This window comes from Bradyrhizobium sp. USDA 3256 (genome assembly GCF_054058275.1).
Window position 1 is genome coordinate 1020122 of the sequence record NZ_JBSSAE010000002.1, and the last position, 115343, is coordinate 1135464.

Annotated in this window: 92 protein-coding genes, 13 pseudogenes and 1 riboswitch (1 of these 106 cut by a window edge); of the genes and pseudogenes, 58 read left to right on the forward strand and 47 right to left on the reverse strand. The window is 59.5% G+C overall.

What is annotated here, in order from left to right; translation table 11 throughout:
- Window positions 1–544 precede the first annotated feature (544 nt).
- Both ACVWY5_RS06395 and ACVWY5_RS06400 read left to right on the forward strand, forming a co-directional pair.
- Entirely contained in the window at window positions 545–967 is a 423-nt protein-coding gene (locus ACVWY5_RS06395; RefSeq protein WP_321177111.1) for a hypothetical protein, read from the forward strand.
- 77 nt (window positions 968–1044) lie between these two features.
- The gene (locus tag ACVWY5_RS06400) at window positions 1045–1368 is read left to right on the forward strand and encodes a DUF7694 domain-containing protein (protein WP_456671766.1); all 324 of its coding nucleotides are present in this window, start codon (window positions 1045–1047) and stop codon (window positions 1366–1368) included.
- A gap of 169 nt (window positions 1369–1537) precedes the next feature.
- Here ACVWY5_RS06400 and ACVWY5_RS06405 read toward each other — a convergent pair whose 3' ends face one another.
- Window positions 1538–1720, reverse strand: a complete 183-nt coding sequence (locus ACVWY5_RS06405) for a hypothetical protein (RefSeq protein ID WP_028337441.1) — start codon at window positions 1718–1720, stop codon at window positions 1538–1540.
- Window positions 1721–2046: 326 nt separating this feature from the next.
- Here ACVWY5_RS06405 and ACVWY5_RS06410 point away from each other — a divergent pair, with 326 nt between their 5' ends.
- The 10 genes and pseudogenes from ACVWY5_RS06410 to ACVWY5_RS06455 all read left to right on the forward strand — a co-directional run.
- Entirely contained in the window at window positions 2047–2733 is a 687-nt protein-coding gene (locus ACVWY5_RS06410; RefSeq protein WP_321177607.1) for a YopT-type cysteine protease domain-containing protein, read from the forward strand.
- Window positions 2734–4397: 1664 nt separating this feature from the next.
- Complete coding sequence (gene tnpB, locus ACVWY5_RS06415; RefSeq protein WP_321177608.1) at window positions 4398–4550, forward strand: IS66 family insertion sequence element accessory protein TnpB; 153 nt, start codon at window positions 4398–4400, stop codon at window positions 4548–4550.
- Window positions 4529–4846, forward strand: a pseudogene (locus ACVWY5_RS06420) (DDE-type integrase/transposase/recombinase); the annotation flags it as partial. The gene tnpB (ACVWY5_RS06415) and the pseudogene ACVWY5_RS06420, both read left to right, overlap by 22 nt.
- Window positions 4839–5108, forward strand: a pseudogene (locus ACVWY5_RS06425) (IS66 family transposase); the annotation flags it as partial. The pseudogenes ACVWY5_RS06420 and ACVWY5_RS06425, both read left to right, overlap by 8 nt.
- 16 nt (window positions 5109–5124) lie before the next feature.
- Window positions 5125–5952, forward strand: a pseudogene (locus tag ACVWY5_RS06430) (IS481 family transposase); the annotation flags it as partial.
- Window positions 5943–6956 (forward strand): annotated as a pseudogene (tnpC, locus tag ACVWY5_RS06435) (IS66 family transposase); the annotation flags it as partial. The pseudogenes ACVWY5_RS06430 and tnpC (ACVWY5_RS06435), both read left to right, overlap by 10 nt.
- 118 nt (window positions 6957–7074) lie before the next feature.
- On the forward strand, window positions 7075–7422 hold the full coding sequence (locus tag ACVWY5_RS06440; RefSeq protein WP_028352414.1) for a transposase: 348 nt from the start codon (window positions 7075–7077) through the stop codon (window positions 7420–7422).
- The gene (gene tnpB / locus ACVWY5_RS06445; protein WP_028338262.1) at window positions 7419–7763 is read left to right on the forward strand and encodes an IS66 family insertion sequence element accessory protein TnpB; all 345 of its coding nucleotides are present in this window, start codon (window positions 7419–7421) and stop codon (window positions 7761–7763) included. The genes ACVWY5_RS06440 and tnpB (ACVWY5_RS06445) overlap by 4 nt, the downstream gene beginning before the upstream one ends.
- 74 nt (window positions 7764–7837) lie before the next feature.
- A complete protein-coding gene (gene tnpC / locus ACVWY5_RS06450) occupies window positions 7838–9430 on the forward strand; it encodes an IS66 family transposase (protein ID WP_456671629.1) in 1593 nt (530 codons plus the stop codon).
- 1 nt (window position 9431) lies between these two features.
- Window positions 9432–9731, forward strand: a pseudogene (locus ACVWY5_RS06455) (transposase domain-containing protein); the annotation flags it as partial.
- Here the strand turns inward: ACVWY5_RS06455 and ACVWY5_RS06460 are convergent.
- Window positions 9678–9866 carry a hypothetical protein gene (locus ACVWY5_RS06460; RefSeq protein WP_038378133.1) on the reverse strand — a complete coding sequence of 63 codons (189 nt, stop codon included), beginning with the start codon at window positions 9864–9866 and terminating at the stop codon, window positions 9678–9680. The pseudogene ACVWY5_RS06455 and the gene ACVWY5_RS06460 sit on opposite strands and share 54 nt — an antisense overlap.
- Between ACVWY5_RS06460 and ACVWY5_RS06465 the strand changes: the two genes are divergently transcribed.
- A complete protein-coding gene (locus ACVWY5_RS06465; RefSeq protein WP_456671767.1) occupies window positions 9798–10091 on the forward strand; it encodes a hypothetical protein in 294 nt (97 codons plus the stop codon). The genes ACVWY5_RS06460 and ACVWY5_RS06465 overlap by 69 nt on opposite strands.
- Window positions 10003–10257, forward strand: coding sequence for an IS1096 element passenger TnpR family protein (locus ACVWY5_RS06470; RefSeq protein WP_321177234.1), 255 nt, complete (start codon window positions 10003–10005; stop codon window positions 10255–10257). The genes ACVWY5_RS06465 and ACVWY5_RS06470 overlap by 89 nt, the downstream gene beginning before the upstream one ends.
- Window positions 10258–10328: 71 nt before the next feature.
- On the opposite strand, the pseudogene ACVWY5_RS06475 reads toward ACVWY5_RS06470, so the two are convergent.
- Window positions 10329–10614, reverse strand: a pseudogene (locus ACVWY5_RS06475) (IS66 family transposase); the annotation flags it as partial.
- Between the two features lie 725 nt (window positions 10615–11339).
- On the opposite strand from ACVWY5_RS06475, the gene ACVWY5_RS06480 reads away from it, so the two are divergent.
- The 7 genes from ACVWY5_RS06480 to ACVWY5_RS06510 are packed head-to-tail and all read left to right on the forward strand — an operon-like array spanning window position 11340 to window position 18855.
- Complete coding sequence (locus ACVWY5_RS06480) at window positions 11340–12938, forward strand: class I tRNA ligase family protein (RefSeq protein ID WP_456671659.1); 1599 nt, start codon at window positions 11340–11342, stop codon at window positions 12936–12938.
- Window positions 12935–14152 carry an MFS transporter gene (locus ACVWY5_RS06485; protein WP_038378132.1) on the forward strand — a complete coding sequence of 406 codons (1218 nt, stop codon included), beginning with the start codon at window positions 12935–12937 and terminating at the stop codon, window positions 14150–14152. Before ACVWY5_RS06480 ends, ACVWY5_RS06485 begins: the two co-directional genes overlap by 4 nt.
- An 18-nt stretch (window positions 14153–14170) precedes the next feature.
- Window positions 14171–15481: a lysine N(6)-hydroxylase/L-ornithine N(5)-oxygenase family protein gene (locus ACVWY5_RS06490; RefSeq protein ID WP_028338139.1), complete on the forward strand. Its 1311-nt coding sequence runs from the start codon at window positions 14171–14173 to the stop codon at window positions 15479–15481.
- A gap of 56 nt (window positions 15482–15537) precedes the next feature.
- Window positions 15538–15879, forward strand: a complete 342-nt coding sequence (locus ACVWY5_RS06495) for a cupin domain-containing protein (RefSeq protein ID WP_080667377.1) — start codon at window positions 15538–15540, stop codon at window positions 15877–15879.
- Window positions 15876–16946 carry an NAD(P)/FAD-dependent oxidoreductase gene (locus ACVWY5_RS06500; protein WP_038378131.1) on the forward strand — a complete coding sequence of 357 codons (1071 nt, stop codon included), beginning with the start codon at window positions 15876–15878 and terminating at the stop codon, window positions 16944–16946. The genes ACVWY5_RS06495 and ACVWY5_RS06500 overlap by 4 nt, the downstream gene beginning before the upstream one ends.
- A 29-nt stretch (window positions 16947–16975) precedes the next feature.
- Window positions 16976–18124: an alanine racemase gene (gene alr / locus ACVWY5_RS06505; protein WP_028338136.1), complete on the forward strand. Its 1149-nt coding sequence runs from the start codon at window positions 16976–16978 to the stop codon at window positions 18122–18124.
- A 20-nt stretch (window positions 18125–18144) separates the two neighbouring features.
- Window positions 18145–18855 carry a hypothetical protein gene (locus ACVWY5_RS06510; protein ID WP_321177233.1) on the forward strand — a complete coding sequence of 237 codons (711 nt, stop codon included), beginning with the start codon at window positions 18145–18147 and terminating at the stop codon, window positions 18853–18855.
- Between the two features lie 218 nt (window positions 18856–19073).
- Here ACVWY5_RS06510 and ACVWY5_RS06515 read toward each other — a convergent pair whose 3' ends face one another.
- The 3 genes and pseudogenes from ACVWY5_RS06515 to ACVWY5_RS06525 all read right to left on the reverse strand — a co-directional run.
- The gene (locus tag ACVWY5_RS06515) at window positions 19074–19277 is read right to left on the reverse strand and encodes a hypothetical protein (RefSeq protein ID WP_028338135.1); all 204 of its coding nucleotides are present in this window, start codon (window positions 19275–19277) and stop codon (window positions 19074–19076) included.
- A gap of 46 nt (window positions 19278–19323) precedes the next feature.
- Entirely contained in the window at window positions 19324–21654 is a 2331-nt protein-coding gene (gene metE, locus ACVWY5_RS06520) for a 5-methyltetrahydropteroyltriglutamate--homocysteine S-methyltransferase (protein WP_028338134.1), read from the reverse strand.
- Between the two features lie 104 nt (window positions 21655–21758).
- Window positions 21759–21983: riboswitch (cobalamin riboswitch) on the reverse strand.
- Window positions 21979–22658: pseudogene (locus ACVWY5_RS06525) on the reverse strand (isocitrate lyase/phosphoenolpyruvate mutase family protein); the annotation flags it as partial. It overlaps the preceding riboswitch by 5 nt.
- Before the next feature lie 309 nt (window positions 22659–22967).
- On the opposite strand from ACVWY5_RS06525, the pseudogene ACVWY5_RS06530 reads away from it, so the two are divergent.
- Window positions 22968–23131, forward strand: a pseudogene (locus tag ACVWY5_RS06530) (ribonucleotide-diphosphate reductase subunit beta); the annotation flags it as partial.
- Between the two features lie 259 nt (window positions 23132–23390).
- Window positions 23391–23594, forward strand: a complete 204-nt coding sequence (locus ACVWY5_RS06535; protein ID WP_080667376.1) for a hypothetical protein — start codon at window positions 23391–23393, stop codon at window positions 23592–23594.
- A gap of 572 nt (window positions 23595–24166) precedes the next feature.
- Here the strand turns inward: ACVWY5_RS06535 and groL are convergent.
- Together groL and groES are read right to left on the reverse strand one after the other, a co-directional pair.
- The gene (groL, locus tag ACVWY5_RS06540; RefSeq protein ID WP_431016674.1) at window positions 24167–25807 is read right to left on the reverse strand and encodes a chaperonin GroEL; all 1641 of its coding nucleotides are present in this window, start codon (window positions 25805–25807) and stop codon (window positions 24167–24169) included.
- An 83-nt stretch (window positions 25808–25890) separates the two neighbouring features.
- Window positions 25891–26205, reverse strand: a complete 315-nt coding sequence (gene groES, locus ACVWY5_RS06545; RefSeq protein WP_016845959.1) for a co-chaperone GroES — start codon at window positions 26203–26205, stop codon at window positions 25891–25893.
- A 987-nt stretch (window positions 26206–27192) separates the two neighbouring features.
- On the opposite strand from groES, the gene ACVWY5_RS06550 reads away from it, so the two are divergent.
- On the forward strand, window positions 27193–27840 hold the full coding sequence (locus ACVWY5_RS06550; RefSeq protein WP_028338040.1) for an FkbM family methyltransferase: 648 nt from the start codon (window positions 27193–27195) through the stop codon (window positions 27838–27840).
- A gap of 1056 nt (window positions 27841–28896) precedes the next feature.
- On the opposite strand, the gene ACVWY5_RS06555 is transcribed toward ACVWY5_RS06550, so the two are convergent.
- The 9 genes and pseudogenes from ACVWY5_RS06555 to ACVWY5_RS06595 all read right to left on the reverse strand — a co-directional run bounded on the left by ACVWY5_RS06555 (window position 28897) and on the right by ACVWY5_RS06595 (window position 41280).
- Window positions 28897–30216 carry a condensation domain-containing protein gene (locus ACVWY5_RS06555; RefSeq protein ID WP_321177218.1) on the reverse strand — a complete coding sequence of 440 codons (1320 nt, stop codon included), beginning with the start codon at window positions 30214–30216 and terminating at the stop codon, window positions 28897–28899.
- A 17-nt stretch (window positions 30217–30233) separates the two neighbouring features.
- Window positions 30234–31481 (reverse strand): MFS transporter, encoded by a 1248-nt coding sequence (locus ACVWY5_RS06560; RefSeq protein ID WP_080667365.1) that lies wholly within the window; start codon window positions 31479–31481, stop codon window positions 30234–30236.
- On the reverse strand, window positions 31478–32419 hold the full coding sequence (locus ACVWY5_RS06565) for a sulfotransferase family protein (protein WP_028338038.1): 942 nt from the start codon (window positions 32417–32419) through the stop codon (window positions 31478–31480). The genes ACVWY5_RS06560 and ACVWY5_RS06565 overlap by 4 nt, the downstream gene beginning before the upstream one ends.
- Before the next feature lie 29 nt (window positions 32420–32448).
- A complete protein-coding gene (locus ACVWY5_RS06570; RefSeq protein ID WP_321177217.1) occupies window positions 32449–33759 on the reverse strand; it encodes an aminotransferase class III-fold pyridoxal phosphate-dependent enzyme in 1311 nt (436 codons plus the stop codon).
- 26 nt (window positions 33760–33785) lie between these two features.
- The gene (locus ACVWY5_RS06575; RefSeq protein ID WP_321177216.1) at window positions 33786–34607 is read right to left on the reverse strand and encodes a GMC family oxidoreductase; all 822 of its coding nucleotides are present in this window, start codon (window positions 34605–34607) and stop codon (window positions 33786–33788) included.
- Between the two features lie 559 nt (window positions 34608–35166).
- Window positions 35167–35298: pseudogene (locus tag ACVWY5_RS06580) on the reverse strand (FAD-dependent oxidoreductase); the annotation flags it as partial.
- Between the two features lie 2651 nt (window positions 35299–37949).
- Window positions 37950–39665, reverse strand: coding sequence for an MFS transporter (locus tag ACVWY5_RS06585; RefSeq protein ID WP_028338035.1), 1716 nt, complete (start codon window positions 39663–39665; stop codon window positions 37950–37952).
- A 1047-nt stretch (window positions 39666–40712) separates the two neighbouring features.
- On the reverse strand, window positions 40713–40895 hold the full coding sequence (locus ACVWY5_RS06590; protein ID WP_321177215.1) for a hypothetical protein: 183 nt from the start codon (window positions 40893–40895) through the stop codon (window positions 40713–40715).
- A gap of 79 nt (window positions 40896–40974) precedes the next feature.
- Window positions 40975–41280, reverse strand: a complete 306-nt coding sequence (locus tag ACVWY5_RS06595) for a hypothetical protein (RefSeq protein WP_028338033.1) — start codon at window positions 41278–41280, stop codon at window positions 40975–40977.
- 999 nt (window positions 41281–42279) lie between these two features.
- On the opposite strand from ACVWY5_RS06595, the gene ACVWY5_RS06600 reads away from it, so the two are divergent.
- Complete coding sequence (locus ACVWY5_RS06600; RefSeq protein WP_028338032.1) at window positions 42280–42861, forward strand: LabA-like NYN domain-containing protein; 582 nt, start codon at window positions 42280–42282, stop codon at window positions 42859–42861.
- 197 nt (window positions 42862–43058) lie between these two features.
- Here the strand turns inward: ACVWY5_RS06600 and ACVWY5_RS06605 are convergent, their stop codons facing one another.
- The gene (locus ACVWY5_RS06605) at window positions 43059–43274 is read right to left on the reverse strand and encodes a hypothetical protein (protein WP_028338031.1); all 216 of its coding nucleotides are present in this window, start codon (window positions 43272–43274) and stop codon (window positions 43059–43061) included.
- 207 nt (window positions 43275–43481) lie between these two features.
- Here ACVWY5_RS06605 and ACVWY5_RS06610 point away from each other — a divergent pair, with 207 nt between their 5' ends.
- Entirely contained in the window at window positions 43482–43655 is a 174-nt protein-coding gene (locus tag ACVWY5_RS06610; RefSeq protein ID WP_321177214.1) for a hypothetical protein, read from the forward strand.
- 699 nt (window positions 43656–44354) lie between these two features.
- On the opposite strand, the gene ACVWY5_RS06615 is transcribed toward ACVWY5_RS06610, so the two are convergent.
- Together ACVWY5_RS06615 and ACVWY5_RS06620 are read right to left on the reverse strand one after the other, a co-directional pair.
- On the reverse strand, window positions 44355–45320 hold the full coding sequence (locus ACVWY5_RS06615; RefSeq protein ID WP_431014454.1) for an IS481 family transposase: 966 nt from the start codon (window positions 45318–45320) through the stop codon (window positions 44355–44357).
- A gap of 262 nt (window positions 45321–45582) precedes the next feature.
- Window positions 45583–45942, reverse strand: coding sequence for a Dabb family protein (locus ACVWY5_RS06620; RefSeq protein ID WP_028336459.1), 360 nt, complete (start codon window positions 45940–45942; stop codon window positions 45583–45585).
- A gap of 751 nt (window positions 45943–46693) precedes the next feature.
- Between ACVWY5_RS06620 and ACVWY5_RS06625 the strand changes: the two are divergent.
- Window positions 46694–47737, forward strand: a pseudogene (locus ACVWY5_RS06625) (8-amino-7-oxononanoate synthase).
- Window positions 47738–48600: 863 nt separating this feature from the next.
- Here the strand turns inward: ACVWY5_RS06625 and ACVWY5_RS06630 are convergent.
- Both ACVWY5_RS06630 and ACVWY5_RS06635 read right to left on the reverse strand, forming a co-directional pair.
- Window positions 48601–49320 (reverse strand): carbonic anhydrase, encoded by a 720-nt coding sequence (locus ACVWY5_RS06630; RefSeq protein WP_028336461.1) that lies wholly within the window; start codon window positions 49318–49320, stop codon window positions 48601–48603.
- Window positions 49321–49331: 11 nt separating this feature from the next.
- Window positions 49332–50057, reverse strand: coding sequence for a thermonuclease family protein (locus ACVWY5_RS06635; RefSeq protein ID WP_028336462.1), 726 nt, complete (start codon window positions 50055–50057; stop codon window positions 49332–49334).
- Window positions 50058–50880: 823 nt separating this feature from the next.
- Between ACVWY5_RS06635 and ACVWY5_RS06640 the strand changes: the two genes are divergently transcribed.
- The gene (locus tag ACVWY5_RS06640) at window positions 50881–51690 is read left to right on the forward strand and encodes a prephenate dehydratase (protein ID WP_321177574.1); all 810 of its coding nucleotides are present in this window, start codon (window positions 50881–50883) and stop codon (window positions 51688–51690) included.
- Between the two features lie 671 nt (window positions 51691–52361).
- On the opposite strand, the gene ACVWY5_RS06645 is transcribed toward ACVWY5_RS06640, so the two are convergent.
- Both ACVWY5_RS06645 and ACVWY5_RS06650 read right to left on the reverse strand, forming a co-directional pair.
- Window positions 52362–53216, reverse strand: coding sequence for a hypothetical protein (locus tag ACVWY5_RS06645; protein WP_028336464.1), 855 nt, complete (start codon window positions 53214–53216; stop codon window positions 52362–52364).
- Window positions 53217–53957: 741 nt separating this feature from the next.
- Window positions 53958–54104, reverse strand: coding sequence for a hypothetical protein (locus ACVWY5_RS06650; protein ID WP_160321790.1), 147 nt, complete (start codon window positions 54102–54104; stop codon window positions 53958–53960).
- 455 nt (window positions 54105–54559) lie between these two features.
- Here ACVWY5_RS06650 and ACVWY5_RS06655 point away from each other — a divergent pair.
- A pseudogene (locus ACVWY5_RS06655) lies at window positions 54560–54732 on the forward strand (hypothetical protein); the annotation flags it as partial.
- A 679-nt stretch (window positions 54733–55411) separates the two neighbouring features.
- On the opposite strand, the gene hemN reads toward ACVWY5_RS06655, so the two are convergent.
- From hemN to ACVWY5_RS06690, 7 genes are all read right to left on the reverse strand, one after another.
- On the reverse strand, window positions 55412–56764 hold the full coding sequence (gene hemN / locus ACVWY5_RS06660) for an oxygen-independent coproporphyrinogen III oxidase (RefSeq protein ID WP_028336465.1): 1353 nt from the start codon (window positions 56762–56764) through the stop codon (window positions 55412–55414).
- Between the two features lie 379 nt (window positions 56765–57143).
- On the reverse strand, window positions 57144–57782 hold the full coding sequence (locus ACVWY5_RS06665; RefSeq protein ID WP_051376271.1) for a hemerythrin domain-containing protein: 639 nt from the start codon (window positions 57780–57782) through the stop codon (window positions 57144–57146).
- A 151-nt stretch (window positions 57783–57933) separates the two neighbouring features.
- Entirely contained in the window at window positions 57934–58527 is a 594-nt protein-coding gene (locus ACVWY5_RS06670; protein ID WP_051376272.1) for a helix-turn-helix domain-containing protein, read from the reverse strand.
- A 551-nt stretch (window positions 58528–59078) separates the two neighbouring features.
- Window positions 59079–59912: a universal stress protein gene (locus tag ACVWY5_RS06675; protein WP_028336467.1), complete on the reverse strand. Its 834-nt coding sequence runs from the start codon at window positions 59910–59912 to the stop codon at window positions 59079–59081.
- A 623-nt stretch (window positions 59913–60535) separates the two neighbouring features.
- Window positions 60536–61141 (reverse strand): response regulator FixJ, encoded by a 606-nt coding sequence (fixJ, locus tag ACVWY5_RS06680; protein WP_028336469.1) that lies wholly within the window; start codon window positions 61139–61141, stop codon window positions 60536–60538.
- Window positions 61138–62568, reverse strand: a complete 1431-nt coding sequence (locus ACVWY5_RS06685) for a PAS domain S-box protein (RefSeq protein ID WP_028336470.1) — start codon at window positions 62566–62568, stop codon at window positions 61138–61140. The genes fixJ and ACVWY5_RS06685 overlap by 4 nt, the downstream gene beginning before the upstream one ends.
- Window positions 62569–62672: 104 nt before the next feature.
- Window positions 62673–62960 carry a hypothetical protein gene (locus tag ACVWY5_RS06690; protein ID WP_321177020.1) on the reverse strand — a complete coding sequence of 96 codons (288 nt, stop codon included), beginning with the start codon at window positions 62958–62960 and terminating at the stop codon, window positions 62673–62675.
- 603 nt (window positions 62961–63563) lie between these two features.
- Here ACVWY5_RS06690 and ACVWY5_RS06695 point away from each other — a divergent pair.
- The 11 genes from ACVWY5_RS06695 to ccoS all read left to right on the forward strand — a co-directional run bounded on the left by ACVWY5_RS06695 (window position 63564) and on the right by ccoS (window position 72924).
- The gene (locus tag ACVWY5_RS06695; RefSeq protein WP_028352304.1) at window positions 63564–63785 is read left to right on the forward strand and encodes a hypothetical protein; all 222 of its coding nucleotides are present in this window, start codon (window positions 63564–63566) and stop codon (window positions 63783–63785) included.
- Window positions 63786–63854: 69 nt separating this feature from the next.
- A complete protein-coding gene (locus ACVWY5_RS06700; protein ID WP_321177019.1) occupies window positions 63855–64160 on the forward strand; it encodes a hypothetical protein in 306 nt (101 codons plus the stop codon).
- A 421-nt stretch (window positions 64161–64581) separates the two neighbouring features.
- Complete coding sequence (locus ACVWY5_RS06705) at window positions 64582–64944, forward strand: hypothetical protein (RefSeq protein WP_310881337.1); 363 nt, start codon at window positions 64582–64584, stop codon at window positions 64942–64944.
- A 36-nt stretch (window positions 64945–64980) separates the two neighbouring features.
- The gene (ccoN, locus tag ACVWY5_RS06710) at window positions 64981–66633 is read left to right on the forward strand and encodes a cytochrome-c oxidase, cbb3-type subunit I (protein ID WP_028336475.1); all 1653 of its coding nucleotides are present in this window, start codon (window positions 64981–64983) and stop codon (window positions 66631–66633) included.
- Window positions 66634–66641: 8 nt separating this feature from the next.
- Window positions 66642–67376: a cytochrome-c oxidase, cbb3-type subunit II gene (gene ccoO, locus ACVWY5_RS06715; protein WP_028336476.1), complete on the forward strand. Its 735-nt coding sequence runs from the start codon at window positions 66642–66644 to the stop codon at window positions 67374–67376.
- 9 nt (window positions 67377–67385) lie between these two features.
- A complete protein-coding gene (locus ACVWY5_RS06720; protein ID WP_028336477.1) occupies window positions 67386–67550 on the forward strand; it encodes a cbb3-type cytochrome c oxidase subunit 3 in 165 nt (54 codons plus the stop codon).
- 6 nt (window positions 67551–67556) lie between these two features.
- Window positions 67557–68429, forward strand: a complete 873-nt coding sequence (gene ccoP, locus ACVWY5_RS06725; protein ID WP_028336478.1) for a cytochrome-c oxidase, cbb3-type subunit III — start codon at window positions 67557–67559, stop codon at window positions 68427–68429.
- 88 nt (window positions 68430–68517) lie between these two features.
- Window positions 68518–69975 carry a cytochrome c oxidase accessory protein CcoG gene (ccoG, locus tag ACVWY5_RS06730; RefSeq protein WP_028336479.1) on the forward strand — a complete coding sequence of 486 codons (1458 nt, stop codon included), beginning with the start codon at window positions 68518–68520 and terminating at the stop codon, window positions 69973–69975.
- A gap of 22 nt (window positions 69976–69997) precedes the next feature.
- Entirely contained in the window at window positions 69998–70498 is a 501-nt protein-coding gene (locus ACVWY5_RS06735; protein WP_028336480.1) for a FixH family protein, read from the forward strand.
- 12 nt (window positions 70499–70510) lie between these two features.
- Complete coding sequence (locus ACVWY5_RS06740) at window positions 70511–72697, forward strand: heavy metal translocating P-type ATPase (protein ID WP_028336481.1); 2187 nt, start codon at window positions 70511–70513, stop codon at window positions 72695–72697.
- Window positions 72697–72924: a cbb3-type cytochrome oxidase assembly protein CcoS gene (gene ccoS, locus ACVWY5_RS06745; RefSeq protein ID WP_038377776.1), complete on the forward strand. Its 228-nt coding sequence runs from the start codon at window positions 72697–72699 to the stop codon at window positions 72922–72924. The genes ACVWY5_RS06740 and ccoS overlap by 1 nt, the downstream gene beginning before the upstream one ends.
- A 273-nt stretch (window positions 72925–73197) precedes the next feature.
- On the opposite strand, the gene ACVWY5_RS06750 is transcribed toward ccoS, so the two are convergent.
- A complete protein-coding gene (locus ACVWY5_RS06750; RefSeq protein WP_321177018.1) occupies window positions 73198–73332 on the reverse strand; it encodes a hypothetical protein in 135 nt (44 codons plus the stop codon).
- Between the two features lie 597 nt (window positions 73333–73929).
- Between ACVWY5_RS06750 and ACVWY5_RS06755 the strand changes: the two genes are divergently transcribed.
- A complete protein-coding gene (locus ACVWY5_RS06755; RefSeq protein WP_080667195.1) occupies window positions 73930–74115 on the forward strand; it encodes a hypothetical protein in 186 nt (61 codons plus the stop codon).
- Window positions 74116–75190: 1075 nt separating this feature from the next.
- Here ACVWY5_RS06755 and ACVWY5_RS06760 read toward each other — a convergent pair.
- Window positions 75191–75682 (reverse strand): MarR family transcriptional regulator, encoded by a 492-nt coding sequence (locus ACVWY5_RS06760; protein WP_321177576.1) that lies wholly within the window; start codon window positions 75680–75682, stop codon window positions 75191–75193.
- Window positions 75683–76432: 750 nt separating this feature from the next.
- Here ACVWY5_RS06760 and noeE point away from each other — a divergent pair.
- The 10 genes from noeE to ACVWY5_RS06810 all read left to right on the forward strand — a co-directional run bounded on the left by noeE (window position 76433) and on the right by ACVWY5_RS06810 (window position 92569).
- On the forward strand, window positions 76433–77632 hold the full coding sequence (noeE, locus tag ACVWY5_RS06765) for a nodulation protein NoeE (RefSeq protein WP_063616640.1): 1200 nt from the start codon (window positions 76433–76435) through the stop codon (window positions 77630–77632).
- Window positions 77633–77895: 263 nt separating this feature from the next.
- Window positions 77896–78795 (forward strand): sulfate adenylyltransferase subunit CysD, encoded by a 900-nt coding sequence (gene cysD / locus ACVWY5_RS06770; RefSeq protein ID WP_028336483.1) that lies wholly within the window; start codon window positions 77896–77898, stop codon window positions 78793–78795.
- Window positions 78795–80678, forward strand: coding sequence for a sulfate adenylyltransferase subunit CysN (gene cysN / locus ACVWY5_RS06775; RefSeq protein WP_028336484.1), 1884 nt, complete (start codon window positions 78795–78797; stop codon window positions 80676–80678). The genes cysD and cysN overlap by 1 nt, the downstream gene beginning before the upstream one ends.
- 1433 nt (window positions 80679–82111) lie before the next feature.
- Window positions 82112–83125, forward strand: coding sequence for a hypothetical protein (locus ACVWY5_RS06780; protein ID WP_038377778.1), 1014 nt, complete (start codon window positions 82112–82114; stop codon window positions 83123–83125).
- Window positions 83126–84429: 1304 nt separating this feature from the next.
- Window positions 84430–87015, forward strand: coding sequence for a 2-aminoethylphosphonate--pyruvate transaminase (locus tag ACVWY5_RS06785; RefSeq protein ID WP_321177017.1), 2586 nt, complete (start codon window positions 84430–84432; stop codon window positions 87013–87015).
- Between the two features lie 31 nt (window positions 87016–87046).
- A complete protein-coding gene (rtxC, locus tag ACVWY5_RS06790) occupies window positions 87047–88105 on the forward strand; it encodes a dhydrorhizobitoxine desaturase (protein WP_028336488.1) in 1059 nt (352 codons plus the stop codon).
- The gene (locus ACVWY5_RS06795) at window positions 88102–88920 is read left to right on the forward strand and encodes a gamma-glutamyl-gamma-aminobutyrate hydrolase family protein (protein WP_028336489.1); all 819 of its coding nucleotides are present in this window, start codon (window positions 88102–88104) and stop codon (window positions 88918–88920) included. Before rtxC ends, ACVWY5_RS06795 begins: the two co-directional genes overlap by 4 nt.
- Window positions 88921–89082: 162 nt before the next feature.
- Window positions 89083–89952 carry an EamA family transporter gene (locus ACVWY5_RS06800; RefSeq protein WP_244482415.1) on the forward strand — a complete coding sequence of 290 codons (870 nt, stop codon included), beginning with the start codon at window positions 89083–89085 and terminating at the stop codon, window positions 89950–89952.
- Entirely contained in the window at window positions 89949–91238 is a 1290-nt protein-coding gene (locus ACVWY5_RS06805) for a hypothetical protein (protein WP_028336491.1), read from the forward strand. Before ACVWY5_RS06800 ends, ACVWY5_RS06805 begins: the two co-directional genes overlap by 4 nt.
- Entirely contained in the window at window positions 91235–92569 is a 1335-nt protein-coding gene (locus tag ACVWY5_RS06810) for a glutamine synthetase family protein (protein ID WP_028336492.1), read from the forward strand. The genes ACVWY5_RS06805 and ACVWY5_RS06810 overlap by 4 nt, the downstream gene beginning before the upstream one ends.
- Window positions 92570–92630: 61 nt before the next feature.
- On the opposite strand, the gene ACVWY5_RS06815 is transcribed toward ACVWY5_RS06810, so the two are convergent.
- The gene (locus ACVWY5_RS06815; protein WP_028336493.1) at window positions 92631–92840 is read right to left on the reverse strand and encodes a hypothetical protein; all 210 of its coding nucleotides are present in this window, start codon (window positions 92838–92840) and stop codon (window positions 92631–92633) included.
- Window positions 92841–93846: 1006 nt separating this feature from the next.
- Here ACVWY5_RS06815 and ACVWY5_RS06820 point away from each other — a divergent pair.
- A complete protein-coding gene (locus ACVWY5_RS06820; RefSeq protein WP_028336494.1) occupies window positions 93847–94890 on the forward strand; it encodes a GSU2403 family nucleotidyltransferase fold protein in 1044 nt (347 codons plus the stop codon).
- Between the two features lie 143 nt (window positions 94891–95033).
- Here ACVWY5_RS06820 and ACVWY5_RS06825 read toward each other — a convergent pair whose 3' ends face one another.
- A complete protein-coding gene (locus ACVWY5_RS06825; RefSeq protein ID WP_321177024.1) occupies window positions 95034–95255 on the reverse strand; it encodes a hypothetical protein in 222 nt (73 codons plus the stop codon).
- Here ACVWY5_RS06825 and ACVWY5_RS06830 point away from each other — a divergent pair.
- Together ACVWY5_RS06830 and ACVWY5_RS06835 are read left to right on the forward strand one after the other, a co-directional pair.
- Complete coding sequence (locus ACVWY5_RS06830; RefSeq protein WP_321177022.1) at window positions 95160–95909, forward strand: CBASS oligonucleotide cyclase; 750 nt, start codon at window positions 95160–95162, stop codon at window positions 95907–95909. The two genes, ACVWY5_RS06825 and ACVWY5_RS06830, sit on opposite strands and share 96 nt — an antisense overlap.
- A 187-nt stretch (window positions 95910–96096) precedes the next feature.
- Complete coding sequence (locus tag ACVWY5_RS06835) at window positions 96097–97413, forward strand: SAVED domain-containing protein (RefSeq protein ID WP_051376274.1); 1317 nt, start codon at window positions 96097–96099, stop codon at window positions 97411–97413.
- An 88-nt stretch (window positions 97414–97501) separates the two neighbouring features.
- Here ACVWY5_RS06835 and ACVWY5_RS06840 read toward each other — a convergent pair whose 3' ends face one another.
- From ACVWY5_RS06840 to ACVWY5_RS06865, 6 genes are read right to left on the reverse strand one after another with little or no spacing between them, the layout of a single operon-like run.
- The gene (locus tag ACVWY5_RS06840; RefSeq protein ID WP_028336496.1) at window positions 97502–98779 is read right to left on the reverse strand and encodes a TIGR02679 family protein; all 1278 of its coding nucleotides are present in this window, start codon (window positions 98777–98779) and stop codon (window positions 97502–97504) included.
- Window positions 98776–99231, reverse strand: a complete 456-nt coding sequence (locus ACVWY5_RS06845; protein WP_321177015.1) for an SbcC/MukB-like Walker B domain-containing protein — start codon at window positions 99229–99231, stop codon at window positions 98776–98778. Before ACVWY5_RS06845 ends, ACVWY5_RS06840 begins: the two co-directional genes overlap by 4 nt.
- A complete protein-coding gene (locus ACVWY5_RS06850) occupies window positions 99228–102701 on the reverse strand; it encodes a TIGR02680 family protein (protein ID WP_080667187.1) in 3474 nt (1157 codons plus the stop codon). Before ACVWY5_RS06850 ends, ACVWY5_RS06845 begins: the two co-directional genes overlap by 4 nt.
- A complete protein-coding gene (locus tag ACVWY5_RS06855) occupies window positions 102698–103993 on the reverse strand; it encodes a TIGR02678 family protein (protein ID WP_028336497.1) in 1296 nt (431 codons plus the stop codon). The genes ACVWY5_RS06850 and ACVWY5_RS06855 overlap by 4 nt, the downstream gene beginning before the upstream one ends.
- Window positions 103993–104280, reverse strand: a complete 288-nt coding sequence (locus tag ACVWY5_RS06860) for a DUF2397 family protein (protein ID WP_321177014.1) — start codon at window positions 104278–104280, stop codon at window positions 103993–103995. The genes ACVWY5_RS06855 and ACVWY5_RS06860 overlap by 1 nt, the downstream gene beginning before the upstream one ends.
- Window positions 104166–105512: a TIGR02677 family protein gene (locus tag ACVWY5_RS06865; RefSeq protein ID WP_321177013.1), complete on the reverse strand. Its 1347-nt coding sequence runs from the start codon at window positions 105510–105512 to the stop codon at window positions 104166–104168. Before ACVWY5_RS06865 ends, ACVWY5_RS06860 begins: the two co-directional genes overlap by 115 nt.
- Window positions 105513–105608: 96 nt before the next feature.
- Here ACVWY5_RS06865 and ACVWY5_RS06870 point away from each other — a divergent pair, with 96 nt between their 5' ends.
- Window positions 105609–106043, forward strand: a complete 435-nt coding sequence (locus ACVWY5_RS06870) for a hypothetical protein (protein WP_028336498.1) — start codon at window positions 105609–105611, stop codon at window positions 106041–106043.
- Window positions 106044–106096: 53 nt separating this feature from the next.
- On the opposite strand, the pseudogene ACVWY5_RS06875 reads toward ACVWY5_RS06870, so the two are convergent.
- The 3 genes and pseudogenes from ACVWY5_RS06875 to ACVWY5_RS06885 form a co-directional block, all read right to left on the reverse strand.
- Window positions 106097–106675: pseudogene (locus ACVWY5_RS06875) on the reverse strand (oxygenase MpaB family protein); the annotation flags it as partial.
- A gap of 530 nt (window positions 106676–107205) precedes the next feature.
- Window positions 107206–107466 carry a hypothetical protein gene (locus ACVWY5_RS06880; RefSeq protein ID WP_152977770.1) on the reverse strand — a complete coding sequence of 87 codons (261 nt, stop codon included), beginning with the start codon at window positions 107464–107466 and terminating at the stop codon, window positions 107206–107208.
- Window positions 107467–107491: 25 nt separating this feature from the next.
- The gene (locus tag ACVWY5_RS06885; protein WP_051376275.1) at window positions 107492–107749 is read right to left on the reverse strand and encodes a hypothetical protein; all 258 of its coding nucleotides are present in this window, start codon (window positions 107747–107749) and stop codon (window positions 107492–107494) included.
- 1663 nt (window positions 107750–109412) lie between these two features.
- Between ACVWY5_RS06885 and ACVWY5_RS06890 the strand changes: the two genes are divergently transcribed.
- Window positions 109413–109733: a DUF736 domain-containing protein gene (locus ACVWY5_RS06890; protein ID WP_018454792.1), complete on the forward strand. Its 321-nt coding sequence runs from the start codon at window positions 109413–109415 to the stop codon at window positions 109731–109733.
- A gap of 461 nt (window positions 109734–110194) precedes the next feature.
- On the opposite strand, the gene ACVWY5_RS06895 is transcribed toward ACVWY5_RS06890, so the two are convergent.
- Together ACVWY5_RS06895 and ACVWY5_RS06900 are read right to left on the reverse strand one after the other, a co-directional pair.
- Window positions 110195–111442 (reverse strand): type II toxin-antitoxin system HipA family toxin, encoded by a 1248-nt coding sequence (locus ACVWY5_RS06895; protein WP_028336500.1) that lies wholly within the window; start codon window positions 111440–111442, stop codon window positions 110195–110197.
- On the reverse strand, window positions 111435–111770 hold the full coding sequence (locus ACVWY5_RS06900) for a helix-turn-helix domain-containing protein (protein WP_028336501.1): 336 nt from the start codon (window positions 111768–111770) through the stop codon (window positions 111435–111437). The genes ACVWY5_RS06895 and ACVWY5_RS06900 overlap by 8 nt, the downstream gene beginning before the upstream one ends.
- 547 nt (window positions 111771–112317) lie before the next feature.
- On the opposite strand from ACVWY5_RS06900, the gene ACVWY5_RS06905 reads away from it, so the two are divergent.
- Entirely contained in the window at window positions 112318–113511 is a 1194-nt protein-coding gene (locus tag ACVWY5_RS06905) for a hypothetical protein (protein WP_028336502.1), read from the forward strand.
- A gap of 188 nt (window positions 113512–113699) precedes the next feature.
- Here the strand turns inward: ACVWY5_RS06905 and ACVWY5_RS06910 are convergent, their stop codons facing one another.
- Window positions 113700–113945: a hypothetical protein gene (locus ACVWY5_RS06910; protein WP_028336503.1), complete on the reverse strand. Its 246-nt coding sequence runs from the start codon at window positions 113943–113945 to the stop codon at window positions 113700–113702.
- A gap of 256 nt (window positions 113946–114201) precedes the next feature.
- Between ACVWY5_RS06910 and ACVWY5_RS06915 the strand changes: the two are divergent.
- A pseudogene (locus tag ACVWY5_RS06915) lies at window positions 114202–115343 on the forward strand (ParB/RepB/Spo0J family partition protein); it runs 983 nt beyond the window's last position.

The following is a 115343-nucleotide window of genomic DNA, read 5'->3' on the forward strand; positions in this document are numbered from 1 at the left end:
TGCGTTAGGTGCTGCATTGCGGTGACGCTCCGAAAGATCCGCGTTGATCGCAGTTGGGTCTGACGAAGTGAATCAGGCTAGTCTCCTTCCCTGACCGCTAGCTTACGAAGAGCCGCTGAGATCGCGGCACCAGGGCTAGGTGTTAGCAGCTCACTCAAGGACATGTTCGGCCCAGCCGTCTGCAGCTTTGATGCGAGCTGGTTTGCGCTCATACAGCGCGACCATGGTCACATAGATGACGCATTGGCACTGTTTCAGACCACGTGAAGCGAGCGCTGCGACCCTATCGAGTACCAGATGGCAGCACGGGCCGAGGTGCCGTCGCCCTCGAATCACAGTGGCGGCGGCGCGCGGGTTTGCGAGCCACAATCGAATCCACAAGCAAGTATCACATGCGATCAAATGGAGCTGCCGGGATGACGATCGATCTATCGGCGACCATGATCGGCCCATTTCATATGTTCAAGCACATCGACAGACGATCTCAACGGGCAGGGCAATCAATACTTGTTTGGAGGTGCCGAGGCTCAAGGGCTCATCTGCCTTGAAGGCGTTTCTGTTCGGCGATGTGAGGTCAGGCCTGCCGGCATCGATGGGCAAGAGGGCCCGTGCGAGCCTTGACCTTGCGACGGAGTCGTCCACGGATCTTGCCCGTCGGGTCACCATGAGTGTGGAACTGGGTGATTCGCATCGAATTGCACGGCTCGCGTTCAAGCAATCGGAAGCCGTGAGGGTGTTCGTCGCGTCCTCAAAGCAGGATGTGAGCCGCCGAAAATCAATAATAGGAGAGCAAGTGATGATGGACATCTGCGGCTTTCTCAGCAGATGGTTCGCTGAAGAGCGGTTTTGGAACGCTGCGTTGAGGACCGAAGTGGCGCGGGTTAATGAGTTGCCAGACAACGTCGTCTATGTCGACTTCAAAGCGATCCGCGAGGCAAAGGAGGGGACGTGCGAGCGCAGATCATAGAAAGGCTTGAGGCTGGCCGGGTAAAATACGGCCAGTTCGCCAGTGTACCCGGATCAGGCCCTTGCGGCTTGTTTCTTGTGCAGGGGCCTTGCGGGTGTGAGCTCAAGATCAGTGGATTAGTCCGTCCTAGCTGGGAGCATGTTGCTGTCTCGACGCCGCGGCGTTGTCCAAACTGGGAAGAGATGTGCTTCGTAAAAGACCTCTTCTGGGACGAGGAGGAGTGCGTGATGCAACTGCATCCGCCACATTCGCAATATGTGAATAACAGCCGATATTGCCTGCACCTGTGGAAGCCTACTCATCGGGACATCCCAATGCCGCCGCCAAGCTTTGTAGGCGTCGTTGGGCTAGGACCATCCGAAGCGGCCATGTTATTTGGACGGATGAGCGCGACAGCATGACGTTGTGTCGACAATTCCGCATGGAAGAGGTGCGCTGGGCCCGAGCAGAAACGTCGGTCCTGCGCCGCCGGAAGGCTGCGCGACCGGCGGACATGTCCGGCTTTTCTGCCAGTTGCAAGGTGCGGGGTTTCTGAGCCTGAATGTTGCTGTCGGGCAGGAGACTGTGCACTCAGCCGGCACGAGATGTCCCATATGCACCGGCGGCCGGGTCCATGGTGGACAGAACGACAGGATTGGATCGTTTCTCGCGGCGTTCGAACCGGTGCTCGTGGAAGCCGCGCTGAACGTGGGGCGCGAGCAGCATCTCCTGGAAGGCGGCAACTTCAACCAGAGCCGCAAGCTCCTCGACCATCGCCGAACGGAGCTGGCTAAGCAAAAAACGCTAGACTCACAAATAGCCCTCGGTGCGATAGCGTTTTCGGGTTCTTTCTGCTCGTCAGTTCGTCGTCAGCTTGCTGCAATATCGTTCGCGCGCGGGACATGAAAAGCCCGTACTCGCTTTGGGGAAACGTACGCTAAGACAGGCGAACAATCATGTATAATCGAATTGGTGGCCAATCCACGCGCCCTGAACAAGCTGACGAGCCGAGCCCGTCGATGGATAGTGATAACTTTGCGCAAGCGCTTACGGATCTCGCCCAACGGCAGAGATCGCCATCTGGGGAGTGGTCCGACCAAATGGGGCTCTGCTGCAGCAAGCCACATACCTCAGACGCAAACGTTTATAGTTCAGTCTCCTCAGACCCCAGCACATCCTCTCTGTCTTCCAGCCCAAATCCATCCTCTCCGGAGAGGCCGGTCCGTCCACTGTTCCAATACAGGACTGCTGAATTACCTGGGGCCAATGTCAACGGGATCTGCGTCGGTCTGACCGCGGAGTGGCTCCTCAGCCTCCAAGGCAGCCCCTCATCCCGAATGAGAGCGCTGGTCCCGGGCGCTGAAAACCACGCCTCGGCGGCAGTGCGGCAGCAGCGGTATGAAGATCTCAAGACTCGATTGCAAAATAGTAGGGGAGGTTCTCACAATCTTCAGGCAAGAAGCGCAATGCTGCGCGAAGCAGGCTTGGACCCATCCGACGAGCAGACGCGATATAGGTTTGGCTCATCTTCGCGCATTGCCCAGATAGTTAACGAAGTCATCGCCGACCCATCGATCTATTTGCTCGGCCTGCGTTTCGCCGCAGGTGGCGCGCACACAATCGCAACGTCGACATCGAATCGAATGACCACCCTCTTTGATCCCAACTATGGCGAGTTTACTGTTCGGTCAGATCAGATGAGTGAGTTGTTCAAAAGCCTCGCTGACCGTTACAGAAATCTGAATGGACTCGATATATCAACGATCGTCACACAAAGGATGGCCTGAGCCGTTTCAGAGCTTCGTCTTTCACTCAGTTTAGTGCTCCGCAGTCGACCGGCAGCAGGCTTCCCAAAACGGCTAAAGGCGGCCGGGAGCAAGGACACGGGACCTGCAGAGGCGGCCGAAAGGGCTGGCCGCGAAACAGTCAGCAGAATTCATTCGCCAGAGCCGTCGCGAAGTATGAAGCGACGGCTCGAGTTGATTTGCCCGGTCCCAACGGACTGACTGAACGTCAGATCCCCACCCAACCTCGTAAGACGGCGAATGCACGATCGAGGGAAAATCGATCTGTTTCAAGCTCGCCTGATCGGCTCAGAACGAAAAAGTAACTGCATCAAAGCTGCTCAGAGTCTTCGTCGGACGTACCTCTGCCTGAACAGCACGACCCCACCCGAGCCTGCATCCGCGACATCACCTTTCCCGTGACTCACGATCGCGCCGTGCAGGTGCGCTTGTCTTGCCGATTCCCGTCAGCTTCCCGAAAGCTAAGTCTCTTAGCATAAGACCCACGTCTCGATAGTGATGCCGCCTATGACTGAACTGGTAGCATTACCGGCCGCGCGGATCAGCAAGAGATATGTTCAACATAGAAGGAGAGCTGTATGGATTTTAACCCGATCGACGGCGGCGGATCCCCGGGGTCTCCAGGGGCGTACAACTGGACACACGAGGATCACGATCTATTTAGTCGGATCATCAATGAACCCGGACCGTCGTCGTCCGCCGCGCCTGAGGAGACGGCATATGACGTCTCATTCGGCGTTCCCGAGAAGTTTCCCCACGGCTCCCAATCAGCCCCGGACCGAATGGTCGAGAGACTGAGCCACTTGGGTCTTCTGCCTGACGCCGACCAGCCGACCATGACCTATGAGATCCAAGGGCACCGCTACACGGCCGCGTTGGACCCGTCTAACGGAGTTCGTCTCATCCATAACCCTCCGGAAGACCCAAATGTTGGGGCCGGGCCGGCAGGGTTGCCAGACTTCGGAGCATTTATCTTGGAGACCCGGCGCCGGGGTTTCCCGCTTCCGGAGCAGTCGGCGCCCCTAGCCCCTAATCGAGAAGTTGCGGGAAACGGGTTTCATGCCTACCCCGAGTAACCCAACAACCTTTGCGCTCAATGGTCGCGCTTACAATGCCGAGTTAATGGACGGAGGCTTCGTTAGGCTTAGGCGGGCGGGGTGAGAGACTCTGGGCAATTGTTGAACCAGCGGAACTGGGCTTGCTAGAGTTTTGCGGCCATTCGGTTCGAACTATGTCGACAGTTCAGAGCTCACAATGGACTGTCCGCGCCGCCAACGGGTGCGCAGCATCGGCCCCTGCGGATCGCGGCTGTCATCGCTGTAGCCGAAGCCTCGGCGAGGAATAAGCCTCCGAGGACGGACGTCTTTGCGATGGTCTGAGGAGAAGAAGGCGCGGATTGTTTTGGAGAGCCTGTCAGAGCCGCGCCTGGTTGCGGCGCCCTCTCGCCTCGCTGTCGTAGAACACCGCCACCGGTGGATCTCGCCCCCCGAAGGACCGATCGTCGCGAACATAAGTCCAAATCCGCCCGGTATCTGCTTTCCCTTTCGGTTGAGCAGATAATTGATCGGCCTAATCACGTTGGACGAACGCGAGAACCCGGCAGCTTCCGCGTGGCGGTGGTGTTCCGTGCGAAGCGCGCCGATCGGGTGAAGATCATCGTTTGGGATGGCAGTGGCCTTGTGCGGTATTGGAAGCGGCTTGAGGGCAGTGCCTTCAAGTGGCCGCCCGTTATTGACGGCGTGATGCGGATGAATGCCGCGCAGCTGTCGGCGCTTCTGGCCGCCGCTTCCGTGTCCTGACCGTGGTCGACGACTGCACCCGCGAGTGTCTGGCGCTGGTAGCCGATACCTCACTCTCCGGCACTCGGGTGGCGCGGGAACTGGATCGGCTACTGATTGAGCGCGGCAAGCCGAGGATGGTAGTCAGTGACAACGGCAGCGAGCTCACCAGCAACGCCATCCTGACCTGGGCCGATCAGAGCCGCGTCGCATGGCATTACATCGCGCCGGGTAAGCCCATGCAGAACGCCTTCATCGAGAGCTTCAATGGCCGGCTGCGGGATGAACTGTTGAATGAGACGCTGTTCACGTCGCTGGTTTGAGGCAAAGCTTGATCACCTTGCGCAGACGAGTGACACCGCGAAGGCTTTGCGCTATGCGCTGCGTCATTGGAACGGCTTGACGCTCTACCTTGATGACGGGCGCATCGAGATGGCCACGAATGCTGTCGAGCGCGCGATGCGGCCGTTCAAGCTTAATGCCAAGAACTCACTTTTTGCCAGTTGCGACGAGGGCGCCGAGAGTTGGGCAGTACTAGGTGTTTTGTCCCAAGCTTTGATGGTGCATCCTTATCGCGCGATTCGAAGGAAGCGCTATGGGACAAGTTTTACACGGCTGCGCCAGGACGACGGAGGCAGTCCGTCGAGCAATACAGAATAGTCAAGAGAGCCTGAGAACACTCGCCAAGCGCTACGGGATCAACCAGAAGACTGTCGCGAAGTGGAAGCAGCGCGACACCGTCGCTGATCTTCCGACTGGCCCAAAGGAAGCCAAGTCGACTACCCTTTCCATCGAGGAGGAGGCGATCATCGTCGCTTTCCGGCGGCATACGCTATTGCCGCTCGACGATTGCCTCTATGCGCTGCAGCCGACCATCCCGCATCTGACGCGATCATCCCTGCATCGCTGCCTCCAGCGCCACGGCATCAGCCGATTGCCGGAGGTCGAAGGCAGCAAGCCTCCGAAGAAAAAGTTCAAGGCTTACCCGATCGGTTATTTCCACATTGACATTGCTGAGCTCCAGACCGCTGAAGGCAAGCTCTACCTCTACGTCGCGATCGATCGCACCAGTAAGTTCGCCTTCGTGCAATTGGTCAGCAAGACGGGAAGGACCTCCGCCGCGGCCTTCCTCAAAGCTCTAATCGCGGCTGTCCCCTACAAGATCCACACGGTTCTCACCGACAATGGGATCCAGTTCACCTTCCCGCCGCGCTACGCAGACGGCCCGACGGCAAGATATGTGACACATATGTTCGATATGCGCTGCCAAGAGAATGGCATCGAACATCGGCTGACTAAGATCAAGCATCCCTGGACCAATGGCCAGGTCGAACGCATGAACCGCACGATCAAGGAAGCGACCGTCCAACGCTATCACTACGATCGACACGATCAGCTCGAAGCTCACCTTGCCGACTTCATCCGCCGCGACCTCCGTTACCGGACAATCTTCCGATCGAACGCGTCGTCGAACCCGCTCCTTGCGTATGTGGCAAGTGCGGCAGCGAGCGACTGCACAAGCTCGGCGAGGTGGTATCGAAGACCCTGGAATGCGAGCCGCGGCGCTGGAAGATTATCGAGCATGTCCGCGAAAAGTTCTCCTGTCGAGATTGCGAGGCGATCACAGAGGCTCCGGCGCCCTTCCATCCGATCCCGCGAGGCTTTGCCGGGCCGAACCTGCTGGCGATGGTGCTGGTCAACAAGTTCCTGCTGCATCAGCCGTTGAACCGACAGAGCAAGACCTATGCCCGCGAAGGGATCGAGATCGACGTCTCGACCTTGGCGGATCGGGTCGGCGCCTGCGTGGTGGCACTCGATCCCATTATTGAGGCCATCCGGATCCACGTCATGAGCGCGGAACGCATCCACGCCGACGATACGACGGTGCCGGTACTGGCCAAGCTTAAGACGGTTACCGGCCGGATCTGGACCTATGTTCGCGATGACCGGCCGTTTGGCGGCACAGGTCCGCCGGCGGCCCTGTTCTACTACTCACGCAACCGGGCTGGAGAGCACCCGCAAAGCCATCTTGCCGGCTATGTGGGCCTGATGCAGGCCGACGCCTTTGATGGATATAACCAGCTCTACAAGGCGCAAAGGAAGCCAGCTCCGATCCTTGAAGCGGCCTGTTGGAGCCACGGTCGCAGAAAGTTCTTCGACCTGGCGAAATCTGGAGAGGCGCCGATTGCCAGCGAGGCCGTGCGGCGCATCGATATCCTGTTCGAGATCGAGCGCACTATCAACGGCAAAACGCCAGAACAGCGGCTTGCGGTACGTCGAGAGAAGTCCGTGCCGATCGTTGCTGATCTTGAGATCTGGATGCGCCAGCAGCGGACCTTGCTCTCCTCAAACAATGATACCGCAAAGGCGATCAACTACCTGCTTAACCGCTGGGCGGCGTTCACTCGCTTCTTGGACGATGGCCGTAAGCGGAAAAGAGACCCCGTCTGGCGCAAGGGGTGAGCAATCGGCTATCGGCTGCTGAGTTTGTGAGCCGATGTGAGCTTCTATGTCTGCGCCTAGTTCTGGAACTAGAACCTTCCATATGATCGAAGCGGTCGCCGACCGTCTTGAGGGAGCGCCGCGGCAGCTTCGTCGACGCTGGTCGGACGAGTTCAAGGCGCAAATTGTGACAGAGGCGCTGGAGCCTGGCGCGAGCGTATCGGCGATCGCTCGTCGGATCGGCATTCACCCGTCGCAGCTGTTCGCGTGGCGCCGTGACGCTCGGGCGGAACGACATTATCGCGAGCGGCACTCGAGTTGCGGGGGTGAGATGGCGTCTGTGTCAGGCGCGGTGATCGAAATTGCCATTGGCGAGGTGATCGTGCGCGCCGGCGTGGACGTCGACGAGGCGCAGCTACAGCGGGTGATCCGGGCGGTACGTTCGGCATGATCCCCTCCGGCGTGAAGGTGTTCCTGGCCAGCCATCCCGTCGACTTCCGCAAGGGTATCGATGGGCTTGTTGCGCTGGTGCGCGATGCGGGCTCAGATCCGTTCGACGGTGCGCTTTATGTGTTCCGGGCCAAAAGAGCCGACAGAATCAAGATCGTATGGTGGGATGGCTCCGGCGTGTGCCTCTATTTAAAACGTCTCGAGAAGGCGAGGTTCTGCTGGCCGCGGATCGGACATCATCGGGTACAGATGAACCCCGCGCAGTTGATGGCACTGGTGGATGGGATGGACTGGAAGCGGGTCCGGACCGTGGCGGTCAAGCGGCCGGAGATTGTTGGGTAAAAGCACTGCGGCGAAGTGAATCAGCGGCCTGAAAGGGCAAGAGAAACGGAGCAAAATGTGCTCTGGTCGGGTCAATGACGCCGCCTGATCTTAGTCTCCCGAATGACGTAGAGACGCTGAAGGCCATGGTTCTTGCCATGGCCGAGAAAGCGGCCCGCGCCGATGCTCTGGAGAGCGAGGTCGCCGATCTCAAGGCCCGCAGCGCCGATGCCGATGCGCGCATCGAGCGGCTGACGCAGATCCTGAAGGCCTTCGACCGCGCCCGGTTCGGCCGACGATCGGAAAAGCTCGGCTCGGCGAACGGCGACGATGAACAGCAGGCCTTCGTCTTCGAGGAGATCGAGACCGGCATCGCTGCGATCAAGGCCCAGGTCGGCAAGGGCCGTGCGCAGGCGGATGGCACGCGTGCACCGCGTCGGCGCAAGGGCTTTGCGCCCCATCTGGAACGGATCGAAACTGTCATTGAGCCGCACGAGCTGGCTGAGCATGCAGGCAAGCAGAAGGTGCTGATCGGCGAGGACGTGTCGGAGCGCCTGGATGTGGTGCCGGCGAAGTTCCGTGTGATCGTCACGCGCCGTCCCAAGTATGCCTTCAAGAACGCGGACGGCGTCATCCAGGCGCCGGCCCCGGCCCATATCATTGAAGGAGGCATTCCGACGGAAGCGCTTCTGGCCCAGATCGCCGTCGCCAAATATGCCGATGGCCTGCCGCTCTACCGGCAGGAGGCTATCTACGCCCGCGATCATGTCGAGTTGGACCGCCAGCTGATGGCACAATGGATGGGCAAGCTCGGCTTCGAGCTCGAGATCATGGCCGACTACATCTTCAGCGAGGTCAAGAAGGCCGAACGGGTCTTTGCCGACGAAACCACTTTGCCGACGCTCGCTCCGGGCTCCGGATCGACAAAGACGGCCTACTTATGGGCCTATGCCCGAGATGACCGAACCTTTGGCCGCAACGGTCCGCCGATGGTGGCTTATCGCTTCGAAGACAGCCGCGCCAGCGAATGCGCGGTCCGACACCTCAATGGTTATCGCGGCATCCTGCAGGTGGATGGCTATGCCGCCTATAACAAGCTCGCGCGATCCGATCGCGGCAATGATGGCATCACCTTGGCTGGCTGCTGGTCACACTGCAGGCGCAAGTTCTACGAGCTGCATGTTGCTGGGAGCTCAGAAGTGGCAACGGCGACGGTCGAGCGGATGGCGAAGCTCTGGCAGGTCGAGAAAACCGTGCGCGGTCAAAGCCCCGACGCTCGCGTTGCCGCGCGCCAGCAAGCCTCCGCGGCGATCGTCACAGATCTCTTCGATCTCTGGCAGCAGACCTTGCGGCGGATCTCCGGCAAATCAAAATTGGCCGAGGCGATCCGTTATGCCGTCTCGCGCCGTGCCATCTTCGAACGCTTCCTGACCGATGGCCGCATCGAGCTCGACTCCAACATCGTCGAACGCGCCATCCGGCCACAAACAATCACGAGAAAGAATAGCCTCTTCGCGGGCAGCGACGGCGGCGGACGAACCTGGGCAACCATCGCAACGCTGCTGCAGACGGCGAAAATGAACAACGTCGATCCGTTCGCCTGGCTTGCCCTAACACTTCAGCGTATCGCCAACGGCTGGCCGAGCAGCGAAATCGACGCGCTTATGCCATGGAACCACGCCGCCTAACGGCCTCAGCTTGCCGCTTACCGATGGCCGCGTCTGCCTCTCGAACAATGCTGCCGAACGAGCGTTACGCGGTGTGGCTGTCGGGAGACGAAATTGGACCTTCGCCGGTTCAGATGCTGGCGGCAATCGTGCCGCCGCCGTCTATACCCTGATCGAGACCTGCAAGATGAACAACGTTGATCCGCAAGCCTGGCTCGCTGACATGCTGGCCAGGCTTCCAGATCACCCCGCCAACAGTGTCGCCGACCTACTCCCGTGGAATTGGAAGGCGACCCGACAGTCCAAAGCCGCTGCCGCCTGAGCGCCACGGCTGATCGGCGCGCCTGCCCGGGGTGCTGACCGGATGCGTACCCTTGATCGGCTGCACCTGACGCTTCAGGCGGCGTTTGGCTGGACGGATAGCGATCTCTTCGAGTTCCTCGCTGGCGAAGGACATTGGGGCATCCCTGATCCCGATGGTGATTTTGGCCCCAGCCCATCGATGCCCGCAAGGCGCGGCTCTGCGATATCGTCCGGGAGACCGGCGCCAAGACGATCCATTATCTCTAGACTTCGGCGACAGCTGGGACCATGTGATCAAGCTCGAAAAATGGTTCGACAACACGTCGACGGATGGTCTTCCATTCTTGCTCGAGGCCGCCGGTCGTTGTCCTCCGGATGATGTTGGAGGTGCGCACGGATATGCCGACTATACCTCGATGCCATCGGCGACCCTACCCATCCAGAGCATGAGAATATGCGCCTCTGGGGTCCCCGCAGTTCGATCCCAACGTCGTCGATCTGAAGGCGCTCGAGGCCGCCGTCAACGCATTCTCCGAAAAGTGTAAGCCACGCCGACACAAGCTGCGGTTAAAATAGACGTCAAGCGCCAATCAAAAGGGCCGCAGAGCTACGCATAGATATCGCGCTCGATCTCAAACAATTGGTCAATCCGACGAACCGCTTCCAGCGCAACGGGCGAGATCGCCGTCGCCGATCTTCCCCGGCGAGCATTCTGGGGCGATGTCGGCCAGTTCGAAGAACGCCCTCCAGCCATGTGCCCAGCAGAAGGCGGGCGTGGCTGGCAACGCCTTGCGTCCGCAATCGAAGAGGGCGTTGAACCCGCTATAGGCATCGGCCTGCAGGATGCCGGCGAAGTTCTGAAGATGCAGCGCGGGATGCTCGCCGCGCCGATCAAGTGAGGCGCAGGATGCATAAGAAAGACCCCGAACTCCTCAAGCGATGGGATCGGTGATCCACTATCAGCGGCTTAGCTCGGACGGACGGCGAGGACGTGGATCGCGTTCCAGAAATCGCCATCGACATGACGCGTGGGTCTGCGGAAACAACCTATGGCCGGACTGGTCGACGCTCGAAAGTCGTCGGCATCACCAATCGACTGCAGCCAGCTGGCGGCAGTTAGGTTAACGGTATCGCGCAAAAGGAAACTTCGTCCCTCTACGGACCACTCTCATCCGCTGTTACTGGGCCGCTTGTGAGATTCGCGACCAATGTCGGAAAGGTGACGACACGCAGGCCCTGACAAAGCACATAAACAGCGATTTCAGTTGGCGTGCCGTTTGCTTCGGTTGCGGCGTCAGCAGGTTGGCATCGTCAGAGGCGGGGAGATCATCGATGTAGCAAGCAGAGGTAGAACAATATATCGAGTATCCAGCGAAACAGCGTCGTCTACTCTAAATCTCAAACAGAATGTTGCACGTCTGGCGTATGGAGCCCAGTTCGAAATACGCAGCCGGACTGCATCCATACCCGTAAGTCGCGTGCGCCTTCGTGTTTCTGGGTGCAATGCTTGGCCACCTGATTGAATGTTTTCCAGATATGCCCCCATAGAAGTCATTGTGCAGCTATGAAAAGAAGTCCAACGATCTCACGGATAAATTTAGCGAATACGCATCCCGCTAATGTGTATATGTCTCCTGTCAACTTGACAGCCAATGGCAGAGCACATTTGGGGCATGCCGCTGGGCCATATCTCAGAATGGACGTTGTGCAGAAGCACCTGAAGAGGGCAGGGCATCATGTCCGTTCTGGGCTGACGACCGACGGTTTCGAGAATCACGTCCTGGTCCGAGCGGCTATTGAGAACATTGACCCGTCCGACCTGGCACATGGCTTCCATATCAGAATCGTTGAGGATCTCGCCTCGTTAGGTATCGTTTTCGATCATTTCGATGATCCGGCGTACGGCAGGAATCTGCAGCGCTTTTCGAATGTCGGTAACGCGCTCATGGGCGCCTTATCTGCGGCGGGCTCGCTACATTTCTCCGCAGCGCGCTTACCAGTGGACGACGCGGGTTCTGCTGCCACGCCACGGGAAGAGCGTTTCTGCATTGGAGGCTGGCTTGGTGCAACCTGTCCGGTTTGCCTGGCATCCGCGGGCAGCTTCTTCTGCGAACAGTGCGGACATCATTTCGAGCCCGAGGAAGCGCTGAATACGGTATCCAGGCGCGGCCGGATTGTCGAATGGTCCGAAAACATTTCCGCCTTCCTTTCAATTTCGGGAAAGGACCGACTTTTACGGGCTTGGGACGACATCGCCGTCGAATCCAGCTTTCTGGAGATAGGGAAACGGTACGTCGCATGCAAAGGACAGCAAATGCGGTTGACCGTACCGGGACTGCACGGGTTGGCTTGGAACTCGCGGCATTTCAACAGCCAGCAGATATTATTTAGCTACTCCTCGTTGCTCTACGCTCATTCTCTCTATTGTGGGCATAGGGACACGGAGGGCACCGGCAAGCCCAATCCGTTTGCGCGCGAGTCCGATGCGTTCCTCATTGGCGCTACTGGTCTCGATAACACAATTCCGATGCTTGTCGGAGTTACTGGATGCGCGTTGGGCCAGAACTCGTTCCGCCCGTTTGATCGAATATTCTTTAATCACTTCCTTCGGCTGAACGGTTCGAAGTTCTCTACCAGTCGCGGTCACGTGATCTGGGCAGGTGAAATCGCTCGAATTCCAAGTATATCCGTCGACGTCCTTAGAGTGTACCTGTCGGAAATCTGCCCGGAGGAAACCGAAACCGATTTGGTGTCAGAGCAATTGGTCGATCGTTACAACGCAATTCTCGACAAGATGTCTGCGGCCATCGACCGCTGCACGGAGTCCATAAACGCGACACCGGCCCTCGCTGGATGTCAGGTGGATAGTGCGATGATGGTTACGTTGGATCACCTCTACGAAAAACAGTGCGCCGCGCTTTCGCTTGACTATCTGCGGGTATCGCAAGCGTCGCGGCCGCTTATCGAGTGGGTTGATCATCTTGATGGCACGCCGGACCATCAGGCCGCTTACACTTGGCTTATGGGGTTCAGCATATTGGCTTGGCCGCTGATGCCCAAGATAACAGGAGCCCTATGGCACTGGCTCGGTCACAGCGGGCATCCCGTTGCCGCACGCGCTTCGACGCCTTCATCCCAACGAAGTGGAGCGGCACCTAAGATCGATGGGCGCAGGTTGTCGGTTGGTGACATTGAGCGATGCCTTCCGGGAAAGATTGCAGCATGACACCCGCCGCGAACGTCGTTCCCGCCGAGAAACTGCCCAATGCAGTGCCGTTAGACGTCTCCATCCCTTTCATGCTTGGTAGTGTTAGCTTGGCCGCATCCTATGGCTCGAGCTTCTTTCTCGTGGACGCTCTGCGGTCCATACAACAAAGCGCCACGACCGCCGGAGCCGTTATCTCGACCGGTACGATCACGACAATACTGTGTTCGCTTGTTGCTGGTCGCATCGCGGATTTACTGGGCGTGATGCGAACTATCACTCTCGCCGCGGGGGTGATGTCGATAGCGATGATATGCTTCGCATCAGCATCGACTTTGACGCTCTTCCCTTACATCGGTGGGCTTTTTCTCGGCATTGGATGGTCGGCCTTCTACATCCTGGCGCCGCTTCAAGTCTTGTGTCACGTGCGGGCCGAGGCCCGTATCAAATATCTTACCTTACTTTCCGGATCTCAAATGCTGGGCATCGGGCTTACTGTCCCCCTAGCACGCGCCATTGCGGAAATTGCTGGATCCTACACCGCAGTTTACTCGCTTTTTGCGGCTGCATGTCTCGTTGGTGCGATGCTTTTGGAGTTCGCCGGTCGAGCACTAGCGCACGCTCCTCAGATCGAAATGCCGACCGTACGACTCACCCTCGAAGGCGTGCTAGGAACCTTTAAATCGAACACGCGCTATCCGATCATCATGATCGGCGTCGGGGCTTGCGTTTTTGCAGGTCTTTCCACATTCCAAACGCTTTACGCTATCACGCGAGCGCAATCTTCCGATACGTTCTTTGTAGTCTTCACTCTGACGGCCGTCTTATTGCGGTTTGCAGTTGCGCCGATAATTGGAAAGTTTCGGCTTGAACGCGTGGCCGCATTTCTTATCGTGTGCACTATCGCGGGGCTGTCCATGCTTTTGATGAACGTAAGTAGTACGGTAATCTACATCATCGGAACAACGATGTTCGCGCTGGGATATGGTCTTAGCTATTCGACATTGAACAGTATGGTCGTTGAGATCGCTGGCATGGATGGGACATCGTTGGCCATTGCTTCTCAAGTCTTCACACTCTCCTATTTCATAGGCCTATTTGGATTTCCATACATCGCTGGGCAGATCGTGAAGGCGGGCAGCTTCGATCATCTGCTGATAAGCATGATGGTGCTTATCGTCGCTAATGCAATTCTTCTTGCAAATCAAGTGTTCTCGGCCAGCCGAGATCATTGACTGCCAAGGGATCATGGGATGCTGAAGCACAGCGACGGCTGTAACGTAATCGCGATCGGTGCAGGGCCGGCTAATCTGAGTTTGGCAGCGCTCGCCACTCCGATTCCGGACATTTCGTTGAGCATCCTCGAAAGCTCAGAAGAGGTGAAGTGGCATCCCGGCCTGCTTTTGGCAGGTGCCGTCATGCAAACCAGCCCGATGAAGGACTTGGTCACACCGGCGGATCCGACGAGCGCATACAGTTTCCTCGCCTACTTGCATGATAAAAAGCGCCTTTATCAAGCGATCGTGCGGGGACTGGCGTCTGTTAGCCGTAGTGAATTTGAAGACTATTTGCGCTGGGCAGCAGCGAAGCTGGCAAACATTCAATTCGGCGAACACGTGACTGCGGTAGAACTGCGCGGCGAGTCCTTTAGTATCATAACGAGTTGCGGCAATTATCAAACCGGTACGATTGTGCTTGGCGTGGGCAGGGTACCGTCTCTACCTGACTGGGGCAGGAATGCGCCGCCAAACGAGGTGTTTCACGGGAGCTCCCTTCTCGTGCGGCGACACGAGCTTTCAGGCAAGCGTGTCGTCATCGTAGGTGGCGGCCAAAGCGGGGCTGAAATATTTCTTCATCTTCTCAGCGGTGCATGCGGTCCGTTGGGAGCCCTGACCTGGGTGACGCGCCGCGCAAACATATTCGCGCTTGAGGACAGTCCTTTCGTCAACGAATGGTTCTTTCCGCAACATGTTTATTGGTTCTTTGACCAGAGTGAAGCGGCCCGGAAGCAAATCCTTGAACGACAATCGTTGGCCAGCGATGGCGTCAACGGCTCGACGCTGCGCGCTATCTACAACGCGTTGTACGATCGCGAGGTTCATAGACGGGCCTATCCGGCGCACATAGAAATACGCGTGGACACCACGGCTGAGGACTTGCGCGGCGTATCTCCCGTTCGCTTGGACTTGCGTCAGCGGAAGACAGGCACTCCCTCGCAACATGTCGCGGACATTGTCGTCTTGGCCACAGGCTACCGCACCGAAATCCCTTCGTTTCTGGCGCCGATCGCAGGCCGGCTCGCGGTCTTGAATGCCCCGGGAGGCTCTCAAGAGATCGTGGTCGACAAGGACTTCTCGGCTCGTTTTGACGGTCCCGCAAAGTGTCGTTTGTACGTCCAGAATGGCGCACGCTTTCAACATGGCATCGCTGACACAAATCTGAGCTTAGTTCCTTGGCGCGCTTCGCTGATCCTCAATTCCATCCTCGGCCGCTTAGCTTACGATTGCGGGCCTGCAACAGGCGTCATCAAGTGGAATAGCGTTGGTTTCGAGGGCTCCTGCTGATCGGCGAACCAGTCTGCCGCATGCCACGACCACCCGATAGTCATTCGGAGTATACCATGAAGAATGCACAGTTGATGGCCCTAGGTGACATGACGGTCTATAGCCCTGGTGTAGTCTTGCAGCACGTCGAACAAAACGGGGCGTCCGAGACCGCTTGTCCCGTCGACCTCATTGAATTCCGACTGGATCCGTTCGCAGTGTCGACGCCTCATTCCCATCCTTGCTGCGAAATCTGGCGCATCACGAGCGGCCACGGTCGGGTGATAACTGACGATGGAGAGTTGGATATCAAGGCGGGCGATCTCGTGTTTCTGCAGCCAGATCGCGCCCATCATTTGGAAAATCGCGGCAGCGAAGTTCTGAGCGCTTTGTCTATCGCCTGGGGACGAGACCGATGACCGACAACATTTATGACCTGGCGGTCATTGGCGCCGGCGTCATGGGCCTGAGTGCCGCCGTCATTGCAGCGAACAATAGTCCCGGGGAACGAATCGTCATCTTCGATCGGGAGACCGTTGGGGCAGGTGCCAGTGGGTTTGCCCCCGGAATCCAGATCAACATCGGTCGTAATGAAAAGGAAAGAAGCCTCGTCAGTGCTGGTTCGAAGATTTGGCGAGATATCTATCCCCATGGGCAATGGCCCAAAGGTCGAAACTGTGATGTGTTTTGGTTGACGCGTAATCCAGAAGAACTCACACGAACGAGCTGTGTGGTCCGAACCACCCCATCAGCTTCTTTCGCGCTCACGGAGAGGCTTTCCTCGCTGCCGCAATTGTCGGTTCCCGCCGATATGGCCGTGGCGCTGGATCGGGGGTCTTACTGTCCAGTCGATTCCATCGTTCAGGATCTGGCCCAAAGGCTCAGGGCCGTTGGGATTTCGATATGCGAGGGTACATCCATTGAACGGATACGGCAGGGACCAAGCCATATACTTCTTCAGACCTCTGTTGATAGCGAACTCTCGGCAAGACGGGTCGTTCTGGCAATCGGTCCATGGCTGCCAGGGTCACCGTTGCGCGCGCATCTCGGGGCGGAGCCGCGATTGCGAGTTAAAAAGGTCGTCGCGCTTCACTTGGCGGCGCGCCCCACCGCGAACTGTCCAATGATCGGCTTGTTCGATGATTACGCGTTCCTCGTTCCCATGATCGAGGAGGGGTATTGGTTGTTCAGTTTTACCTCGCAAGAGTGGAATGTGAGGCCTGACACCAGCCGGCTGAATATTAATTCGGATGATCTCGCGCGCGCCACCGCGATCCTCGCGAAATGGTTTTCGCCGGAGATACCCGCGGTGGCGTCAGCGCGTGTGTTTTGCGACTGCTATTCTGATGATGGTGTCCCATTCTCTCGTCCAGCTCAAGACGTCGCCGGTCTGTATGTCATTGGTGGCGGTGCAGGTAACGGGTTTCGCTTTGGGCCCGCGTGCGCGGAAGAGGCAATAAGATCCCTGTATTCTCACCATCGATAGGTCTTCGGCGTGCCCTGATAAGAAGACATATGCCGGATATGATCGGTATCGAAGCAAATCCCTATCATAAGCTTGCAGACGTCGGTTGCGAGACGTCGAGATCGACCATGATTGTTGATCTCAGCGCCATTGAAGCCAACTATCGGAAGTGCCAGGCGCTTGCGCCTCACAGCGCTTGCGGCGCCGTTGTCAAGGCCGATGCCTACGGCCTTGGCGCGGCACGTGTAGCGCCCTTCCTAGCTTACCTCGGCTGCGCGCATTTTTTCGTCACCGATGTGGCGGAAGGTATTGCCCTGCGCGATGTGCTGCCATCATCGGCAAAGATCTATACGCTACACGGCGCTATGCCAGGCACGGAGCTGGCGGCCGAGCGGCACGATTTGTTGCCAATCCTCAATAGCAGGGAACAATTGGAGGCTTGGCTTCGGCATTGCCGACTTCGGAATCGCGCGCTGCCGGCAGGGATTCATGTCGACACTGGCCTGTCTCGGTTGGGATTTCCCATTGATGAGTTGCACACAATCGCCGAGAACAAAGGCGGGCTGTCGGAATTGCCTGTAGTGTTGTTCATGAGTCAGCTCGCCTGTGCGGAGTGGCGAAACGAGATCTCTCTGCAACAACTAAATCGGTTCCGCAGACTTTCCCATTTGTTCCCGAATGCGAGTCTTTCTCTATCGAATTCGGCGGGACTATTTGCCGGATGTGAATTTCATTTTGACCTCATAAGATCGGGTGGGGGGATCTTCGGCTTCTCGACGGCCGATGATCCCGATTTCAAGCCAGCACAAGTCGTCCGTTTGCGAACGCAAATTATTCAATGCCGTAAACTCGAGCATGGGGAAGCCATCGGATACCTCAGGTCATACACAGTCAAGAAGCGGATGCGGGTTGCGACGGCCGCTATTGGTTATGCAGATGGATTTCCGCGTACTCTAGGCAATCGAGGGCATGTCTTCATATGTGGTAATCGTGCGCCTATCGTTGGCTTCGTTTCGATGGATCTTATTACCATTGACGTAACTGATCTGCCCGAGAGTTGGACTCTGCCCGGTACCGTGGTGGACCTCATCTGCCCCGAGCAAACCGTGGGGGACCTGGCGTCAGCCGCGAAAATGCTGAGCGACGAATTGACCACAGGTATTGGACAGCGATGCCGCAGGCTTTACGTCTCTTCCTAACGAGATGATATGAGGCGCCGATGAACTCCTCCACGCTCCGATCCCAGAAAGTCAATCGAGCGATCTATCTTGGCGATGAAGGCGTGCGCCTTATGCGTCCGAGCTGCTTCACTGCGGAGGTGCGTCAATTCCATAACCGTGAGAGACTATTCTACCTCGATCTCCTATGTACAACCCGATACGAGTTGATCATAGAAGTAGGTTGTAGTGGCTACCGCCTTATTGGCATCAAGGACGATGACAATGATTATCTTGGCATCGAAATAAACCCACCTCGTGTGCGCCGGTTAAAGAGTAGGAGAGCGGCGGTTATGCGCTGCGAGGCCAGAAAATTCTTCAAAAGAACGCGACTGATTGATGAGATCATGCGCCGATATGATGAAAAAGTGCTTTGCATACTGCCGTTCAATTTCCTTGGTACGATGGATGCGCCAATGGAATTTCTGACGCTGGTCTGTAAAGCGCCCTTTGATCTAGCTTTGTCGCTCTTTTCGACGAGCGAGACGGCAACGCTGGCTCGCCACGAATATTATGATCTTTGTGGCATTATCGTTCGGGGGGTGGTGCGCACGGATGACTATGTTCGATTAGAGTGCTCCAACGGTTTCCAGGCGTTCGCTTTCGATCCGGTCTTTTTGGTGAACCGCATATCGGCGTATGGCTTCCGCTTGAACGACATAGAATACCATGATGTCTGTAACTTCCTCCATTTCAAAAAAAGAAAATCCTGAAATGAGTAGTCAGCATAATGCCAACCGTGCCCGGAAACAGATGTTAGATCCTCGACGTCATCCGGATCACTAGAAAGCAAGCAGCAGGGAAGGCCACCGCCATCGTTTCACCTCATGCGACAACGCAAGGGGATACCTGTGATCCAGGTGTGAGGCGACTTTCCGCAAAACGGCGGGTATCGGACTTGCGTCCATGCCGGCCGGGTCGGTTACTGACTTCACGAGGCTGACACCCCCGATGTTCTGAGATGGATAGCGAGAATGTGCTCTGGAGTCTCTCGAACCTCAACCGTCTGAGCGCCGCTGCCGACGAACTCCAAGATCGTCTTGTCGCCGTCCCGCCACATCCCGCCCACCAGCGAGAAATTGACATAATACGGCTTGCCGCTGTCGAAGCGGGTACATCTGATCCAGAAGCGCATCGGCATTCTCCGGTTGGGCGGGCCTCGACGATCCGCGTTTCCGCGCCTAGAACGCCTTGCGCAACTCGCGTGCGGCAGCAACCATGTTGACGAGCGCGGGACGCACTTCCTCCCATCTGCGTGTCTTCAGGCCGCAATCGGGATTGATCCAGAGCTGCGAGTCCGACAAACGTTTTCGGGCCAGCGTGATGAGGTCCCTCATCTCGGTAGTTTCGGGGACGCGTGGAGAGTGGATGTCGTAGACGCCAGGACCGATATCGTTAGGATATTTGAAGCTGGTGAACGCATCGAGCAGTTCCATCTTGGACCGCGACGTCTCGATCGAGATGACGTCGGCGTCCATCGCCGCAATCGCGTCGATGATGGCGTTGAACTCCGAGTAGCACATGTGGGTGTGGATCTGCGTGGCATCGGCAACGCCCGTCGAGCAGATGTGGAAGCTTTCCACAGCCCATTCGAGATAGGTCTTCCACTCGGAATGACGCAGCGGCAGGCCTTCGCGCAAGGCGGCTTCATCGATCTGGATCATGGTCGCTCCGGCCTTTTCGAGGTCGGTAACCTCGTCGCGGATCGCGAGTGCGATCTGGCGGCAGGCTTCGCTGCGCGGCAGGTCGTCGCGAACGAACGACCAGTTCAGGATCGTCACCGGTCCGGTGAGCATCGCCTTCATCGGCTTCCTGGTCAACGATTGCGAGTAACGCCACCACTCGACCGTCATCGGTTTCGGCCGGGAGACGTCACCGAACAGGATCGGCGGACGAACATAGCGCGAGCCGTAGGACTGCACCCAGCCATACTGGGTGAAGACGAAGCCGGAGAGCTGTTCGCCAAAATACTGCACCATGTCGTTGCGCTCGAACTCGCCATGAACCAGCACGTCGAGTCCGATCTCCTCCTGCCAGCGTATGGTGCGGGCAGTTTCCTCCTTGAGGAACTGCTTGTACTGGGCGTCGGTCAGTGTGCCCTTGGCATGGGCCGCACGAGCATTGCGGACGTCGGCGGTTTGCGGGAATGAGCCGATAGTCGTCGTCGGGAAGGCAGGCAGGGCAAAGCGCTTGCGCTGGACTTCGGCGCGGCTGGCAAAGGTGCTGGTGCGACGGCGCATCGCGTCGTCGATCGTCGCCATCCGCTTGGCAACGGTCGCGTCGTGGATCTTAGGCGAGGTCCGGCGTGCCTTGGCGGCCTTGTCCGAGGCGGCTAGGGCGTCCGCGACGCTGGCGTCGCCAGCCAATGCCTTCGCCAGCGTGGAGAGTTCGGCGATCTTCTGCACGGAGAAGGCAAGCCAGCTCTTCACATCCGGATCGAGACCGGTCTCAAGCTCTAAGTCGATCGGCGTATGCAGTAGCGAGCAGGACGGAGCGATCTGGACGCGGCCGGCGCCTAGCTTGGCGATGACCGGCTTGTAGCGCTCGACCAGCGCCGACAGATTGGAGCGCCAGACGTTGCGGCCGTCAATGACGCCGAGCGAAATCACGAGATCCTCGCGGGCACCGGATTCGATCTGGCTCAGTTGCTGCGGCGCGCGGATCAAGTCGACGTGCAGACCTGCCACCGGCAGGGCCAACACGGTCGCGATAGTGTCGCCGATCGCACCGAAGTAAGTGGCGAGCATGATCTTGATGCCCGGTACGCCTTTGGCGAGCCGAGCATAGGCGCGCTGGAGCGCATTCCTCTCGGTCTCGTTGAGATCGAGCACGAGGCAGGGTTCGTCGATCTGGACCCATTCTGCGCCGCGCTTGGCGAGCTCCTGGAGAACCTCGACATAGACCGGCAGCAGGCCGTCGAGCAGCGAGACCGGATCGACCGAGGCATCATGGCTCTTGCCGAGCTTCAGGAGGGTGACAGGGCCGACGAGCACCGGACGGGTCTGATATCCGAGCGCTTTCGCCTCGTCATACTCTTCGATCACCTTGCGGGACGAGAGCTTGAATGTCTGTCTCTCGTGAAATTCCGGGACCATGTAGTGGTAATTGGTGTCGAACCACTTGGTCATTTCCTGCGCTGTCGCGCCATGGCCACGGTGGGCGTGACTGCAGCTCGCGTCGTGCGCGTCGCCTTGCGAACCGCGCGCCATCGCGAAATAGGTCTTGAGCGAGACTGCTCCGCCCTTCCAGCCATAGGCCTCGGGGATGGCGCCGACCATCACGCTGGTGTCGAGCACGTGGTCATAAAGCGAAAAATCGTTCGACGGTATAATGGTCGCGCCGAGTGATTTCTGGCGTGCCCAGTTGGCGACACGGAGCCCGGCTGCAGCTTCGAGAAGTTGCTGCTCGCTGATCTTGCCGGCCCAGAAGCTTTCGAGCGCGAGTTTGAGTTCGCGGCGCGGCCCGATGCGGGGTGTGCCGAGTGTTGCAACTGGAACTGAAAGAGAAGTCATAGCTTTAACCCCAGGTGGTGGGGGCAAAAGGCCATGGCGGACGCTGGCAGGGCAGCCGCGGATGCGGCAGCTGCTTGGCGTACCACCGGGACACCCCGCCCGTGGACGATTATGTTGTCGGGGCAGGTCTCCTGGCTCGCGGGTCGTCGCCTGCATCCGGCCTTCCCGAAGCTTTCGCTTCAGTGACACTGATGGATGCGGGCTCACCGCTTACAGTTGCGGGGGCAGCGCCGGCATTGCCTCAATCCTGAACGGATGGAAAACGCACCGGCTTCCCTCTTAGCTCCGGATCAAGCGGGACCCGGAGAACCTCGACGTCTCCGATTATCTGCAACGACGGGCTCCCGTCAACCTCTCGATCGAAGAATCGAAAGCTTCGTAGGTCGTGTAATCCAATTGCCGCATAGAGTTCCGCGCGCGTCTGCATCCGCTCTACGATCTTGTGCGTGCCACCATCACGTAAAATTGCAGCATACAATTCTGCCTGCGCCTTGTTCGCCACTCGCAATGAGGACTCAGGCCATCACCATGGCATATCCTATCGCCTCGAACTCGGCGGCGGTGAAGAATGGGTCTTTCCAAACTCCGTCATGTTCGCGAGAAGCGACGCGCCGGGCATGCGCGCCGGAAAAGCGCGGAACATCTCGGCCGTGTTGAGTGCCTCCGGGAAGATCGCATCAGCCCCGGCCTCCATATAGGGCTTTGCCCGGGGTACGGCGCCAGCGAGGCCCTCGCTGGCGGCGGCGTCGGCCCTGGCGATGACCATGAGATCGCGACGCGCTTTTGATGCCGGCGCGACCTTGGCCGCCATGTCACGCGCATCGGCGATCTTCTTGTCGTTCAGATGGCCGCATTTCTTGGGCAGGATCTGGTCTTCCAGATGAAGCGCGCCGGCAACGGCATCCTCAAAGACGCGGGTGGCGTGCATCACATTCAGCGCCGCCTCACCGTAGCCGGTGTCGGCATCGACGAGCAGCGGCAGGTCCTGCGGCACGGACGATCTGCGTTTCCTTCCATCCCACGGAGACACTGACCTCCGGCAGCGGTCAAAAAGCGCTTCAAGCGCTTCGGCTCATTAAATCGAGTGTTTCGCCGCAGTTCCGATGCCGTGTAAATCAGAGGCGCAATGGCTTGAAACGATCGAATGTCCGGGCGCAGCCGAGAGCGCCATTTTGCGGGTGTGCGGTATCGTCGACCACAAGCTTCAGTGATTCCAAGATGAGCTTCTCACCGCGATGTCCGGCGACTTCGCGGTCGTGAACGAGTTCCTTGTGTGAGACCTGAAGGCGAGAGGGCTGTGGGACGAGGTGATAGTCTCTAATCGCCGCTGTGCCCAGATCGGGCTCGCGCCTGTCTTCGCCGACGTTGAGAACCCGTTCCCGTGGTGTCGGAGGCGATGGATCTGAAGAAGGAGAAGAACTCCTTCGAAACCGGCGTCATCAAATACCAGAACGGTGGCGCGCTCAGCTGGGACTGAGCATCAGGTCACGATGACGACCAGTGCCTTTTCTAGTTGAAATCGCGCTTACGCGCTCAAACGGGCGGGGCGGGATTATAGTTTCGGACCCGCGCTTCACTATGAAAATAAGTGGCAACTGGCGCACCCGATACGATTCGAACGTGTGACCTTTGCCTACGGAGCACAAAGCGCCCCGTGCGGCTTTCTTGAGACTGTGTCGTCCAAGCCACCAAAGGGGCTGAGCTTCGGCCTATGGTCACACAGAGCGAGGACTTCCATGTACGATGTCTACCTGAACGAACGGAACGACCTTCTCGTCGTTCCTCGCGGCAATTCCATTCCGATCGGTCTCAATAGGAACTGGCGGAAGAAACGTATCGTACGCTCGGTAAGCGAGCAAATCCGCGAAGATGTCCGGGTCTACGGCTACCATCGGCGAAAGCTGCCCTCGATGAAAACCTTAGCTGAAAAGCAGGCTTGATCTACAAACAACGAGTGATGGCAAATTGCAAACGGTCGTAAATTCGCGGCTTCATTTCCGGACCGATTGACGCGCCGAGGGCTCCGAATCTCCTTCAGAGCGGGCGGCATAGCAAGCGATTGCCTGGCACACGCGAGACGTGACTCTAATCCGAGCGGTTTCTGTGCCTCAGTGGTCCACACGGTATGTCCGTGTCTGAAACCACGCCGCGACGGGTACCAGTTTAGGAACAGCGGGTGGAGTCGGGGTCCAGCAGCCGCGTCAAAATCCAGCCGAAGTAATTCTGCAAATCGGATCCGATTTCATCAAGTCATCAGCGGTCCAGAACGTTAGCGATCGCACTTGCCCTACGGCTCTACGGCGTCGATCAACGAGAGGCTTTGCGGGCTAGTTGGCTTCGTTCCGCTCGCAAACAAAGCGATGCGATGAATAGCGTGTTCGTCCGGAGCGATAGTTAGGCCAAGATCCAGCTCGGTTTCTCAAAAAGGAAACCGTGAGCAAACCGGGCGGCTCAGTCGAAAACCCTGGCATTGGTGCCAGGGTTCTGCCTGTCGATCCTTTGAGAGGCTGGATCAGAAGTCCATGCCGCCCATGCCGCCGCCCGGAGGCATTGCGGGACCGGGCGCGATCTTTTTCGGCAGCTCGGCAACCATCGCTTCCGTGGTGATTAGCAGCGCGGCAACCGAGGCGGCGTTCTGGACAGCGATGCGCACGACCTTGGTCGGGTCGATGATCCCCTTGGAGACAAGGTTGCTGTACTCGCCAGTCTGCGCGTCGAAGCCGTAAGGGTACTGATCCTTTTCTAGGACCTTACCGACCACGACCGAGCCATCTTCACCGGCGTTGATCGCGATCTGCCGAGCTGGCCAGGACAGCGCCTTGCGCACGATCTCGACGCCGGTCTTCTGGTCGTCGTTCTTGGTGCGCAGGATCTTGAGCTGCTCGGAAGCACGGAGCAGGGCGACGCCGCCACCCGGGAGAATGCCTTCCTCGACTGCCGCACGGGTCGCATGCATCGCGTCATCCACGCGATCCTTGCGCTCCTTCACCTCGACCTCGGTCGCGCCGCCGACGCGGATCACCGCGACGCCGCCCGCGAGCTTGGCGAGACGCTCCTGCAGCTTCTCACGGTCGTAGTCCGAGGTGGTCTCCTCGATCTGCGCCTTGATCTGGGCAACGCGGGCGTCGATGTCGGCCTTCTTGCCGGCCCCGTTGACGATCGTGGTGTTTTCCTTGTCGATCATCACCTTCTTGGCGCGACCGAGCATCTGCAGCGTGACGTTCTCGAGCTTGATGCCGAGATCTTCCGAGATGGCCTGGCCGCCGGTCAGGATCGCGATGTCCTGCAGCATGGCCTTGCGGCGATCGCCGAAGCCCGGAGCCTTGACGGCCGCGACCTTCAGGCCGCCACGCAGGCGGTTGACGACGAGGGTGGCGAGGGCTTCGCCTTCGACGTCCTCGGCGACGATGACCAGCGGCTTGCCGGTCTGCACCACGGCCTCGAGCAGCGGCAGCAGCTCGTTGAGCGAGGAGAGCTTCTTCTCGTTGATCAGGATGTAGGCGTCGTCCATCTCAACGCGCATCTTGTCGGCGTTGGTGACGAAGTAGGGCGAGATGTAGCCGCGGTCGAACTGCATGCCCTCGACGACGTCGAGCTCGGTCTCGAGCGACTTGGCTTCCTCGACCGTGATCACGCCCTCGTTGCCGACCTTCTTCATGGCGTCGGCGAGGAACTTGCCGATCTCGGCATCGCCGTTGGCCGAAATGGTGCCGACCTGGGCGATCTCCTCGTTCGAGGTGACCTTCTTCGAGTTCTTCTGGAGGTCGGCCACGACGGCTTCGACCGCGAGGTCGATACCGCGCTTCAGATCCATCGGGTTCATGCCGGCGGCAACCGACTTGGCGCCTTCGCGCACGATGGCAGCCGCAAGCACGGTCGCGGTAGTGGTGCCGTCGCCGGCGGCGTCCGCCGCCTTGGCAGCGACCTCACGCACCATCTGGGCGCCCATGTTCTCGAACTTCTCCTCGAGCTCCACCTCCTTGGCGACGGCGACGCCGTCCTTGGTGATGCGGGGAGCGCCGAACGACTTCTCGAGCACCACGTTACGGCCCTTCGGACCGAGGGTGACCTGCACGGCATTGGCGAGGATATCGACACCGCGCAACATGCGGTCTCGCGCTTCTACGCCGAACTTGACTTCCTTGGCTGACATAATCGAATTTCCTCAGTTTAGTTCCTCATCCTTCGGCGCGCCCGGCAAGGCGCTCGTCAGGGGCGAGTGGTGGGAGCCCTGGACTAGGCGGCTTTCTTCTTGGAAAACACATCGGTGAGAACGCCCATGATGTCGCTCTCCTTCATGATCAACAGCTCCTGACCATCGACCTTGACCTCGGTGCCCGACCACTTGCCGAACAGCACGCGATCGCCGACCTCGACGTCGATCGGAATCAGCTTGCCGGTCTCGTCACGGCCCCCTGGGCCAACCGCGACGACTTCGCCCTGCGAGGGCTTTTCCTTGGCTGTATCGGGAATGATAATGCCGCCAGCTGTCTTCTCTTCAGCGTCGATGCGCTTGACCACGACGCGGTCGTGAAGCGGACGGAAATTCATGCAGGCCTCCTGAGTATTTGAACGAGTCGACGATGGGCACATTGTGAACAGCCCCATTATTGCAAGAGCCAGGCCAAAGATAAGTGGAGCGATCCGCGCCTGTAGTCCTGCTGAATCCGGCGCTTGGCCTGCGCGTGCGTTCGTCCGGAAGCAAACGCCATCATGTAAACAGCTCGCCAAGCTGTTGCGAACCTGACATTTCGTCTTGTCAGAACATCCGAGTTTACCGTCACGCGCATTGGCTAAAAGGCGAGTCACAGGAATCCGGAGGGCGACCTACGGATGGGATGGCAACCGAGTGCCGACGGTCTCTTCGTCTGCAGCTTCCTCACGGCGCTTCGTTGTCGCCGCTGCGACCAAAGCCGCTCGTACCAATTTGGCTGAGGGAGCAATTATAAAGCCCCGCCAAAAGAGAAGGGCCTAATCAGGATCATTATCCTTAGGTCCGCCTGAATGGCACCGCCAATCGGGCAACAGCTCTCAAAATTCACTCACTAACGAGATGGCCTATTCAGAGCTGCAGTACTACTTGGTGTCCCAACTGAGCACCATCGATAGCCGCACTGAGGTGTTCCGCTATCCGGGACTGTGTGGTTAACTATCCTTGCGCTGGAGAGATTAATCTGCTCGAGATTCCTCCAGCGTGAGCAGTGGACAGGGGCATCCGAGCCAGCCCACCCTTTTCGATCGCGCAAACAATGCATCGGAAGCAACGATTTAGCTTCATACATCCGCTTTCCCCGTACGTTTTCCGCTGAGCAAAAGCGTTGCCCTTTGAGACCTCTCCCGCGGCCGGCAACCGCTGCAGCTCGTATTTGCTGCGGGCTTGCTTGGTGTCGACGTCATTCCAATAGCGCTGATGGATCAACGGGACTGGACCGCATATGGATTATATACGTTGATATACGTTGTGCCGAAGCGTATGGCGTGTGATTGCGGATTTGAAGACGAATTCAACCGATCTCCGCGCCAATGGAAAAACAACCTGTGTCGTCTGTAGAAGTACATCAGAACATCATCTCGCTTCTTCAGAAGTCGAATCCGGTCATCTTGGATATCGGCTGCAATGACGGAACCGATACGCAACATTTTCTTAACCTGTGCCCACAAGCTCAGCTTTACTGCTTCGAGCCGGACCCTCGGGCGATCGCGCGCTTCAAGAAGAAGTTGGGCTCATCTGTCGATAAGGTGAAGCTGCTTGAAATCGCGATCAGCGATCGAAACGGGATGATCGACTTCCATCCAAGCAATGCAGACGGAGATGCAAAAGAATGGGACCTCTCCGGTTCGATACGCCGCCCGAAAAACCATCTTACCGAGTATGATTGGGTTCGGTTCGATCGGCCGTTCTCGGTTGAAACCCGACGGCTGGACGATTGGTGCAGTGACGCCAAGCTGAACACGATCGATTTCATCTGGATGGATGTCCAAGGCGCGGAGGCCGACGTCATCGCGGGCGGCATGCAGACCTTGAGCAACACGCGCTTCGTCTACACGGAATATAGCGACAGGGAACTATACGAAGGACAACTGTCGCTGCAAGCCATTCTTGATCTATTGCCGTCATTCGAAGTGGCGGCCCATTATCCCCGCGCAGTGGAAGGTGATGTATTGCTAAAGAATACGCGCTTCTAGCGCATCCAACATATCCGGCCCTCATTCACCCATGGAAGACTTGCCCCCGGGGTTTCCTGCAGCGTGACGGCCGATCCCCCAGCGAACGGATACAGCGGTCCGGACAGGCGTCCTTTCACGTCTCCAATCGCCATGCGGGCCTTAGCTGGTACACATACGTAGAATCCCTCGATAATTTTTGCGATTGTCTGACAATCATTTACTCGGCGAGCTGGCACGGCCAACGGCTCCGAGGCCGGCAGCTCGAGCTTTCTCAGATGCCTGAACCAGCCCTGATAGCCGCCGCTCAAAGCGTTTAATCGTCTGAACTGCTGCTGTATGTTCTGGTCCTCTAGGAAGCCGGTCCACTGCTTCGAACAAATGCCAAAGCAACTGCATCAGTTCTCGTAGATCCTTAAGATGTGCCACTTCGATTACGCGCTTAGCGTCGCTGTTGTTGTGTCGATGAGAAAGCATGCTGAAGCATTCGTGTTCAGCCCAGGTCAATCGCCAGTGAGGCGGGGCATAGCTGGCTTCGGCGTCCCTTTCCGGCTGCAGCTTTGTATTCTGCGATACGTCGCTGGTACAAAGCATCGTCGATGAGCCTCTGCGCAATCACGTGCGAATATAGCTGCATCAGTTCATGATCCCGAAGAATCATTCGGCCTGCCGTGCGGAGGCAAAATTTAACCATTGAACGAAGACCTGCAACGACTGTGCCATCGCTAGTTCGATGCGAATGCTAGCTCGCAATTGATCGCAATGTTTGAGTTGTTGTAAACTCGACAGGCTGGTCGGCACTGTTTCTGTTTCGAACTAGAATTGTGCCGGCTTGCCACCCGCGAGAAAGCTGCTCGAACCAAAAGATGGAGCGGACATGGCATGCCTTCCCGCAGGGGGCGCTCTCGGCATATCCGGTTCGATCGGGTCTACTAGAGTTTGGCTCGCTTCTGATCACCCAAAGCACGGATGATCGTGATCATGATGCGAGCGTTCTTTGGTCAAAAACGCTAAAGCTAACTCTCGAGCACCCTTGTCAGTCAATTGAGAGCTGCGGCAGTGAACGAGCGCCGCTGATCAGATGGGCCTGGGCGACGACTTCAGCAAGATAATCGTCCATCGCGCTTCGCGGGTAGCTGTACCAGGGTGGCGGAAGTTCACACAAATTCCGTCCTGCCAGCGACTGAACCATAGGTATGTCTCGCTAGCATCGGAGCTACGGCTAATCAGAAATTTCGTCCGCCAGTGCGGCCAGCAGTCCGACCCGGGCACCGTCCGATTGTCCATATAGGATACCATGAAGCGGTCGCGCAGTGTGGTGCCGAGCAGCTCCATGGCTTTCGAAAATGGCACCTGAGCTGTTTTCTTGGCGCGTTTGAGTTCGAGCCGGGCGGCGTGCAGAATCTCCGGCAACGTATCGGCCACCCGGAAGCTCACCGGACTCATCCCGACATACCAGCCAACCGAACGCATCGATCGCAGATCGTACCTGGTGTGAAAGGGCGCAACGGCGTGGAATTGTCGTTGGTCCGCCAGTTTCTTTCCTGCGAGCGCCAGACAGGCGAAAATTCCCGTCACCGCATTTCCGCCCTGGGACCTGCAGCCGTGATCGAATTCGGATGCCCCAGCCGCATCGAGCAGCCACATTTGTCCGCTGCGCTGCAAGGATCCTTTCGGCGCATCGAACGGTAGCGGAAAGTCCGGCAATTGACCGCCGTTCGCCGCGATCAGCTCGCGCCAGTGGCCGATAGCGGGATGGTCATCGGTCAGCTCGGTCAGTCGCTCTCGTTCGGCCTCGGCGTGATCCAGATAGCTGTGCACCGCTGCCAGTTGGGGTTCCACTCGATGGATCGCGGCTGTGTACAGCTCGCGGAGCTCATATGGTACCAGGGCCATCGAGTAGGCATCGCTGACAGAGTGGTCGGAGGCGAGCAGGAGGCTCGTGGATGTCGGCCGGCTGATCGTCACGAAGACATACGCCGGCCATCGCAGCGGGTTGGTTTCCACGTGAAACAGCTTTTCCAGGAGCTGAACAATTTCGCCGCCATCGGTGCAGTCACCCGCCACGGTTTTCTCAAGCGTTACCGCGCCTGGATCAATCGTGGCGCGATGAATTGCCGATCCATCCTTGGCCAAGCGGCTGTGTAATACCTCGTGCCGGTCGACCCAGCCGAGGATCGCTTTGGTCAGCGCAGCGGCGTTGAACTCGCCTGGCAACTCGAATGCTGCGCCGAGCCAGCCCCGTCGTCCATCGTCTGCAGAGCGAAGATGTTCCTCTTGAACGTAGGACGGGCGGCGCGGGTCGGCCCGCCAGCTGATGGGTTCGGGGACGTTGACTCGCCACACCATGAGCCGGCCCGGCCGCCGATCAAGATCGACAAATTCTTTGATGTCCATGATCGGGTCCGTCGCGGTCACAGACGCAAGCTGCGCGCCTGGCGCAGCGGCGACCGCCAAATCCACACTATCGAGGCCGTGCCAAGCACGCTGCTCGCGAGCAACGTGGTACGCAGGCTCGTTGCAGCAGAGGCCGCGCCGCCGACCAGCGCACCCAATGAGGCCAATCCCCACACCACGCTGCGGATGCTCGCATTGACGCGGCCTTGCAAGTGCTGCGGGACCAACGCATATCGAATCGGAACCTGCTGCACGTTGTAGATCCCTTGGCCGATCCACAGCATGAACTGGGAGAGCGTCACGCATGCCACTGCGGCCCACCAGGGTTGGGTGAGCAGGGCCGTCAAGCTCATTCCGCCCGCGCTCACCGCCAAACCGATCATCAAGGTTGGGCCGAGGCCGATTGCCCGACCCGCCCGCGGTGAACTAGCCGCGCCGACCACACCGCCAAGCGCGCCGATGCCGAGCACCATGCCGACGACCGGGCTGTCAAATCCGAGATCCTTGGTCAGATGCAGCAGAAACGCCGCAGAATACGCGTTGTGCCAAAAGATAAATGTGCCGCTGGCCAACGTGACTGCCCTCAGAATCGGATTGCCGAACACGCTCGCCAGCCCCTCGGCCACTTGGCCGAGCACCGCGCTCGACTCGGCCCCTGAGCACCCAGCGTTACGCATGGGCACCAGAGACAGCAACGCGCCGGCGAGCAGAAACGAAACCGAATCCGCCAGTATTGCGGTCGGGGCTGAGAATTCGTTGATGAGCCAACCGGCCAGGAACGGACCTACCGCCATCGCGCCCGCTTGGCTGAGCTCCAATGAACTCTGCGCCCGAACCAGCTGTGATCGGTCTAGGACGGTGGGTATGCACGCCAAATAAGCCACGTCAGCGATCACTGCGGCGACCCCAACCAGCATGCTTGTCGTGTACAACTGAACCAGTCCAAGGTGTCCAAGGCTGGCGGACAAGGGAATTGTGGCCAGCGTTGCCGCCATCACCAGATTGGCGGTCAAAAGGATCCGCCGATGCGGGAGGCGGTCCACGATGACCCCGGCGAACAGACTGACCACGAGGTACGGCGCCCGACCGCAGGCCAGCAGCAGCCCCGTTTGCGCTGGACCCGCATCCAGCAAGGTGATTGCGGTTAGCGGCAGCGCTAGCAAGGTTACATTGGAGCCCAGCAGCGAAATGGTCTGGCCGACGAGAAGCGCAAGATAGCTTCGCGGTAGTCCACCAGGCGCGGCGGAACAGCGCGGGCGGCTCACGCGTTGCCAGGCAGGCTGGGAACCGACAGATACCCCAGTCGGCTCAGTTCAATTTCGGCGATCTGCTCGAATTCCTCGACCTGGGCTCGCGTCAGATCTCGGACGTATCGACCGATGCTGCCTCGGTGCAGCGGCTTCCCCGCAGCCTCGGCCGCCGGATGGCCGTGCGGTTGGTCGAACAATACGTGCTCGTATTCAGCGTGACGCAGCACGGCCTCGTCCCAAGGCAAGCCTAGGTGGTCCAGGATTCGGGCCAGAGTGGGACGGGGACTGCTTACAAGATCCTCGTAACGCACCTCGAGATAACGGCCAGGCGGCGCTATTCGATGCGGCCGGGATACCACTTCAAGCCAACCGCGCGCCGCGGCGGCAACAGTTCGGTACCCCCAATCGGGAACGGTGTTCAAATGGGAGGCCGCAACGTCGCGGCCGTCCCGCACGATATGCACGAAATGTGCGCGCGGCCACAGCCGGGCGAAGTCGTCGGTCCGGGTGATCTTGCGCTGCAGTTTCAAGCCCCAGCGCTGGGCCCCGCTACGTGCTCGGCGCAACTCGCCGATCTCGTTGATAAGGCGGCATCGGGCGGCGAACGAAACAATGTCCTCGCCCATCTCGACCATCACCTTGCTGACCAACCCACGTATATCATCAAAGTCGAGGCCGAACCGGCGGCACTGGACCACAAAATGCGCCCCGTCATACCAGAACGGATCGACCGTGGTTTTGGTCATGCCCGCGACCCGGGAATCGCCGGCCGCCAGCAGGTCGATCGCGCGCAGGATGTGCGGACCGAGATCGGGCGGTTCGAGGAAGTCGATCTCTGGCCCGGCTACCAGATCCAGATGCGAATCCAGCACGATGCTTAGCAATGTGGTGCCCGAGCGGTTCTCGCCGCCGAGCAGCACCGGAGATGTGGAAAATGGATTAGGCAGCGGCATGGCCGTGTTCTCTGTTGGAAAATGCGTGCTCATCCGCAGACGGGTGCAGTGAACCAGCGCCGAACGGCCCCCGGAGTGGCCACGAAATGATCCCTGGCGAACCGTACAGCGGCTGCGACTGGATCCGGGTCGCCACCGGTGCTCTCCATGCGGGACAGCGCCGCCGGCAGGGCCTCTCCAGCAGCTTCGATGGCCGCCTGCACATCGGCGTCGGATACCGCCGCCGACGGCATGAAGCGGCCGCCGTACTGCATGAGAAAACCCCGCGCCCACATCTCCTGGAAGAAGGCGTGGCCAAGTTCGGCGTTGGCAAATACGACGTCGAACATAGTCGGACAGGCGAATGCCCATGCAGCGACCTGCTGTCTGGCGAAGACCTCGTTGAGCCCGTTGATCAGTTGCACGCCAACCTCACGCATCCGAGCCAGCAAGGTCCCGTCGCGCAGCGCGTGCAGGGTGCTAAGTGCGGCCGCGAACGGCGTAACCTCTCGTTGGTAGGTGTTGCCCATGTATGTCTTCTCGGCGGCCGCGAGCACGTCAGCGCGACCCGCGACTGCGGACAAAGCCATTCCATTGGCCAGTCCCTTGCTTAGCGTGATCAGATCGGGCGTGAGGCCGACCGCCATGTGGTAGCCGCCAATGCCGTAGCGGAATCCGGTCATCACCTCGTCAAGGATGAGCAAGGCGCCGTGCCGATGCACCAACCTCTGTAGTTCCTGATGGTATTCGGGCGGGAAGAAGTTGACCTCGGGGGTGATGATCACCGCGGCGACACGCTGGACACTTGCCAGCTCGTCGAGCAAGTCCAGGTTGTAGCGGAAATCCACGCTGTCCCGGTCCCGATTGGGTAGCCCCATCTCCGGTCTATCCTGCAACTGCCAGTCGTGCCAACCATGATATCCGCTGGTAAGCACGTGGTTCAGCCCTGTGAATGCGCGGGCAAGGCGGACGGCGGCGGTGGTCGCACACGATCCGGTGCGGAAGAACATCGAGCGCTCCGCAACGGGGAAGATCTCCGCCAACCGTTCGGCCAGCTCGACCCGGTGCACGGACAGCGGTCCGGGCAATATGCCGCCGGTACGGCGCATCTCGGTGGCTGCATGCGCCACGACCGGCTCGTATCCGGCTCCGAGCGGCGCGGCACCACTACAGGAAGTGAAATCGATGTATTGCCTTCCATTGATGTCCCATGCATGCGCACCCGAAGCGCGCGCCATTACGACCGGGAAACGCCTGTTGAGATCCCATTTCTCCGATGCGGTGACGCGCAACGCGCGGCGTAGTGCTGATCTGTGCGCGTCGGTCGTGGCCGCAGTGGCAGTCGGGGTGACGATGGACAAGAGCCGTCTCCGTTCGAGAATCATCCTTAGGTGAGCTGCGTGACTATTCTTCGAGCGATCCGCAGCGCGTTCGCCTGAATGGTGAATGTCGGATTGACGCCTCCCGAATAGGGAAAGAAACCGCCATCCGCGACATAGAGATTGTCGATGTCATGCACCCGGCCCCAGCGGTCGACCACGGATTGGGTCGGGTCGACGCCGGCACGGCAGCCGCCATGCAGGTGTCCGCTGCCGAACTGATAATTAGAATCCTGATAATCGACTTGTTTCACACCGGCCTCCGCCAGCAAGTTCGACGCGCGTCGGCACAAATAGCCTAATCGGCGCTTGTCCAGGGGATGGGTCCAGTAATCAAGAATGATCTTCGGCAAACCCAGCCGATCCAGATTGTTAGCCAGTCGGACCGCATTGTTGCGCATGGGTTGGTCGGCCGCCAGGAAATGCAGTCGTAGTGTCATCTTTCCATCGTGGTCGGTGCGCTCAACCCGACTTGCTTCGTAGATCATTCCGCCGAGCCCTGAAGGAGCCTCCTCGTCCAGGTAGTGATCGGAGATCGCAACGGTGGAGAAGGGGCCACCGGCCGGGCGCGCGGGCAGCGGATCTACTGCGGTGCTACCGGAGACATAGCCGCTGATTTTAAACGAGATGCCACTGCCGACCACGCCGGAGGCGTTGCCAATGCCGTTGGGCGCCGCCCGCTGAGCCGATCTTAGCAGTAGGGCGGCAGACTGCACCGCGTTGCCGGCGAGGACCACGCAGCGGGCGCGGACCCGAGCGCGTTGTCGGTTGAGAGTGTCCAGCCATTCCACCGAACCGGCGCGGCTGACGTTGGCCAGATCGATGCGCACCGTCTTGCTGCCGAGTGCAACCGTCAGCGCCGGGTGGCAGGGAGACATCTGTGAACGGCGAGCGCGCGTCGGCCCTCGCGCCGGTAGGACACAGATGTTCGTTGCAAGCTCCCTCGCAATGACAGGCTGGCCGGCCGCGATAGGGTAGGGAGTTGATTGCCAATGGGGTGGGAAAAGGCAGCTGGCCAAGGCGTCCGCCAGCATCGGCGATCAACCGCCCCTTCGCGCTGTAGTCATGCGGGGGCAGAACGGGAGAATCGCTCGGCGGTTCGAATGGATCCGCCCCGGCTAGGCGGGCCACTCCCATGCGCCGTTCTAGCTCCTCGTAAAACGGGCGTAGTTCTGCGTAGTTGACCGGCCAGGTAGGATCAAGCGCGTCTCCGGCCACATGCGCTCGTGCGTCAAAATCGATGGTGCGATAGCGGAAAGCTATTCCGGCATACAAAGTCATTCCGCCGCCGAGCGCGCACACCGTCCAGGGACGTCCAAACGACGTCAACGTACCTGCTGCAGACCGCACTAGGGCGGTATCCATACCAACTTGGACGCTCGCCAGCGAGGCGTCGTAAGGAAGCGCCCGACCTTCCTCGAGAAGGAGCACTCGCAAACCGTGTTGGGCGATCTCGTAGGCAACAGTCGAGCCGCTGGCACCACTCCCGATTACGCATAGATCAACGATATCGGCTGTCATTATCCCACCTCCGGCAACCGATATCGACTATGCGCAGTCAAGGTCCTATTCATCAGTGACCGGCTGCCTGAGATAATCGCCATAGCCAACGATGAACGCGCGGCGGTTATGCGATTGCCGCAGACTACCCGGTGTGACTTCACTCGGTTGCCAACGATCATCTGCCAAGTATCACTACGAACTACCGCGTGATTGTACAATGTGACGCTGCGTACGATTCAAGGCCTCCAAGCCACAACCGCATGAATATGACAGCTATTCTAGTAGCACCGAGACCATCGAGTAGAACTTTAGGGGCGGGCGGCTGTCCAATCCACCAAACCTGTGAACCTCGTGTGGGTGAGCAAACGTGTTTGCACGATGAACGGGCGCTCGCGAGCTCCTTGGGTTAGTGTCGCAAAGGCCATGCGGGTCGCCTTTTTGAGTCCGACAGGACTGCTTGTCTTCGGGAATCCTTCGCAATCATCAGATGCTGGTTAGCTGGAACACCAAAGCCGCACATCATATCGGCAAAAAAAGCCCGGCCTCATTTCGAGGGCCGGGCGGAAGTCAGTCTCGGCGAACGAGGCTGCTAAGCGTCGCGCCAGCTGCCGTCGACAGAGGGAGGGCTGCCGACGGCCATTTGCGGCAAAGCATTCACCGCAAATTCTAACCACGAAAAGATCGATGTCGGAAAAGTCTCGCGTTGTTTCTTTTACTACCAAGGTGCGCGATATTCACCGATTGCACGGACAGCCCGGGATCATCCGTCGTCGGCGCCACTCATCTAATGGGCGTGATTTTGACTATCCTCCTAAAGGAACGTCGACCGCATAGGTGTCGTTGTCTCGCCCTGGCGGAGCGGCCAGGCTGGCTTGCCCGGGGCCCCTCGCGTCCTGCTTTGAGATGCTACAACGTGACGCTAGGTACGATTCAAGGTCGTTGAGCTGTGGCCCGCCATGAAAATCCAGCTCCCGATCGCTCAAAGGCAGCTAATTGATCCGCAAGAGCAAGGGCGCATGTCGTTTCTGCTCATGTGCATGGGCCTGTACCACGTGGCGCTTGAGGAGATCTAGCCAGCGCGATTATTCTATTCTCCGCAGCGACCACTGCGGCGACCAAGCTTTGTGACCCTATGACCGGTGCCAGGCACGTCGCGCACTGTAACCAGTCTCAAATATTTCTGATTCTGTACGAAACGATCAGATCTGTAGCCGCAATGGCACGCTGAGCCGAGGTAGCGAGATCGTTCGCTCGCTGCGTACAGTGTTTACTGGCGTAAAAATACGGGCCTGCCAGTACAATCTGGGCAAGGAATGTGCTTGAGCCGTCGTTCGTGATTACCTGCTCGAATTGAGGTCCAACATGAGTCATGCGGCTGGGAACCGCTATGAAGTATCGACCGGCACAGAAGAAGAACGCGAGTTGGCGCGGTGCAGGCAGGAAATAGCACGTCTCAAACATCTGGTTGTGCAGCTTTCTCAGCTCGTCTTGCGGCATGTCGCGGAAAATACCGAGGACCGAAAGCCACAATGCAGGTGATTGACTTGGCGGGTGAGATAAATGACAGGAGACGGCAGTTAGACATTCCGTTGTGATCGCAGCGCGGCGTCTCCCCGGGGGGGGGGGCGGCCCCGCCCTTGCTTTTCATGGGGCGGGGCCGCGTAATTGCCAGTCGAGCTTCTTCGTGGAACGATGGGAGCAAGTAAACGTCGCACGGCCGATAGTCGAAACTCTCCATAAGCCGAAATCGGTGACGGCAGCCCGGCGAAAGGACAGCCCATTTGTGCCCGCCGCTAACGATCTGCGTTGCGCCAAACTATCAGCTCAGTTGAGTCCAGCCGTGAGGCGTTGAACATGCGGTCGGTTGAGCATCGATCGGAATAGGATCTAACTGCGCATGTGCGCGGTGCTCGCTTATCGTTCAGGTCGTGCGCGACCGACGGCGTGATCGCCTCGATAACGCCAAGGCAACCAGGGCGGTTTCAAATGAAGGCAAAGACGAGCAGGCTCGAGCAGAGTAGCGCGAAACTGGTCACCGTCAGCGCGAGGAGGCTACCGGAGACAAGGTCATGATTGCCCATGAGTCACCCTCGATTGCACCTAAGAAGAGACGCAGAGCGGCAGTTCGTCACTTTGAGCTTCGTAAGCAAATTATACGAGTCTGACGCGCTATTCCTGCGTCGTCCCAGCTGACGCTGCATTCTTGCAGCGATATTCGGCCGTACTTTGTTGAAGTTCGACGCAAAAAGAGCGGGTGAGTCTCGGAAGGTCCAAAGATAAACAGCTTTGATGCGGCAATCGTCGAATGGTGGATCGACGCCTGGGGCGAAGCTGAGGCCCATCACCAAGAAAGTGCGTATCCGCCGACGGCCCGCGCGAGCACAACATATTACTAGACCAGCTCCATGACGCAGACAAAGTACTGGAGATAACGGCTGTCCGACCACGAAGCTACTGAAGATGCAGTAAGGGTGAGTTTCGAGAAAGAGTTTACAAAAGCCCGAACGTTTCGTCGCTCTCGACGGAAATCGTCGCCCGATGGCGCTTGCTCAGCCCGATGCTCTCACCGATTTTCTCGAGGGCAATGCAAAGAGCGTCCATGCGAGGCACCCTTTCATGTGATGCGGCGCCGATTGCTGCCTTCAGACCCGACCTGCCAGCAAGCTGGGTCACTTGATGGGGCGGAGAGCCTGGCTACGTAGTGCCTTTGCCGGGGTTGCGAGCTCCCCTCGCATTTCGCCGGCTGCGTACTCGGTCGTGTCGTCGTTCGAGCGTACCGAGCCGAACGGTCTTTCCAGCATGCGACGGACCCGTACCGGCGCAGGGCCGATGTGGAAGTGAATTGCCCGCTGTTCTAGTGTACGTTCCGACCGGGTCGAGCGGCTCCGCGAACGCAAGTAGTCGAGCCAGGTCGGGCAATGATAGCGCTCGGTCCACAATTCCGGATCGGCAATATCCCGTGCGATCGACCAGCCGTAGGCGCCGTTGCGCTGGCGAGACAATTGCACTTCTTGCATCACATTATGAAACGCTCTGGCATTCTCCTGTGCAACTCGGTATTCGATCTCGACGACAAGCGGGCCGCTGCGTCCGGTTAAGGCGAGCCGTACCTCAGGATCGGCGAGCGGCTCGGGTTCCTCACCCCGTGCGCCGATGCGGGGCATGGGGAGCCAACGGCCGATGAGTGGCGAGGCGAGCATCAGGGCGGCCGACACCAGTAGCGCAGTTTCGACCCCGGCCGCGTCGGTCAGGCGGCCCCAACCCCAGCTGCCGACGGCAATCCCGCCTGAGCTCGCCGCCTGGTAGGCTGCGAGCGAGCGTCCGGCCACCCAGCGTGGCGCCGACAGCTGCACCCCAATGTTGAATATCGCCCAAACCATCATCCACACGGCTCCCGCCAGGACGAGCGCCGCCGCGGTCAATACCGGTTCGCGGCTGAGCGCAACCGCAGCCATCGCCGCGCCCATGGACAGCGCACAAGCGCGGATCGCGGCCTCGCCGCTCAACCGCTTGCGCAATTCGGTGATATTCAGTGCGCCGACCACCGCACCCAGGCCAAAAGCGCCAAGCATGATGCCGTAGGTCTGGGCGTCGCCATGCAAGAGATCGCGCGCCACCAGCGGCATCAGAGCGGTGATTGCACCACCAACGATGCCGGTAACCAGGCTGCGGGACAGAACAATCTTGATTGACGGCGAATTGCTAATATAGCGTACGCCAGACACCATCGCGCGGCTCAATCTTTCAGGCGGCAGGCGTGAGGGCGCACTGATGCGTTTCCAAAGCAACAACGCGACGATCAGCGGCAGATAGAGCAACGTGTTGAGCGCGAATGCGGCCACTGCACCTGCGGTTGCCACCACGACTCCGCCGATGGCCGGACCTACGCTCCGCGCAATATTGTAGCTGATGCCGTTCAGCGCGATGGCCGCAGGCAGCTGTGCTTCCAGCGGAACTTGTTCGCTAACCGACGATTGCCAGGCCGGTCCCATCAGCGCCATGCCACTGCCGACAACGAGGCATAGCATTAGCAAGAGGTTCGGTGTGGCCAAGCCAAGCCAGGCGACCACGGTCAACCCGGTCGCCCCGGCGAGCGCCAATCCAAGGGAGACCAGGGCCACGATGCGACGGTCATACATATCCGCGATCGCCCCGGCTGGCATCGAAATCAGCATCACTGGCAGTAAGAGGGCGGTCTGCACCAACGCGACCTTGTCAGCCGACGATGTCATCTGCGTCATAGCCCAGGCTGCACCAACGCCTTGAATCAAGATCCCGACATTAGACAGGAGGCTCGCAAGCCAGATGCGCCTGAAGGTCGCGTGCCGCAGCGGCGCCGTGATGCCGTCGGCACTACGCGTCTGGGCTTTGGGTGAATCGGTCATATCAGCTCATGATCATCTACCATGATTTGATCTTGGTAGGGATCACAAGGATGTTCCTGGCGCGATATCGCGTTCAGATCCTGGCATGGCGGTGAAATGAGATGCTTCGATCGCGTTTGATTGACAGTGATCTACTGCTTTTGCCGCCTTACGCCTCATAGCAAAGGCAGCGCCGCAGAAAACAAAAACAGTCATCATCACCGGCGTGATATCTGCAATCGCCTATCGCAGTAAGATCGCTTCTGATTGTGGCGCAGTAGATTCTAACGATCGGATGACTTAAAACCTGCCTCATACGCTCCAGCGCGCTGCTTGCATGGTTTTGTTGATAGATTGTGCTCACTGGCAGCAGCAAATTTTGTACGAAGCGGACAAATGGGCGCGATCTCCAAGCGCGAAACGGTTTTGCGTCGCGATAGGCTGAACGACCGAAACTCCATCTCGAACTTCTCAATGCCTCATATCTGAGCAGTGATTGACGAAGATTATTGTGCCAAGTGGTTTCGTGTCAGAATGGATCATTGGAGAACGTCGGCGAGAGTATCTGGTTCTGGATCGAGCCTTTGAGCCCGTATGCGGGGCAGGGTTTCCAACCGCAGCGCCGCTACGGCCATTGGGACGGGAGTGGTTACGCGCTGCAAGGCAGACTCGTGGATTGTTCCCGCAGCCAGCTCAAGCGCTTTCGGTTCGATGATGTCTGCTCGAACGCGCGGGTGTCTCCTCTTCAGCCTGTTTGTGTGGAGTGTAAGGATGGGCTGCCGATTGCGCTAAAACTGTCGCCCAGCGCGACATGACCCGACGCCTCGACGAAAGCGTTCGTCGATCTATCCAAGGGCAGGGAATGGGCACAAAAAAGCCCCTCCGCGGCGGGGCCGACGTCTGGGAGACAGCGTTGCCCTGCGATGCATAAGAGGGTGCGTTATCGGCGCAGACATTGTGTACCGAATGGCCATCGTGCACGTGCATGTAGCAGGGTATTCGGGCTGCAACATATGGTTCGTGCTGCATCCCGCGATCCAACGTTTGTCGTCTTCTGCAGAGCTTCTCTTATTTGCCGACCATCGCTTGATCTGATCGACGATTGTTCGGGGGCCCCGGACCGGCGCGCCGCACGACCGGTCCCAATTTCATCAGAGCGCCGACGAGCACGTAGGCCATTTCACCGCCGGATCGCTGGACGGATCTTGTCACCGCCTCATAAGATTCGCGAACGATGATCGCGCCGGCCATGGCGGTCGCCTGTCTGCGCCGCACATAACCTCCGGTCGCAGCGCGCGACCGGAGGTTTGCGGACGAGAGGGCTTACACGTTATTGACGCTTGCCGCTTGTCGGCGCATCGCTGGTTGCGGCGCCGCCAACCGTCCCCTTGTGGGTAGTACCGGTGGTGCCAGCTGCACCCTTGGTATCCTTAGCCGACTTCGTCGACTTCGTGCCCATTTTATCGCTCGCAGCGCGGGGTTCAGGGGACGCATCCTCATCTTCGCTCATGCCGCCCTGTACGCTCTGTGCGCCGTTGTGACCCTTGGTGTCGGCTGAGAGGCCTTGGGCGAGCCCAGGGCTCGCAAGCAAGGTCGCAAGGGCGCGTGCGATCACAGAGGTCTTCACTAACTTCATCCATGTCTCCTGGATTGATCTTTTCGCGACGGAACGATTCGGTGATTGCCCGCGCCATTCGCCTCCATCAGACCGGTCATATCGCGTCAACCATGCGAGCGGCGCGGTTGTCATAACAGTCTGTTTCGTGTGGTCATCGTTTAGTTATTTTCGGGCCATTTCGCGGAATTACCCGTCTCACTTGGGGCGACATAGAACACGTGGACCGCCGCAACGATCTGCTTGCGCTGACCTTAGAACATTCTGCCGACGCTCATCCCACATCCCAACATCCTGCGTACCAAGTTCAAGCGTTCAAGCGGTGTGGTGTCTAGGACTTTCCTTGCTCGTAGGCGCACCCCTACTGCGCGCAGGCTGTTGCAAAGCAAGAGACGCGCGCCTCCAAGAGCTGGCTGTGTGGCTATCTGAATTTGTTTGTCTTACGCGACGTCGTAAAACGCGCGGAAGACCTGAACTCTTGTGAGTCTATGACACAGCGTGGCTTATCGCTTCAGGGTGAGGGGAGCAGGCTCCACGCTCGTCTCCGTGGGGGGTGGGGGCCGCTTGCCGCACGGGGCACAAAAAACGCACGCCAGGAGAGAGGCCATGGCAGACCACGTGCCCGCCGTCGTCGATGCCTGGACTGCTCCAAAAGTGTAGCTCACAAGCGGGCGATCAACACGCAGCCGATGCCCTAACCTCTTTTGCAGCGTCCCAAGGAGCTGCTCTTGGTCAAAAATGCGATTCTGGCGCGACGTTATTTGCAGGACCTTCCGGCAATAGCGCAGTTCCTTGAGCGGTCACCCTGAAAAGGGGTATAGCTCTGCATGAGCCGAACAGGCATGTCGAGCACGTCTACTTCATTGAGTCGGGTCTCGATTCGCTATGAGCCTCGACATAAATCACGCCCCGTGTCATTGGAAGGGACCCCTTGGCTGCCAACCCTCCAGCTCTGCCTCGCAAGCGGCTAGTGGATAACCTGCGCGGCCCCGCGCATCCATTTTGGAAGCTGGAGCAGTGATGTCCCAATTCGAAAAGCTCGCCCTCTTTATTGACGGTCCCAACCTCCACGCCACTTCCAAGGCGCTTGGTTTCGAGATCGACTACAAGCGCCTGCTTGAGGAGTATCGGAGGCGGGGCCTGTTGCTGCAGGCGTTCTATTACACGCCGATCGCCGAGGATCAGGAGTATTCGTCGATCCGGCCGCTCATCGATTGGCTGGACTATAACGGCTATACCGTCGTCACCAAGGCAACTGGGGAATTTCTTGACGCCAGCGGTCGGCGTAAGGTGAAGGGTAACATGAACATCGAGCTAGCGGTCGATGCCATGGAACTCGCGGAGCATATCGACCAGATGATCCTATTCTCTGGTGACGGCGACTTCCGTTCGTTGATTAGAGCCGTGCAGCGCCGCGGCGTCAGTGTCACCGTCGTCTCCACCATTGCGGTCCAGCCGCCGATAATCGCAGACGAACTTCGGCGACAGGCAGATGATTTTATCGAACTAGCGCAGCTGAAGCCGAAGCTGGGGCGCGATCCGGCCGATCAGTTCGGGCCCGCGACAGATGCCGGCAACCAAGAGTCGGGTAGCACGGAATAGCGCATGCGGTGACGGCAAGTGGCCGTAATGCCCGGCGGCCCGCCGGCTCCATGCGAGGAGCACGAATATCTCGTGATGACTTCTTCTCAGTGCTTCTCGCGCCTGTTCATGCTGTTGTGCCATCCTCTCGGAAAGGCCGGCACCAACGGGGATTGCTGCTGGCTGTAACGCGCTCGGCAGCACGCCTTCCCGCGCCCTCAGATGGGACTGACGATGGCTTCGGCCGCATCCTGCGCGGGCTGACCAGCTGCGCTGGACCAGTGGTCGGATTGCCGTAGTTCGCTCCCAAGCCGCATCAGGCTGCACTGCAGCCAAAGTTTTTCCTGCTTCTCGTGCCCGCTACGCCGAAAAAGCGCCTCGGCATATGCTCGCATGCGGACTCGGTAAAGCAGTCGATAGAAATGACTGGCCATGTCCTGCTCCTGGTCCAGTTCGCCAACGAGACGCTTTTCATCGCGTCATTGTCTTCACTGAGCGCGATGTTTGAATGCAATTTTATCCCAAAAAACGCTTGAAGCCGGCCTTGGAGCCTCATCCCTTGATGGATTTCACTCCAGGGATAGCGGTTCACGACATAAAGGCGCAGTGGCAAATTGGATCTCCGCAATGGAGATCCATACTTGAGCTATGAATTAGAAGCGGATGGCAGGCAGGGATGTGGCCAAGATCAAGTCGACCTCGTGCCGGACCTAGCGTCATTCTACGATCAAGTCGCCGTCTTAGATGCCGCGAGAACCCGTGCAGGTCATGATAAAGGCATCCAGCAGGCTTTGAAGGCTTTCGACGGCTACTAACAACCTATCCGACGCTTCGCGTTCTGTTGTGCCGAGCGCATAGGACTCGCGTAGGCGCCTGGCGTGGTTTACCCTTTCGCGGCCGTTCGCGGCTCGCTTTTCGGCAAACTCTAGCTGCGCGGGATCATGACGGAGCTTGTCAAACTCCCGAGCAACAATCTCGTGACCGTTTGTCGTTCATGGCTGGTGAGATCAGTGCTGTAGAGCACATTGAGATAGCGATCGATGTTGGCACGCGTGACGTACCCGTACATGTCGCTAGTCCCCTATGTCCGGGACGGTCCCTGGGAAAGAGCGTATTGTAGCGCCCAACGACATCACTAGCAATTGTTGCTGTTTGAGCCCGCCATTGCGGAACGGCTCGACCATTGCGTTTGATGATCATGGCACAGAGCCTTCGGAACGTGCTCTTGTGGTCCATTCTGGGCACGTCGGCGATGATAGCGCGCGGCTTTGTCCGTTTCGTACAATTCTTGCGTCCTTTTTGAGGACGATGCACGCCGGCCGCCGGCCGCCCTTCCCAGCCGTGATCGGCAAATTTCAAATGGGGGAGCGGGGCAAAAACAAGCTCTGTCAGAGCTCAGTCTCGAGTTGGCGCCGGTGAGAGACTAGAGGCCCGTGTATCAACCGGCGGCGACTGCCGGTTCGATCGCATACAAATGCAGATCCTTATGAAACGTACGATAATGGCTTGCTGCGCTAGGTGTTTAGTCCCGGCATTTTCTGGAGCGGGTTGAGTTTGAATCGTTCTGGCTGGGAAGTCCAGGATTTGCAGATGTATTCGTAAGGAGTGAGACCCTTCAGGGTCTTGAGCCGCCGAGCGTAGTTGTAGGCGTTGATGAAGTCGGCAAGGTGAGCTTCGAGCTGATCGTGTCGATCGTAGTGATAGCGTTGGACGGTCGCTTCCTTGATCGTGCGGTTCATGCGTTCGACCTGGCCATTGGTCCAGGGATGCTTGATCTTAGTCAGCCGATGTTCGATGCCATTCTCTTGGCAGCGCATATCGAACATATGTGTCACATATCTTGCCGTCGGGCCGTCTGCGTAGCGCGGCGGGAAGGTGAACTGGATCCCATTGTCGGTGAGAACCGTGTGGATCTTGTAGGGGACAGCCGCGATTAGAGCTTTGAGGAAGGCCGCGGCGGAGGTCCTTCCCGTCTTGCTGACCAATTGCACGAAGGCGAACTTACTGGTGCGATCGATCGCGACGTAGAGGTAGAGCTTGCCTTCAGCGGTCTGGAGCTCAGCAATGTCAATGTGGAAATAACCGATCGGGTAAGCCTTGAACTTTTTCTTCGGAGGCTTGCTGCCTTCGACCTCCGGCAATCGGCTGATGCCGTGGCGCTGGAGGCAGCGATGCAGGGATGATCGCGTCAGATGCGGGATGGTCGGCTGCAGCGCATAGAGGCAATCGTCGAGCGGCAATAGCGTATGCCGCCGGAAAGCGACGATGATCGCCTCCTCCTCGATGGAAAGGGTAGTCGACTTGGCTTCCTTTGGGCCAGTCGGAAGATCAGCGACGGTGTCGCGCTGCTTCCACTTCGCGACAGTCTTCTGGTTGATCCCGTAGCGCTTGGCGAGTGTTCTCAGGCTCTCTTGACTATTCTGTATTGCTCGACGGACTGCCTCCGTCGTCCTGGCGCAGCCGTGTAAAACTTGTCCCATAGCGCTTCCTTCGAATCGTGCGATAAGGATGCACCATCAAAGCTTGGGACAAAACACCTAGGCCAGCAAGAAACGTAAAGTGCGAGCGATTCATAAGACAGCGCATCGCAGTGAGAGGCTCGACCATTCAATTCTCGAAAGTGCCTTGAACAAGTTAGTCACCGAACGACTGCGTGGGCTCGTATGCGCTCCGATATGATCCCCGTGTCAACGAGCGCGCCGTTCGGTTGAATCCCGCAGGTCTCTTGGCATCGACGCCGGGTTAACGTCCGCACGTAGGCGCGGCTCGCCGGCTAAGCTGGATCATTCCTCCGACCGCGGCGAAGCGCGTATCTGTGGACACATCGTAGTCGGCCGCAAACCGCAGCTCCCGGAGTGGCCGGACCAGCCTGATCGCCTCCTGGTATAGGCCATGCTCTTTATAAGCTGCGAGTTCCGTCTCGTTGTCGAACTCGGCATAGACCACGACGTCGATATTGTTGTCGAATTGGTCGGTCTTGCGATTGCGAGCGATCTCGAGCCGGCGTGCATGTGGAATCGTTGTGAGAACCGCCAGGCCGTCGATGATTTTATCGATGTGAGCCTCATCCATGGCGGCGAACAAGACGAGGTGACGAATCATGGATGGCCCGAAGCTTGTGTTGCAGGTCGGTCAGATAGTTATCGTTAGCTTGGCCGCGCGGCAACACGCGCCAAGGAAGTCGACGGTTTTGTGCGCCGGAATTGGTAGTCGGTGTCGCAATCGCTTGGGTACAGAGCGTGCGCTTATGATACGATTAGATCACGCTCGCTGATCGAACGCGCGCTTGTCTGCTTTGTACGAAGTTTTCGAGCGCGTGGGAAAGCGCAATCGGCCAACATAGCTATGCGACGGCGGAATGACCCGTACCGCGGTTGGTTCACCCTCTCGGCGGGCGTTCGGGAGGGCTTTTTAGGTGCGGACAATTGGGGGCAGATGTCTTCGCGTGACGCTGGCATCAAGATGAGCAGCGTCGGCATCACCGGCATGGGCAAGTTTGTCGACGATCGCGTCAGTATACTTGTCCTGCTTGCTCATTCACGTTTTGGAATGAAGTCAAGGGCGTACGATTGGTGGCGTCGCTGAGCGATCCTGGTGCGCGTGGTCGCGACGGGCAGAATCAGATTCAACCGGACAAGAGACTTGTTCGCCGGACGTCGGTTCATTACCGATGGACTGGAGACGCCGTGCTTCCTCGGCCAGCGCGCTTCGATCTACATGCAAATCGGTCGCGCGCCGGTGACATGGCACAAGCTGAGAACTGTGCCACGAAGATTCGATCGGTCGCTGCGGGCGGCAGGATATTTGATCGATAAACCCGCCGCTTAATGCTTATGTCGCGGCCCTAGGAGCCTTGAAAGATGACGATCGGCTGCGCGGCCTGAAGCCGCGCACAGGGATCGATTTTGCTTCAAACGATTATCTGGCGCTGGCGAATGCGCCCCGTATGAAGAAGGCTATGTTCACCGCGATCGATGCCGGTACGCCGATCGGAGCTGGTGGGTCACGGCTCCTGCGCGGCAATTGTGAGGAGCAGGAAGCTCTCGAATCGGAGGCGGCGCGGTTCTTCCGAGCGGAGACAGCGCTGTTCTTCGGCGGCGGCTACATCGCAAATTTTGCCATTCTGACAACGTTGCCGCAGCATGGCGATTTGCTTGTTATCGATTCGCTCGCACACGCCAGCACTCATGAAGGCGCACGGGCGGGCCGAGCCGAGTTCCGGATAAGCGCTCATAATGACCCCCAGTCGATCGAAGACACGATTGGTGATTGGCGCGCCAAAGGCGGAAAGGGGCGCGTCTGGGTCGTGGTGGAGAGCCTCTACAGTATGGACGGAGACGTCGCGCCCCTTAAAGATCTGGTCGCAATCGCCGAGCGCTACGAGGCGTTCTTGGTCGTGGATGAGGCTCATGCGACATGTGTTTACGGCGAGCAGGGGACGGGGGCTCACCGCGCCCTATGAGGGGCGCGAGAACCTCTTGGTGGTCCACACCTGCGGCAAAGCGCTGGGCGATGTCGTCCATTCATTTTCGCCACCGCGCCACCACCCCTAATGGCAGTCGCGGTGCGAGAGGCAATCTCAATCCTGCAGGAGGAGCCTGAACGGCAACGACGGCTGATCGATCTGGTCGACTTCACACATCGGCAGCTCGTTGTGTGCGGTCGCGCGAGCTCTTCGAACTCACAGATCATTCCTTATGTTGTGGGCGACAATGCCCGCGCGATGCGGCTCGCCTCTGCACTGCAGGCCCGCGGCTTTGACATCCGTGGGATACGGCCGCCAACGGTGCCTGTTGGAACGGCACGGTTGCGGATCTCGCTGACACTTAATGTCGTGCAAGATGATGTATCCGACATGATCGATGCGTTAGTCGAAGAGACTTGGGGCGACGTGTAATGAGGCCGCGCAAGATGATCATGAGGCTGATGTTGGAATCGGCAAGTCGGTCTTCAAAGGTGCGCGCCGACGCACGCAGTTGCGTCCTTTGAATTGAGCACTTCGGAATCAAATTGATAATGCTCACCTATGCAGAGCGGTCAGCGCTATTTGAATAGCACTCTCAAAGACGTCCATCGATCCTTGAGTGCCGGGCTCGAGGCGTGAAAGCGAAGGCGCAGAAATCCGACGTTCCAGCCGTTGATCGCAGCTGTCGCGCGCGAGATAAGTTCCGGTTTATCGCGGATCCAAAGTATGCTCTTAAGATTGATTTAGCGATGCGGCTTTTCCGAGACTGGCGGTCGCTTCGTTGGCTGATGCAGGAGAGACCGTCCGATGCCGTCGCGAGCAACCGTGTTCCTCTCATCGGCCGGCTGGGCAGCCGTCGTGATCGTAATTCTGCTGTATGTAATCTTCAGCCCCAGCTGAGCCGGACGTCCCTCAACGGGACGATCGGTATCGGTGCCATAACGGATGATCCGGCGAGGATAATTGTCTGAAATTGTACGCTGTCGCCGAGACGGTGCTTAGATCCAAAACATCCATCGCAGCGCATTTCTGCGGCTTCAGTCAACCGTGTTGGCCAGGGCATTGACGGCGGGCATGGACACAGTCGGTCGCGGCAGGAAATTATGTTGGTGCTGGCCGCGCGTTGCCAACATAAGTACGTAGAGTACGAGGAGGATAGAGAGCCCGCGCATAAAAAAATGTCAATTGTGGAGCGGATCACATCCGGTGCATTTACTGCAGCCGACGGACGCGAACGAATTCGCGGCACTCACCGGAGCCGCGTTAGTCGTTTAAACGATTGCGAAGGTGCTAGGTCAGTTGAGCAAATCAACCTTGCCGGTGTCGAGCCGGTACAGACCTCCAACCACTTTTAGTCTGTTCTGCTCGACTGCCGCGTTCAGAACCGGGCCCGCCGATTTAAGTTTATCGACGTTATCGATTACGTTTTGCCGGGTCGCATTGGCGAACGCATCACCGGTTTGCTGGCGCGATTCCCGTATTGCAGGCGCGAGCGCAGCGACGAGGGATGGAATATGCCCCGGCGCCGGCTTGTCGTCGTTGAGCGACCTGATCGTGGCGTCTATGGCACCGCAACGATCGTGACCGAGTACCAAGATCAGTGGCGTGTTTAGCACGGCGACCGCATATTCCATACTGGCGACCGTGTCACCGTTGGCAAAATTGCCGGCGAGGCGGCAGACAAACAGGTCACCAAGTCCGCTGTCGAAGGCAAGCTCAGGCGCTACGCGAGAATCGGCGCAGCTCAGAACCGCCGCGTATGGATTTTGCCCATCGACTAAAACCTGACGCTCGCGCTTGAAATCGTTGGCTCGTGATAACCCCTGGACATAGCGGTCATTACCTTCCGTTAGCCGCTTCAACGCAGCATCTGGCGAAAGCTGGTTGTCCGGCTTGGGCGGCCGCTTTGTTTCCTTCGCATTACCAATGTTGTCGACAAGCCCCATGCCAACCACCGAGACGGCGAACAGCAGTAGCGAGCGGCGCGAAGGCGTGATCGAACGGTCTGCATGCATGTGTGTCCACCTCATCGCGCGGCTTTACGCCATCCCGTGGCTTCAGCCTCCGCCACGCTGCAGAGCCAGCGTTCACCCCGCTTCTTCGTCATGTCGATTTGTCCGTAACCGAATTGTCCTGGCACGTGATAGATGCGCTCGCCGTTGCCGCCCACCGTGCCTTTTATCAGACACTCGGGTGAGGGCGGCTCCGATAGCAAAGCGGATCCGAGCAGGAGCTCCTGGGCATCGGTCGGTACCGAGCTCGCGCCAATGATAATCGTTCCCTTGTTGCGGTGACGCCAGTCCCAGGGCGTGATGAACGCCCCCGACCATAGTCCCGCATAAGCATGGCTCGCCACAACCTCATAGACGGCGTAGATATGGATATTTCGGCCCCATGATAGTGCCCAGCCCGAACGTACCATCCACGCGTTCACGTCCTCGCCTGCAATGAAGCAGCTCCCGAGTGACCTGCCGTACTCATCTCGCCCGGTGGTATGACAATCCCACGTTTGTCCGTTCGAATGCTTGATAAGCTCATCGCGAGCAGCTATGCCGCAAGCCCATTTCTGGCCGTGGGTGTCGAGGCAAATCTGATCCGTTTCTGGCGCGTCGATGCCCGAGAGCCGAATTTTAGTTTGCTCGATCTCGATCGTATTGCCGTCGACGATCCGCGGAGGGCCGCTGAGTTTCGCTGCGCAAGCCGGAGATGAGATGACAGCGAGAAATGCAGCGATCATTGCGCGGCGTTTCATCCCGGCAGCCTTTCGCTCTTGATCCATCCGATCAGAAGCACGTACAACCCGGCATTGCCACGTTGGACTTCATGTCGGTTATTTGGTCTGTGTTGCATCATTCTTCGTTTGGTTAGTGACCGCTCTGGTCGATTGCCAACCTACGCCCTGACGCAACGTGAGGTTCAAGCGATTTTCTCCGGTGCGAATGTTGCGGTATGCGTTTGGCGGCCTCGACGTCTCTCAGTAGGCGCGCCGCGCACCGCGCTCAAAATCATCAGCGGAGCGTTGAACTCGCCAGCCTGATCAGTCCAAGAACCAACCGAGGTGCTCCAAAAGAAGGCCATCAAAAGAAATGAACCCAACATGCAACGCGTTCGCGGGCACCGTCTTGCAACGCAAGATATCGGCGTAGATTCGCTCGATGTGCCGGACATCGGGAAACGACCGGTAATGAATGAGGGGCGGGTGGCTTATGGTGTTGCCGAATTGCGGTACATAGATGGCTCTGCGAAAGTGTACAGATCCGCATTCTTAGGATTGCATTCATTGGTGAGAGAAACCATGCAACTGAGAATGCAATGTGAGAGCGTTGGATGGGACGATAGGACTGGCATTCTTAGCTCACGACGAGTACGTTACGGCTCGCATTCAAACCTCGTTCATTCAAGCAATGTTGCCAAGCAAGAGGTAGTCTAACTGACATCGGTTCACGCAGCATGCGCTTCAAGATGAAGATCGCACTTGGCGATGGCACTCATCTTCCCGCCGCGCGACAAAGAGCAATACGGGTGGGCCGTCAACGTTGCTCGCGGCCGCGAGTCTCTCACTGGATGGACGTACCTTGACAGCGACACCGGGCCAGATTGGATATCTTGGACCGGCCGGATCATGGACACATCATGCTTGCCTTGAGCTGTTCGGTCCGTCGGACCTGGTTCCCATGTCCCAAGATGAATTGATCGCGGCATATCGGAGCGAAAAGATTGACCGGGCCTGCCTGCCCATTACGACTTCCCTTGTGGGAGCCACCCCGTTTCTAGATCCGATTCTGGACCTGGCAAACGTAAGGATCGTTGCCGAATATCCCAAAATGCTTGGCTATAGCCTTCTTGCTCGTCATGGAGCGCGTCTGGAGGATGTCAAAGAGGTCCTCGGGCATCCGGTTGCCTTTGAAGAGGCCAAGCTCTGGTTAGATTACTGGCTGCCGCAGGTTCGTCGTACCGCGACGGCGAGCAGCGGCGCCGCGGCGCAAACCGTGGCCAACAGCGAAGGCTTGGTCAAGGCTTCCATTGGCCCCAAATTTGGCGCGGCAATATATGGGCTAGCTTCGATCGTGGATGGCATCGAAGAAGGTCCGCACAATGTCACGCGCTGGTGGGTCCTGGGCAGGGATAGCCCTTCGCCGACTGAGAACGACAAGACGTCGTTGCTGGCGACCGTAAGGGATGCGGATCTTGCTTCCTTGCTTGCTTCTTTCGCCGGCGCCGGAGTCCAGATCCTGACGATTTACGAGCGACTGGCAAAAACGGCCCTCGATCGGCATAGATATCTGATTGAAGTCGCGGGACATGAGACGATGAATAGTCTTGCCGGGCTGCTTCGCAAGCGCCCTGACATTCGCGTGCTGGGGTCATATCCGCGCCGGTACTGACGGCTTCTACTTGGCACGATGCGAGGCGTTTCGGAACTGGTCGGTCGCTCGCCCAGATATCTTAAGCCACTCATGTGAGGGATATCGCACCCAGGAAGACTGCCCTTCACGGCGTCGCGAGGAATTGCTCCCTACTTAGGTAACGCGGATGGCCTGACCAAGGCGCATGGCGAGCGACGCGTGGACGAGAACTGCTTGCGCGGGCGAAGCCAAAGCTGCGGGTCGTCGATAAACTCAGCTACTTGCCGCTGGAGCCCGACGAGGCGCATCCGTTCTAGCGGTCGCTATGAAACCGGCGCCATGCCGATCACCTCGAACCAGCAGCGTTGCCGAATGGGGGAATGGGCACCGTGTTCGCCGACCCGGTGGTCGCCACCGCGATCCCCGAGCGGCTCACCACAGCCACGAGCTGACGAGCCGTGGCGACAGCCATCGGCTCCGCGCCAAGCGAAAGAGCAGCCTCATCAAGCCGGCCGCCGCTGACGGCCCTCCGGTCGGTTCCGCCCCGTCAGTGGCGGAGCTAACCTTCAACCGACATTATGAACCCGAGGGTGGGGCGGTTCTTCATGGCGCAACGGGCAGTTCCGGATGGCGTTTGACAGTCATCGCATCGATTTCTCGCGGAATGGGCCGCTTCCGAACGCGTCCGCTGTGCTGCTAGTCCGGAGTACTCAGCGTGAAGGAGCTGAGCTGCGATCTCGCTCTGTGGGACCATTGGCCGAGGCCTTTCGCGCCCTCTCTATTGCTTCCCGTTCACTTGGCTCTATGCGATCGAACCAAGAGCCTGGAGGAAAGGCGGCGATACGCTTGGCAAAAAAAGATCGAGGCTCCCAATCTTGTCCCTCGCTCTTCTCGAAAGTGATGACGCCATTGTGGGTAAAATAATGGGGCCCTGGGATCTTGCAGTTCACCAAAAGCAGAACGCGCCACAGATCACCCTTTTCAGTCGGCTTGTTATTCGGTTTCGACACGTAATCCACTGCAACCGGTTCAATGATATCGCAGCGGCCGTGCCGCAGAATATTGCCGAGCTTGCCTTGCGCGGTCGTCACGAAGTTGAAGTTGGCCGGATCATGCAGAAAGCGAAGATTTGGGTTCCTTTCGCCATCTGTGACTTCACTGGCGATCAACGAGAGCGCCAGCGCGCGCCAGCCCAATTCAATCGGCTTTGTATATGTCGACGCAACTCTAATCGTCCCGTCGGTCGCGATCTTCCAAGTGATAGCGTACCGTTCGTCTGATTTATTGTCCGGGTGCCTGGTCCACGAAAAGTAAACATACTTCGTTCGGTCAACTCCTTCAGCGACTCCCCACGATCGAGGGACGAAGTGAGCCACCTTCGAGACTTGGGAGATGATTTGTTCTATAGTCTCACCATCTTGCGCTCGCCATGTCGACTTGACCCTTTCGACAAGCGCGTTGTCGTTGGCGCGAACATCGTTGCTCGTCGCCGCCAACCCGGCCAGGCAGATCAGCGGCCGACCGATACAGAACCAAAGCATGCGCCTTCTAGACATTTTGGTCATTTCTGCCGGCTCATCCACACGTCAAATTCTAAACCGGGACATCCTGAACGTGCTATGCGCGATCGCAAGAAGTTAGCGGCAACGTGACGCGGGCACCTGCTGATGTCCCGCGTGAGCAGGCGCCGTCCCTCGATGTCACGCGCCGCTAACTTCAGTGGTCAGCCAAAGCCTCAATTTGCAATGCTGGACCTGCCCAGGAGGAGAAGCCTGGACATGCCGATGACTAGCATTCTTCGTGCCAGGCAATAGCCGGCAATTCGTACGAGATTTGTGCCGTCTTTGTCGACTTCCCAACTTGCGCGCGTTTTAATGTTACCATTCAGCCCTATTCGTCGCGACTTCCGTGATTGATTCCTGTCACGCGCTGGATCTTCGACAGCACGGGCGAATGCCTGCGACAGATCCTGACGACAATTGGAAGCAGGTTTGCCGCCATCGAACCGTGTGGTTCGGGGCCGTTGCCGTTGCCGCTGCTGCGAAGGTCGAAGGCGCCTCAGCCGGGTTGTGCTTGGCACTTTGCGGCCAACAACGGAGCGAAGGCGGCCTTCAGCGGCGAGCAATTGGAATCGACGCTAAGGGAGGTCTCGAGTCGAGCAGGCGGGGCGAGACGGTGGCATTCGCCGCTCGCGCGATGACGCGTTTTTTGACCTGTCGTCTATCTGTTCGTCGTCGCAAGCCAATATTGGAGGGAGTTGGGTTTCCCGACGTGTCGACTGGCAAGAGCGGAAGCCCGAGGCCTTGCTAGCTTCGGCTTGAACCGCTCAACACTTTCGAGAGCATCTGCCTGACGGCCTGATTCATAAATGGTCTTGCGATCCAGCCGAACAGGCCGACCGTAAAGACAGCAGCAGCAAAGACGCCGAGAGCACTCCAAACAGCCATTTTCATTGCGGGCTTCTCTTTTCGTTATGGTGATTCAATATGCTTGCTTTGGGCAGTATCGCCAAAAACATCCGCGTGACGCCTACCAGGACTGGCTGGTCCTAAAACAACGTGCTCGCTGAGTATGCTGCTGGGCTTAGCGCGTATCTCGTGCGCCTATTCAACACTTATCCTTGGTTGTTGGTGAATAAGGCAGACGCATCGAAGCGTGCTCAATGAACCGTTCGATAGCCAGATTGCATGAAGAGCGTCCTGCCCGGCGCCGTGACCTTTATCGCGCAGGCTTGCTTCGTCTCTTCCAAGAGTCGACGCGTCGGCTCGACGCCAACGCGCCTCCTTAGATGGAACTCGCCGCCGATGCCTTAGCCTCTTTTGCACCGCCCCAAGGAGTTGTTCTTGCGATCGAGGTGCGCGACCGCTCAGGCGCGCCTGTCGCCGGAATGAATTTCGTAGCCCGGCTCGAGCGCCCGGAACTCATGGCGTTCGCTCGGAAGCGGCTGCGGAGTTCGCAACTCTGGGGCAATCCGGACTGCGGCCTGAAGACGCGCAAATGGGAGGAGGTTCGCCCGGCACTGGTCAACATGGTCGCTGCTGCACCGAACTGCGCGTTGTATCCGCTCCCGTCGACCGTTGATCCTGGACCTAGTGTCTCTCGTCGAGAAGGCGATCGCTTGTGGGCGTTTGCGTCGTGAGGCGCCTTGGAGAATAAAAAAAGCCCGGCCGCCTTGAGCGGCCGGGCAGAGTGTGTCCGGGAGGAGCGACGCTGCTATGCATCGCGCCGGCTTCCATCGGCAGAGGGAGGACAGCCGATGGCTCGATCACGGCGAGGACATCCGCCGAGAAGCTGACCCCAGTTAAAGCACAAGCTCAACGTAGCTCAATTATGCCGTGGTATGCGGCCGATATAGCGTGGGATAAGAAATCCACACGAAGGTTTGCCGCTGATGCGTACTTTCGCTACGTCTAGCCGAGTCGAGCAGCGCGGGCGGGGAGGTCGCGGCATGGACGGGCACCAAGCGCAAGCTGGTGCGCGTTCCTGCCCGGAAAAGATGTGCCCGATCGACGCGACTATACGAAAATGCCGACTGCAAAGTCTTGTGGTCGTGCCCTTGCTGTTGATTTTGACCCTGCTTCCAGCACTCGTGGAGTCCACTCGATAGTCGAGTGTCGGTTCCAAGCTCTATTTGAGACGCGCGGCTCGACGCGGGGCGCGAACGGGATGCCAACCGGCGTGCACTTGCGCCGCAATTGGTCGTCATCCAAAGCCAGTCAGGTGTCGAACTCCATCTGAAACGTTCAGTTCTGCTCAGTCGTTAGACCGCCCGACTATGTATAGCCCTGGACCGAGGGAGGTGAGCGTCGAAAGCCGATGCGACGGTCCGGGCCAAGAACTCTGCGCCAGCGGCTACGGAAAGCTGGCCGTCATCAATCGCCACGACGCCATCGGCGATAAGGCTGTCGAGCCGGTAATGATCGACGACAGCCGACCTCGGATCCCGGCCGTAACGACGCGATGTCTCGGAAAGATCGACAGCCAGGTCGCACATGATCCGCTCGATGATCTCGCCATGGAAACGATCGCCATCGGTCAGCAAATAGCCCTTCGCGGTGGCGAGCCGATCCTCGGCGATGCGGGCGAGGTAGTGCTTTGTCGAAACAGCGTTCGCGACAAACCCCTGTTGCATACGGCCGATGGCGCTGGCGCCCAGACCAATGAGAGCGTCCGCGCTATCGTCGGTATAGCCCTGGAAGTTGCGCCTCAACTTGCCTTCCCGCTTCGCTAGGGCGAGATTGTCGTCCGGCAGGGCGAAGTGATCGATGCCGACGCGTACGTACCCCGCATCAACCAAAGCCTTGGCGATCGTTTCGGAGTGGTGGTGGCGCGTGACGCTGTCGGGCAGGGCCGACGCATCGATCTTGCGTTGATGTTTCTTGAACGAAGGAATGTGCGCGTAGCCAAAGACCGAAAACCGATCCGGATGAAGGTCGAGGCATTTGGCGACGGTGTCAAGGCACGAGGCAACCGTCTGCAGGGGCAGGCCATAGAGGAGGTCGAAATTGATCCGCTCGACGCCGGCGCGGCGTAACCGGTCGACCGAAGTCGCGGTCTGTCCGAAGCTCTGCAGACGATTGATGCCCTGCTGAACAACAGGATCGAAGCTCTGGATACCAAGGCTCGCCCGGCTGACCCCGCAATAACCCAGCGCCTCGGCCATCGGCTCGCTCAACATGCGTGGGTCGATCTCGACGGCGATCTCGGCATCGGGCAGGACAGCGAAGCAATAGCGCAACGAACTGACCAGATCAGCAAACGTTTCAGGCGTCATGGTCGTCGGGGTGCCGCCCCCGAAGTGGATATGAGAAATCGGTTGCCGTCGACCAACGGTTTCTGCAACGAGGTAAGCTTCAGTCCGCAGTCCCGCTGCATAGATCGCGACCGGTTCCTGGCGTTTCGTGACAGATGTGTGGCAGCCACAATACCAGCACATGCTTCGACAGAACGGCACGTGCACGTAGATCGAGGCGGATTGCTGGGCGCCCAGCGACTTGAGCCACGTTTGATAGTCGGATTCGCAAACCAACGTTGAGAAATGGGGGGCCGTCGGATAGCTGGTGTAGCGGGGCAGCCGGTCCTGCCCGTAGGAGTTTGCCAAGTCCAGTCGCATTCGGATGCCTTTCTTCCTCTTCGGCGGATTACCGGACACGCCGCGGATAAGCTTTGCGCTGGCTCAAATATCCGCGCTGGGCCATTGTGGCCATCAAGCCGAAATTGGTAGGGCATGCCCGCAGCGCATGCATAGCACTTCGAAACGCGATGAAGCGCTCGCCCGCTCGCAATGAGCAGCGTCCTATACGCATGGGCGTCCGTAGTTCGTTGGTGATCCAATCCATTCACCGATTGAGTGAGGCGAACCAAACAGCAATTGGTCTAGATGTCGAAGGTCAGGTCCTGCGTTGCCCTGTGCCAGGTCCGGAGGGTTCGAGAAGCGGCCGCAACTGTCCATCCCGATCGATCGGTGGATGTAGGGGCCGTTTGGCGCGATATCAGTCGGGGAAAGCCGGTCCATCGGCTTTGGCGCCATCTGGCGGCTTGCCGGCCATTGCGGACGAAAACGCAACCGAGCTCCGTTCGGCTTCAGCTTCTTGCTCCAATTCTAGAATATGCGCTCTTAGTGCATCGGAAGTGGCTTCCGCTGCCTCGCTGAATAGCGGATCCCCGTCATCAGTACGGGCGGACGCGATTTCGGTCCAATCCTCAGCCGATAGAGCCTTGATGGCGGCGGGGAAGAAATCTCGTTCTTCCCACATCATGTGGCGCCGCTCCCGCAATATAAAGTCGCGCACGATGTTGCCGACGTCTTGCCGAAGAAGTTCACGATCCGCGAGGACACCATCGATAGCTCGAGCGAATTGGTGCAGACGGTCGATGACTTCGCGGTGTTCGTGCGCGAGATCGCCGACGCTAGCAGCCGCGTCCGGATCGCGAGTTCTGAGCTTGGAGAAAATTAGGTCTTCCTGAGGATGATGGTACACCTCCGGATAAACTTCGAAGTAGCTGATAATCGCGCGAATTACCTCATAGTCTGGACGGACCCCATGCTCAAAAACCTCCAATTCACGTTGGAGGGCGACCAGAAGCAGATCAATATTGCGATGCTCTCGAAGCAGAAGATCGATAATCATGGCGGTGCTCCACGGAGGAACAATGTAAGCTTAGCGATCCTGTCACCCGTGCGAGATTCGCCCAAGCAAAGGTTCGATGTCCTTGACGCGCCGCGATTCGTCGGCGCTGTTCGGTGCAAAGAAGTCGCTCATTTCACAGCGATGCTTGAGCTTAGCCCAAGTTCTGCGCAACGCGGCTGGGCAATTTGTCGTTACGTAGCTCGATTCGGCGCAAGGACGGCAGGGCGATCACGCCATTCTGCTCGAGTTGAGTGAGGGTGCGCGAGACCGTTTCGATGGTCAAGCCAAGGTAATCTGCAACATCCTGCCGTGACATGGGCAGTTCGATCGCAGCGTTCTTCGTAGCGCGGCGAGACATATCGAGCAGGAATGCCACGACCCGCTCTTCAGCGCTGCTGATCAGGAGCATCAGATGTTCCTGAAAGCGGCGGAGCTCAAGCGCCATCGCATCCCATAGTTGCCGTGTGAGCTCGCTCTCGTGGCTGGCGCGAGCAATGAGAGCGCTGCGCTTCACCATCAAAAGATGCGTCTCACAGACCGCCTCCGCCGAAGAGATATGGCTGTCTCCGGCCTCGAAGCCGAAAATGTCACCGGGCAGATAAAACGCACCAATCTGTCGACGTCCATCTTCCATAATCTTGTAGGTTCGTACAGCACCCGATGCCACCTGATATAGGTATTCGGCTGCCTCGTCCTCGCCATAGATCTCGCCATTGCGAGCGAACCGCATCGGGGTCGCAACCATACCAAACGGTCCATGGGTACGAGGTTGTCTGCACAAGACACTGCTCGAATGATGGCTAATCTCGTGAATGCTTGCGGTCTGAGCGTACATGGCGACTCGATCTTCAGAACCTCGATGGGGCGGGCGCAGATTGGCCGCTTCTAACAAATTGGAAAATTTGGATGTTTCCCCTAAGTAGAACCCACTAAGTATTTATACGTAAGCCCGTGAGGACGATTCTCGAATGAGTGCGGCGCCCCTTCGGTTGCTCGAATGCGGCTCAAAACCGACGAGGCCGCGTTGGATTAGCAAGCTGCATGCTGGCTTGTCGGTCGTTCGCCTTGAAGAGGAGCTCGGACTTCGTCGGATGGGCGGTGACCAGATTGTCCCGCTCCTCCAGACCGGTCGCGTATGTGCAATGTTTCGAAACCGCGGCGGATCGGCTTCCGCCTCGCCTCGTCGATGGAGCGACGGCGGGCGCATGAAAGCCAGGACAGGCGGCGCTCTTCTTCGGCGGGCGGCCGGTGCTTCGCCCTGCGCCGATCGACGGCGTCCAGGCCGCATCTAGTGCTTCAATGCGACATCAAAACCGGGATGATGTTTGCACGAAGCAGGTCTCCCGAGATGCCACCGAGAAGCCTTTCCCGCAGCCGAGAGTGGCCGTATCCGCCCGTCACCAGCAGGCCGAGGCTTTCGTCCGCCACAAGCGATAGGAGGCCGCGGTGCGCTGACTGGGACGCTGGTAGCGACACGATCTTTGCAGGAAGCCCTGACCTTGCAAGATACTGTCCCACATGGTCGGCGGAACTTTCCGCCGGGACCTTGTGCGCAGCAGTGATCGCGATGACGGTCAGCGCGTCCGCTTCGCACAGCAGCGGCATCGCGTCGTGCAATGCGCGGGCCGCAAGGCGGCTGCCGTCCCAGCAAATCCCGATTCGTCTGGCCGAAAAAGCGCCGTGGAAGACGCCTGGCAGATACAGAACTGGCTTGCCGGCCTGGAACAGGATCTCCTTGGGGATAATGTTGTCGTAGCTGTCGTAGCCGCTCTGGGGCTGTGTGACGATAGTCATGTCATGCACTCGCGCGCTGGCGCAGATGCTTCGACGCGCCTCCGCCGGAACCGCAGTGAGCGCGCGGCTCGCATAGGAAATGCCGGCGCCCCTTGCCTGCAGATCAAAGACATGAAGTGCCGCCTCGGCTCGCTCCAACGCACGGGCCTGCTCGATTTCAAAGACCGACGTGACGGCCGCCCCGCCGAGTGCAGCGAGCGGAATAATGGTTCTCTCGTAACCGATTGCCAAAACGTCAAGATGCGCGCCGGTGCTCTGCGCGAAGGAAATCGAACCGTTCACCGTAGCCCGCACCGGGAGCTCGGTGGGAAGATGGACCAATATGTTCCCGAACATTGCCGTTCTTCGGGCATGAAAGGATTGCTGCCCATCGGAGCACAAATCTGGAGCCGGGCAATTGATCTGCTTCTAGCGCTCGTAGATTTGTTTAGGCAGCATCAAACCGGCCACGGACAGTTCGCGCAGGTCCGATGCCAAGTAGAACCAGCATGGCATGTATCGCATCGGTCATGTCAACCGCGAATCCTGCACGATTCGTGCACAGCGATCTCTGTTGCACAGATCAGGGGGATCGGGGCGGCCGGAGATCGCGGATACCGTCCATTCCTTGCCATAGCCTGTTCGATATTCATGTCGTCGAAACAGTTCGCACTGAGAGGCACGGCCAACCAGTAACGGAGGGTGATGTGCGGCTGGTCGCCGCGGTTAAGCCGGATACGCCAATGCTCCAACTTCTCCAGCGGCTGCTGCAAAATCAAACAGCGGCATGCGAGGACATCGTCGCAGATGGGAGCGGGGCTAGGTGACGTGCGCGTGCACCGTTCGCTCGGGCTCGCCTTGACCGCTGGGCAACGCATTTCCAGGACGCTCCGCCTAGCGATTGAGATCATTCATGGACGATCCGTCTAAGATCTTTTCGAACCACTGCTCGTGCCCTGTATCGCGCGCTCGCGACCCTGTTAGAGTCCGGCGACGATGGCGATCCGCATCAGCTCGGACATGCTGCGTACATTGGTCTTGGCCATGAGGTTGGCGCGGTAAACCTCGACCGTCCGGGGGCTGATGCCAAGATCATGGGCGATTACCTTATTGATCTTGCCTGCTAATAGTCCCCGCAGGACGTCACGCTCGCGCGACGAGAGGTCCGCAAGGCGGGCTTCCGCCTGCAGTTTTGCCGCGTCATCGGCCGGCTTCGTTGGCCGCGCTTCCAAAGCACCGTTGATGGCACGCAACAGCACCTCGTCCTCGAACGGCTTCTCGATGAAATCGACCGCACCCGCTTTCATCGCTTCAACTGCGAGCGATACGTCGCCATGACCGGTTATCAGGACGACCGGACAGACGATGCGATCGGCCTTCAGCTTGCGGACCAGTTCGAGGCCACTCATGCCTGGCATGCGGATGTCTGATACAACGCAGTCGAGCGGACCGCTCGCAATGTCATTGAGAAACTCGGCCGCGGTCTCGTAGGTTGCTACCCAGAAACCACTAATATCAAGCAGAAACGCCAGAGAGTCCCGCATCGCGGCGTCATCGTCGATCACAACAATGCGCCGCCCGGTCATGCTTCTTCACCGAGGTCCGCAAATGGCAGCGTGAACTGGAAGATCGTGCCCCCGCCCGGATTCGCTTGCGCGACGATGTGGCCGCCGTGGGATTCGACGATAGTCCGGCAGATTGATAGTCCAATACCCATGCCGTGCTCCTTCGTCGTGACAAAGGGCTGGAACAGGCGGTCGGCGACGTCAGCACTGATGCCGGGACCCGTGTCGGCAACGGTAAACCTGGCGAGGCCATCGACCTTGCTAACTCCGACGGTCAATTCGCGGCGCGGACAGGGAGCCATCGCCTCGATTGCGTTGCGTATCAGGTTCAGCGCGACCTGCTGGATCTGGATCTTGTCTACGACCATTGACGGCAGATCGCGATCGCTGTGCATCGTCACCCGCACGCCTTGCTCCTTGGCGCCGAGCAGGGCCAGCGCCACAGCCTCTTCAAGAAGCGTGAGCGGATTTTCCACAGAATGCTGCGTCTCGCCTTTGGCAACGAATTCCCGCAGCCGCTTGATGATATCGCCGGCGCGCAGAGCCTGTTGGACAGCGTGTTCCAGTGCATCACGGATGCGATTGGCGTTCGGCTTGTCCGACGCCAGCAGAGCTTTTGCGCCGCGCATGTAGTTTGTGATCGCGGAGAGCGGCTGGTTGATTTCATGGGCGATGGACGATGCCATCTCACCCATGGCGGTCAGCCGCGACACGTGAACGAGCTCAGACTGCAGCTCTTGCAGCCGCCTTTCCTGGGCCCGCCGTTCGGTTAGGTCTCGGATGAAGCCCGTGAAGAAGCGTTCGTCGCGAACGTTGGCCTCGCCGACGGCAAGCTCCATCGGAAATGTCGAGCCATCGCTCCGCTCGCCGACCACGATGCGACCGATGCCGATGATGCGCCGCTCGCCGGTGGTCAGATAACGTTCAATGTAGCGGTCGTGCTCGGCCCGGTAGGGCTGCGGCATCAACTTGGATACATTCCTTCCAACTACTTCGTCCGGCAACCAGCCAAATAAACGCACTGCCGCGGCGCTGAACGAGCGAACGATACCCTTGTCGTCAATCACGATCATGGCTTCCGGCACGGTGTCCAGGATCGACTGCAGATGGGCTTGCCGATACCGCGCCTGCTCCGATTCCTGCCGCAGCCGGTCGCCCATGAAGCCAAGCATGGGACCAATTACCGCGAATGCGGCAATATCGATCATGTTTGCGGAAACGGTGATGAGGCCTTTCCCAAGAAATGTCGCGCTGATCACGAGGCAGAGCAGGGTGGCGAAGCTCGCGGGCCCGCGGCCGCCGGCGAAAGCTGCAAAAACGATCGCCGGAAGGTATATGATCGTAAATGAGCGGTCCTCGAGATACGGATTTAGCGCCGCGCGGAGCACGAGGGCAAGCGCAGCGGCTGCCGCGGCAGCGCCATAGCGATACCAGATGTGGTCGGACATATTTGCCGGTGGACCTTCTCATTCAATCGACCCTACATCGTTTGGCGCCACCGGAGGCAGACGCGTGTCAAATCACGCCGATACATTGTGCAGGATAGCCAGCGCTATTTGAACCAAATGCGCCAGTGCGTGGGCTGCACAGCAACGTGTTCCCCGCTCTTCGCCTTGATCCAGCCGCCGAAGATCCGGCGGCAAGGAAAGACCAGCCGATGAATCGCATTACCCTCGATCACGCCAATCTCCAGGTCCCGATCAAAGGGCGCCGTCTCGATCCGCTCCCAGGTCACGTTGCCGTTAGATCCTGGACGGTGTTCATCGCCGCCGACTGACAATTCAAGCAACCTTCCAGACATTCCGAACCACTTGTCCGCCGCGCGGACAGCTTCAGCCAAATATCACGCACGGCTCGCGCGGTCTCCTGTCATATCAAACATCCTTTATTGGTGGGACGTTTCCTTCACGGCGTCGATCGTAAGGCGGACTGGCTAGCTGCGCTCGGCCCGGAGCATCGAGTCGGTCCGCGGATCGATGAAGTGGGGACCATCGCGAGCGATGCAGGTTATCGGGTGCAGGTCATTGGCACCTGGCTCGGCTGCGTCGTCCGGCAGCAGTCCCTGAATCCGGTCGCCCGCATTTGGGCACGAAAAGATGATCGGGCGCCAAGTCTTTCTGTGTGCCATGTGTGTGACCTTCTGGAAGATCGTTTCTATCGGTCGGCGACTGCTGAAGTATTGATCCAGGTCAAAAATGCGCCGTGCGCGTCTAGCGCGACCGACGGCGCGTGCTGCGCCCCGAGCGGGCAGGGTGGACAAGCATGTTCCGCTCAGGTGATCAGCTAGCGCCGCGCCTCAGTTCCGACAACCTGGATGCAACCGGGTTGATGGAAATCAAAATGCAGGACGCACAATCATGCGAATGTTGAAGTGCACCGCACGGACATCGGACATGACAACAGGTGTCATTGATGAAGCGAGCGGCGTGAAGGAGATCTTAGATTGATTGCTCGCCTCGCATTGTCGGTGGCCTTGCCGGCGCTGATCGCAGCCATAGGCTTTGGCGCGGAAGCCCTGAACCTTGGCCTTATCGAAACCTTGGCTGCGGCGAGCCTGATCATCGGCTTCGCCATTGCGGCGGCAGGGTGGGCCGTCAGAAGCGAGATAGGAATGGTTCGCCTCATTGGCTTACGATCATGGGGGCGCCGGTCCTGCCGACGATAGTGCCGGGCCGCCGGCACTCGCCAGAAGAGCCTCTTTCACGGTGAGTGGCCAATTGCTTTGGGATGCTGCTTGAGACAAATCAAATACTCTCCTGGTTCTAATGGCAGAATAGGCAAGGATGAGCAAATCCACCGAAGGAGGGTAGTCATGCCTTCATTTAACGTTCGCTTCATTAAGACCGTTTGCGACGATACCGGCCACGAGCATCGTGCCTGTCAGGCAGCGTTCAAGGTCGACGCCGCATCGCTGAGTGCTGCTGCACAGCAGGCCGAGACCGACTTCTGCAAGCAAAAAGGTGTTCGCGATTGGACCATCTTCGCCGATGCGATGGAGCTTCGAACACCGCCTGCATTGCCGCCGGCATGGGGCGGCTAGTCTGATTTCGGCTAGCAGGTCCCGCGAACTCTCATGGCGTGGTCATTCTGCGAGTTCGGGCTCGATCTCGTAAAACATCGCTTCGAGCGTCAATTCGAAGGAGCTCGCGAATACTATCGCCGCCAATGCAGCAGGCGTCTTGTTGTGCGTGACACGAAGCGCCCTTGCGGCACTCTTGCCGGCCGCTCGTTCAGCCGGCTCGCTCCGGCGCTCCGCCAAGCCTCTTGCCGGTAGGGCGATTGCTCCCACGTTGATCTTATTTGATGCAGGTCAAAAACAATTCCGCCTCCAGCAGCTATGGCTGCTTCGAGGGACATGAGACATGGTTAGCCAACCTGCACATATCGGTGGTCCTTGGCGTTTGAGGAATTTGCTCAGCCGGTTACGAGCGAGCCTGTCTCGGACATCCGAGCTGGCTTACTTGAGCCCGCAGGACGTCGATGCGATCGCGCGTGAGCTTAATCTGTCCACGCCCGCTTTTCGAGCCCTGGCGCAAAGTCCGGGCTCTCCCGAGCTCTTGAGCAAGCGCCTCGCGCTTGCTGGTTTTTCCGAGGGTGCGCTTGCCGCCTGCCACGGTGACGTATTGCGCGATCTGCAGCGGGTGTGCGGCCTATGTCAGGCGAAGGCCCGTTGCGCCGCCGACCTCCAAACAGGGAAGTATCGAAATCCGCTGAAAGACTGCCCCAACGAACACACCCTGCGCGCGCTCGATCGTAGGATCGATGACGGCCTCCCGCAGCGCTTCGCGATTGATGAATCCAATCGCCCAGCTCTCCGAAAATAATTCCCCAAGCATCCCGCTTTCGAAGAAGGCCAAGCCATGACAAGCCCATCCCCTGCCTCGAAATCCACGACCATGGGTGAAGCAGGCCTGATGTCGGTATTCGCAGTTTCTGCCTACGTTTTCTTTTTCGCCGGAACGATGGGGCACGATTCTGCGTTTACCTTCCATGCATTGCTGGCTTCCGCCGCCAGCCTAGCTGCTGCAGGCGTCATCCTCAATCGCTACTATGAACGGCCAGCGCAATTACCGCCGGCGCAGATCAATGGCCGACCGAACTACAATCTCGGTCCGATCAAATTCGCCTCGGCGCTGGCGATGTTCTGGGGCATTGCGGGCTTTTCCATCGGTCTGCTGATCGCCTCGCAACTTGCCTGGCCTGCACTGAATTTTGACCTGCCCTGGACGAGCTTCGGCCGGCTTCGCCCGCTGCACACATCGGCGGTGATCTTTGCGTTCGGCGGAAATGTGCTTGTCGCGACCTCGTTCTACGTCGTGCAGAAGACATGCCGTACGCGCCTGGCCGGCGATCTTGCGCCATGGTTTGTGGTCGTTGGCTATAATTTCTTCATTGTGATCGCGGGCACCGGCTATCTGTTCGGTGTCACTCAGTCGAAGGAATATGCCGAGCCGGAGTGGTACGCCGATCTCTGGCTCACCATCGTCTGGATCACCTATCTCATGGTGTTCCTGGCGACATTGTTGAAACGGAAAGAACCGCATATCTTCGTCGCCAACTGGTTCTATCTCGCCTTTATCGTCACCATTGCAGTGCTCCACCTTGGCAACAATCCCGCATTGCCGGTGTCGGTGTTTGGTTCGAAATCCTACATTGCCTGGGGCGGCGTCCAGGATGCCATGTTTCAGTGGTGGTACGGCCACAACGCAGTCGGCTTCTTCCTGACCGCAGGCTTCCTGGCGATCATGTACTACTTCATTCCGAAGAGAGCCGAACGCCCGGTCTATTCTTACCGCCTGTCGATCATCCACTTCTGGGCGCTGATCTTCCTCTACATCTGGGCCGGACCGCACCATCTACACTACACGGCGTTGCCGGACTGGACACAGACGCTGGGCATGACGTTCTCGATCATGCTGTGGATGCCCTCATGGGGCGGCATGATCAACGGCCTGATGACGCTTTCGGGCGCCTGGGACAAGCTGCGCACCGACCCGGTGCTACGCATGCTCGTGGTCTCGGTTGCCTTTTACGGCATGGCGACGTTCGAAGGTCCCACCATGGCGATCAAGGTCGTCAATTCGCTCAGTCATTACACGGATTGGACGGTCGGCCATGTGCATTCAGGCGCGCTGGGCTGGGTCGGCTTCGTATCATTCGGCGCGCTGTATTGTCTGGTTCCTTGGCTTTGGAATCGCCAGCTGTATAGCCTCAAGCTCGTCAACTGGCACTTCTGGATCGCCACGATCGGAATCGTGCTCTACATCTCCGCGATGTGGGTGTCCGGCATCCTGCAGGGGCTGATGTGGCGCGCCTATACCTCGCTTGGTTTCCTCGAGTACTCGTTCATCGAGTCGGTCGAGGCCATGCATCCCTTCTACATCATCCGTGCCGCGGGTGGCGCACTGTTCCTGATTGGTGCGCTGATCATGGCCGCCAACCTCTGGATGACCGTGAACGCACAGGAAGCCGATCAAATCCAGGACGCTAGAGCGCTCCAGGTCGCGGAATAGGTCATCGCATGTCGCTCTGGAACCGACACAAGGTCTTTGAGAAGAATTCGATCATCTTGATCGCCGGCATCCTTGCCGTGATAGCGGTCGGTGGCCTGGTCGAGATCACGCCGTTGTTTTACCTCAAGAGCACGATCGAGGCGGTGGACGGTGTGCGGCCGTATACGCCGCTCGAGCTTGCCGGCCGCAACATCTACGTACGTGAGGGCTGCTATCTCTGTCACTCGCAGATGATCCGGCCGTTGCGCGACGAGGTCGAGCGCTACGGGCATTACTCGCTGGCCGCTGAGAGCATGTATGACCACCCGTTTCAGTGGGGCTCGAAGCGGACCGGCCCGGACCTCGCACGTGTTGGCGGGAAATATTCCGATGAATGGCACGTCACGCATTTGATCAATCCGCGCGCTATCGTGCCGCAATCGGTGATGCCGGGCTATCCGTCGCTGGCGAACACGGAGGTCGATCTGACCGATATGGTCGCACATCTGCGCACCAATCGGGCAATCGGCGTCCCCTATACCGAGGACCAGATCAAGAACGCTGTCGCCGACCTGAAGACGCAGCTCGATCCCGATAGCGCCAACGTCGAGTCGTTCCAGAAGCGCTATCCGAAGGCGACTGTGCGCAATTTCGACGGCAGCGCCGGCAATCCAACCGAACTCGATGCGCTCGTCGCCTACCTGCAGATGCTCGGCACACTGATCGATTTCAAGCTCTACGACGAAAAAGCCAACCTGCGCTGAAGGATCCTCATGAAAGCCGTTCTTTCCATCGAGAACCTGGCATCAAGCTTCGTCGCGACACTCTGGACGCCGTTGTTCGTCGGCATCTTCGTAGCCATCGTCATTTACTCTTTCTGGCCTCGCAACAAGAGGCGTTTTGATTCTGCGGCGCGCATGCCGCTGCGCCGGGACTGACAGATCATGACCGAGCACAACGACATCGATCACATCTCCGGTCGCTCCACGACGGGGCACGAATGGGATGGTATAAAGGAACTCAACACGCCGCTGCCGCGCTGGTGGATCTTAAGTTTCTACGCCACGATCCTTTGGGCGATCGGCTACTGGGTCGTTTATCCGGCCTGGCCGCTCTTCTCAAGCTTTACGACTGGCGTGTTTGATTATTCGACGCGCGCCACCGTCGTCGACGAGCTTGCAGGTCTTGAGAAGCTGCGCGGCGAGAAGATGGTCGTGCTGAGCAAAGCGTCCCTTACCGAGATCGAGAAGGATCCTGCCCTGCTGGGATTGGCCCGCGCGCGAGGCAAGACGGTGTTCGCGGACAATTGTGCGCCATGCCATGGGAGCGGCGGTGCGGGTGCCAAGGGGTATCCGAATCTCAATGACGATGACTGGTTGTGGGGCGGATCGCTCGACCAGATCCTGCAGACCATCCAGTTCGGCGCACGTTCCGGACATGCGAAGGCGCATGAGGGACAAATGCTGGCCTTCGGCCGTGACGGCATGCTCACAAAACCAGAGATTGTCACCGTAGCGAATTACGTGCGATCGCTGTCAGGCCTGACCACGACAGCCAATTTCGACGCTGCTGCCGGCACAAGGATCTTTGCCGAGAATTGCGCGGTCTGTCATGGCGAGAACGCCAAGGGCAATCAGGCACTCGGCGCGCCGAATCTGACTGACCGGATTTGGCTGTACGGCTCGGACGAGGACTCGCTGGTCGAGACCATCAGCTATGGCCGTGCCGGCATTATGCCGGCTTGGAGCGGGCGGCTAGATCCCGTCACAGTCAAGGCACTTGCCGTCTATGTGCATTCGCTCGGCGGCGGACAATAGGCGAGATGGGCCGCAAATCCTGCGGCGCCGTTGACTCGGATCAACGTGATCATCCGCGCCCGATGTGAGGTCGGTCATGAAGCCCGCCGTGAACAAGACCGTTTCGCTCGATGACCCGGTGATCGACGAGGATGCACCCCTCTATGTGGCGCAAAGCAAGGTCTATCCGCAGAGCGTCCACGGTACTTTCCGCACGATCAAATGGCGGCTGATGGCGGTCTGTCTCGGCATCTACTACCTGCTGCCATTCGTGCGTTGGCATCGTGGCCTCGGCGCTCCCGATCAGGCGGTGTTGCTCGATTTCCCGAACCGGCGGTTCTACTTCTTCTTCATCGAGCTGTGGCCGCAAGAGCTCTATTACTTCACCGGTTTGCTCGTGCTTGCCGCGATGGCCCTGTTCCTGATGAACGCGCTGGGCGGGCGGATGTGGTGTGGCTATCTCTGTCCGCAGACGGTCTGGACCGACCTGTTCTATGCGCTCGAGCGCTGGGTCGAGGGCGACCGTCGCGATCGGCTGAAGGCCGCCGCACGCCCAATGACAGCGGGGCGCGTGGCAAGGCGCGTGCTGAAGCATGGAATCTGGTTGATGATCGCTTGGTGGACCGGTGGCGCCTGGGTGCTCTACTTCGCCGACGCGCCGACCTTGGTGCGCGATCTGGCGACGTTCCAAGCGCCCGCAATCGGCTATATCTGGATTGGGGTCCTGACCGCTTCGACGTATCTGCTGGCTGGCTACATGCGCGAGCAGGTTTGCGTTTATATGTGCCCGTGGCCGCGCATCCAGGCCGCGCTCACCGACGAATGGGCCCTCAATGTCACCTACAAGTACGACCGCGGCGAGCAGCGCTGCTCATTGAAGAAATCATTCTATCTGCGCGCGCGCGGCGAAAGGGCCGGGGACTGCATCGATTGCAATCAATGCGCGGCGGTGTGCCCGACCGGGATCGATATCCGCAACGGCGCCCAGCTGGGCTGTATCCAGTGCGGGCTATGCATCGACGCCTGCGATGCCGTCATGAGGAAGATCGGGCGCAAAGCCGGCCTGATCGGTTACGACAACGACATCAATATTCGGCGGCGGATGGACGGCAGGTCGGAGCTATTCAAGCCGGTACGGCCCCGCACGCTCGTCTACGCTATTTTGATCGCGGTCGTCTGCGCCGTGATGCTTTATGGGCTGTTGTCGAGAACGCTGCTCGATCTCAGCGTCCTACACGACCGCAATCCCGTGGCGGTCAGGCTCAGCGACGGTTCGGTTCGCAACGGCTATACGGTGCGCCTGCTCAACAAGCGCGGCTTCGATCGCGTGATCGCGATCGACGTCGACGGGCCGCCCGAAACGTCCGTCCACGTCGTCGGCGCCGATTCGGTGACGGTCGATCGACCGATGATCGTCTTGGCTCGCGATACGACGACAGAACTGCGCGTGCTGCTGACAGCGCCGGTTGACGACAAATCGCAACGCTCGATGCCGGTGAGGTTTCGGGTCGCCGACATTGGCCTCGGCGAGGTCGCCTCCTCAACGGATCATTTCGTCCTCCCCTAACGATCACTGTCGGAATCTGACCATGACCGCATCAATTCCAGTCGCACGGGCCATCACCGGACACTTCGTCCTGATCGCCATACTCACCTTCTTTTCGGTCGTGATTGGCGCCAATCTGGTAATGATGCGCTTTGCCATCACGACCTTGCCGGGGGCGGAGGTTGACAGCGCCTATAGCGCGAGCCTCGCCTATGAGCGTGAGATCATCGCGGCACGGCAGCAGAACGAGCGAAGCTGGCAGGTGCAGGGGCATATCTACCGGCAGCCAGACGGTGAAGCTGTGCTCGCGATCGACGTGCGCGACCGCTCAGGCGCGCCTGTCGCCGGAATGAATTTCGTCGCCCGGCTCGAGCGCCCGGTCGACCGTCGGGCCGATCGGGCGATTGATGTTTCGCAGGCCAGTGTTGGAACTTACCGGGGAAGTGCCTCGGGCGTTGCTGTCGGACAGTGGGATCTCGTGATCGAGGGCGATGCCAATGGCCGCCGCATGTTTGTATCGAAAAACCGCGTCATCCTGAACTGAGAGTACATACTCATGCAGGCAGACATCGATTTTTCTCACTTTCTAAAGAGGGCAGGCGCGGGCCTCGTTCAGCTCGACCTCGCGGTGGAGGGCATCAATTGCGCGGGCTGCATGGGCAAGATCGAGCGCAATCTGTCGAGCATTCCGGATGTGACCTCGGCCCGCGTGAACCTCACCGAAAACCGGCTGGCGCTCGAGTGGAAGGCAGGAGCGCTCGATCCAGCGCTATTTGTCAAGCGGCTGGCCGAATTAGGCTATCGGGCTTATCCCTTCCAGCGGGACAATGCGGAGACGCTGGAGGCGGAGAGGGCACAGAGCTTGCTGCGGCGGCTGGGCGTCGCCGCCTTTGCCGCGATGAACGTGATGATGCTGTCGATCCCGGTATGGTCCGGAAATGTGTCGGACATGCTGCCGGAGCAGCGCGACTTCTTTCATTGGCTCTCCGCGCTGATCGTCCTGCCGGCCGCGGCTTATTGCGCGCAACCGTTCTTCTCTTCCGCTTTTACTGCGCTGCGGGCGCGCGGAGCCAATATGGACGTGCCGATCAGCATCGGCATCCTGCTCGCCTTGGCAACTTCGGTGATCGAGACCATCGGTCATGCCGAGCACGCCTATTTCGATGCGGCGATCATGTTGATCGCCTTCCTGCTCGCAGGCCGCTATCTCGACCAGAACATGAGGCGGCGCACCCGCGCCTTCGCCAGCAACCTTGCTGCACTGAAGGCGGAGACTGCGGCGAAGTTCATAAGCCCGACCGAGATCAGAACCGTTCCGGTGGCGGCGATCGAACCGGGAGATATCGTGCTGGTGCGACCCGGCGAGTGCTGTACCGTCGACGGCAACGTAATCGAGGGATACTCCGAGGTCGATCAAAGCCTCGTTACCGGCGAGACCTCGCCGGCGATTGCGGCTACTGGTAGTGCGGTGTTCGCCGGCACGTTGGTCCGATCCGGCACCTTGCGCGTTCGCGCGGCAACGGCCTGGGACGGCACGCTGCTTGCCGAGATTTCCAGGCTACTTGATCATGCCTTGCAAGCGCGCTCGCGCTATCTGCGCCTCGCCGAGCGCGCGTCGCGGCTCTATGCACCGATCGTTCACACAACGGCCCTCCTGACGATGCTGGGTTGGCTGGCCTCCGGCGCAACCTTCCATGATTCGGTCGTCACCGCGATTGCGGTCTTGATCATCACCTGCCCTTGCGCGCTGGGCCTGGCGATTCCCGCGGTGCAGACCGTGGCCTCCGGCGCACTATTCCGTTCCGGCGTGCTGCTCAATGCCGGGGATGCGATCGAGCGTATTGGCGAGGTGGACCGAGTGATCTTCGACAAAACCGGTACGCTGACGCTGCCCGAGCTCGACGTCGCCAACCTTGCCGCCATTCCCGACGATGTCATCAAATTGGCAGGCCGGTTGGCACTGTCGAGCCGCCATCCGATCGCCGTCGCCGTCGTGCGAGCTGCCGGCGCAAGCGAGCCGCTGGCCGATATCGAAGAGGAGCCCGGGCGGGGCGTCCACGGTTGCTATGATGGGGCGCCGATTCGGCTTGGCCACCCCTCGTTCTGCGGTGCCGACAGCCTCGCAGACGAGATCCTGTGCCGTGATCCCGAGGCCTCTGTCGTCGCGTTCAGCCATGGCGACGCCAGGCATGTCTTCGCCATCCGGCAACGGATACGGCCAGACGCGGCCGAGGTCGTCGCGGGCCTCGCGCGTCTTGGTATCATGGTGGAGATCGTTTCGGGGGATCGTGAGCCCGCTGTTCGGCGCGCGGCCGAGACGCTCGGCATTATCAAGTGGCGCGCCAACGTCTCGCCTATGGACAAGGTCGCTCGGATCGAGGGTCTGACCAGCCAGGGGTACAAGGTGTTGATGGTCGGCGACGGCTTGAACGACGCACCCGCGCTCGCTGCGGCGTATGCCTCGATGTCGCCTGTCACTGCCACCCAGATGAGCCAGGCAGTCGCTGATGCGGTCTTCCTTGGTCAGCGTCTCGGGCCAGTGATGACGGCGGTCAGAGGCTCGCGCAGGGCGCTGCGGCTGATGCGGCAGAATCTCTGGCTTGCTGTCGTCTATAACGTCCTGGCCGTACCCATTGCGATCGCCGGCCTGGTGACACCGCTGATTGCCGCTGCGGCGATGTCAGGTTCGTCGGTACTGGTTATGCTTAATGCGCTGCGGGCACGTAGGAGCGAGGCAGCCTGATGGAAGTCCTGGTCTATCTGGTTCCGCTCGCACTTTCGCTCGGCTTCGTCGGCCTGCTGGGCTTTCTGTGGTCGCTGAAGAGTGGCCAGTATGACGATCTCGACGGGGCGGCCTGGCGCGCAATCACCGATGATGAGCCCGACGAGCCCTCGGCGCCGGTCCAAATAGTGCAAATGGACCAGCGCTTTTGCGGAAGCGGTCGTCAACGCTGTGCAGGTGAGTACTAGAGCGGTTCACGGTCGGCAGCCTCATCACGACCATCCAGCCCCACGAATGCGGCAACTACTTCGAAAACGCAGGATACGCTTCTATCAAAACGTGAAACGCTCTAGCTCGCCCGTCCAGTCACTACTACTGCGGGGGCAAGCGATCGCAAGGCGGGCAGCGAGTGGCTTGTTGATGGAGGCAACGCGCGCCATGATCAGCAACGGCTGCTCGGTTGGCCGTGCGGCTACCGATGGCGAGCAGGTGTCGGGGACAACGATTGTTGTATTGCGTCTTCAGTAGCCGTCGCCTTCGAGCACGGCCCCAGCAGCTGCAGCCTCATCGATCATCGCAATTTTTCGATCGGAAATCAACCGGGCTGGCGATGTCGCATTATTCGGCAAGGTCCAGCGAGAATGCTCGATGGACACGGCTGCTCGCTGCACCTAACCGCCAATACGGCGGGGGGTACATGGCTCGATGCGGCGGCAACCTATCGCCAAGCGACGGCTTCGAGTTGAACGATCAAGCTTCGGCTTCGTCGCCCCGCGGCAATATGCATGCATGACATAGGAGGCCATCTGGACGAACACCGGCGATTGAGCCTAAAATTGTTGGCCATCGAGGATATCACCACGAACGAAATAATGGTTTGTCGCTCTCACGCTTTCGTCAAAAGAAGTGAAAGCTGTTCATACGATCCCTTCTAACCTTGATACAAACCACGACCCAGCGCAGTTCTCAGGCTAATCGCAATTCGCTTGCTCATGGTTTTCAAAGACTTGTTATAACCTGCTTGGTTTCAAACAGCGGTGCGGCGATTACAAGGGCTGCATTCGCCAAATTCGTGGCGGTCTCTCAACACGAACCTCCACAAAGTTTACGACCGGGCTGCCCCCTTTAGCTATTGTCTTCTAAAGGTATGACCGAGCTTGCATCTTTTCGCGAGTTCTATGTTGCCTCTTTTTACGGTCGTCCCTGTGAAAAAACTATGTTACAAGCCGCTCCTCTCAAAAGGAGCATTCATTGTGAAAAAAGCAACCAAGAAACGCGTTAAGCGGCGTGAGTGGACCAAGGCAGATATCAAAGAGCTGAAGGTCCATTCAAAGGCTCGGACCCCGGTCATAAAAATATCAAAAATGACCAAGCGCTCTGTCGGTGCGCTACGCCAGAAGGCCTTACATCTGGGAATCGGACTGGGACACCAGCGTTAGCTTATGCGCAGGTGATCGGTACAGTAGGGCGGCTCGCGGGCCGCCCTTATTGGTTGTTGGGTCAGTGTCGCAACACGTCTTGCGGATTTCCGCGAGCGGTCTACAGGCTCAAATTCTGCTGGGCCCTGCACGCTAGTTTTTGAGCGCACTGATTTCCTCTTCGAGCCCAGCTAATTTCCTATCGATTTCATCATCGCGATTGTTGCCGCTGATACCGAGAGAGTAGCATGGTTGAAGCGCTATAATGCGAAATGTCGAATCCTGCGAACCCAGTGAGTACAGCCTGCATTCTGAATGCGACGAACGTCTGTCTGTCTGCTTCTCGGCGTGTACCCGCCAGAGGCCTGGCCGCTTGGTTCCGCGGTGGATCAGCTTTGAAGAGGTCCCGGAGCCCTCAACTAGCTGGTCGGAGAAGAGCTTATCGATTACGACCTCACGTTCGGTTGCCCGGACAAGGAGCGTCGCCGGCGCAGGGCAGAACGAGTGTCCGTGATTGGCCGCGAGTCCAAAGATTTTCGTAGCTTCGCAGGACCAATGATCGATTGCAGATGGAGAGATGAGCTTTTCACTTACGTGCTGGCTGGAGCTTCGGGATTGCTGAGCAGCCTCCAGCGCCCGGCATCTTTGAGCTTTTAGAAGGCGCTTGGTCGTTGCGCCCAAGCGATCGTGCCAGTGCCAGATTCAGCTGTCTCGTTGTTACTGCGATCGGATCCGCTCGGCTGATCACAGTGACGAAAGTTGCGATGGTCTGAGAGAAGATTCTGTACTCCGGACGGACCACTGGTCCACTGGCTCATAATGTAGCCGACAGGAATAACGATGCGAGTAGCGCGTTCCTCGACGATGATCGGAGGTTAAGGTTTGGGCGTAAGCGTGCGCCTAGCTCGAGCTTCCGAACGATACGGTGCACTCAGCAGCAATAGAAACAGCGCTCGGTTGGCTTGATATCTTGCGGCGGAGCGGCTGCGTCCTGAACCCGTCATCACCCGCGTGCCTTCGGCGGTATATACGGACCACAGCCATCTTCGTCCGCGCTGTTTCAAGAAAAACTCGAAGACTGGAAGCGTCGACATGGCTACCGAGCGTCATTTCTGACGGTCGTGCCTTTGGTCTTCGGAAGGCCAGAACCGCTCTGACGGCGGACCTTCTCTAGACGATGCCTGATTGCGGCCAGCTTGGTGATGAACTCGCTTGATCCGCTAACCCCGAATTCATCAGAAGCGAGTTCATCGAGTGCTTGCTGTTGTGTGGCCAAAGTTAATAGACCTTTGCGAGTTTTGGCCGTCAGCGTCATCTGCACGACCCGAGCATCGCTTGCACAGTGCTTACGCCGCAGGAATCCATTTTTCTCGAGCAGCTTTGAGTGGGTCGTGACAAAGGAAGGGTCGACATGCATCAACTTTGACACCAAGTTGACGGGGACACCGTTTTCCTTGCCCAAGTAGGCCACCGCCATCAGGATCATCCACTGTGGCCCAGTGATGCCAAGGACATTGGCTCGGAATCTCGCAAGCTCTTCGAGACACGCACTGATCGATCTGATCTCCCACATGAACGGCCGGATCATCTCCAGTCCGTCAGTAGAGACACTGCCAAGCGCGCTGGCTGGACCGGGCATATCCGGCGGCATCGTAGGTCAGGTTCCATCCTTCACCAGCTTCCCTTAGCGCGTATTGGAGGTTGGTACAACGCGGTAGGAGCAAGCAAATCAAATACTTGGTACGGTCCGGACGGATGGTAAGCGCGCGCAAGGGCCGTAGCTGTTCGGGGAGACCTGCTCATCGGCGGCGGCATTCACGGGGAACTTGCGGCGGATCGATTATGCACGCCGGTCGGATCGATGCGCCTGCCAGGTGAGATACCGCGATTATGGTCTGCTTCCTTCCCACTCGCCGGCTTGTCCGCTCTCCCGCCGAATTTCTCTGGCGCATGCCGAGCCTTACGGAGGCGCGTGTCGCATTTACGTTTCAGGGGCCACATCGGCATCGGGTCGACGTAACAACGCCCTGCGGCGAAAGGCGTTTATCCGGTAAACGTCCGTATAGTTCTTTCCAACTTTTCCATGTGTACAGCCAATCTTGGTAGACTTGAGCTGGACTTTGATTTCGACTTAGCTGTGTGAGCAACGGGGGGCAGCGAAATGCTTCTGTGATCGCGTCACAAATCCGTCGAACTCAGCAGCTCTCAAAGATCAGTTGCAAGCGAAAATCTTCTCGGTTGATGCGTGCTGCGCAGCGGCCGCCTCACGTGATCCCTCGGCCGGCGTTCGATCGAACGAGTGCTCGGAGTTCGCGTTTTAGGCATGAGGATCTGAATTATGGGTGGTGGTTTTGAGCGTTCGCCTGCGGTCTGCTTTCTTCTCGGCCTCCCGCGATCCGGGACGACGCTCCTGGCGCACTTGCTCCAGCACCATCCCTACATTGTGGCTCCGCCTGAACCCTGGTTGATGCTGGCACTTGAGGCGTTTGGCAGGGTCGATCAGCGACATCCGGCAGGACCCTCGCTGATTGAGGCTGCCACGTCCGAATTTTTGGGACGGATAGATCGCACGTTGGCCTGCCGGGCTTTTGCCGACACTGCGTACAGCCAGTATCTGGCGGCAACGGGCAAGCGCATCATCATAGACAAGACACCGCGCTATTGGACGACGCTGGAATTTCTCGAAGCGGTCTATCCAGAAGCGCCACACATCCTGCTGATGCGCAATCCTTATGCCATCGCTGCTTCACTGAAATCGACGTGGGGCATCCCGCTCCGGGCAGAGAACACCTATCCGGTCAGCGTATCTGCTCTCGCTGATCTCATGCTCCGCCTGCCCGATGGCATAATATCGTCACTCGCCGATCTGGTTCTGGGCCTTCCCAGGCTCGCCGCGCACCGCACTCGGCCGCGGACGCAGCTGGTACAATACGAACTGCTCGTGGCGCATCCGGATCAGGAAGTCCGGCGCCTACTGGCGGCGCTTGGCTGTGCTCCAGCGGCCGCTGCGTCCGCCGGGATGGAACAAGCAGATTATCTTCGATCCAGCAGCTTCGGAGACCGAAAAATCCTGGAGCGAAGCGCGGTCGATGAAAGCTCTGTCAAAGCGTGGCAATCCCAATTGAGCGCTGAAGAGATGCAAACGGTGACCGATCTGGTCGGCGCTGACCTTTTGATCGAACTCGGGTATGAGCAAGACCTGCTGCATGCGCGGCAAGCCGGAGTGGTGGATAGGGGAGGGGAACTAACCGAACTCTATCGTCGGATATTCCGAGCCTGGTGGGATTTGCGCAGTAGCAAGGCAGGAGCATTGTCCGGCCAATCTCAAACCGGCGAATCAGTCGGCACCGGTCCTGAGGTTTCCAAGAGCGTTCGTTCAGCATCCGACAGCCCCATCGCGGCTCAGTTGCAACACGTGCTGTTGGCCTCCGAAGCTGAGCGCGCTGCGGTGCTGGATGCCACTCAAAATCGCGACGCGGCCATCGAGATTTTGCGCGGCGAGGTCGAGCGGCTTGAGCGGGCCCTCAATATGCAATAGGGTGATCTGGATGCTTGCGATCAAAACACGCTGGCTGATTTAGCCAGTAGTTAGCCCGCAACGAGTTGTCTGCGCGCCGGATGACTGGCGCAGGCTGCGGCCGCACCAGCGGTTGAATGCGCTCCGATCTGCGGATCCAGGTTGCACATAAGTTTTGCGGCGAGCCGCGCGTCATGGCGAGCAGTTGTTCGCCCCCGGTCGCTCTTATCTTGGCTGCAGCCGTCGACCGGCGAAGAACAAAGATCCTGCATCGAAAAGAACACATGCTGCCTAAACATCTGCGCCGTCTTGAGGCTGAATCGATCGAAATCATGCGTGACGTGGTCGCCGAGTTCAAAAAGCCGGTCATGCTTTACTCGATCGGAAAAGACTCGAGCGTGATGCTGCACGTTGCGATCAAGGCCTTCTATCCCGGAAAGTTACCTTTTCCCCTGCTCCACGTCGACACGACCTGGAAGTTCCGCGAGATGATCAGCTTCCGGGACGCGGTAGCCAAGCGGCTCGGCCTCGATCTGATCGTTCATGTAAACAGGGAGGGCATCGAGCGCGGGATCAATCCGATCGACTCCGGCTCCGCGCTTCATACCCAAGTGATGAAGACAGACGCCCTGAAACAGGCGCTCGACCTCCACGAATTTGATGCTGCTTTTGGCGGTGCCCGCCGTGATGAGGAAAAGAGCCGCGCAAAAGAGCGGATTCTCTCCTTCCGTTCGGCCGGGCACGTATGGGACCCCCGTAACCAGCGGCCGGAGCTCTGGAACCTGTTCAACACTCGGATTCGCCAGGGCGAAACCATGCGCGTGTTCGCAATGTCAAACTGGACTGAGCTCGACGTGTGGGAATATATCATGCGCGAGAAGATCCCGGTCGTCCCGCTCTACTTCGCAAAGCAAAGACCGATCGTGCGTCGAAATGGCGCGACGATCATGATCGACGATAAGCGATTGCCGCTTTTGACTGGCGAGACGCCGCAAATGCGGATGATCCGTTTCCGCACACTGGGATGCTATCCGTTAAGCGGGGCTATTGAATCCGATGCGGCAACGATCGAAGACATTGTCGCAGAGATGCAGACCACGACAGTGTCGGAGCGCCAGGGCCGCCTGATTGATGCCGATGAAGCCGCTTCGATGGAGAAGAAGAAGCGGGAAGGCTACTTTTGATGCTTGCCAAACCGATAACGGAATCCGTCCAGGCCAAGCCAAAGGACCAGCTGCGATTCATCACATGCGGTTCGGTGGATGACGGGAAATCGACGCTGATCGGCCGGCTGCTCCACGACAGCAAGATGATTTACAAGGATCAGATGACGGCGCTGGAACGGGACAGCGCCAAGCACGGCACTACCGGCCGCGAGATCGATTTCGCGCTGCTCGTCGACGGACTTGAAGCCGAACGAGAGCAAGGCATCACGATCGATGTGGCCTATCGTTTCTTTGGGACGGAGCGGCGCTCGTTCATGGTGGCTGATACGCCCGGCCACGAGCAATATACCCGCAATATGGCAACGGGCGCTTCGAATGCCCAGCTCGCCGTCATCCTCATCGATGCCCGCAAGGGCGTACTGGTCCAAACCAAGCGTCACTCATTCATCTGTTCGCTCCTTGGTATCCGTCAGCTCGTCCTGGCCGTGAACAAGATCGACCTCGTTGACTACAGCAAAGAGACCTTTGATCGGATCTTCGCCGACTATGTGACCTTTGCCGGCGATCTTGGCTTCGACTCGATCGTTCCGATCCCGATCTCTGCCAGGTACGGCGACAATGTCGTCAATCGCTCCGGCAACACGCACTGGTACGATGGTCCATGCCTGCTCGGTCACCTTGAGAGCATTGATATCCAATCCGGCACCGCCGGCCAGGCTTTCCGCTTTCCGGTGCAGTGGGTGAACCGGCCCGACCTGGATTTCCGCGGTTATGCGGGGTCCGTGGCTTCGGGAAGCATCTCGGTGGGAGACGAGATCGTTGTCGCAGCGTCTGGACGAACCGCACGCGTCAGACGGATTGTGACGCACAGCGGCGATCTGTCCCGCGCCGGCGCCGGCGATGCAATCACGATTACTCTTGAAGACGAAATCGATATTGGCCGTGGCGATCTCCTGGCGCGTCCGACCGAGCGGCCGGAGCTTGCCGACCAATTCGCCGCTCATCTGATCTGGATGGATGAGGACCCGCTCGTTGTCGGGCGCAACTACATTCTGCGCATCGGACCGCAGACCACAGCCGGAAGCATTACCGCGATCAATCATCGGATTGAAGTCAATACGCGGGAGCACCTGGCAGCCAGGACGCTTGGCCTCAACGAGATCGGTTTTTGCAATGTCTCAACCGCACTGCCCGCGGCGTTCGATCCTTACGGGGCCAATCGCAAGACCGGATCATTTATCGTCATCGACCGATATACCAACCGTACGGTCGCAGCAGGGATGATCGCATGTCCACTGCGGCGGGCTGCCAACATCGCTTGGCAACCCGTTGCAGTGGGACGGAAGGAGCGGGCCGCCCTCAAGAACCAGAAGCCTTGCATCATTTGGTTTACCGGCCTGTCCGGCGCAGGAAAGTCGACTATTGCCAACATCGTCGATCAAAAGCTGTTTGCAATGTCCCGGCATGCCATGCTGTTGGATGGGGACAACCTGCGGCACGGATTAAACGCCGACCTATCCTTCTCCGAGGCCGACCGCATGGAAAATATTCGTCGTGCCGGGGAAGTGGCCAAGTTGATCGCGGACAGTGGTTTGATCGCAATTTGTTCATTCATCTCGCCCCACAGGTCCGAACGGGACATGGTGCGCAGTCTGGTCGGAAAGGAGGAATTTGTCGAAGTCTTTGTCGATACGCCGATCGAAGAATGCGCGCGGCGCGATCCCAAAGGTCTTTATTCAAAGGCGAAGTCCGGAAAGATCAAGAACTTCACCGGCATCGATGCGTCCTACGAAGCGCCGATAAGACCTGAAATTCATCTCAGGACTATGGAGCAGACGCCTGAGCAAATGGCCCAAGCCGTGATCGATGTCTTGATGGCGCGCGAAATTCTTGGCGGTTAGTGTCCACCGAGTCTATCACCTCGCATCGCACCATCGATTTAGCAACAGGTACCCCTCACCAATCTGGTGGCCTGGCCAAGGCGACTCGGGTTAAGCACAAGAATCAATCGGACTCATGCTCCAAGGGAACAAAATGGTCGCGTCTACACGTCGATTGCCTGCTTCTGGTTATGTGCTCGAAATCGACGGTCAATTGAAAACCGAATTCGCGACCAGAGACGGGGCCTTTGCGGGAGCGCAGGAACTCAAGAAGCGCCGTCCCATGCTCCAGGTCAGAATCTACGACGCCAGGACAAAGGCCAGAGAAGAAGTCCGACTTCCAGTTGCTTGAGAGTTTTCGCTTCACGCTGTTTCTTGCGCGTGTGGCTTGCGCCGTGCTCTCATGAAGCTGAGCCGCACAGCGTCTCGACTATCTGCCCTCGGTCTCTGGCGCTCGATAAGGGTGTCTCGCGTCCTTCCGGGGGCTAGTCGCATTCGGCGAGCGGGCGATTGATTGCCGGTAACTGATCTGGCGCGATCGCGCTAGACTAGCGTGGTCCCAATAAAAGCGGCGCCATAGACGCTTGGCGTCCTGCGCGTCAGCTTCTCGTCAGCTACCTCGGCTAGCATGGGTTCGACGATCCGAGTTTCCGGATCCGATCTGAACACATCGATCGAGATTGGAAGGGAGCAGATTCAACGCGGCCATCGCGGCTCCGCCTCTCACTGTAACAACTCCTTCAGCGCTTCTGCCGGCGCCTATTCTCCTACAAAGTCCGCTCTCGGTCCAGCAATGAGGTCGTCTGCAAAGACGGCGACTTCGTCGGGTCTTCATCTTGTGCGAAATGCTGATGCGACGGCCATTGAGCTTAAGGTGCGTGGGTGTTGATGGCAAAGTGAAGAGTTGAATTTAACGCGGCTCGCGCGCCGGCGATGGCCCAGCACTGCTTGTCACGCGACCTGCGCGATCGCGCGGCTTCGACATTGCGGGTTTTGCGCCGCGCACGATGATGGCCGAGACTGCAGCGCGGCTTACTCCCGACCTCTCGATCGCCGCGGCCGCACAAGATGTCCATGCGCGCTACGAGCCTGGGTCGTGGCGACGCAAACGGATGGGTTACGTCCTCTCGGTCGTTGGTGCTCGGTTCCCTGCATTGAGACAAAACGACCGCACTCATTTCGATCCCGCTTTCTTCTAGATCCGATTCTGGACCGGTTAGATCTGTAGGTCGACTTGCGTCCAACCGGAGGAGAAGACCCGAAAGTTCCGTATGCGAAAGCGCTGCGGGCCGAAGGGCTGGCGGCTGCTGAAGCTAAGGACGTCGGCCGTCAGAGCGCTGCATCCGGGCACTGTCGCGCGCGATTGCGCCGACGCAAACGGCGTGAGCATTGAAAATTGCCTGCTGCGAATCAATGCCAGCGAAACTTGGGTATCTGACACTGCGAGACGACACGTGAATGACCACATAGATTCCAAAAGCTGCGTTCAAGTCGACCCTGCCGACCTGCTGCCCGATGAGGGCGCTCGGCAACGGTTCGATGCGATTGTGGATCGTGCAGCGGATGCGCGATCAACGTGGTTGCCGCTTGACGAGGAGATGCGAGCGACTCGTGGCGAGCTTCATCGCGTCGAGACTCGCCGCAAACGGCTGATATTGGACCGCACCGCCGGCGATCCCGGCGCGGACAAGGAGGACGCGCAAATCCGTGGCCTCGACGTGCAAGCCGCCGGACTCGCTGAAAAGTTGCGTTGCCTCATCGGTCGGGAGGCGACCGCAGCCGCCCGCATGCGGAGCTGTGGGAGCCTGGCATCTCGCTGCCGGGCCTTTCTGGTTCGCGGTAGCTTGCCGTCGGGCATGCGTCTTGCCTCGGTCTCGCAAATCGCGCTGTCGGAGATTCTAACTCGAGACGAGCCGATCAGTGAGGCTCTCAAGCGCCTGCGCTTGCGCCTTGGCGAGCTCGAAGCCGAGGCCCACCGGATCCGCAGTGCGCCATTTCCCAGTGAGGCAAAGAAGCGAGACGCGGCGGCGCTGATCGCACGACTGGCGGAACGTGGGGCGCCGTCTATCACGGCTATGATTGATCACAACGCGAGTGAGATCAAATGGCCGGTCACCCTCCAGGAGCACCATCTGATGGCTGCCGTCCTCGATGCGGGCACGCGGGTTGTGGGCAGAGCGTCTGGCCAGGTTCCCGATGTGATCGGCCTAATCTGTTGGGTCCTTCGTGACACTCTGACCGAAAAGGTGAACGAACTGATCGACACCAACAGCGACGATGCCGCCGCGGTCCCGGCGGGTGAGCGTGAAAGGCAGCTGGCCCAAATCGAAGCTGATAAATTGATGACCGAACGCACAGAGGCCGCCCTAGTACAAGCCGCGCAGGATGCGGGCGAGGCCATCGAACACCGCACTGACATCAGCGTTCTGGCCGCGCTTCAGCTCGAGCTGGTCACGCCGGCACTATGACGACGGCACACCAATATTCCCGCGGCTGGTACCTAATCGATCGCTCATGAAAGAAGGCGGCGTTCAGGCTGGAACGAACCAGATCGCGCGATGAGCTGAGTGGGGAGTTCGCTTTGCAAGCGCGAAAAAGCACGATGCTGGTTGCGATCGTTCCCTGAGACCATTCCTAAGCGCCTCTGCGGCGCTCTCCAAAGTCTTTTCACGGATCATGGTATGATCTCCACAGCGAGTGCCGATGCGTAAAACGCGCGGTCGGTCGTGGTGAGGCCGCGCGCCAGTCAAACTCGGGCATGGGGTGCGTGCATGTATGAGCAGCCAAGCCGACACGTCCCAGCAACTCGCGTGCCAGACAGTCACGATGCTAAAGAAGTGCGGGCTGACTGATCGCCCCCAAGGAAAAGCGCGCGGACGGCGGGGGGGGGCGCCGCTCGTGCGAGTTGCGTCACGAGGGGGCTTTGGCCTCAGGAGGGGCATTCACTGATCGACTAAGCCATGCCTAGCTTGGCAACCAAGGTGCCAGACGGGGAGGCAAAATGGGGCGCTCCGCACCTCATGCGGTGTCGGCTTCCGAACGGGCGTGGTCGTCAATCAGGCGCTGCAGACGTGCAGCGCTCGCGAGCGGCGGTGATACGCGCGTTCGCGACCTCACGGTTCCTCGGCGAGCTGCGCCTCAAATGCCACCTGGCTTAGAGGCTGGCGATCTGACGATCCTGGTTGCAGGCATCATTCTTCACAGCCTGGATCGGTGGCAGGCAAAGCGGACGCGCACGTCAGGAAAAATTCACACGAGAAGAGTTCGGAAGAGGGTTGAAACGCACCTAACGTCAAGTTGTACGATCTGAAAATAGATGGCAAAGGTCGTCAGCGTCCCGAATTCCCAACGAGTGACAGTATGCGAATGTCTCAAGTCTCAGGCTCACGCAGGATCAGGCTTTTCGGCAACTTCACCCATAAAGTGCGCCATGCGCGGATCTATATCCGCACGCGATGGGGCCGACGTGCAGCTTTGTCGGAATTTCAACGTTCGCCTGAATGGCGCGCCTCGGGCGTAAGCCGGTCGGCCGACTCGCCTAACTTGCTATGCAAGATGGCGACGGCGCTCAAATCCTCGCATGCATGATGGCTGGATGGGAGTTGCGCCTCGCGCCAACTCGGTCCGCGGATGCGCAGCCAGGCGAATTCCTGGGAGAGCTCGATGATATCGGTGAGGAGCCCTGCGGGCATCGTTCTGCATCTGCGGCTGGATATGCGCGTCGTATCGGCCGGGCTTTTGATGCGGCGCTAAGCGAAGCGCGGCTGCTCCCATGGCTTTTCGCCGAATAACAGATGAACCGAGGGAGCCGCGCGCAAGAGGATTCAAGTCGCGTCATCGCTCCAGATCCCGTCGACGAACACAATTTAAGGGGAATGATGTGACAAGACAGCGCTCTCTGCTGACGCCTGGTCCATTGTCGTTGTCGCCGGCGGTCAGGAGCCAGATGCAACTCGACCTCGCATCGCGCGATTGTGAGTTCAAGGAAGTGACCGGCCGCATGAGGCGGCTGATGCTCAATCTGCTGGGAGATGCCGAGGCCTATTCGGTGGTCCCTATTCAGGGAGGCGGCTCCTTTGCAATGGAAGCCGCTCTCTCTTCATTCGTGTCCAAGGACGACAAGCCGCTCGTTTGCATAAACGGCATCTATGGCGAGCGCATCTTCAAGATTCTGCGGCTGTGGGGCATCGAAGCGCTGAAGCTTGTCAACCGAGCTACCGAGCCCGTGGATCCCCAGGAGGTTGCCGAGCATCTGAGCCGAAATCCCGGCGTTACCCACATCTGTCTCGTGCATTGCGAGACGACGACCGGAATCGTCAATCCGCTGGACGCGATCATAGAGGAGGCGAGGCGGCGTGGTGTCAAGACGATCGTCGACGCCATGAGCTCGTTTGGCGCGATTGACATTGATCTGAGCCGGGGTGGGCCAGACGTCCTGGTGACGTCGAGCAACAAGTGCATCGAAGGGCCGCCTGGAGTAGCTTTTGTCATCGCGTCTCGCGAACTGCTGGAAAATGCGGTTCAAGCCCCGAAGTCGTTTGTGCTCGACGTGAGAGATCAATGGCTCTCGCTCGAGCGCACCGGTGAGTGGCGGTCGACCCCTCCCACCCACATCGTACAGGCAACGACGAAGGCCTTGGAGATTCTGGAGGGGGAAGGCATTGATGCCAGGCGCCGCAGGTATGAGAAGGTCAGAGACGATCTCGTCCAAGAACTCGAAGGGATAGTGTCTCCGCTGCTGTCCGCCGACTTGCAGTCGCCGGTCTGCGTCGCATTCAGTGCGCCATCCGGAATCGCGGATCAAGCTGGGTTCGATGGGCTATATCGTCACTTGGCGGCCCACAACCTTTATGTCTACTCGAAGCTGCACCTTGCGACGCGCAGTTTTCGGGTCGGTTGCATTGGCGAAATCCAGCCCAGTTGGATCGAGCATTTGGGGTGTGCCTTTCGCGCATATTTTCGGTCAGGTCCGGCTCCATCAGCGGGGGCGGTGTCAGCCCGGGAGGCTTGCGAGCGCCGCGTCGAGATGTCACCGCCGTTCACAAGGACCTCGCAGCTGCCGTTCTCTGCCGAAACGGCTGTTCTGCACGCGGGCTACCGACGCGATCCGGTGACGAAAGCTGTCGCAGTGCCGATCTATCAGAACACGGCGTACGAACTCGATGGCGATCTAAATCACATTGCGGACGTCTACAACGTCAAGGCGGATGGGTTCACCTATACGAGGATCATCAATCCGACGACCCGCGCGCTGGAAAGAAGGTATGCCGCGGTCGACATGGGGAGCGACTCGCTCGCCGTCGCCTCAGGTCAAGCGGCGACGTTCCTTGCCATCGTCAACCTATCAAGCGGCGAAGTGGGGGACAATGTCGTCGCCTCACCGTATCTCTATGGCAATACGTGGAACCTGCTCCACAACACGCTAAAGCGTCTTGGTATCAGCGTCAGGACGGCAGACCCTCGAAAGCCCGAGACTTTCGAACGTGCCATCGATGATCGCACGATCTGTCTGTTCGGAGAGGTGATTTCAAACCCGTGCCTGATTCCACTTCCGGTCAAACAGCTTGCTGAGATCGGCCGAAAGCACGGCGTGCCTTTAGTCGTGGATAATACGACGACCCCACTGGTGTGTCGGCCGTCAGATCTCGGTGCTGCGATTACCACCTACTCCGCTACGAAATACATATGCGGCCATGGCACGACGCTTGGCGGTCTGATCGTAGACAACGGCAAGTTCAGCTACCGGGGAGCCTCTCGCTTTCCCTTGTTCAACAGTCCTGACGATGCGCATGGCGGGATTATTTGGCGCAACGCGCTGCAAGATGTCGACGATCTTGGAAAAAGCGAGGTTCTCCTAAAGGCTCGCATGACGTGGTTGCGCGATACTGGCGCGGCCATCGCCCCCTTTGCGAGCTTTCAGCTGATCCAAGGCCTTGAAACGCTGCCCCTTCGCATGAAGCAGCACTGCGCAAACGCCAGGATCGTGGCCGACGTTCTCAAAGAGCATCCAAAAGTGCGCCGTGTCGTCTACCCGGGGCTGTTCGAAGGAGCCGATCGGGAAACCGCCGATCAGACACTCAATCCCGCATACGGACACGGCGCGATGGTCATGTTCGAGGTGGAGGACGAACAGGCCGGGCGCAAGTTCATCCAGAACGTCGACCTGATGTATCACGTTTCGAACGTGGGGGACGCCCGTACGCTCGTGACGCATCCTGTTTCGACGACCCACACCACCGTTCCACGGGAGAAGCGGGAAGCCGCCGGCATATTTGGCGGCTCGATCCGACTTTGCGTCGGCATCGAAGATGTCAATGACATCGTACGCGATCTCGACAGGGCGCTTTCCGCAATCTGACAACTTGTAAGGCGATCAGGAAGAGGTTCTCATGAATCAGGCAGACGCTTGGAAACTGAGGTCGTCACGTTATGAGGCTGTTCAGTTCAGCCGCGAGATCAATAAGCAACTCTCAGAACTGAGACCCGACAATATAACGGGAGCCGCCTATATCGCCAAAGACTACGCTGCAATTGCCGCTTGCACGCTCGCGACGGTTTGCGTCTCCTGGTGGCTGTACCCGGCCGCCGTGCTTCTGATCGGCGCCTACCAGCGCGGCCTGACGACGATCGCTCATGATGCGGCTCACCGTACGCTCGCGAAGAACACGACCTGGAACTACGTCCTCGGCATTCTGTTCGCTGCCTATCCCCTGTTCCAGCGCCACTGGGCCTACCGGATCTCGCACGTCTATCTGCATCATCCGTATCTCGGCGACCCGGACAAGGACCCCGACCTGAAGTTCTTCATGGCCAATGGTGTTTACGACGTTCAGCCTCCTGAGCGGTACGCGTTTAATATCATCTGGAAGCCGATATTTGGTGGCGCGACGCTGGCCTATCTGAAGTATCTCTGGACCAATCGGTTTTCGATCACAGATGCCGACGACCAGAGCCGCTCGAGCATACTCATCGATAGGTATGGGTTTTACCTTTTCTGGATCGGCATCCTGGCCGGATCATATGCTCTTGGGCTGGTCCACATCGTGATCCTGTTTTGGATCGTGCCCTATCTCACAACGTTTCAGGTTCTCGGGTGGTTTGTCGAGCTCGCTGAACACTCACCGATGTGCGAAACCGAGACGCAGAACGTCTACCTAACCAGGAATCGGAAAGGGAATTTCCTTGAGCGGGCCATCCTTGGACAGAATCTGGATGAGTACCACCTTGAGCATCACCTGTCGCCGGGTATCCCATTCTGGCTTTTGCACAAAGCCCAGAAGATCCGGATGCTGGATCCGGGTTATGCAAAGGTTGCCGCAACCTGGGGGGGGCTCTTCGTCAAGGGGCCGCAAGGTCAACCCAGTGTCATAACTCAGTTGAAGGAACGAAATCGGCGCTTGTATGAGCAGTCGCTGGCCGACGCCCAAGCCAAGGGGCAAGTGGCGTGACATTGCAACGGTCGGACAAAGTCCGTGCCGTGGTCGGCGTCACCTCGAACCGTCTTTTGGTCGATGGTGTGCATCGCGACTGGCTGCGGCGCAAATACGTCAAGGCCCTGCTTCATCATGCGGGCGTGGCGTGCGTCATATTGCCGACGATCGACGCTGAAGATGCGAGGGTCGAGGTCGCCCGGGCGATCATGGGCGCTCTCGACGGCCTGGTCTTGACGGGAGATGAATCGAATATTGACCCTGCCGTCCTGAAAGCTCCTGCATCCTATCCAGGAGCCGATCAGCAGGACGTCGAGGATGGTCTCCGTGACCGCCCACGAGACAGGTTGTCTGCGGTAGCCATCGGGAGGGCGATCGCGCTCGGAATGCCGATCCTGGGCATCTGCCGTGGGCTTCAGGAGCTCAACGTCCATTTCGGCGGCACACTCCATCCATCGCTTGCGGAGTGGCGGCTGGGAGGTGCCCTGATGCATGCCGAGAAACCGGATCGTCCGAGAGACCGCCAGTACGATGCCGCGCACGGCGTGAGGATATGTTCGGATGGAGGGCTCTTTCCGATCGCGCGCGTCATCGAAGCGCAAGTCAACTCCCTACATAATCAAGGCATAAAGGAACTCGCTACCGCGCTGAAGCCGGAGGCGTGGGCGCCTGATGGACTGGTCGAAGCAGCTTCGGTCATTGGTGCGCCAACCTTGCAAATCGGCGTGCAATGGCACCCTGAATGGCACGTCTCGACCGATCTCCTGAGCAAGCGACTGTTCACGGCTTTTGGAGAGGCGTGTGTTGCGTACTGCCAAACAAAGAAACACTAGAGGCGGATTGTGACGTTTCAAACCAAGCGCGGCCCGTCCAGGTCGAAAGACGGGTCTCTCGGAGTTGATGCACAAGGATGGTTCTGGGGGCGCGCTGCGCCGCGCCACCGGCAGGGGAAGGGCCGACGATTGACAAGACGCTTCGCTCTGGGAGTTCTCTTTGTGGCGCTTTATGTCGTCCTGAGCGCGGCAGGCGAGGTTTATGCGGCATCGTATTTTCAGCAAGCAGACGTGTTCGTCGCTCTTCTCGTGTCCTTTGCCGCGGTGTGTCTGACATTCAATCTCCTGGCGAGGCACGAGAGCGGAACGGCGCGGGCTGCGAAGTCGGCGCTCCCGGTTTTTGTGTCGCTCAATGTCGTCACCGCGATCAGTTGGATCGGGTTGTTTATCGGCCTGAAATACGCCGAACCTGCGATCGTCGTTGCGTTCATGGTGGCGTTAGGACCCGCCGCAACGGTGTGGTTAAACGCGCTGATCAGGCGGCAGGGCGTCCCTCCGGCATCCGATATCGTCGTGAGCGTTACGATCGCGGCGATTGGAAGTTACATGATCTGGATTTCGGCGACCGGCAACGCTGGCGTGGAGTGGGGGGCTCGATCGTCCGTCGGCATCGTCTTGGCGATCGTGGCCGGCCTATCGCTCGCCGTTACAAATATACTCGTCAAGCTATTGTTCGACCGCGGATTTTCCGGTCGACAGGTGCTGGCGCATCGCTTTTACGGAACAATCCTTTTGCTGCTGGGATTGGTCGACCATTCCTCCATCCTGTTTGAGATCACACAGCATTGGCTTGCGATCGCAACGATTGGGCTATCCACGATCATCGTTCCTTTGCTCTTGATCCAGGAGGGCATTCGCCGCGTAGAGCCCTTCACGGTCAACATGGTCCTGTCCACCGCCCCTGTCATCACGTTCCTGTTCCAGTACTTCGATTCTCGCATCGTTCCTTCGCCACACACGTTCGTTGGAAATGTTCTCATTACGACTGTCGCCGTTAGCAACGTCTATCTGCAGTATCGGAGGTCCGCATGAACGAACGGAATTGTGTAATCGTCGACGCATATTCGACTGGCCGATTTCTGCCGGAAGAGTTCAAGCGGTATGGAATTGGAACAGTGCATGTGATGTCGGCTGCACAGATTCCGCCCATCTTCCAATCCCATTTCAATGCGGAACTGTATGATGAAGTCATTCGCCCGCCGGAGCGCATGGGATACGAGGAGATCGTTGAACATCACCTCCAGGCTCTCCATGGCAGGGAGCTGGAGTTCGTTATAGCGGGGTGCGAGACCGGAGTTGAGTTGGCCGATTCCATCTCGGAGCGGCTGGGCTTACCTACAAATGGGACCGCCCTTTCAGCCGCCCGGCGCGACAAATCGCGCCTGTCCGAAGCGTTGGCCGCGGCAGGCGTGCGATCGATCAGACAAGTCGTGTCCGACAATGCCGGAGAAATCGCAGGCTGGAAGCGTGAACAGAACTTCGATGAGATCGTGATCAAGCCGCTGAACAGCACAGGCACGGAAGACGTGTTCTTTTGCTCGACGGATGCGGATGTTGAGCGCGCTGTAACTGCTATCGTCGGGAAGACGAACCGCGTCGGAGCGCTCAATCAATCGGCACTTGGACAGGAGAAAATTAGCGGCCAGCAATATACCGTAAATGCCGTCTCGATCGACGGGGAGGCCTTCGTCACGGAGGCCTGGACCTATGACACTGTTCCTATTGAGGGCGCGTCGTCGGTCTGCTCACTCGAGCGGTTGTTGGGTGGTAAGGAGCCAATCGTGCTTGAACTGTCCGACTACCTTGTGCGTGCGTTGCGCGCGCTTCGGATCGCCGACGGACCTGCTCATGCCGAGATCATCGTCGATGATCGGGGACCAGTTTTGGTCGACTTCGGAGCCAGGCTGCAAGGAACCATGTCGGCAAAAGCCCGGACTATGGCTTTGGGCCACAACCATTTGACGCTCACGGCGTGGCGCTACGCAGATCCCAAAGGCTTTGCCGAGTATATGAGGCGACGCGGGGTTTACAAGCGGCAGGCTCATGCACTGTGCGTCTCGCTGATTTCCGACATGGGCGGTACTGTTGCCGGCTATCCTGGACTCGATGCGATCGGCAAGCTCCCGAGCTTCGCAGACGCCATTGCATTCGTTCCGATAGGTCAAAACCTGATTCCGACGATCGACCTGGCGTCGACGCCAGGCATTGTGTATCTCGTGAATAACGACCTGATACAGCTTGAGGGTGATTATCGCCAATTGCGTGCGATGCGGATGGATCAGGTGTTCGATTTGGTGGCGCAGGAAGCCAACCAATGACCGACGCCCGGGTAGATGGCGCGAATTCAACCGCCGCCGCGATGATCGGTGTCAGCGACTTCGATGGCATTCTTCGAGGCAAGCACGTCCTAGGTGAGGATCTCTCGGGTGGGGATAAAATCATCAAGTTCTCCGAAGCGGTGCTCGCGTGGGACTGTTCGGACCGGGTCATCCCGGCGAGCTTCATGCAAAAGTCGCTGTCAGCATTCGGAGACGCCGATCTGCGTATTCTCTCGGGCACCGGCCGTCCAGTGTCTTATGTCGGCGATCGGTATCTCTATCTCGCCGAGTTTACCGGCGCACATGAGAGCGTCTGCCCGCGCGGTATTCTGCGTAAGGTCCTACGAAGGGCTGCTGATCACGGATACCGCTGCACTGCCGGGTTCGAGTTTGAGTTCATGCTGTTCAAGGAGAACGCCGACACCATCGAAGACAAGCCGTTCGGCCAATGGGCTCCGTTAACGCGGGGCCCGTTCGGCTACTCGATTGCGCGTTCTGTCGCGCACCAGGAGCTGTTCGGTGAGGTCCTGGCGCTTTGTGAGAAATCCAAAATACCTCTCAGCGGGCTGCACTTTGAAACGGGACCTGGCGTGATTGAAGCGTCGCTTCGTCATTGTGACGCCCTGGAAGCTGCCGATCGAGCAATCATATTCAAGTCGATGATAAAGGCCTGGGCGCAAACACGCGGCATGATGGCCACATTCATGGCCAAGGTTTCCGAGAAATGGCCAGGCCAGTCCGGCCATATTCACATCTCGATGTCCTCAGATAGTCAGAATGCGTTTCACGATAATGCGGCGTTTTGCAACATCTCGAGGCTTATGAGGCAATTCATCGGCGGACAATTGAAATACATGAATGAGTTCTGTGTGCTCGCCGTGCCAAACTTCAATAGCTACAAGAGATTGGTACCCGAGTGCTGGGCACCAATCTGTCCGAGTTGGGGCGTTGACAACCGCTCCTGCGCGGTACGTGTCATTCCGGGAGAGCCGTCTGCACATCGCCTCGAATACAGGCTACCCGGCGCAGACCTGAACCCATATCTTGCCCTCGCATGTGCCATCGGTTCCGGCGTATTGGGCATCGAGACAAATGCGGTGCTCCCGGCTCCGATCGTCGGTGATGCAAGCGCGGAGATTTGCCTTCCGTCCGGACGATTGCCTCAAAGCCTCTCAGAGGCAACATATCGGTTTGCACAGTCCCCGGCAGCCAATGATGTCTTCGGAGAAGGATTTGTTGAAGCCTTTTCGTGCTCCCGTCGCTGGGAATGGGAAGCCATTCAACATCGGGTCACCGACTTTGAACGTCGGCGGTACTTCGAGATCATCTAGTTTGAGCCGCAGCTGCGCACTGCTGCAACCATTTGGTTGATCATTCGCACATCGGGTCTTATCACATCATGTGAATGGCGCCGGACGGCTGGTGCGGCTGCCTGATGTCGCCGGTGCCGTCGAGCAGCAGCATCTGCATGCCGATTGGGCCGAGAGTGCACACCAGCGGGTGAGGGAGCCTCATCGACATGTCGACGAAGTCGCTATCAGAACTTTGGTTGACGCACCCAAGAAGACCATTATTGCCGTCGAGTTTGGCCGCTTCAGCCAATGGCGTTCACGCGAGGCGGCGGCGAGCCATCGGCCCGCAGCGTTCGCCGGTCGGCAGCAGCAGCGGCACCGAAACGGCCGGCGCGATCGTCTTCGGCATTCGTGCCGCCGACTGTTGAGCAGCAGCGGCATAGGGTAACGCCGGCGGCGCATGATGGCACCGGTTTTGCCGCTCGATTTCCGGTTCATTGGAGGGGCGGGCTGCGTCGGTTCGGCCGCGCCTCTGTTCGTTGTAGAGTTTGGGCTATTTTATTCCCAAGTATGCGCATTGAACTTATGTCCCTTGCGTAATGCAAATTGGGGCGCATTAAGATGGTGGGACAGAGGGAAAGTTGACCCGGGCCGAATTCCGCGAAACCTTCTCCCGGCCAGCCGCGCTCGTCGTCGGACTCACGTCTGGGACGCACGATTTATCAAGTATCGCAAAGGTCGGTTGACCGACAAGCAAGGTTACCTTGCGATCGAGAGCACGTTGCATTTGGCGGATGCGCCGCCGCCGCCGAGCTAGGCGTGCTCCGCGAACCGAGAAGTGCCATCTCCAAGCGGGCTTGCCTGGCTCGCGAGCGAACTAGGCGGATCAAGGATTATCAGGAGCTCCTGCTTAGCCGGTTCCGTCCGGGGAAGGTACGACGCTGATCTTCGGGGCGGCCTCGCCAATGATGAACGGTCGCTGCCGAAACATCCGAGAGAGACTTTCAAGCCCACGAAGAAGGCGTCCCGCTGGGGGTAATCGAAAACGAAGCAGTCGATCTGGTGCCTCTTCGGACGGCCGGCAGTTGGCGGCCTCATCTACCAGTTGGATCGTGATGTTGCAGAGGAAGAAACTGATGAGCGTTCGCTTGATCGCTTGATCCGCGGTTCGATGGGGCTGGGTTAAAGGGATAGAGAAAAGTTCCCGGTTTCAACAGTTTGGTTATATATCCGACATAACTGTTGAAGTAATTGATTTTGTATGATAAATAGCGTTTCAACAGAGTTGCCATAAATCGTATCTGACTGTTGAAACCATGGATTTTCAGGAGCTTAACAATGACCAGCGCCGTGAGGTGGTCAATAGTCAGCAGCGCTTCCAGGCCCTGAGGGACGCCAAGGAGGCCTACGATGCTCATCGGGGTTCCCTGACCTGGTTGCAGTCTAAAGGCCGCGAATACCTCGTCCGCAGCTACTACGACAAAGCGGGCCTAAGGAAGCAAGCCTCGCTCGGCCCGCGTTCCCCCGAAACTGAAAAGATGAAGGCGGACTTCGAAGCTAAACGCGCTGCTGCAGAAGACCGGCTGAAGAACTTGCGCGATACCATGGAGCGGCAAGCCGCGGTCAATCGTGCGCTCGGCTTGGGCCGCGTACCGTTGATTGGTGCCCGGATCATGCGCGCTCTCGACGGCTTCGGAATGTTGGGTTCTGGGATTCGGATTCTCGGGACAAACGCGATCTACGGTTATGAGGCCTCTTCCGGCGTCAGACTCGATCCGGGCTTGGCCACGACGGAAGACATCGATCTGTTGTTCGACGCGCGGGGCGGACTTACGTTCGTCGCGGACGACGACGTCTCTCAGTCATCGCTCATGAAGATACTCAAGCGAGTGGACACTAGCTTCGAACGCGCCAAGCAGACTTTCCGTGCTGTAAACCGGGACGGCTATCTCGTCGATTTGATTAAGCCAGTGCAGAGCCCACCTTGGAAGAAGGCTCCAGACAAGATCGGCTCTGACCCGGAAGATTTGACTGCCGTGCAAATCGAAGGACTCGATTGGCTGCAGAATGCTCCCGCCTTCGAGGCGGTCGCGATCGACGAAAAGGGCCAACCGGTGCGCATCGTGGCTCCAGATCCGCGAGTTTGGGCCGCCCATAAACTATGGCTGTCCCGTCGTGCGGACAGGGAGGCGCTCAAACGCCAACGCGATGCAGCGCAGGCCAAAGCCGTAGGCGCTTTGGTGGCCAACTATCTTACTCACCTCCCGTTCGACGCAGAGCAATTGAGGATGCTTCCGAAAGAGGTGGTGGACAGCGCGGCGCGTCTTTTCGCTAAGCAAGATAGCGCTGCGCGAGCCTAGCAGCCAGGGTCTGCAACAACGGCTCCGGCATATCCGGCGCCGATCATCAGCGGCACCATGATGATGATCAGCATGCTGCTGCTCATCGGCATGCTGGCGATCATGATGCCGGCATCATCATCATCACCAGGTGAAGGTGGGGCTCATGGCTTGCCCAGCACTCCCCAATCGATCGCAAGGTCGGCGGTGGCGGCCTTCTTCGACTCGTCGTCATCAGCGAGCGGCGCAAGCACACCAAGGTGCGCGACTGCATCTGCGGTGGGTTCGATATCGACCGCGATTTTTTGACCGGGTCGTACGACCGGCACACGAAGCCGTTGAAGGACGTCGACATCTTCTTCGCGCTGGGCTCCAAGGATCAGCATTGGGGCTCGAAGGCGCCGAGCGAGGTGCTCGACGCATTCGTCGATCGCCTGCGCGGCGAGTTCGGCAAGGACGCCGTGCAGCCGGGGCGCCGCTGCGCCACGGTCGAGTTCGAGAGGAATACGAACGACAAGGAAGGCAAGGTCCTGTCGATCGACGCCGTGCCGGCCATCGAACTCTCCGACTGCTACGAGATCCCGGACCGCGATCTCGGAAAGTGGATCAAGACCGATCCCGAGATCCACGCCGAGAAGTCCACGGCGAAGAACAAGACCCTGAGCGGAAAGTGGGTGCCGCTGGTCAAGATGCTGAAGCGCTGGAACCGCTCGGCGGACAAGCCGATCAAGCCGTCCTTCCTGATCGAGGTGATGGCGCAGGATCTCGTCGACGGTCCCTTCACGACCTATCCCGGCGAAGTCCGGAGGTTCTTCGCCGCCGCACTAGAAGGCATCCGGCGGGAGTGGAAAGACCCCGCGGGTTTGGGCCCGCCGGTGTCGGACCAGATGACGCCGGAGCTGATCAAGAAGGCGGAAGCGGCATTGCGCCGCGCCGAGACCGAGGCGTCCCGGGCCGTCCGCCTGGCGCAGCAGGGCAAGCAGGGCGAAGCGCTGGCGGTGTGGGCCTTGATCATGGGCCGCTACTTTCCGAAGAGCTAGAACATGACGCAAGCCGTAGCGGTCAGAAGTCAAGGTGACGATTTCCAGGCGCGGATGTTCTGGTTCTTTGCGGCGCAATTGCTTGTGCCGGAAAAAGGCATCGCGCGCGTAAGTTTCGAGAGTGGACCGCGCGCGTTCGACGACGTGACGGTGGAGTACGTGGCCGGCAACGGCCCGCAGGACCACTATGGGGACGAAATCCTCCGCGACCACCTCCAATGCAAGTGGCACGTGGCAGTTCGGCCACCTCGACCTCATCGATCCCGCGTTCTCGAACGCCCAATCCGTGTCACTTCTCCAGCGGGCTCTTGCGGCACAGCTTCAGCACGCGCCGAACGGCATGGGCGCGCGGTTGCGGCTGGTGACGAACTGGCGGCCGCAGGCGGACGACGCGCTTTCCCGCCTGATACGCATGCACACTCATGCGCTTGATCTGGATCGGCTGTTCGACGGCACCGCGCCCAGAAGCATGATGGGCAAGGTGCGCGACGCATGGTCGGGGCATCTCGGCATCGATCACGACGCGCTGCGGCTCGTGGCGCGGACCTTGGCTATTTCGCAGCGTCTGGAGTCCGGCGCCGACCTGCGCGAACGCCTGAATGACCGCTTCGCGGCGGCCGGCATGCGTCAAGTGCCGCCGTCCGAGGCCGGCTTCCTGTACGACGATCTGATCAGGAAGCTCCATGCGCAGGGCTGTAACACGTTCGACCCCGCCTCGTTTCGCGATCTCGTTGCGGACGAAAAACTTCTTGCGCCGTCATCGCCGAGGCCCGAAACGCTCGGCGTGCGCTCGTTCATGCATCCCATCGATGACATCGAGGCGCGCAGCGACGAATCAGTGAATCTCGTCCCGCATTTCGATGGGCGCTACATCCGGAACCCGGTCGATTGGAGGGCTACCGTGTTCCCCGAACTGCGGCAGTTTCTGATTCAGTCCGCGCGCGACAAGGACCAGCTCCGTCTGATCCTCGACACGCATGTGTCTCTGGCATTCGGTGTGGGCGCGATCCTCAACGTTAAGTCCGGAAAGGCCATCGAGATCGAGCAGCGAGCCGGCTGTCGTCACATGTGGTCGGCGGCGGACAAGCCGCTCGATCCTACCTGGCCGACGCTTTCCACTGTCGAGGAGGCGGTCCACGCCGATGAGGCGGACCTTGCGGTCGCCGTCTCGTTGACGCACGACGTGGCGCCCGCGGTCCGCCAGTACGTCCAGAAGCTCGCCGCCGTCGGCACGCTGATGACGGCAAGCCCCGTTGGCGGCCCATCCTACCAAAGCGTGCGATCGGGCAGCCACGCGGCGGCGATGGCGCTGTCCTTGTTGGGCGCGATGCGCGCTTCGGTCAAGGGTGGGCCGCGCCGTGTTCATCTCTTCATCGCGGGGCCGAACGCCTTCGCATTCTTTCTGGGCCAGAGCCAAGCTGCCGTCGGACCCGTTTCGATCTACGAGTGGGATTTCGATGGCCTGCGCGGCGGCGGCTACAGCGTGGGCCTCGAACTGCCGTAGGTCGCTTCACGACCGTCGCCTCGTTGTTCTCAGATCGGAAGGCCGAACTGGGGCTGCGAGACCCGGGCGACTGGAGAACCACGAACCGCTATTTTGCGGATCTGAGATCGTTCAAGAGGGAAGCAGCGACAGACTCCTCAGCGATCGAGAGGCCGTGCAGTTGCATCGCCGTCGTCAAGCCTTCGTCCCAAGATGCACATAAGGCCTTTCCGGTGAGCTTCTGTCCGAGTCCTGATGCTCCTTCAACGGCTGATACGTAGTCGATGGCATCGAACCGCCAGGAACTGGCCCCATGCTCGCGCACCATGTGATTGCCGATTCGGACACCGGCCCAATCGAAATCGCCATGGTAGTGAAGCCTCGCTCCCGCTTCGGTCAGTTGCGATAACAGGCACCTCTGTGCCGCGGCGGGCATTCCGTCGGTACAAACCAACGGCTCGCAGCCGGCGCCCCAGCGATCGGCGGCGATGGCCACAAGGTTGGGGTTCTCGCAGACATAGACCTTTCGACCCCCTACCTTCCATGCCGGAGGCGTGCGCAAGAGCGACCGCAACGAGGCGTAGACGGGCTCCCCCGCAAATTGTCCGTACCTCTCTGCGCCCTCGACGGGCAGATTCAGGAACAAAGCGGGCCGCGCCAATTCGTTAACCAGGACCCCGGCCTTGGCCCAGACGTCGCGGTCGCGCTCTGCCCGTTCGGCGGACTCGATTTCGGTCTCCCCTTCCGGCTCGTCAAAGCCTTCTTCGCCACCGGTCCGCGCAATCGGCCGCCGCCAGATCGTCAGGATCAGAGTCGCGGCCGGTCTGCCGCCATCGAGAGCGTGTGCGTCTCCCAGGGCTTCAGCGGCCAATTGCGAGCGCATGATGGCATTGGCGGGCAGTCGCCGCAGCGTCGCTTCGACCCTGCGGCACAGCTCGATCGCCACATCCGGCTGCGAGCCTGAGAGCCGCTTGAGCAGACCTAGCCCCTTGGGAGTCCGCAGCAGCTCGACGAGCGCTTGGTGGGTGCATACGTCGAGAACATCCGACCACATCTCTCTCGATGCGCGCCGCGTTTTCGCCAGGTTCGCGACCGGCCCGTCGATGATTTCGAGCGCATCACGCAGAGACATGGCGATGCCGGAATCGCGGAACGTCGCATCCACCCGGCCGACATCGACCTGCAGCGAGGAGGAATGGCGGACATGGCGGCCCAGCAGCGACGCCAACAGGGCGTGCTCCTCGGAAGTCAGCTTGCCGATCCGGAAGCCTTCAACCTCCTCGCCTTCCGGTGCCCGGGCGAACCGGTCGCGAAGCCGTTTGCGGAGGTTCGCGTATTCGGCTCCTCCGAGCAGGCGCTGCAGCCGTGGCTCGATCGGCGGCCTCATGAAGCCGCAAACCTGCGGTCGGGATCGCTTTCGCGTCTCTTGGCTCTTCCGTCCCAGCTCCAACGGGAGACGAAGACGGCGTCTATTCCTTCGCGCCGCTGTAGCTGGCAGATCGCGACGCCGGGAAGCTCGGCGTAGCAGGCCCATTCGCGTTCGCTGGTGATGACGAAATCGAGATCGAACTCGCGAATCAATCCCATGCAATGCGCCCTCGCAGTGTCGTCGATTCCGGCGAACGCCTCGTCGAGCAGCATCAGACGCGGCGCCAGCGGAAAACTTCCCTGGCTGTAGAAGCTCGCTATTGCGGCGAACAACGGCACGGTCAATCCGAGCGCCCGCTCGCCGCTCGAGGCGGGGCCCGAAAGCTTGCGCCAGTGTCCGTCCTGCCAACGCTCGACCCTGAAGCGATGCCAGCGCCTATAGTCCAGGGCACGGGAGAGTTGGTCTATCAATGGTCCGGCCGAATCCCTGCTTGCTCCCGAATCCGCGCGCTCTCGCTCGGCGGTGATGCGCTGTTGCAGCATGGCTCCGACGACCTTTCGGTCAGGAGTTCGCTCCGCTGGGCAATCTCCTCGGCGAGACGTGCCGCGAGCATGTCGGGACGCTCCGGCCTGTTCTGGTAGATGACGTGCGCGATCAACCCCCAATCGTTCTGCTCGGCTTGGGCCCGGTGACCGAGCGCGCTGAGCGCGGTCTGCAACTCCGTCAGTTCTTCGCTGATCTGCTTTTGGACGCGCGCCCACGCCTCGTCCTTGTCGTCGAGCGTCGACAGCGCCTGCTCGGCGCGTCGGGCGAGCCCCAAGGCCGGATCGATCGTCCAGGGACCACCCATCTCCGGCAATACGATTTGCGGGATGGCGGCGGCCAGTAGACCGGTCGCGGTGAACTGCTGAAACCTCGATATCGCCTCGCTGCGTGCTGCGCTCCTCTGCTCGAAGACGCCGGTCGCGGTCGCGACCTTTTCGTGCGCGACCGCGCGCGCTTCCCCCGCGTTTTTCAGGGCTTCCTCCGCACCGTCCAGAGCGACCTCTGCGGCATCGGAGGCCGCGCGGGCTTCGTTCAACTGGCGCCGCAGTTCCTCGACCTTCGCACCGATGGCTCTGCGCAGCACGTCGAATCGGACCGCCGCCTCTTCGGCCTCGATTTTTGCGGTCGTGAGCTGGTTATCATGCGCGGCGGCGGTCTCTCGCGCCTCGCTTTCGCGGACGCGTTGCCGCTCCAGATCGGGCAACGCAAGGCGTATTTCCAAGACGGCCTGCGTAAGCCGCAGTTGGCTTTCCTGGTAGCGTCCCAGAGCCGCTTCGACGGCCGCCAATTCGGAAGGTGACGCCGGCAGCCGAAGGTCGGCGGCGTCAGTGGCGCGCCGCCGCCGCACCGCAGCGAGTTCCTCTTCGCTCGCATGGAATTGCATCGTGGCTTCGGTCAACCGCTGGCGAGCCGTTGTCGCCTCGCGAGCGGCGGTCGCGGCGGCGAGATGAGCGTTGCGCAGCGCATCGTCGGTCGGCGCAAGGCGCCATTCGTCGGTCGCTTCGTTCTGATCCCGAGCTAGTCCGTCGAACTCCGCCTGCAATCCGATAGTCTCGCCGGCGATCTCCGCCAGCCGTTCCGAGATTTCCGCCGACCTCCGAGCGCGGGCGGCGGCGCGCGCGGAGTAGCCGATGTGGACCGCTTCGGTCTTCTCCCACGCACCACTCAGGGCTCCAAGCCGAAAGCGGCCATCGGGAGCGATCCAGGACTCGGCCTCCGCTGGCTCGTCGTCCGCGCAGGAGACGCCGCGCAGGATGCTTTCGACGATCGCGTTAGGTACGCCGCTGTCGGCCGGCACGTCCGCGCGCAACCAGTCGGCAAGCGACGGCGATTGAGGCCGTCGTTCGAGCATTTGCGCGTCTCGAAAGAGTGTACCTTGATCGGACGATTGGAGGCGACCGTCGGGCGAAAGCCAGGCATCGAGGAGCCCGGCCCCCTCCAGCGCGGCTTCTAATCCGGCTCGTTGAGGGAGCGTCACCGAGGGGTGAAAGTCGACCAACCTCCATAGGGGGCCCCCTTCGCGCGCCGTGCGGGCTTCGGGATCGCGGGTATGCGGTGGGGACGGCTCGGGATCGATCCCGCCTTCCAGGCGGCTGCGTTCTTCCTCGAGATTTTTGCGTTCCGTCAGCAGGCCTTGCCGCCGACCTTCGAGCGCGACGCGGGTCGTCGCCAGGCGCTCGCTGGTCTGTTGCTGCGCGTCTTGCAGAAGCCGACGCGCGGGATTGTCGCCCGTCGGCGTGACGACCCACTCGGATAACGAGGCGAGAGTCGCGAAGCGGTCGTCCGGCGTGACGCGATGTTGCTTCAAGCCTGCGAAGCAACTCTCCCAGGCGTCGATCAGGTTTTGGCCCTCGCGCTCCACGCCTGCATCGGCCGATTCACGTCTCTCCGCGGCGGCGTCGGCGGCGTCCTGACATTCGTCTCGGAAATTTCGGCGTTGCGTATTCAGCAACTCCGCCGCCAACACTTCGGCATCTCGCCTCCGCAACGACGCAATTTCCTCGCGCCGGCCCTCAACGAGCGCCCGAAGCTCGGAGCCGGCCTTTTCGAAGGTCTGAGGCGTTAACGCCGCAAGCCGTTCCGCGTCGAGCTTGGCGATCGGATTGTCGGCATGCGCATTGAGGACACCGGCCGTGTCGGCGAAGGCTTCGCATTCCCGGCGCAGATCGGCGACGCGACGTTCGATCTGCCGAACTCGCTCCGCCGCGGAGTTGGTCTCCTCAACGCTTGACCTCAATCGCCGACTCGCGGAGTCCATTGCGCCTTCGGCGCTGGACAGAGCCCTCTGACGCGCTTCCGCGTCTTTTTCTGCTGATTCCAGGCGGTTCGCGTCCTCCATTCCAGCTCCCGAGCGAAGGGTTTCGAGGCGGGATCGCTCGCGTTTGAATTCGACTTCGGCCGCGTCGCAAGCTTTGCGCGCCTCGGCCTCGGCGGTTGAGGCGGTCTCCAGTCTGGCTTCTGCCTCGCCGCGCGAACGGCTCGCATTGTCGAACTCCGTCTGGGCCTGACGCAGCGTGCGCGCCTGCCTTCGCGTTTGAGTGCCCGCGTAGACCCGGTATCTTTTGTCGAAGCGATCGACGGCCTTGGCGAGTGCCTGGTATTCCTGGAGCTGCTGGCGATCCTCTTCCAGCTGGCCCAGCGCCTCGGCGACATCGGCCAGCAGCTCCGGAGCCAACGGCGGCAATGCTTCCGTCAACGCATTGGACAACGCCGTCTCGTCGGGCTTCTTCGACAATTGCGGCTGACGTAATTGGATCAGCGTATCCATTAGCGCGTCGTAGCGCCTGGCGCCCAGGTGAAAAAGCCGCTCGTCGACGGCGCGACGGTAGTTCGCCGCGGTGTCGAACACCTGACCTCGACCTTCGAGAGCCTCGCGCAGACGCTCCTTGGTCAGGACAACTCGCTGCTCGCTCATCAGCCATAGATTCTGATTGATGCGGGTCGGTTTGTCCGCGTCGTCCAGGACGAAGAACCAGCTTTCCACGTTCGGACGCGAGGCGGCGGCGGAGAGCCCGGCGCCGAGCGTGAGATAGTGCGGCTTGCCGTGGTTGCCGAGACGGCCGAACTCGATCCAGGAATAGCCGACCCTGCGATCGTAACTATTCATCAGGAGATTCCACGACATTCTCTTGCCGTTGTCCCCGTCGGGCTCGATGCGAGAGGGCTTTAGCTGTCCATCGAACAGAAAGGGAAGCGTCAGCGACAGCACCTTCGATTTGCCGGTACCGTTGTTGCCACGTAGCAGTAGGTGACCGTCGCGAAACCAGAACTCTTCGCTGTCGTAATGGAACATCTCCACCAGCCCGAGGCGCAGGGGCTGCCAGCGATCCCGAACCGGAATCGGGAGCGCCGGTCGTTCGGAGGTCGCGTCAAAGGAGGTGGGCCGTTCGTTCACGTCGCACCCATCCCTTCGGCGATCGACGCCCGCCGCGCATCAGGAGGATCTCGGATTTCGGCCTCGCCGAGGCCGAAGCGGGCTATCGCTGGCAACGGTCGGATCCCCTCACTGCCGCGTACGATCAGTTGAAGCTTTTCCAACCGCTCGATGGCGATGCCGGCGAGCTCGCGCTCCGCCCCGGCTTCGCGGGTGGATTTGCGCCAATATCGACCGTATCTAATCTTGGCATCGCGGAGAAAAGCGATGATCTCGTGCTCGGAGAACTCGATCCGATGCGGATTTGCGTCCGCGTCGAGAGCATCGGATCGCTTGATCGCACTCGCGAGATATTCCGCAACGAGTAGGGTGGCGTGGGCATCGGTGCCTTCAGCCGGCATGGCGACGTCGGTAAGCAGGCAAGTCTCGTCCACAAGCGCCAGGCCTTCGGCTCGATGCTCCGCGGTCAGAGCCGAGGCTTCGCAAAGACGTGCGGCCATGGCCCCGCGTTGATTGACGAAATATGCTCTAGCCTCGGCATCGAGCGTCTCGACGTAGATCACGGGATCGTCGAGGAGGCGCCGCGCGAGTTGGTGGCGAAGCGCGGTGCGACGTCCCTCGTCGCTGTCCGCGACGTGCTCGTCGACCAGCGCGCTCAGGCGTTCCTCGAGGGTCTCGGGGGCATCCTCCGGTCGCCACGTCGAGGGACCGCGCACGGCGGCGAGCAGGCCGGCGAGCGTCCGGCGTTGCACGTCGTAGAGCGCGTCGGCCTGCTCGCCTCGCGTCTGTACGAAGGCCTCTTCGTCGCCGACGACGCGTTGGAGCACTCCGATCTCCAGCAACGTCCGGCAAACGGCCACAAGTTCGCGGCGCTCATGTTGCGTACCGAGCGTGAAGGCGAAGCCAAGCGATGTCAGAACGGGCTCGGCAGCGAGCTGCAACAGCCTTTCGCCCAGCAGACGCAACGTGATCTGCGATTCTGAACGCTCGAGCGCGGCGCATGCGAGACATAGCAGGACGTAGCGGCGCCTGTCGTAGTCGGGCAGTCCGCGCGTGGTCGCGGAGAGTTCGGCGGGTCTCTTGTACAGACGAGCCCCCTCCTGTTCGATATGCAGAGGCCACCCGGTTTCGCGGGAGAACCAGGCACGCAGTAAGTCGGCCTGCCGGCGTACCGAGGGAAATTCGTCGTGGGCCGGCGTCATCAGCGGGGTCATCAGGAGCGCGCGGACCGCCGTCCTGAACTCCTCGCGTTGATGTTTACGCTGCTCCTGGCCGATGTTGCGGCTTCCTCGCGTATCCTCGGCTCTGGACATCAGCGCAAGTCCTGCGTCGGCGTGATCGTGATGAGGTGATCGCGCCCCGAAAAGATGCCGTGCGGCGTCGATATCTCTGCCCGGGTTTCCGCCGCCAGAGGCGTGAGCTCGATGTGGAGCAGGCCATCACCCGTCTGCCGGGACACTGAGGCTTCCGGATCCGTCTGTTCCGTCAGCGCTTCGCCGAGTAGTCCGAGAAATAGACCGAAGGCATGTCCGTCGAGCTCCCCAAGATCCGAAAGTCGGGTGGGATGGCCGTTCGCGAGACGCCGGCGCGCGGCTTCCACCTCAGAAACTCCTCGGCCAACTCCCGAGCCAGGCGTGCGCGGGCTTCGGCGCGATCCCGGATCCTGGCCATCGGCCCGCGCGGCGTCGCCTCGCCGTATTCGCGCAGTCGAGGATGGATCTTCAATGGTGGAGCATCGGCCCAGCGGGTGCTTGCCGGCAGATCGGCGTCGGCGTCCGTGTTCAGTGCGAAATGTCGGGCAGGATTGAGCGCGAAGGCCGCGCGTGCCAATCGGTGAGCCTCGCCGTCGTTTTGACAGGCGACGAACCAGTGGGCCAGTATTCGGAAATCCGCTGATCGATCGCTGCGCCCGCTGCGGCGTTCGTTGATTGCGGCGATCGCACCGAGCAGTTGCGGGATCGCGGACCTTGCCCTCGCTCGCAACAGTTCGGCCTGAGAGGGTTCGTGGCCGCTGCGGAAAAACCATCCATGGAGGCCTTTCCAACGTTCGCGCCAAGCGTTCCAATGGGACGTATGTGCTTCGACACGATCGGATTCGTTCCCGGGGGCGGCGTCGCGAGCTTCGCGCGCTGCGACTTGCTGCAGCAAGACGTCGATACGTGGCTCGAGGGCGAGGATGTGGCCCGCGATCGTATCGGAGCGGCGTACCAGGTCGCCTATGAAACGTTCAAGATAATCTATCAGTTGCCGCTTGTAAGTCGATACGGCGCTAGACTCGGCCTGCTGCAGCTCGATGCTGCGGGCGACGCCCGCCATGAAGGCCTGCGCGTTATCCGCCAGCCCCTCGAATACGCGCACGAGGTCGCGCAGCGTTTCGTGAACTTTCGCGACATCGGGTTCCCGCTCGCTCGCAAGCGCCTGCAGGGCACGCAAGCGATTTGCGATGTCCTCGAGTGCAACAGTCTGCAGCTCCGCGCGCCGCTGCAGCGCTTGTATGAAGAGCGACAGCGCAGCTTCGACAGCCTCTCCACCCTGCGAGAGACGGTAGAGGAAGCGGGCGCGGTAAAAGTCGCTTAGACTTGAAACTCGCGCTGTATCGGGATGCGATTCTAGGTTTCCCCAGACGGTAAGCTGAGTGAGGGCCCCGTTGACTTCCTCTATTCGAGGGGGCGCGCCGCTCCACACTGCCTCGGCCAATACCTCGTCGGGTCTAAGCTGCAAGCGGTATTGCCGTTTGGCCGCCGCAAAGACGTCCATGATACGGCGATAGAATTCCGATTTGTCGGCGCTTACGTGCCTGAAGAGGTCGGCCGACTCGCTCACGCTTCGCATGGGGCCTCATCCCAAGATCCTCCTCTAGCGGAGGGTTCGCGCAATACGTTAGTAGATTTGCTACCGAGTTGCACTCGATCCAGAGTCTAATCCGCGATGAATGGCTTCACTCTATCGACCTTCGAACACAATAAGAAAAAATGCTTAGTAATTTCAACCATATATGAGTTCGACTTTTATTCTGAATGGCGCGCGAGGGACTTCGTAGACGCCTTTGTCGCCGACTCCGCGAATGGCCGTTTTGGCGTCGATCTCAACGCCGATCATGTCGTGCTGACCTGTTGGATGGAAGACGCCTTCGAGTTCACCTTAACCTGCCAACCGCGACGAGATCTGTCGTGCGCTATGCGGAGCGCTCCGCGCGAGCTCCCGTTGCTATCCATCGCCCAACCGGACAAATCCAAAGTCAGGGCGAACTCAGGACTGGATATAAACTTCGGAGCAAGATCAACGGCTACGAGCATCCGCGCGATCCCACATTTATTGGGGCTCGCCGAAGAGAAGTCCGATTTCGATCCGGTAAGGTTGTGATCGCGGCAGGCGGCGGTCGGCCGCATCCGAACGTCCGCGGCTGTCCGAGAGCTTCACCTGTTCCAGCGGTCGTCCAATTGAGGGCGTCCTATCCAGGCCCTGTTCACACACCGCGTTGTCCAGCTCAGCTGTCGCGTTCCCTGCAGTCGCGCTTGAGCTTCCTGATAGGGGCCGACGTAGCGAAGCTGGCTCGGTATTCTGGGATAGATGCGTCGTATGCGCGCGACGGCACGCTGGGCGGCCTTCTTGTCGCGTTCGTCAATGGCAAATCCGAAGCCGGTGCGCAGCTGGTCCGGCAGCAGCTCGGCGCTCAGGGCTTGGTACCAACGCGGCGGACGCAACCATGGTCGTAAACCGGCGAAGATCTGTCGGGCCGCCTCGCGCGCGGCGGTGCTGACGGACAATGTATCCGATTGCATCATCGCCGCGGTGTAGGCCGCAAATGAATCCCAATCCGCCGGTAAGTCGCTCGACGTCAGCCCGAACAATGCTCCAAACAGCCGACTTTCGGCCCAATAGCGCTCGCGCTCCTCGACAGAGAATGGCGGCAGGATCAGGTCGTGGACGGTCAGAGCGGTGTCGACGAGCGTCGCGTGAACCCAGCGCAACGCTGCGACGTCGTTGGCGCGGTAACCTCCACGGCATGTCGCTGGACCGAACGCGGCAGACCCATGGCCAACGGAAAATCGCGCGGGCGGCTGGGGGACCACCCGCGCTAGTCTGGGTGGAAGCTTGGCCATCCCGGGGGGCGCGATGCATGAGAAGCCAAGCCGTATTCCTCCCAGCAACTTGCGTGCCAAACGCTCGGGCGCGCAGCCTCATCACGATGCAAAGCATAAGCTCATGAAGCGCAGCGCTGGTCGACGCTGAAAAAGCGTGCGGGCGGAGCGAGAGCCGCCCGCACGAGTTGCGCTACGAAGCGGCTTGGGCCTACGAGGTCGTCATTAGCAACCAAGCCGTGCATGACTCAGCAACAGGCGTGCCAGACAATGAAGGGACGACGAGATGCCAAAAGTTGCGCCTTTTCACGCTGCGCCAGCCAACTGCTCGGGCGGCTTTCGAACATGAATGTCGGTAACCTGACCGGTGGTAGGAGCATCGGAGGAGCAGTACCCAAATCGAGGTCGCGAGGTGATTGGATCGATCCTATTGTGCACACCGATTAGCGCGCCGCGCTCAACGCTGAGCCCTTGCAACTGCCCTCTTCGATCGGGCAGTTGAGCGTTGCGGTCATTGCGCCGTAGTTGATCATGGTCAGCTTCATGGCTTCCGTCGGGGCAACTGCAGACGCGCGAGTTAAATGGCTGAATTGTTCTTCGTCGCCGTATTCCTCGGCGACCGTCACAATCCAGCCATCCATCTTGGTGCGTTGCGGGCTCGGCCTCCGGCCGCAGGATGCACCCGGCGACGTGTCGATTGCCACTCATCGGCATGCTGCTGGTCGCGAATTAGTCAACAGTCCCCTTGTCCGCTGCGTTGCCGCCGGCTGCACTCTTCGCGCCCTTGGTCGACTTCCTGCCCACTTTCGCGCCCCAGGTCCTGAGCCTGGGCGAGGAGTCCTCATCATCGCTCATGCCGCTCTGTATGCTCGTACCAAGGACGCCTTTACGGGCCTTGGCATCGGTGGCGAGGCTTTGCGCAATGACGGGGTATGCGAGGAAAGCCGAAAGGCTGCATGCGATTACGCAGGTCTTCACTAGTTTCATCCATGGCTCCTGGATCGATTTTCTTGCGACAGAACGATTTTGGCGTAACGCTGGGCGCGCCAGCTTGCACCGTTCGCGTCGCATTGAGAGTACGAACGGTGCGGCTTCACATAATCTCTCGTATGTGGTCATCGTTTAGGAGATTTGGGGTGAATTCGCGAAGTTACTATCTTATTTGTGGCGGTACAAAACATCCGTGTCGACGTCGACCTTGCGCGTACCCTGCTCAAGATTAGAGGGCGGTTTTTGGAGAAAGCCTTGCGCGGCTGATGAAAGTGACCTCCATGAACATCCGCAGAAGTCAACCTGTCATCTCGACACGAAGTGTTCAGCAGGAGACAGCAGCAAGACTTGCGGCCTCGCAATTGTGTGACTGGCTCCCGAAATATCTTGCCTCATACGAGGGGAGTGCGCTTATTGCGGATCTTCGCGCGGGCTTAAAGCAGATCCAAGGACGGCCGTTGCAGCCGCACAGCATGCTCTATGTCGGGCGGCTCATGCGTTGAGAAACATTCCACGATCAAGCCCAGTGTTGACGACACCAGCTTTGTCATGTGGTTTGTGCTACATCCCGGTCCGATGTTTCGCGTCTCTAAAGTCTGCCGACAGTTTTTAGGGTACACCCTGACGCTGCGTGAGGTTCAAGCGATTTCTGCGGTTTCGATTATCAGACCGAATCCCGTGTCGGCGGCCACTTTCCAAGCGTCGTTCCTAACCGTGTTCATCAAGCTGATCTTCTGGGATCTTACGGGTCCGTGCCTGTCGCCGAAGCGGCTTAGGGAAGCCGTCGTGCGCTCGCCGTTTAAATAGGCCGGGTTTCTTCGGCAATCGGCATACTCGTTGGTGCGGGCAATGGCACACGCTCGGATTCGAAGCCGTCCAACTGGAGATGGCCATTGAGAAGCTGGTGTTCGCGTTCGCCCTGTCCCAGATCGGGGTGCCGTCGCTGGCTTGGCGTGAGGCCTTCGCCTGCCTGGGCGGGTTTTGCGTTGGCGGCACGACGTGGACGCGCTTGACTGTTCTTGCTCGCGCAGACCCGCCTGTTCGAGCCGGGTAGGCTTTGGATCGGCGGCCTCAACCATTCTCACGGCCGCCACGCACGAGGGATGATCCTTCGTCACCTTCCTCGTCGAACAGGTTCGCCAGGATCGCGATATTGAATGCGGGGGCAAGGTGAGAGGAGAGGGAGAGGTAACGCGGCATTTTTCGGAGCGCTTCGACCAGGCTGCACCGATCTCGGGCCGGCCCACGTGGTCGCGGTGGCGCGTGGCGTGTTCTCGATCGCTCTTCATGGACGATTCCGCCCTTTGCGGCAGATTGTTTCTCTTTCTTCGCCAAATCGTTCCAACCTCTTGTGCAGCTCAACCGAGATTCGCCAGTCTTCTCCTTGAGATTGCGGTTCAGCACGCGGACGCACGTGGCCTCTTTGATGGCTTGATCTGGCCGAGGACCGGCTTCGCCTCGATCGTCTGAGCCGCAACGCCGTTGATGCGACTTTCTTCCCCTGGGCTGCGCCCATTCCTCGCGAGGCAAGAAAGTCGCCACAACGGCATCCTCCGCTGCGCTCCGGCCCGCGAGGGGTGCGTCCCCGATCGTCCTCGGCCCTTAGATCGCCATCGAGGCCGCGGTGGTCGCGGGCTCGAAAAACAACAGGAGAAGTGACATGGCTAACATCGGTTCTTTCAAGAAAGTCGGCAACGATTTCCAGGGCGAGATTGTCACCCTGAGCCTGCAAGCCAAGGGCGTCCGCATCGTCGCCGAGACCAACCGCTCCAACGACAACGCTCCGAGCCACCGCATCTATGTGGGCCGGGCCGAGATCGGGGCAGCCTGGTCGAAGCGCTCCGAAGAGGGTCGCGATTATCTCTCGCTCAAGCTCGACGACCCCTCGTTCAACGCACCGATCTACGCGAACCTGTTCGACGACGAAGGCGGCGAGGGCTACACGCTGCTGTGGTCGCGCCCGCGCAAAAACGGCGAGTGAGACGCGATCCTTCAGAGCTCCGCCCAGTCTTGGGCGGGGTTCTTTTTTATGTGCGAGCCAGCGAGCATCCCTTTGCCGCTGGACGGGCCGCTCGCATGCACGGATCGATCTGGCGAGACGCGTCGGGTTTCGGACGAGCGCAGGTTTAGGGCGCGTATCACTGCCGTCCGTCCGACAGGGCTCGTCGGCGGCGGAGGCTAAGCGCGTGCGACGAAGCGTCCAAACAGACCGGAAAGGGCGACTTTGACTTCTCGTGCCTGTCCGAGCGGCTCCTTGAAGATGAACGCGTTCCCGCGCCGGTTGGCGCCAGCAGCGATCGAGAATGGACCACGCGCCATAGGCGGCCCCAGGCGTCTGCAGCACCTCCCGAATTCCGGCATCCTCGATGTCCGGGATTTCAAGATCGATGGTGGGGCCGAGGCTTGCCGCTGCAGGATCGAAGCTATGAAGGAATGTCCGTGTCAAAGCGCCAGCGCTCGTTTGAGATCGTCGTGTTCGAAGGCGCTGGCCATGCGGCTTATCTCGGCCGACCGGGCGCCGACCGCCTTGGCGATGTTCCGCCATTTGGCGGTGACCGTTGCGACCTCTTTTATAATCGTGCGGGCTGGCATCAGCGTCAGCCCGAAGTATTCCGATGCGCCCTCAAGCAGGTCGAGCGAGCAGGTGCCTTCGTCCAGATCGATGTTCGTCGTCAGCACGCGCGGCTTCACATCAGTCGGCACGGGATTGAGGTCATAAGCCGGAGAGAGCGACCATCCGGCCTTTCCCAACCAGAGGAATCCGTGGTTGCGCAGGTGGTCGTCGACATTAGAGATCAGCACGTTGAAGACGACGCGTCGATAGAGGGCATGAGCGTCTGTCTTTCCCTGTGCTCCATGCTGTGCGAGAGCGTCGACAATTTCGGGATAACTGCCGCGCTCGCCGTCCTTGGCGCCGATCATCGCCATCGCTGACAAGAAGGGGACGCGGGTCGTGCCGTCGCGATCGAAGCGTCGCGACAGCAGGACCGCCTTGCCAGCCACTTCGATGAGTTCGTGTTGCGGGGTGACGATGCCGGCTCGGCCGGCCAACTGCAGCGCGATCTCCTCCCAAGTCTCCATGCTGTAGTCGTCGCTCTCCTTCGGGAATTTGGCGATGGAGAGCTTGCCATGCTGGTCGATGACCGACGCCTTCGGCCGCGCGCCACCCAGGGAGGAACCGGGGGCGAAGATGATCTGAAGATCTTCGTCCGTTTCCTCGTCCCGGAGAATGCGCTCGGTGATCTGGAGCAGCCGGCCGAGTTCGATCAGAGCCGGTACACCGGCGCGAGTCGGCGCCTGGAAGGCTTCTTCGCCGACCCAGCGGAATCGCAGTGCGCCGGACCGCGTCTCGTCGGCGACGCCGAGCAGATAATCGCTTTCTGTAAGCGTGCGAACGGCCCGACCTTCGCGATCGGCGAGGCGGCGTTCAGCGCGCTGCATGAGGCGGCGGCCCCATGTATCGGGTGCGGAGTCGCCGATGGAGCCGACAGTCACCAGTCCTGCAGAGGGAGCGAAGGCGCCTCGCGTCAGGGCCAAGGCAGGTTCCAGCGAGAACCGGTCTGGGTCACCGAGCCAGACGCCATCATATTCGAAGAGAATGGTCTCCGCGCCGCGAACGCGATTGGCCCTCGCCAGTCCGACAGGACGCGTGCGGCCGCTCAGTTCGATATGCACCTCGAAATCAGCCATCGCGTAAGGCTCCGGGCTTGCGTTTGAGATGGACATGCTTGGGCAGTTCGGCGCTGGCCAGTGCCTGTCCGACGCGATCGTTGATGATGTCGGCGATCTGGCTCAGGCCGTCGAGTAGACCGAGCGCCTGAAGGACGCCGGCATAGATGCCTATGCTGACGTTGGTATCGCCGGCTTCGACCCTTTGCAGCGTCGAGCGGGATGTGAAGGCGCGCTCGGCCACGACTGCCATCGGCAGCCGCCGACGCCGGCGGGCGTCGTGGATGTCGGCGCCGAGCTTGCGCATGGCCCGTCGAACGGCGGCGGGAGGGTGGTGAGGGGTCGGCATTTGTCGTCTTCGTGCTACGGATTTGATAAATATGTATTACGAAGATTACATTATTACTAGAGGGGTCACACGCCCCCTGCAACAAATGGCGTTATCCCTGCTGGCGCCGGCCAAAGCGTTTTTCACGGATCGAGCCTATGCAGCTAAGATTTTCAGGTCCCGTGAGCGTTTTTCGTGATCGGAGGCTGCCGGAGGACCGCGACCCCCGCTGGCTACGCAGCGCTGATTGACGCCTGCCAGCACCGTCCCGGTCCCACGCGTGCCGCACGCGGAATTTCTCTACGCATGCGTGCAGAGGACGGCGTCTCCCTGCGGGACCGGGCTGCCGGCTGGCGCTGAAACCCCGGCTTGCGCCGGGTTTTCACCCTTCGGGCTTCCATCCCTGACGGAAGCTGCGTCGGGGCGGGATGTCGTGCTTTGGGTCGTGGGTCTTGGTCGTGGGTCTGGGCGACCGACGATACAGGAGAGGCAGAGGGGAGCGGCCTTGGCCATGACGGGTTGAGGGTCGGAGGAGAGTCTTCCGGCGCCCGTCATGGAGATTGCTCCCATGAATACGCAGATTGTTGATGCCGGCCGCAACGCCACCCCCGGTTACAGAGTGGATGTGAGCCGCGGCGAGCGCGTTGGTCGGGTGTCCTCGGAGTGGTTCAGCCGTCCGGCGGATGAGCGTTATCTTTCGCTTGAGGACTTAGCCCGCACGGTGCGCGATCGCACGGAGCGCAGCCGAACGCGCGTGGTCGAAACCGCGCTCATTCATGTCGAAGCGAGAAGTGCCGATCCCGAACGCCTGGCCTTGATGCTGCCCGGCTCGGACAGGCCAGTCGCGCCGACCCACTGGAGCTTTGGTCAGCTTGCGAGCCAGGTTGGCGCACCGGCCACTTACCTGCGGCAGCTCCCAGCGGCACTCGCAGCCATCAACCTGCAATATGGCCTGACCGCCAATCGCGTCGAGCAGATCAAAACGCTCGAGACCGAGGATAGCCGTATTGAGCTTCGCGCCGTCACCGGTCCCGACTATGGCCGGATCTACGACCACGAGCTGGTTGAGGCCGTACAGCGCATCGCAGGCAATGGCACAGGCGATACACGGTGGAAGGTGCCTGGTGTGCTCGACTGGTCAAGTGGCATCTACAATCCCCGCGTCGACATCTCCAAGGACACGACGACCCTGTATGCATCGGACAGGGACGTTTTCCTGTTTCTGGTCGATGATCTGAATCCGATCGAAGCCGGTCGTCTCCGGGACGGCTCGCCCGACCTCTATTTCCGGGGCTTTTATTGCTCGAACTCGGAAGTCGGCGCGAAGACGCTCGGCATGGCGAGCTTCTATCTTCGTGCGGTTTGTCAAAATCGCAATCTGTGGGGCGTGGAAGATTTCGAGGAGATGACCATCCGTCATTCCAAATACGCAGCCTCCCGCTTTGCTCACGAGGCAGCCCCGGCACTGTTGAACTTCGCCAACTCCTCTCCCATGCCTTTCGTCAACGGCATCAAGGCCGCCCGCGAGCGGATCGTGGCACGCAACGACGAGGATCGCACCGAGTTTCTGCGCCGCCGCGGCTTCACCAAGGCCGAGACAGGCAAGGTGATTGACGCGGTGCTGGCGGAGGAAGGCCGCCCGCCTGAAAGCATCTTCGATTTCGTGCAGGGCATCACCGCCGTCGCGCGCGGCAAGCCGCATCAGGATGTCCGCCTGGACATGGAAGCCAAGGCCAAGAAGTTGCTCGACCGCGTGGCGTAATTTCGGCCAAGCCGGGGATTCCGCTCTTCGGCTTGGCTCGCTTGCGCTTTTCAGATTCACGAGGTCGCGGGCGGTGCCCTCTCGGGGACGGTGATATCCGTCGCGGGCCGACGATCCGCGGCGGCTGCTCCCGGTCGGCTGCGCCGTCGACGAACTCGCGGGTTCCGTGCAGCCCAGAAAATGCGTGCTCAGGCGCCGCGATACCCGCTTACGATCTTTGCGTGGCCGCGTTCGGCTTCGACCCACGTCGGGTGCCGCTCCCGGCGGGCGTCGATGGAGGTGATGCCCACTTCCATGACCTCGGTTTCGAAAAGGAGGGGGCGATCCGGATCGCATCCGAACACGGTTGAGACGACGATATCCGGACTTATCCGGGTCCTCGCGACGACACGGTCGGCTGATTCATACCATCGCCGCCACGAAACCGCGTTCATTTAGGCTCGCGTCCATCCAGAATGTAATGGCTCATGGCAGTCAACATAGTCGCCCGTGCCAACAAGCGCCAGCGTTTTGGGCTTCAATCCGATCGGAGATGCGAGGACGGGACCTGGTTTTTTGACAGCGCGGCGGCCGCCAACCATCGCCATCGTTCGCTGGAAAAGCGAGAGCGAGAGGAGGGCGGGCCTGTTCGCGAACGGGTTGGAGGCCGAGAGAGAGGCTCCCGGCCGCCCGTTTTTCGGAGAAACTGACATGGCAAAGGCCGTTCAGAAGATCAAGCTGTCGCCGTCGCGCGACATTCCCTTCAGCAAGCTCGTCTTGAGTCAGAACAATGTACGGCGGCTCAAGGCCGGCATCTCGATCGAGGATCTGGCCGAGGACATCGCTCGGCGCTCGCTGCTGCAAAGTCTCAACGTCCGTACTCGACGGCGAAGGCCAGGAAACCGGCATGTTCGAGGTGCCGGCCGGCGGCCGCCGTTATCGCGCGCTCGAGCTTTTGGTAACGCAGAAGCGTCTGGCAAAGACCGCGCCGGTCCCTTGCATCGTCAGTGACATGTGCAGCGAGGTCACCGCGGAAGAGGATTCACTTGCCGAGAACGTGCACCGGGTTGCGCTTCATCCCCTCGACCAGTTTCGGGCATTCCAGGCCCTGCGCGAGCAAAGGCGGTCCGAGGAGGATATCGCCGCCATCTTCTTCGTATCCCTCAACGTGGTGAAGCAGAGGCTGCGGCTTGCAGCGGTGTCCCCGAAGCTGCTCGACGTTTACGCCGATGACGGTATATCGCTCGAACAGCTGATGGCGTTCTCCGTCACCAACGATCACGCCCGCCAGGAACAGGTCTGGGAGAACGTCAGCAAGTCGGGCTACGACGAACCATATCAGATCAGGCGCCTTCTGACCGAGCGCGCGGTGCGGGGATCCGACAAACGCGTGCGATTTGTCGGCCTCGCGGCCTATGAAGCGGCTGGCGGCAAGGTGCTGCGTGACCTGTTCGAAGAAGATGACGGCGGCTGGCTCGAGGACGTTACTTTGCTGGAGCGTCTCGTGGCTGAGAAGCTGCGGACAGAAGCCGAAACGATCGCCGCTGAAGGCTGGAAGTGGATCGAGGTCACCGCCGCCAGCTTTCCCTACGGCCATGACCATGGGCTTCGTCGGCTCGAGGCAGACCCGGTGGCTCTCTCCAACGAGGAGCAGGCGCGCTTCGATGCCCTGCAGGCGGAATACGACGCGCTTCAGACAAGATTTGAAGACGCTGACGAACTGCCCGACGAGGTGGACGCGCGGCTCGGCGAACTCGAGCAGGCGCTCGAAGCGTTCAACGACCGGCCGGTCATCTTCGAGCCGGACCAGATGGCCAGGGCCGGCGTCTTCGTCGGCATCGACCCCGAAGGGC

Excerpts from the sequence above, each read along its gene's own strand:
- ACVWY5_RS06405 (WP_028337441.1), bottom strand. The coding sequence starts at position 1,720 with ATGGTCGAGGAGCTTGCGGCTCTGGTTGAAGTTGCCGCCTTCCAGGAG.
- ACVWY5_RS06410 (WP_321177607.1), top strand. The coding sequence starts at position 2,047 with ATGGGGCTCTGCTGCAGCAAGCCACATACCTCAGACGCAAACGTTTAT.
- ACVWY5_RS06440 (WP_028352414.1), top strand. The coding sequence starts at position 7,075 with ATGATCGAAGCGGTCGCCGACCGTCTTGAGGGAGCGCCGCGGCAGCTT.
- tnpB (WP_028338262.1), top strand. The coding sequence starts at position 7,419 with ATGATCCCCTCCGGCGTGAAGGTGTTCCTGGCCAGCCATCCCGTCGAC.
- tnpC (WP_456671629.1), top strand. The coding sequence starts at position 7,838 with ATGACGCCGCCTGATCTTAGTCTCCCGAATGACGTAGAGACGCTGAAG.
- ACVWY5_RS06460 (WP_038378133.1), bottom strand. The coding sequence starts at position 9,866 with ATGTCCTTCGCCAGCGAGGAACTCGAAGAGATCGCTATCCGTCCAGCC.
- ACVWY5_RS06480 (WP_456671659.1), top strand. The coding sequence starts at position 11,340 with ATGTCTCCTGTCAACTTGACAGCCAATGGCAGAGCACATTTGGGGCAT.
- ACVWY5_RS06485 (WP_038378132.1), top strand. The coding sequence starts at position 12,935 with ATGACACCCGCCGCGAACGTCGTTCCCGCCGAGAAACTGCCCAATGCA.
- ACVWY5_RS06490 (WP_028338139.1), top strand. The coding sequence starts at position 14,171 with ATGCTGAAGCACAGCGACGGCTGTAACGTAATCGCGATCGGTGCAGGG.
- ACVWY5_RS06495 (WP_080667377.1), top strand. The coding sequence starts at position 15,538 with ATGAAGAATGCACAGTTGATGGCCCTAGGTGACATGACGGTCTATAGC.
- ACVWY5_RS06500 (WP_038378131.1), top strand. The coding sequence starts at position 15,876 with ATGACCGACAACATTTATGACCTGGCGGTCATTGGCGCCGGCGTCATG.
- alr (WP_028338136.1), top strand. The coding sequence starts at position 16,976 with ATGCCGGATATGATCGGTATCGAAGCAAATCCCTATCATAAGCTTGCA.
- ACVWY5_RS06510 (WP_321177233.1), top strand. The coding sequence starts at position 18,145 with ATGAACTCCTCCACGCTCCGATCCCAGAAAGTCAATCGAGCGATCTAT.
- ACVWY5_RS06515 (WP_028338135.1), bottom strand. The coding sequence starts at position 19,277 with ATGCGCTTCTGGATCAGATGTACCCGCTTCGACAGCGGCAAGCCGTAT.
- metE (WP_028338134.1), bottom strand. The coding sequence starts at position 21,654 with ATGACTTCTCTTTCAGTTCCAGTTGCAACACTCGGCACACCCCGCATC.
- ACVWY5_RS06535 (WP_080667376.1), top strand. The coding sequence starts at position 23,391 with ATGTACGATGTCTACCTGAACGAACGGAACGACCTTCTCGTCGTTCCT.
- groL (WP_431016674.1), bottom strand. The coding sequence starts at position 25,807 with ATGTCAGCCAAGGAAGTCAAGTTCGGCGTAGAAGCGCGAGACCGCATG.
- groES (WP_016845959.1), bottom strand. The coding sequence starts at position 26,205 with ATGAATTTCCGTCCGCTTCACGACCGCGTCGTGGTCAAGCGCATCGAC.
- ACVWY5_RS06555 (WP_321177218.1), bottom strand. The coding sequence starts at position 30,216 with ATGGACATCAAAGAATTTGTCGATCTTGATCGGCGGCCGGGCCGGCTC.
- ACVWY5_RS06565 (WP_028338038.1), bottom strand. The coding sequence starts at position 32,419 with ATGCCGCTGCCTAATCCATTTTCCACATCTCCGGTGCTGCTCGGCGGC.
- ACVWY5_RS06585 (WP_028338035.1), bottom strand. The coding sequence starts at position 39,665 with ATGACCGATTCACCCAAAGCCCAGACGCGTAGTGCCGACGGCATCACG.
- ACVWY5_RS06590 (WP_321177215.1), bottom strand. The coding sequence starts at position 40,895 with ATGGCCGGCGCGATCATCGTTCGCGAATCTTATGAGGCGGTGACAAGA.
- ACVWY5_RS06595 (WP_028338033.1), bottom strand. The coding sequence starts at position 41,280 with ATGAAGTTAGTGAAGACCTCTGTGATCGCACGCGCCCTTGCGACCTTG.
- ACVWY5_RS06600 (WP_028338032.1), top strand. The coding sequence starts at position 42,280 with ATGTCCCAATTCGAAAAGCTCGCCCTCTTTATTGACGGTCCCAACCTC.
- ACVWY5_RS06605 (WP_028338031.1), bottom strand. The coding sequence starts at position 43,274 with ATGGCCAGTCATTTCTATCGACTGCTTTACCGAGTCCGCATGCGAGCA.
- ACVWY5_RS06615 (WP_431014454.1), bottom strand. The coding sequence starts at position 45,320 with ATGGGACAAGTTTTACACGGCTGCGCCAGGACGACGGAGGCAGTCCGT.
- ACVWY5_RS06620 (WP_028336459.1), bottom strand. The coding sequence starts at position 45,942 with ATGATTCGTCACCTCGTCTTGTTCGCCGCCATGGATGAGGCTCACATC.
- ACVWY5_RS06630 (WP_028336461.1), bottom strand. The coding sequence starts at position 49,320 with ATGCATGCAGACCGTTCGATCACGCCTTCGCGCCGCTCGCTACTGCTG.
- ACVWY5_RS06635 (WP_028336462.1), bottom strand. The coding sequence starts at position 50,057 with ATGAAACGCCGCGCAATGATCGCTGCATTTCTCGCTGTCATCTCATCT.
- ACVWY5_RS06645 (WP_028336464.1), bottom strand. The coding sequence starts at position 53,216 with ATGACCAAAATGTCTAGAAGGCGCATGCTTTGGTTCTGTATCGGTCGG.
- ACVWY5_RS06650 (WP_160321790.1), bottom strand. The coding sequence starts at position 54,104 with ATGAAAATGGCTGTTTGGAGTGCTCTCGGCGTCTTTGCTGCTGCTGTC.
- hemN (WP_028336465.1), bottom strand. The coding sequence starts at position 56,764 with ATGCGACTGGACTTGGCAAACTCCTACGGGCAGGACCGGCTGCCCCGC.
- ACVWY5_RS06665 (WP_051376271.1), bottom strand. The coding sequence starts at position 57,782 with ATGATTATCGATCTTCTGCTTCGAGAGCATCGCAATATTGATCTGCTT.
- ACVWY5_RS06670 (WP_051376272.1), bottom strand. The coding sequence starts at position 58,527 with ATGGTTGCGACCCCGATGCGGTTCGCTCGCAATGGCGAGATCTATGGC.
- ACVWY5_RS06675 (WP_028336467.1), bottom strand. The coding sequence starts at position 59,912 with ATGTTCGGGAACATATTGGTCCATCTTCCCACCGAGCTCCCGGTGCGG.
- fixJ (WP_028336469.1), bottom strand. The coding sequence starts at position 61,141 with ATGACCGGGCGGCGCATTGTTGTGATCGACGATGACGCCGCGATGCGG.
- ACVWY5_RS06685 (WP_028336470.1), bottom strand. The coding sequence starts at position 62,568 with ATGTCCGACCACATCTGGTATCGCTATGGCGCTGCCGCGGCAGCCGCT.
- ccoN (WP_028336475.1), top strand. The coding sequence starts at position 64,981 with ATGACAAGCCCATCCCCTGCCTCGAAATCCACGACCATGGGTGAAGCA.
- ccoO (WP_028336476.1), top strand. The coding sequence starts at position 66,642 with ATGTCGCTCTGGAACCGACACAAGGTCTTTGAGAAGAATTCGATCATC.
- ACVWY5_RS06720 (WP_028336477.1), top strand. The coding sequence starts at position 67,386 with ATGAAAGCCGTTCTTTCCATCGAGAACCTGGCATCAAGCTTCGTCGCG.
- ccoP (WP_028336478.1), top strand. The coding sequence starts at position 67,557 with ATGACCGAGCACAACGACATCGATCACATCTCCGGTCGCTCCACGACG.
- ACVWY5_RS06735 (WP_028336480.1), top strand. The coding sequence starts at position 69,998 with ATGACCGCATCAATTCCAGTCGCACGGGCCATCACCGGACACTTCGTC.
- ACVWY5_RS06740 (WP_028336481.1), top strand. The coding sequence starts at position 70,511 with ATGCAGGCAGACATCGATTTTTCTCACTTTCTAAAGAGGGCAGGCGCG.
- ccoS (WP_038377776.1), top strand. The coding sequence starts at position 72,697 with ATGGAAGTCCTGGTCTATCTGGTTCCGCTCGCACTTTCGCTCGGCTTC.
- ACVWY5_RS06760 (WP_321177576.1), bottom strand. The coding sequence starts at position 75,682 with ATGATCCGGCCGTTCATGTGGGAGATCAGATCGATCAGTGCGTGTCTC.
- noeE (WP_063616640.1), top strand. The coding sequence starts at position 76,433 with ATGGGTGGTGGTTTTGAGCGTTCGCCTGCGGTCTGCTTTCTTCTCGGC.
- cysD (WP_028336483.1), top strand. The coding sequence starts at position 77,896 with ATGCTGCCTAAACATCTGCGCCGTCTTGAGGCTGAATCGATCGAAATC.
- cysN (WP_028336484.1), top strand. The coding sequence starts at position 78,795 with ATGCTTGCCAAACCGATAACGGAATCCGTCCAGGCCAAGCCAAAGGAC.
- ACVWY5_RS06785 (WP_321177017.1), top strand. The coding sequence starts at position 84,430 with ATGGCTTTTCGCCGAATAACAGATGAACCGAGGGAGCCGCGCGCAAGA.
- rtxC (WP_028336488.1), top strand. The coding sequence starts at position 87,047 with ATGAATCAGGCAGACGCTTGGAAACTGAGGTCGTCACGTTATGAGGCT.
- ACVWY5_RS06805 (WP_028336491.1), top strand. The coding sequence starts at position 89,949 with ATGAACGAACGGAATTGTGTAATCGTCGACGCATATTCGACTGGCCGA.
- ACVWY5_RS06810 (WP_028336492.1), top strand. The coding sequence starts at position 91,235 with ATGACCGACGCCCGGGTAGATGGCGCGAATTCAACCGCCGCCGCGATG.
- ACVWY5_RS06820 (WP_028336494.1), top strand. The coding sequence starts at position 93,847 with ATGGATTTTCAGGAGCTTAACAATGACCAGCGCCGTGAGGTGGTCAAT.
- ACVWY5_RS06825 (WP_321177024.1), bottom strand. The coding sequence starts at position 95,255 with ATGCTGATCCTTGGAGCCCAGCGCGAAGAAGATGTCGACGTCCTTCAA.
- ACVWY5_RS06835 (WP_051376274.1), top strand. The coding sequence starts at position 96,097 with ATGGGGACGAAATCCTCCGCGACCACCTCCAATGCAAGTGGCACGTGG.
- ACVWY5_RS06840 (WP_028336496.1), bottom strand. The coding sequence starts at position 98,779 with ATGAGGCCGCCGATCGAGCCACGGCTGCAGCGCCTGCTCGGAGGAGCC.
- ACVWY5_RS06855 (WP_028336497.1), bottom strand. The coding sequence starts at position 103,993 with ATGTCCAGAGCCGAGGATACGCGAGGAAGCCGCAACATCGGCCAGGAG.
- ACVWY5_RS06865 (WP_321177013.1), bottom strand. The coding sequence starts at position 105,512 with ATGCGAAGCGTGAGCGAGTCGGCCGACCTCTTCAGGCACGTAAGCGCC.
- ACVWY5_RS06870 (WP_028336498.1), top strand. The coding sequence starts at position 105,609 with ATGAATGGCTTCACTCTATCGACCTTCGAACACAATAAGAAAAAATGC.
- ACVWY5_RS06885 (WP_051376275.1), bottom strand. The coding sequence starts at position 107,749 with ATGAAACTAGTGAAGACCTGCGTAATCGCATGCAGCCTTTCGGCTTTC.
- ACVWY5_RS06890 (WP_018454792.1), top strand. The coding sequence starts at position 109,413 with ATGGCTAACATCGGTTCTTTCAAGAAAGTCGGCAACGATTTCCAGGGC.
- ACVWY5_RS06895 (WP_028336500.1), bottom strand. The coding sequence starts at position 111,442 with ATGGCTGATTTCGAGGTGCATATCGAACTGAGCGGCCGCACGCGTCCT.
- ACVWY5_RS06900 (WP_028336501.1), bottom strand. The coding sequence starts at position 111,770 with ATGCCGACCCCTCACCACCCTCCCGCCGCCGTTCGACGGGCCATGCGC.
- ACVWY5_RS06905 (WP_028336502.1), top strand. The coding sequence starts at position 112,318 with ATGAATACGCAGATTGTTGATGCCGGCCGCAACGCCACCCCCGGTTAC.
- ACVWY5_RS06910 (WP_028336503.1), bottom strand. The coding sequence starts at position 113,945 with ATGAACGCGGTTTCGTGGCGGCGATGGTATGAATCAGCCGACCGTGTC.